Here is a 115,343-nt window from a genome sequence, read left to right as displayed (position 1 = left end):
CTGCCCCCGCGATTACAGCGGGGGCTTTTTTTATTGCACTATAAATATTGTGATGGCTTTATAAAATATTCCAATACTGCTTCGAAGTGCCTCACTGCGTTCGGCTTTCAAAAAAAACACTTTAAACACCGAAGACAACGGAATTTTGGAATGTCACGAAATGACACTTGAATGCTGAGCGCAGCGAAGCTATTGAACGTCGAAGGCGATGTAATTTTCCCTGTCGCACCCTCATTATTAATCTTCTTCTCATTTTATCTTATATTACACGGCGGCTACTACCAAACCGACACAGGAGGATATCATGACACCTTGGGATCTTACACTCAATTTGAAGGATGTAGTTCTTGATTTTACGTTTCTGAGTCTTTTTCTGATAGTAGGGACGATTCTGCGTCGTTATATCCCTTTTTTTCAACGCTTTCTTATCCCCAACAACATTATTGGGGGTTTTATCGGTTTAATTTTGGGAAACCAGGTTCTGAATATTATTCCCCTGGACGGAGACAGGCTGGGAATGTATGTCTACCATCTGCTGGCCCTGACCTTTATCGTCTTGGGTTTAAAGCAGTCAAAGTCTTCATTTGGTAAAGGACCTGTCAGCAAAGCCTTTATTGAACTTACCTGTTACATTACCCAGGCCCTGGCCGGGCTTATTGTAGCTTTTATTATAATCTATCTGTTCAATCCGGACTTTTTTGCAGGTATCGGTTTTCTGGTTCCCCTGGGCTTTGGTATGGGCCCCGGAATTGCTTACACCATGGGACACAGCTGGGAAAAAGCCGGTTTGGTAAATGGGGGCATGATCGGACTCACTTTTGCTGTGATCGGCTTTCTGATTGCCTACGTTGCCGGCATTATCCTGGTCAACAGGGGCATCCTGCGGGGCGAAACAGCCCTGATTAAAGGGAAAGACAGTCTGAATCGAGACATCCGGACCGGTATTGTAAAAGAAAATTCACCAGGTGTTGCCGGATTTCTTACCCTTTCCCCGGAAGCCATCGAACCTATGGCTTTTCAGGTCGGACTCATCGGGACCATTTACCTTCTGACATATCTGCTTATCCGGGGAGTTACACTCCTGATGGAGTCGGGGGGACTCGGGGAATTTTCCGATACCCTGTGGTCTTTTCACTTTGTGATTGCCCTTCTGATTGCCGTGGGCGCCAGACGCATCCTGGATGTGACAAAAAAAAGTTATGTCATCGATAAGGGGCTGATGAACCGGGCTTCCGGTGTGAGTGTGGATTATCTGATCACCGGTTCGGTGGCCGCCATCAGTATTACGGTGATCGGCCAGTATTGGCTGCCCATCCTTGTAATGTCAGGTATTGCCGCTTTTACAACCTTTCTGATTATCCGATGGACATCCAGGCGGGCTTTTGATGATTACTATTTTGAACGATTTATCGGGATTTTCGGTGAAATGACAGGTACAATTAATTCAGGTCTGGTGCTTATTCGCATCACCGATCCGGAATTTGAAACCCCGGCCGCAGAAGATCTTGCCTATGGCGGCGGTATTGCCCTCTTTTTGGGCTTTCCGCTGCTCATCATTCTCAATCTGCCTATTGTTTTCTTCAATAACTCTATCACCGGCTATTGGATTGCATTTGGTGCCATGATTGCCTATCTGGTGATCCTGCTGTTTGTCTGGCGGCTTATAGGGTATATAAAACCACTCTCCAAAAAATCATGATACTCTTTTTTAAAAATTAACATTTAATTAGAAAAAAATAATCGTGAATACAATTTACCAATTAAATAGATACTAATATCTAACGAGGAACTTTTCATTAAACCAGACAAACCCGGCTTCAAATATTCCGGACAAAATATCGGGATAAATGAATTCTAAGCAAAGAAGGGTGGACCGATGACGTCGTTTTTAGTGAAAATTCCGGTAAAATGTTCAGTAAGAAATGTATAACAACGATCTTGCATCAGGCAGAAAGCCATATTGACTTAATAGATATATTGTGTTATATAAATAACGGTATAATCTTGACATTTACCATTTACAGATATATTTTATCCCCGGGGTGGGGGCGTCGCGAATAGGAAATTAATAATATATGAATTTCCGTATTGGGTCATAAAACCATGCCAAAATGAACCGGAGCAGGGCTTTCATGGCAATTTCTATAAACATACACCTTTAAAAATTTCCCGTTTCCTTTTTATACTTCCGTCGCAGGTGTTTTTCTAAATCATTTTATTTCATTTCGAAATCTGGGGTTTTATATTCATATAACGCCGTAACTTTTACATCCCATATATGATACAGGAAGTGCCATGACTGAGCATACCTCTTCCGATCTGAACAAAGGGCTAAAACTTGTCCATGTCTTTACCATTGCCACAGGAGCCATGATCAGCTCAGGGCTGTTCATTCTTCCGGGGCTGGCTCATTCGGTTGCAGGGCCAGCCGTGATATGGTCTTATGTGATGGCCGGTTTGCTGGCAGGGATCGGTGCCCTTAGCATGGCGGAACTTTCCTCGGCCATGCCCAAGGCGGGAAGCGATTATTTTTTTGTAATGCGGGGATTTGGCCCGGGTGTGGGCTCTGTTGCCGGCCTGCTGAGCTGGTTTTCCCTTACCCTGAAAAGTTCCTTTGCCATTGTAGGTATGACTACCTTTTTCCGGCTCATCATCGATTTAAACGGTCTGTTGATTGGGGCAGGATTTGTTATATTATTCGTCATCTTGAATACCCTGGGGGTCAAACAGGCGGCCCGGGCGCAGACATGGCTCGTGGCCGGACTTCTTATTTTGCTGGTGATCTATATCATCGTCGGTTTTCCAAAAATTATTATATCCAATCTGATACCCATTGCCCGGAAAGGAATTGCACCGGTCTTCTCTGCAACGGGACTGGTTTTTGTCTCCTATGGGGGATTGCTCAAGGTCGCCAGTATGGCCGAGGAAGTCCGGGATCCGGGTAATACCATGCCCCGGGGAATTCTGCTCTCCCTGTCGACCGTCATTCTCATCTATGCCCTGACAATCACCGTCACCAGCGGGATATTAGACCCGGAAAAACTGGACAATTCGCTGATCCCCATTTCACTGGGGGGTAAACAACTTTTAGGCCAAACAGGTTTTATTGCCATGAGTATCGGGGCTATTCTTGCCTTTGTATCGACGGCCAATGCAGGACTCATGTCCGCATCGCGCTACCTGCTTGCCATGAGCCGCGACAATCTGCTGCCCGAACAACTCTCCAGAATTAACAAACGGTTTCAAACACCCCACGTCGCTGTTCTGGTAACCGGCCTTTTCATGGTCCTCAGCCTTTTTCTGGACCTGAAAATCCTGGTGGAGGCAGCATCCACGGTTTTAATGCTGACTTACATCCTTGCCTGCCTTGGCGTAATTATCTTGAGGGAAAGCGCTCTTCACAATTATCGGCCCCTGTACAAATCACCTCTCTATCCCTGGCTTCAGGTTGTGGGTATTACCGGCCTGATATTCGTCTTGTACGAAGTGGGATCCGATGCTTATCTGATTAGTGCCATCCTGATTTTTATCGCCTTTACTTATTACTGGTTTTTTGCCCGGAAAGTGGTTAATAAAGAATCCGCCCTCCTTCATCTTGTCTCACGTATCACAAACAAGCAACTGGTTACCGGCTCTCTGGAAGAAGAACTGAAACAAATTATCCGGGAAAGGGACGATATCAGTATGGACCGTTTTGATCAGCTGGTGGAAAAAGCTCCCATACTGGACCTGCAAGCAGCAGTTACACGGGATGAATTATTCCGGCTTAGTGCGAAAATACTCTCAGGGCGCCTGAATATTGATGAAAAGAAACTGACAGAACTCCTTAAAAAACGAGAGGAAGAAAGCAGCACTCTTTTAACGCCTTTTCTTGCTGTTCCTCATGTCATTGTAGAGGGAACGAACCGTTTTGAATTACTCATCGTCAGGGCAAAAGAGGGGATTAAATTCTCAGAGGATTACCCTGGAGTAAAAAATCTCTTTATCATTGCGGGAACCCGGGACCAGCGGAGTTTCCATTTAAGAGCCCTGGCTGCCATTGCCCAAATCGTGCAGAAAAAAGATTTTGAAAAACGCTGGCATAAAGCCACTAACGAACAGGGTTTACGCGATATAATCCTTCTTTCTTCACGAGACCGCTTCAATCAAAATGCCTGATCTGCATACTGAAGCGTTTCCTTTTTCCATTTTATCAATCGATTTAAATTCTCTCTATAGTTATATTTGGCGGTATCTAAATTTCCATTCCCCCGCTTAATCCCCGGGGATTGAAATCCAGGCAAGTGACACATTAACTTTTTCGGAGATTTCATGATTAAAAAAAATCTGACAATCCTCATTGTCGAAGACGAACATCTGATTGCTTTGGATACAGCCATGCTCCTTGAAGATCACGGGTATAAAACACGGATCGCTGATTGTGGCGAATCAGCCCTGGAAATCGTGAACAATCATGCGGATATTGATCTGATTTTAATGGATATTGACCTGGGACCGGGCATGGACGGACCGGAAACCGCAAAAATCATTCTTAAAAAGCACAGCATACCCATTGTGTTTCTGACATCACATTCTGAAGAAGAAATGGTTGAAAAGGTCCGCACTATCACCCGGTATGGTTATGTAATAAAAAACTCCGGTGATTTTGTCCTTCTCTCATCCATTGAGATGGCGTTTGAGCTTCATGATGCCCATATAAAACTCCAAAAACAGCTCTGTGCCCTGGAAGAGAGTGAACGCAAACACGAAATCTTTATCAATTCTATTGATGATTTTGCATATCTGAAAGATGAATCATTCCGTTACATACTGATCAATGATGCCAATGCCCGATTTTTTAACAGAAGAAAGCGGGAGATTCTGGGTAAAACCGATTTTGATCTGTTACCCCGCCAACATGCCGAAAAGTACCGCAGGTCAGACGAATTGGCCATCCGGGAAAATAAAATCATCATCTCAAAGGAGGAGATTGACGGGAAAATCTATGAAACCCGAAATTTCCCGGTTCCTCTTGCCCGGAATAAAATGGGGGTTGGCGCTTATATACGGGATATTACAGAGCAGACTCGTATTGAAAACCAATTAAAGGAAAGCGAAGAAAAATTTCGTTCACTCGCTGAAGCCTCACCTTTTGCCATCATGATCTACCAGGATAACTATTGGGTTTATACCAACCCTGCCGGCGAACAAATCTCCGGATTCAGTGCAGAAGAACTCTATCGGCAAAAATTCTGGGAGATTGTTCATCCTGATTATAAGTCTTTGGTAAAAGATCGGGGATTGAAAAGGCAATCCGGCCAGGAAACCACGAATTCCTATGAACTCATCATTAAGAAAAAAAACGGATCAGATTGCTGGGTGTATCTGAACGGACGGTCAATAACTTATCAGGGAAAACCGGCGGGGCTGATATCCATTGCAGACATCACAGACCGTAAAACTGCCGAAGAAAAACTGAAACTTTCGGAAAAAACGTACAAAGATATAATCAACAGCATTTCTGAAGCTGTTTTTATACAAGATCCGGAGGGAATCATTCTGTTTATGAATGACACGGTCGAAGAAATGTACGGGTACAGCAAGAAAGAAATCCTTGGTAAAACCCACCATTTTCTGGCAGCTCCAGGCAAAAATGATTTAAAGACTATTGATCAACAGATTAAAAATGCATACAACGGAAATCGGGAACGGCTGATATTCCGGGCCCGTAAAAAGGACGGCACGATTTTTCCCAAAGAAATCAGTCTTTCACCGGGCACCTATTTTGGTAAAAAAGTTGTGATTGCAGTGGCCTGGGATATTACTGAACGCTTGAAACAGGAAACCATCCTGAAAGAAAGCAAATCCAGATATAAAGCCCTTTTCAACGATAATAATTCTGTCATGATCCTTTTAGACCCTGAAACAGGCAACATCACAAACGCGAACCGGGCGGCAGTTGCTTATTATGGCTGGCCAATTGAAAAACTTCGTGGAATGAATATATCTGAAATCAACACCCTCCCATTTGAAAAAATCAAAGCAGCAATGACAGAAGCACAGACTGGAGGGAAAAAGCAATTCGTTTTTAAACACCGGCTTGCCAACGGAAAAATCCGGGATGTGGAGGTATACAGCGGTCCCATCGACATCGGCGGAAAACATCTTCTCTATTCCATTGTCCATGATATCACCGCGCGGAAAAAAGCCCAAGAAGCCCTTCGCGAAAGAGAAGAATATCTGTCCATCACCCTTCACTCCATCGGAGATGCCGTGATTGCTACAGATATTGAAGGCAACATCACACAGATGAACCCCGTGGCGGAAAATCTGACGGGCTGGCGCTTTGATGAAGCAAAAGGACACCCGTTGCACACGGTTTTTCACATCATCAATGTGCATACACGCCAGAAGGTTATGGATCCTGTTGCCATCGTCCTGAAAACAGGCAAACTTGCCGGACTGGCGAATCATACCGTGCTGATTGCCAAAGACGGAAAAGAATATCACATATCGGACAGTGCGGCCCCCATCGTGGATAAAAACGGTCAAATCCGCGGTGTGATTCTCGTCTTCTCCAATGTGACGGAAAAATATAAGATCCGGGAAAAAATCCGGGAAAGCGAGCGAATGCTCAACACACTTATCGGCAATCTGCCCGGTATGGTTTACCGGTGTAAAAACAAACCGGGCTGGCCGATGGAATTTGTCAGTCCCGGTTCCATCAAACTCACCGGTTACCCCCCTGAAGATTTTTATGTAAGGTCAACACTGTATAACGAAATCATCCATCCCGATGACCGACAAATGGTATGGGATGATATTCAAAAATGTGTCCGTGAGAAGAAACACTTCAGCATCCAATATCGGATTCATGATATAAATCAGAAGGAAAAATGGGTTCATGAACAGGGGCAGGGTGTTTTTTCAGAAAATGGGGAAATTATTGCTCTGGAAGGATTTATCCGCGATATCACATCGAGAAAAAAAGCGTACATAGAAATAGAAAACCTTTTGAAGGAGAAGGAAATCCTTCTTCGGGAAATCCATCACAGAACAAAGAACAACATGAACACCCTGGCAAACCTCTTATCCCTGCAGGAAAAACAACTGGATGACGAAATAGCCGCTTCCGCCCTCAGGAATGCCCAAAACCGGATTAAAACCATGGTTTCTATTTACGACAAACTCTTTAAATCTGACAACTTCCGGGAAATTTCCACGCGCTTTTACCTGGATGATTTAATTCAAAAAGTAAGTGTTTCATTCAACGAACCCGGGAAAGTTAAAATACAAAAACACATTCAGGACCTGACATTAGATCCCAATACGCTGTTTACTATCGGGCTGATCATCAATGAACTCCTGACCAATTCTTATAAATACGCATTCCCCGAAGGCCGTCAGGGCCAAATAACCCTTGAGTTCTTACAAAAGGATTCCAACACCCTGGCCCTGCATTATTCCGACAATGGCGTTGGTTTTACCCAAAAACCCCTTCAGGATCAAACTGGTGGCTTTGGTTTAAAATTGATTTATTTGCTCACAGACCAGTTAAAAGGTTCAATCACACTGCACGGGCAGGGAGGTACGCAGTGTATCATTACTTTTCCAATGAAATAAAATCATAAAGAGAAGGACAACCATGTACAATCCGGACTTCAGTGCAGATTCATTTCAAATCATCATCAATTTCCTGCCTATCTTTGGTGCCGGGTATCTGTTATTTGGGCTTATCAGTGACCGGAACAGGGATGTTCGGGGCGGGTTTTTCTTTTCATTACTCATGATTGCATCGGCTGTTTATACATTCGGTTACTATTTTGAAGTACACAGCTCCGATGTAGATACAGCTTTTATGTTCGTGTCCATTGAGTATATCGGCTTAGCCTTTCTGGGGACCTTGTGGGTGCTTTTTATCATGGAATACACGGGACGTTTTATGAAACACCGCCGGTATATTGCAACATTCATGATATTGTTCTCGCTAATAACTCTCTTCGTTGTCAATTCCAACCCGGCCCATGAGCTTTATTACAAAAATCTGGGGCTCATTAAACTGGAACATCTGTCCCTTTTGACCTTTGGCAGAGGGCCCTGGTATTGGATTTTCTTATCTTATACAAATATTTGCTTTCTCATCGGCACCATACTCCTTTTCTATGCCTGGTATTCATGCAATGAGAAAGTCCGGAAACGGTTTTCCCTTCTTTTTATTGGTTCATTGTTTCCGTGGATAGCTCTCATCATTAATCTGACATCCCATAATAATCTGAAAATTGATTTTGGTCCATTCGGAATCCTGGCAGCCGCGCTGATATTTATCTATAACGTCTATGCTTATAAACTTTTCGAGCTCCTTCCGGCGGCTACAAAAACTGTTTTTGAATCCATGCAGGACGGGGTTGTGATCCTAAACCGGGAAAATCTTATCACAGACTGTAATCAGGCGGCTGTTCGCCTTTTGGGAAAGGCGCACACACAGAAGGGGTCTGATGCAGCATCTCTCTTTAACCAGGAAATGTTTCAAAAAATCCTTAATTTTCATCATAATGATGAAAAGATTATAATTCCTTACAAACAAAACGGGAAAGAAATCATTTTGGAAATTCGCGCCTCTAAAATACTGGATTATATGGGGGAAAATAACGGGACACTTCTGATCCTCAGGGATATTACGACCCAAATGGCCGATGAAGAGGAAATCCGCAATCTGCTGGCTGAAAAAGAAATTCTCCTCCGGGAAGTCCATCACCGCATTAAAAACAACATGAATACCATCGCAGGCTTTTTAACCCTCCAGGCCCGGAGCATGGCAGACAAAGGAGCGGTTGCGGTTCTGCAGGAAGCTAAAAATAAAGTTTCAGGTATGATGATGATCTACGACAAACTCATGCATACCAACGATTTTACCAATATTTCTTCGGCTGATTATCTGAACCAACTGATTGACTATATTATCTCATCCTATGATAATGAATCGAAAATACAAATTATCAGACAGCTTGATGATGAAATCCTGGATTCAAAAATCATGTTTCAGCTTGGCATTATTCTGAATGAACTGTTAACGAACTCCTACAAGTATGCCTTTTCCGACAGAACAAGCGGCCAGATTGATATCATCTTCAGGGTTGCAAATGAGTCTCTTACACTCATCTACAGGGATAACGGAAATGTCCTTCCTGAAGAAGCCATGGAAAAAACAATACCCGGACTCGGGTTAAAACTGATATCCCTCCTGGTCCGCCAGTTGAAAGGAACGCTGGATATCGACCGTAAAGAAGGAACGGAATTTAAAATTGAAATCCCAAAAAACACATAAAAATTAAATTATTATATATAAATGTAGTTTTCCCCACCCCGTTTATTCGGGAAAAACTTCTCTCATTAATTTGAGCGTTTTCCGTTTCTCATTTTTATACAGAAAATAAGAGATGACGGAGGTCACCAGGGCGCCGGCACTTCCCAGAATCAGGTCGGACATCGTGTCCCTGAGTCCACTCCCCTGATAAGAACGACCGATCAGGCTGGTCCCTTCCGGTAAATCCCACTTCTGCATGGCCGTTCCAAAATAGACATCCATTAGAAATTCAAATATTTCCCATATTACAGCAATCGTCACGGAAAAAGTGAATGCAAAAACAGCAATCAGAAGTGGGTTAAAATCCATGCTGTATTTATGATTTATTTTATAGACAATTAAAAAACCAATAAAACCGATCATGGCACCGGAAAGGGTATGCAGAAGATCGTCCCACCAGAAAAACCGGTAATACATATCGAAACGGGCGCTGAGATACACGCCGGCATACATAAACAGAATCAATAGAAGCTCGAGCTGTTGGGGAAAATGAATATGTCGCCACTTCTCAATATAATCTGGCAAAAAGGACAGGATCAAAGCCAGGATAGCCAGAAAAACCAGTTCGGACTGATTGGCGGTTGCTTCAAGAACCTCTCCTTCATTGACCTCGGCATCCTTATAGATATCCAGAACCACTACAAGACCGTTCAGGAGAATGGAACTGATCAGCATAATCCGAATCAGCCAGATTATGGCGCCCGGGGTGATAATCTTCTTTTTATTCTTTTTCCGTCGTGTCTGCATATATTTACACCATAAAGGATACGCTGTTTTAATTTCTGTAATTAAACTTTCATTTCAAAGGAAAGAGTAGGAAGGGGGCGAGGGGGAGAAGTCCAGCGCCTTCGGCATTCAAGCGCTATTTCATGGCATTTCAAAATTCAATTGTCTTCGGTGTTTAAGGTTTTTTTGAAAGCCGAAGGTATTTGAACACTGCGAAGCAGTGCCGGAATGTTTAATATATCCATCCCGGATCAATGCGATAGTCCCGAAAACCACCATAGGCGGTAAATTAAAAGATTTATGAATTCATGAATGTTTCGTCGTTTAAAAATTTGTTTCTTTTGTTTCAAAAAATTATATTAACAATGAGTGAGCGCTCACTTGCAAAATATAAACAGGCAGGATAAAAGCATAATGACAAAACAGCAACAACGATACTTCCAAATTTTACAGGCCGCTTATGCGTTGCTTGAAAGCGGCAATTTTCAAAATATGACCACAGCACGGATAGCTGCACTGGCAGGCGTTGCCGAAGGGACTATTTACCGGTATTTTAAAAATAAACGTCATCTCCTGTTTGAAGTATTGGACTTTTATGGACAGTCCATCGCTAACCGTATCTTTTCCAAAGCGTTGCCGAACCAGGATTTAAAAACAAATCTCGAGGGATTTGTAGACAGTTTCTTTTTATCCCTCCGGCAGGATGCCCCCTTTTTCAGGGTGATGCACAAAGTCCTGAGTGAAATCGATGATCCGGAAATTTACCCTCTGCTTCGGGACACGTTTATCCGTCATTCAAAAAGCATCCGCGAGGTTTTTGAATGGGCCCGACAGAAGGGAGAAATAACACTGACCGATGAAGAAACCGATAACATGGTCCATGGCCTGTGGGGCATTGCAGACAGTTTTATGATCCGGGTTGTTCTGCAAATACACACTCCTATCCAGAAGCGCGAAGTGGCATATATGGTTTCCGCATTCACCCGTCAACTCTTCAGTAAGGAATAAAAGATGCATAAGATGTTAAAATATCCCAGAACAATTATCATCATAACGATTCTCATAACAATATTTTTTGGACTTGAACTGCCCAATATCCGTGTCAACAATGATCTTTCTTTGTTTCTGGGCGAAAACAACCCGGCAAAAACCGCTTATGATGCCATGCAGGATGTCTATGAAAATACCGATGCCATGGTCATTGCCCTGCACAACCCTTATGGCAGCATCCTGACACCCGAAACCCTGACGCTGATTGACGATCTTACCCGTCATCTGGATACTATCCCCCTGATTCGTTCCGTCATAAGCCTGACCAATGCCGATTACATCACCGGGTCACCGGAAGGACTGATTGTAGAGCCCCTCCTTCCCAAAGGGGAAGCAGATGGTAATATGGTTAATACACTGAAATCCCGTCTTCTTTCCTGGCCGGATATGTACCGGTTGATGCTCTATAGTGAAAACATGAAATCCACCCAGATTATCCTCTATATGGAATCCGGGCTGGAAGTGGAAAAACTCGAAAGTGTCTATGAAAAAACTCTGACTGTCTTAAACGACAGGGATATGGGCAATCTTGAAACCTACATAGCCGGTGCACCTGCCATTTCTGTCCTCCTCAAGGAAAAGATGTACAGCGACATAAAACAACTGATTCCTGTTGTCGTTCTGGTCATCATTGTTATCCTTTTTTTCTCCTTTCGAACCCCCGCCGGTGTTGTTTTACCCCTGCTCACCGTGGCCATGTCCAGTATCTGGACGCTGGGGTTCATGAGTTTTCTTGACGTACATCTAACCATGGTGGGAACAGCTATTCCGGTTATACTCATCAGTGTGGGAAGTGCCTACTGCATTCATTTGCTGAGTCACTACTATGACGAAATTCTAAATTTGGGGCACTCGGTAGATACACAGGAGCAGCATCGCAAGGTCATCCAAAATGTCTTACACCAGGTGGGAAAACCCATTGCCCTTGCGGCACTGACCACGATGGTTGGGTTCGGATCCCTGTTCAGCGGCTCTATTATTCCCCTTCGGGAAAGCGGAATTTTCCTGGCTTTCGGTGTCTTAACCGCTTTGGGAATTACCCTTTTATTTATACCGTCTCTGCTCATTCTCCGACGGCATCAATTAAAAAAAAAGAATTCATCAATTTCAAAACAACATCACTCACGAATGGATCGTTTTCTTCTCTTTTTTTACGATTCCTTTGCTCGTCACAGCGTTCGTAACTTACTGATAACTCTTGCAATTGTTGCCCTTTGTTTCGCAGGAATTCCCCGGATTCTCGTTGACACAAACATGATTGAAAACTTCCGTCCCGAAACACCTATAGCTCAGGCAGACCGTTTTCAGAATGAAACATTCGGCGGTACAACCCTGCTGAGCGTGATTATTGACGGCGGAGAAAAGGGATCCCTCCTGAATCCGGAAATTCTCCAGGCAGTAGACAATTGTGCCGACTATCTGGAGCAGGAAGTCCCCCAGGTAGGAAAGGTGATAACTCTCACCGATCTGATCAAACGCATGAATCAGATCATGCATATCCCTCCGGAAAAAGAGGAAGAAACACAGAAATCCACAGCACAAGACATTCAGGAAGATACCGGCTTTTCATTTGAGGCGTTTGAAGAATCAAACAAAAAAGTCCCGGAGGATACAGGGTTTACTTTTGAGGATATTGAGTCAGCTTTGGAACCTCAAACAACTTCAGAAGAAGAAATGCCGATAATTACCTCTGATACTGACTATCCAACTCTTTCGGAAGAAAACTTCATGACCATTCTTCATGACATTCGCAGGGATCACAGCTCCGGAATACTTACGGCAGACCAGCTGATCGATGAATTGGCACGGCGGACCAATTATAAAGGGGCGGCATATTATGAAATTCCAACCAATGCGTCCAAATACCCGGCAGCCCGTGGAGAACTTCAAAATCTGATTTCCCAGTATCTTTTACTTTACAGCGGTTCCCTGGGCGAATTTGCCGATGACCCGCTGGAACCATCCCAAACACGAATGATAGTACAGATTAAATCCCCAAGAAATGCCTCCGTACTGGACGTAGAAGAAAAAATCCTGGATTACGCCAGGAACACATTTCCGAAAGGATATACCGTACGGGTTACCGGTCTGGGAAAACTGACATGTTCCGTCAATAATCTGGTCATCCGTTCCCAAGCCAGTAGCATCATCACATCTTTTCTGATTGTTTTTTCTATCCTTGCCCTTTCTTATCACTCCTTTCTGGCAGGCCTGTACGGTCTCATCACTCTCTCCCTTTCGCTCCTGATAAATTTCGGTGTAATGGGCTTTTTTAATATCAAGCTGGACATGGGATCTTCCATGGTTGCATCCATAGCTATCGGCATCGGCATTGATTACACCATTCATTTTCTCAGTGCCTATTGCCGTGAACGGGAAAAGACGAGCAACCTGGAAATTGTGACCAAAAACACCCTCACAACCGCCGGCAAGGCAATTCTTTTCAATGCCATTGCCGTCGGTGCCGGATTTGCCGTCCTCATATATTCCAACTTTACACCTCTGAAAAACCTGGGAATACTCATCGCTCTGACGATGTTAACATCCTCTGTCGGCGCAATAACAGTCCTACCGGCTCTTTTGAACACATTTAAACCACAGTTCATTCTTAAATCAGGGAGGAAACAATGAAATTCACATGCTTTTTCCTTTCTCTGTTCCTGTTTTCTCAGACAGCATGGGCTTTGACAGGACAGGATATCATTGACAAAATGGATGCCCGGGATCAGGGAAAAACCATGCATTCCATCATGAAAATGACTCTGATCGATAAAAAGGGGGAAGAAACTGAACGAATCATCGAAACCTGGACCATGTTGTATGACAAGGAAAAAAATCTTCACCAAAGCGTAATGGAATTTAAATCGCCGGCAACCGTTAAAGGAACCCGGTTCTTGCAAATTGAGCAGGCAGGCCGGGATGACGATCAGTGGATTTATCTTCCGGCCCTTGGCCAGGTCCGCCGCATTGCCGCTTCAGAAGGAAGTTCTTCCTTTATGGGATCGGATTTTACCTATGACGATATGCAACTTCAGAATAACCGGGAAAATGAAAAACATACACTCCTCCGGGAAGATACACTGGGCACATATCCATGCTGGGTTGTGGAAAGCAAAAGTACCAAACCCGATAAAAGTTCTTATGACAAACTGGTCTCCTGGATCAGCAAGGAACATCTGATACCTCTCCGGGTGGAATTCTACAACAAAAAAAACGGAGAACTGCTGAAAATAATGCTCGTAAAGCAAAACATCGGGAAAATAGACGGCATCTGGACAGTATTTGAAACGGAAATGAAAAATGTCCGGGAAAACCATGTAACCCTTTTAACCATTCTTCGTAATGGGGACGGACTTCCGTTTATCGAATACAACAAAAAGATTGATCCGCGCCGGTTTACCCGAAATTTTCTGCAGACCGGCCGTGCAGAATAGGAGGTCATATCATGAAAAAACGCTTTTTTTTCTTTTGTCTTTTTTTAACTGCTACAGCATTAACAGGACAAAGTGCTTTTAATACCGGTGAATTATTTGAAACAGAAGAAGAACTCATATCTTCTCCTTTAACCTGGTCCGGATACTATGAATTTGAACCCCGTTTTTTTATGAAGGACCCGGCTCCGGCGGACTATGAAACAATCCATGTTCTGGATCTGGCTTTTAATATTGACAAAGAAAAACTGGCCATGAAGGGGGATTTCCGGATTCAACACAACGATGATGTAAACCTGAGCCTGAAAGAACTCTATGTGTCTGCCTACCTGGGACGTTTTCAGATACACGCAGGAAACCAGGTGATTGTATGGGGTAAGGGTGACGAACTCCACATTGTGGATTTAATCAATGCAGATGATTACCGGGATTTTTTCTTTCCTGATTACCTGCGAAGGCGACGTGGTGAAAACATGCTGAGAATCAACACTATCGTAGGCCCATATAAATGGAATGCCAATCTGGAACTTATTTACACTCCCGGTTTTTCTAAAATGACATTCCCCGCATCCGGCCCCTGGCAGCCCCAGGTATATCAAGCCTTAAACACCATTCTGGATGCCTGTCCCGGAATTTTAATGTCAGAAGAAAGCTATCATAAGCTCCATGACGGACAATTTGCCGCCCGGTGGACACAAACGGTGGGGCGTTTTGATTTGGGACTTTCCTGGTACCGGGGCAAACTGCGCATTCCATCAGTACAGTTTATCCCCGACCTATCAAATTCCCTTTATCCGGCAGGTACAATTAAACTTCAGAATAATCCGGTAACGGTTATCGGTCTGGAAGGTGGAACAGCTTTGGGAAAAGTGAATCTCCGGGGAGAAGCTGCCCGGTATATCACCTCCGATACGAAAGGAAACAAACCGGGTATCCAGAATTCGAAATGGTCCATATTGTTGGGCGGAGACATGAACCTTCCTCTTCACAATCTCAACCTGAATATTCAATATCAGAAGGACTTTGTCCCGGACGAGAAAATGAATCCCATGATGCCCTGCTTTGAAGACATTGCGCAAGGACTGGCGAATCAGCTTGGACTGGAACCGGCTCTCTTTGAAGGCGGTATTCTGAATAATTACTATGATTACCACCTGGTTACCGCCCGCCTGGCGGACAGTTTTTTCAGGGAACAGTTTAAGCCGGAAATTCAGTGTGTCTATAATGTGGATGCAAAAGATTATATGATCACCCTGAAATTGAATCAAAAATTAACCGAAGGATTATATGCCATCGGTATTTATCGCCTTTTTGAAGGAGAACCGGGGACATTGTTCGGACAATACAACAACAATGATTTTGTGTCTTTGCGGATGGAATATGTTTTTTGAGTGGCAAGTTATAAGTTCCGTGTCTCGGTACGCCGCCTGTGACAACCTGCCCGGTAACTATGCCTTGAGTTGTGAGTATGCCGGCAATATCGCTGTTTTTGACGGGCGAATCTATATAGAAGAAAACTGTAAACTTTCATCGTTTTCTGAGAGTTTTACAATGCATGAGATGGATCTTTTTTCTGTGAGACCTGCAGCCCAAAAGATAAAAGATGTTTATAATATATGAAAATCACTATTTTATTGCACCCCCGGGGAAAAAATAGCACCGGGTCCTCAGGAAAACAAGATCATATTGTTAATCATATATTAATTCAAAATGCTCGAATTCTATTCCCTCTCCTCTTTCCATTGTCTCTACAATCACATAACTTCCCAAAAAACATTCTTTCAAAAAGAAAAGATATGCCCGGTAAACCCAAAATCACATACCCTTGCTCCTGGACTTTCCGTATCATCGGAGAAAATTCACATGTGATTGAATCCGCTGTTGCCTCTTTGATTCCCAATGCCGATTCCTATTCATTGAAACCGGGGAATATAAGCAAAAAAGGAAAGTATGTAAGCTTACATCTCCATGTTGTTGTTTTGTCTGATGAACAAAAAAACTCTTACAAACAATTCCTGCTAAAACAATCAGGCATTCATTTTATTCTCTGAATAATGTGGAATATCACTATTTAATTGAAAATATATAGTAAATATATAATAACGTTGATGTTATTGATTTTGTTTTGTAAACTTTCCCATGATACCGAAACGCTTGATTCTTTGTCTTTTCCTCCTTCCCGGCGTCCTGTCCGGAGTGGAATTTTTTTCCCGAACGATAGGCCGGGACGGGCTTGCATGGCTTGACATCACACTTTTCACCGATTCTCTTCTTGTGAATTCACAAAACACCTGTCGGATCCGGGGATATCACACCCCTTTCATCAAAGAGGGCGGTTTCCAGGTTTTAAACTATAAAAAAACGTCATCTGTCGGATTGGATTGTTCTTTTCAGTTCCATGATTTGTTGGCTTCCCAGGAATTTGACACTCAGATTATCCGACATTTCACGTCACAGCTCACAGGCTACCTTGCTCTTAACTGGACGCGGGCTTCCACACCTGAGACAAAGGCAGTTCATGCGTTTTCCTTGTCCTGGCGGCTGCTGCTGCACCCTGTTCCCGAATTCTATACCAGCCTCGGATATTCTTTCATCCCAGTCTTAACTCTCCCGAAAGGAGGTCCTGCTTTAAATACGCCGGCATGGTTCGGTACATTCGGTCTGGATATCCTGCCTGAATTTTACCTGACAGCCGGTGTATACTGCCGGGATGGGTTTTCGCCGGATTGGGGGTGGGGAACAACATTCAGCGCCGGACAATTCACGGCATGGCATGCGGCCTGGTTTAGCCTGAGCCGCGCACTCCATGCTTCTTTTTCACTTTCTTACCGTTCCTGGAGCTTTCAATGGCAGTGTCGATGGCATCCCTCTATCGGTTTATGTTACGGATCCTCTGTGTCCCGGGAATTCTGAGTCTTCTATATGCCGAAACATCATTCATGGTCATGGAAGATCCGGAGTTGCTCAGCCTGGAACCGGATTCGGTAGCGACGGGGAATATCCGTTTTCAAATCCGCTCAGGAAACGACTTTATCTATTCTCACCGCTGCAATATATCACTGACTCCGGCATTCTCATTCCGAACATTTGGACGGGCCGGGATAGAGAAGAGCGTGACAGGTTTCTCGTTTCACACAAGAACCAACAATATATCTCTCAGTACCGGGCCGGTATTGGTTTCACATGCCCGGGGGTGGATTGTCGGCAAAGCCACGCCCCGCAGGTCCTTGTATCCAGGAAATATGCAACTTAAACCGTCTACTGCAATCCGAAAAGGGCCTTATACTTATTCACCTTTCTCGGGATATGCCTTCATAGGGCTGGGAAACACGTCCGCAACACTTTTCCTCAGCGAAAGGGGCGTGGGGTTTTCCCTGGAGATTCACCGCCCAGACAGGGCTATCGCTCTCTATCAAAGTCCAGACCAGTGGCAGGAAGCGATGATTCAAATTTGCAGAGAAGCTTTTTTGGTAGAAACAAACATATCATATCAGTGCAATTTCAAACAATGGGGACATGCAAGCGGAGCTTTGACAATCAAAAGAAAAAGCAGCGGTATCATTTTTCTGGCATACACAACTTCAGACCGTTTTAATCCCCTTTACGGCAAAAATCCCTGGTTCGGCGGTGACAAATCCGGGTGCTCCGGTGCCGGATGGGGCTTATCTGTCAGGGCAAAAAGCGGTTATACCCTTAAAACAACTACGATACAGCAAAACAGAAGAGACGGTTATGACAGAAAAACAGAACTATACCTTTCCGCAATCATTGGAAGCATGAAATCCGAGACACTCATTCGTCTGTGTTCCGAACATACCATTCGTGAGATATCAGCCCCGCCATCCCTTCTTACGTATATAAAAAGCCACATGTTCACATTAAAACAATCCTTCTTTCTGCCGGTCACTTCATGGATGGAAGTGCAAAACATCTTTCTGTTGGCAACAGACTTCCGCCACACTGTATCTGCCGGACTTTTTCATCTGACATTAAAAGACAATCGTGCAACATTGAAAATACAAGTCAGCCAAATCATGGGGGGAGAAGCGGAATTGTGGTACACCCGTCTCTATTGTGGAAAACAACTTATTATCCAAAAAGCCGGAAAAGAAAGCTTTACCGCCCTGGACATCACCACTTTCTTTCCCATGAAATCGGTGGAGACCGGCATAGGATTTTCAACAAGCCGTGGGGATAATCGGGGTGTGCTCCAATTGCAAATTGCTTTGGATTCTATGAACCGGTAAATTATAACAATATGGTAAAAAAATGGCGCTACACACTTCTGCTTGCTTTTATTTTTCCTGTCCTGTTACAGGGAACCGCAACAATCAATGTCAAGCAAACAACCCTGGATCCCGGTGTTGAAATTTCCGTGCACAAGCTATATGGCTATCCCTGGATTTCTGCATCGGAATTTCTGCTAAACCTTGGTGAAAATCCCACGTCAGATACAACAATCCGGGCAGTAAACGGGCGTCTGGGCGGGCGCCTGGTTACGATTCGCGGAGGAAGTGCCTTTATTCATTTTGATGTCAACACCTATCATCTTCCGGCTCCGGTGGAGCGTTTCGGAGATGAACTCCTGATACCCCTGTATGAGTGGATCCGTTTTCTCCACACCCGTATCTATCCGGACCTGACATTTTCCCCGGAAAGACGAACGCTGATTCTTGAGCCTGAATCCTATAGCATTCGGGATCTCGTCATCCAGAATTTCAAAAACGGATCAACTCTTCGTATTGAAACCACAAGATTATTCCGTGAACGGGACATCAACATCTGGGAGGGCCGCAACGGTTGGCTTTACTGTACCATTTACGGGGCAACCGGAGATACTATACAGCTCAACAGGACCTATAATTCCGGCATTCTTCGCAGCATCATTCCCATTCAGTCCGGTGAAACTTTCCAGCTTTCTATCCGCTTGCGGAATGCTATATCAGGATACGATTTTTATATTGATCCCGAAAGCCGGAGTATAAATATCAATTTGAGGAAACCATCCTCTTTATCTGCATCGGAACAAACCCGGGAAGCGTCGGAAAAATGGCTGATCGACACTATTGTTTTGGATGCAGGTCATGGCGGGCGGGATCCCGGCGCCATAGGGGCAGACGGAACCCGGGAAAAAGATATCGTTTTGGACATCACCCTCCGTTTGGGGCGCATGCTTGAAAGGGAACTGGGTATTCATGTGATTTACACCCGTAAAACCGACATATTCATTCCTTTACACCAACGGACCAAAATAGCCAATAACGCGAATGGAAAACTTTTTATAAGCATTCACTGTAACAGTCATAATAACAGACGGGTGAGAGGCAGTGAAACTCTTTTTCTGGCGCCCCGACTGACAGAAGAAGCGATAAAAATTGCCGAAACAGAAAACAAGGTGATACAGCTGGAAGAGAACCAGGAAATCTATGAAAAAATTACAAACGAACAGTATATCCTGGCAGCTATGGCTCAAAGTACCTTTATGAAAGAAAGTGAAGATCTGGCAGCCCTGGTGGAGAAAAACTATATTCGTAATCTGAAAACAACATCCCGCGGCGTGAAACAGGCCGGGTTTTATGTGCTATTGGGGGCTTCCATGCCAAATATCCTGACAGAAGTCAGTTTTATTTCCAACAAATCGGACCTGCAAAAACTGAAGCGGGCTTCTTACCGTCAGAAAGTTGCTGAATCTCTTTTCCAGGCCATTAAAGAGTTTAAAGATAAATATGAAAAAGATATTCCCAACCACTGACCTTGCCACATTGCCCGTGGGAATTTTCGACAGCGGCCTGGGCGGACTTACCGTTTATCGTCAAATTCGCTCTCTGTTACCATCGGAAAACATCATTTATCTTGGAGATACAGCGCGGGTCCCTTATGGATCCAAAAGTACCGATACAATCCGCGATTTTGCCACACAAATTACACGGTTTTTATTGGATCAACCTGTCAAAGCCATTGTTATCGCCTGTAATACGGCATCGAGTCTTGCCCTGGATGCCGTTCGTTCACTGACAGATCTTCCCGTTGTTAATGTCATCGACCCCGGTGTTCAGAAAGCCGTGCATGCAACTCAAAACGGGCATATCGCCGTCATTGGAACAACGGCAACCATCGAAAGTGGTGCCTATACAACGCAGGTTCAGAAAGTAAATCCGGATATTCAGGTCTACGCTACAGCCTGCCCCCTGTTTGTCCCTCTCGTGGAAGAAGGATGGGAAGATCATCCGGTGGCCCAACAGATTGCCCGGGAATATCTGGATCCTTTGATTCGGCAGAACATTGACACTCTTATCCTGGGATGTACCCATTATCCTATCCTGAAGCCGGCTTTGAAAGCCATCCTCCCGCCTCACATCAACATTGTGGATTCATCCCGGGTTGTGGCTCGTTCTGTAAAAGAAGCACTGACTCACCATTACTTGTTAAATCCTCAGGCCAAAGCGGGAACCGATCTTTTTTATGTCACCGATTATCCCCGGAAATTTACGGCCATCAGCAGCCGCTTTCTTGGATATGAACCGGATCATGTACAAAAAATATCCATAGAAACTCTGAACCGTTATTCTCTGCGAAAACAATGAGAGATTATTTAAACGACCTGTACGCCCGGTTGGGCGGGCAGATGAAACTGGGGCTCGGACGGACCCTGGAATTCATGGCATGGCTTCATCATCCTGAACTGACTTTTCCGGCGATTCATGTGGCCGGGACTAACGGTAAAGGGTCTGTTGTCGCTTTATGTGAAGCAATCCTGCGTCATGGCGGATACCTGACCGGACGTTTTACATCTCCACATCTTGTTCACTTTAATGAGCGTATCCGGATCAACGGGAACCCTGTGTCTGAAGACAGGATCGAAGCGTTGATCACACAGTGGCACCCATGGCTGGATAGTCATGACATTTCCTTTTTTGAAATCACCACGGGCCTTGCCTTTCACCTTTTCCGGGAAAACGCTGTTAATGCCGCAATCGTGGAAACCGGTCTGGGCGGACGCCTGGATTCAACCAATGTCCTCAAACCCCGGGTTACCGTTATCACATCCGTAAACCTGGATCACACCCGGATTCTGGGTGACACGCTGGATCTGATTGCGACAGAAAAAGCAGGAATTATCAAAAATGGAACACCTCTTGTCACCTGTTATCAGGATCCGCTTGTTATGAATGTGCTTGAAGAAAAAGCAAAAGATAAAAAAGCTCCCTTTTATATCACCAAGCCCGAAGAGTATGTCCGGGATGTGCGTATGAATCCCCGGGGCATGTCTCTCTGCCTTCAACAGACGGGAGAATGGGTGGACACACCCCTGGCAGGTTTTCACCAATTGGAAAACTTTGCCCTTGCAATAAAAGCCTGCGAACTTTTCACCGGGGACAATCTGCCGTTATCCGCTATCATTCAGGGACTTACAACAGTCCAGTGGAAAGGGCGATTTGAATTGTTATCGGAAAAACCTCTGGTCTATTACGACGTGGCCCACAATCCGGCCGGGGTGCAGCGGTTAAAAGAACTTGTCCTGAACCTTTATCCTAAAAAACCTTTAACATTAATCATTGGCATGCTGGGAGATAAAGAAACTTACGAAATTGTGGATATCCTCTTACCCCATGCCAGAGCCTGTTATCTGACGCCCGTCAAATCCCACCGGAGTATGACACCTGAAGCCCTTCGGGAGCTCTCCGCCGACCGACCGGGCACCTGCGTTGTTCCCTCCGTGCGCCACGCCATTCTGGAAGCCCTGCAAAGCACACCCGATGACGGATTGATCCTTATCTACGGAAGTCACTATATTGCACCCGATGTCTATCAGACAATCTCCAGTCCGTCAAAACCGGAAAGCCAATGATCCCATGGGATCCCAGGGTTTCAAAACCACCGGTTTTTGCTCTGCTGCCTGACGCAGTTCCGGACTTAAATATTTCTTGTGAATTACCACCTGATAATTGTATTCATCAAACCACTCATCCGTCATAATAAAGAAACCCTCTTTCCCGGATTTTTCGCTCCAGCTGTTTTCTACTTTCCATCGCACCGGCTTTTCGTTTACACAGTGAACGCCGGTAAAAACCATGGCATGGGTCAGCATACTCTCGCCATAATTCAGGCGGCCGGCTTTATCAAGATCAAAAGTGGTCTCCAGGGCATCCTCATACAAAAAAAGTTGCGTATCCATAACACCACTTTCCCGGTCTGACAATTGCCCCACATCACACCCAAACCAAACCGGTTCGCCGGCCTTTAGCTGGGCAAGGGCCAATGATTTCAGGGTTTTAATATCTACATTCAGGTATTTAACCGGACGACCTTCCAAAACACTTCCAAGAAATTGAACCGTATACGTTTTCATGAAAGGTTTGTCTTCCGTGGGTGCATGAATTACACTGATATAATCTGCCGGCTTCTTATCCAGATATTTTTCATAAAAGGTAAGGGGGGTCAAGTTCCGGTCATCATGATATTTTTTATCATCATCCCGGTATTCAAAATCAAAGGATACCGGTGGATTTCCCAGAAAGGAGACCAGCATATCATAGATTTTTTCCAGGATCTGTTCTTTTTCCGTCCGGAGATCATCCTCCCCGGCACCTTTGGCAGCCATCTCCCGAAGCCGGGACGCCGAGGCTCTGAGTTTAAGGGTCAATAGTTGATTCATCCGATGTGTATTGCTGCTGTGAAAGGTTTCGGGCATCGCCTGTTTAGGAACGATACCGTATTTTTCCACCAACCCTGCAAACATATCCCACTGGCCTCCATCCTGTACCGGATTCTTCATCAGCCACATGACAATCCGGCTGTCTGTAGTTTCATTGCGGGTTTCTATTATATTTTCCAGAAAATAATTGGATTTTTCAAATTTGTCCCAGAACAGCGGATAACTCTGGGAAAGTTCAAAATCCTTTACTTTAATCTTTTGGGCTATTGCAAAACGGAATGTGTTCAGGGCGGCAAATATCCAGCACCGGCCGCTTTTCTCCTGATTGGTGATTTTTCCGGTAGGAATTTCATGTGAGAATGTAAAGATATTTTGAACGGTTGAATCATGGTTCAACACCGTTTTATCAATCCCGTTTTGAATGATACTGTTCCTGAGAACGTGTTTAGGAGGATTGTCCTTTAAATTTCCCCTGCATTGGGACAGAAATTGGGTCGTTATGTGTCTTTTCGTCATGTGATATTACCTTTCTAAAAATGTGTGAATGACGGGTATCACCCTGTCTATTTCCGGCGTGATGCCCAGATGTCCGTATTTATTGTCCAAAATGAAAGTCTCTGCATTTAAACGATCTGCCAGATCCAAAGCCGGTTGTGGCATCACCAGATGATCCCGGCGGTTCACAATGACCAAAAGGTCGGCAATAGCTTCCGAGACCGCTTCATCATAACCATTTTCAAAGTGTTTCCCAATATTGTGGTTCATCATGGCCTTCAACTGACTTTCCCAGTTATAGCTGTTAAATACCCGTCCGGAGGATTGCTCAAATTTCTCCAGGTAATCCTCAAATTTCTCCACCGGTATCTCAGTGACCAGATATTCCGGTGTCCGGGCTACCAAATCCTGGGACATATCCAGCAACATCATCAGGCGTTTCTCGGGGACCCGGTACGTGCGTGCCATTTGAATCAGCCGAAGTTGAAACTCTTTGTGCAGCAAGTCCCCGGATGTCATGCGGGGTGTACTCACATAAGCAACCACTTTATCCATAAAGGAGGGATAGGTAACCAACCATTCAAATGCCTGCATACTGCCCATGGATCCTCCTACAACGGCATATACATGATTCAAGCGCAGGGTTTGTGTGAGAACCAGGTACTGTGCCCGGACCATATCCAGAATGGTAAACTCGGGAAAAAGGTCGTCTTTTTGCGTAATACTGTTAGACGGTGAAGAGGAAACGCCGTTGCCGAAGGCATCCATAATAATGATCGTAAAACGCGTCGTGTCAATAAAGTTATAGGCCCGAATCAGTCCTTCCACATGCTCCGACGTTCCTCCGAACCATGTGGGAAAAACAACAATCTCATCTTCGTCGCGGGGAAAAGTCCCGACAATGCGATATCCCACACGGCAATTCTCAATAACATCTCCGTCAAAAAGTGTGAAATCGCCGATCTCGGCAAATTGCTGGAGAGACGCTCCATGAAGAACGGAAACACTGATTATTATGAGAAACATCCATCTGTATTTCATGATTCTTTCCTCTGACGATTGTTTCACAATTGTTGAAGCATAAAGTTATATCTTTCCAGCTTTTTTTCCCACGTATTCCCGTTAACTTTCCGTTTCAGAGCCCCCTGATATAAAACCGTCAGTTTGTGGATCAGTTCTTGCAGTACGGCCACTTTTTTATCCCTGGAAAGTTCCGGATTGTCTTTCAACAATTTTTCCAGAGCCTTCACGCGGAAACGATCCATTCCCCACAAGGACCGGGAAAGCTGATCCTTGTGTCCTCCATATTTTATAATGCCCGCTTCGGGCAGAAGACCTACCGGTTCACGGAGGGAAATCCGAAGCCACAAATCGTAATCCTCACAGACCGGAAGAGACTCATCAAAGCCGCCGGTCTCCTCGAAAAGCCGCCGCTCAAAAAGTACGGCCGAAGGACTCACAAGACAACGTTTCAGGCTGGGCAGGAAAATATCTCCGTGAACTTTCGTGTGTTTTTTCATGGGATTTACCCGCCTCCCCCGGCGAATCCAGATTTCCTGTGTCTGACAGATCCGGAAAGAGGAGTTTGCCTTTAACCAGGATTCCTGCAGGGCCAGTTTGTCCCGGAGCCATTCATCATCACTATCCAAAAGGGCAATCCAGTTTCCGGATGAAGCCCGGATTCCCAGGTTTCGTGCGGCCGAAACTCCCTTGTTCTCCTGATGTACTACACAAATTTTATCTCCATAATCCGCTAATACAGAAGGTGTTCCGTCCGTTGAGCCGTCATCAACAACAAGAATTTCATCTGCCGGCCGGCTCTGCTTCAACACGCTGTCTACGGCCCGCCGGATGGTGTGTTCGCGATTATATACGGGAATAATGACAGAAATACGCATTGCAGGTTTCATGATAAAAGGGCTTCGGCTAATGTCTGCGAGCAGTCAGACAGGTGTTGTTTCAATTCAACAGATGATTGAGGACCAACCTGATCGCTGACACATTTGAGCACATAGGCAGGAATTCCATGTCTGCATGCCCAGTCCATCACGGCCCAGGCTTCCATATCCACAATATCCGCTTTGAATTGATTTTTCAACCTTTCTCTGAATTCAACTGTATTTTGGCTGCAACCAACTGTTATACAGGTTTTTACAGTCTGAATGTCTGAGGGTGTTTTTCCGGGTTTTTGAATCGTATGATCCCATTCGGCAATAACCTTTTCCGGCACAACAATATCCCCCGGCGACAGGTCATCCCTCAGAGAACCACAGGTCCCGGCATTTACAATCCGTGAAATCTCCATATCAGAGGGAAGAGCATCTAAAGCATCCCGGACCGCACCAGAGCCAACCCCTGTCTGTAACAAATAAAATGGAATATCTTGCCATTCAGCATGGTATAAGTGCTTTCTTTTGCTCAGGGAATAACGGGCTTTCAAATCAATCTTTTGAAACACAGAATGCAGTTCCCCTTTCAGGGCAAACACAATGAGCGTTCCATACGCAATACCGGTCATTCCGTAAATTAGAATAATCCATACTCCTTTTCCCTGTTTTTCTAAAAAATCAATCCTTTTGTATTAACCTGTTAAATGGAAACAGGAATAATGTGAATGTTCTAAATTTTAATGTGAATAATTTCACAATATTATGGGTTTTTGTTTTTTATTTTTGTATACTTTTGTGAGAAAAGGAGTGTCAATGAACGTACAAAATCACATCACCCGCCTGTCCCGTTACAAATCGGTCCTGGTTCGGATGCATGCAATCGGTATTGCCCGGGTCCATGCTGACACACTGGCAGAAGCCATCGGATCCACGCCGGCCCAGGTCCGGAAGGACTTTTCCATTTTCGGAATCCGGGGACAAAAACGGGGAGGATACCGTATTCATGATCTGATTGAAAAGATAAGAGAAATTCTCGGCCTTGATCAGACGGTTCCCGTGATACTGGCCGGATATGGAAACCTTGGCAAAGCCCTTTCATTGCATCCTGGTTTTCAAAAAGGGAAGATACGCATCGCCGCAGCCTTTGATCCCCTGGCCGAAACCCCGATCTCAAACACGGCTGTTCCGGTATATCCTCCGAAAAAAATGGATGAATATATTCCTAAGAACGGAATCCGCCATGCTATTTTGGCTGTTCCCGATACGGTGGCACAGGATGTTTTTGATCATCTGTACCAACTGGGGATCCGCGGCTTCATGTCCTTTTCCTCCATACCCTTGCGGGTACCTGAAGATGCATTTGTCAATCAGGTGGACCTGGAATCTGAACTGGAAACCGTTATTTTTTATACCAAAAACAGGGAGAACAATGGAAAGAAAGCGTCAGCCCCTGCATCTTGAAATCTGCATGGGCAGTTCCTGTTTTAGCCGGGGGAATCGATACAATCTGCAGATTCTCCGGGAATTCATCCGCGAGCAGGGCCTTGAGGACTGGATTACAATCGAAGGCCGCTTATGCAGTGGTTCCTGTTCAAAGGGACCGGTCATCAACATTAACGGACGGGAATATCCGGAAGTTCATCCGGATTCTGTTAAAGATTTAATCCTCCACGTATTGGAAGGAGGAAACAAATGAATGCTTCCTATCCGATTTATACCGGTGTTACCGATTGTCAGGACTGTTATAAATGTGTTCGCCACTGTCCGGTAAAGGCAATCCGAATTGAAGAAGGGAAAGCATCCGTGATTTCCGGGGATTGCATTCTCTGCGGGCATTGCGTGGAAGTGTGCCCGTCCGGAGCAAAAAAGATCCGAAACGACATTGAACGGGTAAAAAATTTGATCCGGTTGAAAGAAAAAGTATTTGTTTCTCTGGCGCCCTCTTATATCAGCGAGTTTCCGGGACTCCACAGATCTCAGCTGATTCGCGCCCTGAAGCGTCTGGGCTTTTCTGAAGTTTCAGAAACCGCCCTGGGGGCTCAGGAAGTATCTGCCCATATTGCCCGGACGCTGGACCATGCCACACCGGGATATTATCTGTCTTCCGCCTGCCCATCCGCCGTGGAGCTGATCCGAAAACATTACCCTGCTTTTCATGAGGCCGTCACATCCTTTCAATCACCCATGCAGGTCCATGCCGGCATTCTGAAAGAAATGTACGGGTCTGACATCGCTGTCGTGTTTATTGGTCCCTGCATTGCAAAAAAGGATGAATCAGACAGACATCCTGACCGGGTCAATGCTGCTATTACCTTTAAAAATCTCCTGGATTGGTTTAAGCAGGAAGGAATTGATCCGGCATCAGAACCTGTATTACCGGAAGAAAAATTTGTCCCCGAAACAGCGCGAGAAGGGGCTATGTACCCTGTTGAAGGGGGGATGATTTCCGGCGTGCGTTCTGAATGTTCACTTCATGATCCTGCATTCATGTCCTTTTCCGGTGTAGAAAATATACAGATGGCTCTGAACGGGTTAGAACAATTCCGGCCGGACCGCCCTGTCTTCATTGAATTGCTTACATGCAAAGGGGGATGTATTAACGGTCCTGCCCGTCTGAACAACGGCAGTACGGTCATTAAAAGGTATGCTGTTTTGAATCAGGCAGCATATCCTGCTGAAGAGCTTCCCCGGCCGCCCCGAAGAGAAATTGAAGAAACTTTTTCACAGACAGCGGTTCACATGCCCGAATATTCTGATTCGGACATCACCCGCGCCTTACACCTGGTAGGCAAATATACCCCCTCAGATGAATTAAATTGTGGCGGATGCGGATACAATAGCTGTCGAGACTTCGCCATTCAATTACTGAACGGGAGGGCCGAACGGGAAATGTGCGTGACTTATATGCGTAAACTTGCCCAGAAAAAGGCCAATGCTCTTTTACGTTCTATTCCTTCGGGTGTTGTGATTGTCAACGATGAATTAAAAATTGTTGAATGTAACAGGAATTTTGCACGGCTCATCGGGAAAGACAGTGTGAAAGTTTTCGAAGCACGGCCGGGAATGGAAGGCGCATTGCTTGAAAAAGTGATTCCTTTCGCCCATCTTTTCAGAACAGTTCTGGAAGATGGTGAAGATATTCTGAATAAGGATATCCGCTATGATAAACGTATTCTTCACGGATCTGTCTTCACCATCGAAAAACACCGTATCGTGGGTGGTGTTTTTCAGGATATCACCACACCGGCCATGCAAAAGGAACATATTATCCGGAAAACAAGGAACGTGATAGAAAAAAATCTGGAGACAGTGCAAAAAATCGCTTATCTCCTGGGTGAAAATGCGTCCGAAACACAGGTTGTACTGGATTCCATTGTCAAATCCTTTGCATCGGATATACCTGACAAGAATAAGCATGAAAAAACATAAAATTTTCGTTGAAACGGAGCATCATCAATATCACAAACGGGGGCAACTGGTTTGTGGAGATACTTTTCTTTCAAGAAAGCTGAAAGAAGAGAAACGGGTTATATCTGTCCTCTCCGACGGGTTGGGAAGCGGTGTGAAAGCCAATGTATTGTCCACCATGACGGCAACCATGGCCTTAAATTATATTTCATACCATTATGATTTGAAAGAGACTGCCCGGGCCATTATCCGCACCCTGCCGGTCTGCAGTCAGAGAAAAATAAGCTATGCCACGTTTACCATTGCCGAAATCGACCATAACAACAGGGTTTATCTGGTGGAATACGGTAACCCGCCGACAATTGTCATCCGGGACGGTCGGCCCCTGCCCTTAGAACGGCAGGAAATGTCCCTGACGCGTATGGATCGCATACACGACACCTTATACTACTCTGCGTTCAACGGTGAGCTTGGAGACAGAATTATCCTGCTTTCAGACGGGATAACACAAAGCGGTATCGGCACAAAACAGTTTCCCTTTGGGTGGGGCGAGAAGGCACTAAGCGATTTTGCCTGTCAGCTCTTAAAACAGCAGCCGGGAATCAATGCCCGTACTTTAGCCAGAATCATCACGGATAAAGCTCTGGCTTATGACCATAAAACTCCCTATGACGACATGACATGCGGAGTCATGACCTTACGTCATCCCAGAGAGCTGCTTTTAATCACAGGTCCGCCGATTGACAAAAAGAACGATTCCCGCATGGCAGATCTTTTCAATACATTTCCGGGAACGCGTATTATTTGCGGAGGAACAACGGCAAACATCATCGCCCGGGAAACAGGCCGGAAGCTGACGGTGAATCTGAAAGATTTTGATCCGGAAATTCCTGCCACATCCACAATGGAAGGGGCGGATCTGGTGACTGAAGGATCCATAACGCTGGGTAAAGTTTTACAAATCCTGGAAAACGGCTGTAATCCGGATAACCTGCCCTCCAACGGAGCCGGTCGGCTGATACATCATTTTCTGAATTCGGATAAAATCAGTTTTCTTGTGGGAACCAAAATCAATGAAGCTCACCAGGACCCCAATGTCCCGGTGGAATTGGAAATCAGGCGAAACCTTGTTAAACAGATTACCCGGCTTTTGGAGACAAAATATTTAAAGGAAGTGACCATAACATTTATATAGAGGTAAGGAATGAAAGAAAAAATTACCGTTGAAATCTGCACGGGAACCCATTGTTTTGTCATGGGGGGATCAGATCTGATGCTTCTGGAGGATTATCTTCCGGAAGATTTCCGGGAAAACGTCATAATCACAGGTTGCAACTGCCTGGAATACTGTGAAAACCGCTCCCGGGGCAAGGCTCCGTTTGTCCGCATCGATGGCGAAATTATGGAAAACGCAACCATCTCCCGGATAATCCGGAAAATAGAATCTCTTATACTTCAGAAATAAGGGGGCTCAGATGAATTATGTCAACAATGCAACGCTCATCCGCAGGGAACTGATTACCCGGTTATCCACCCTTTTTGTCTCAAAAAAACTGGATAACCTTGAAAGAATCCCGCTTGAGCTATTCCCCAGGGGAGGGACATCCGTCCGGTGCTGTATATACAAAGACCGTGCAATGATTCGTTACCGGTTAATGGCCTTAATGGGACACCGTGTTGAAGACGAAACGGATGAACTCAAATCCCTGAAAGATTACGCAAAAGATGCGCTGAACAGAGAGAAGCCCCAAAATCCGTTTCTTACGGTCATTGGCGAAGCTTGCAGCGCCTGTGTACGGGTTAACTATGTTGTAACAGATGCCTGTCAGGGATGCGTTGCCCGACCTTGTATGCTGAATTGTCCGAAAGAAGCCATTGAATTTGTGAATGGCAGGGCTCACATTATGCATGACAAGTGCATCAACTGCGGAATATGTCAGAAAGAGTGTCCCTATCACGCTATCATTTATATGCCTGTACCCTGCGAAGAAGCCTGTCCCGTAGATGCCATCCGTAAGGATGATTCGGGAAAAGAAGAGATAGACTACGATAAATGCACCTATTGCGGAAAATGTATGCGGGCTTGTCCTTTTGGTGCTATCATGGAAAGAAGCCAGTTGATGGATGTCCTGAAAGCACTGGAGAGTAATCGCCGGTGTGTTGCCATGATCGCACCGTCTCTCGTAGGTCAATTTTCAGCATCTTTAGGACGGGTGGTAACTGCGTTGAAAAAACTGGGATTTGATGATGTAACGGAAGTCGCCGGCGGGGCCATGGAAACAGCAAACCATGAAGCACATGAATGGGAGTCCAGAATGGCTCAGGAGGATACATTCATGACAACTTCCTGTTGTCCGGCCTGGGTGGAAACGGTGAACAAGCACCTTCCGGATTTGAAACCGTACGTTTCCAAAACCGCCACACCTCTGCATTATACAGGGGAAAGGGTTCGCAAGAATGATCCCGAAGCTGTTACTGTTTTCATCGGCCCCTGTGTTTCCAAACGGCATGAAGCATGGAAAGATGACACTGTTGACCTGGTTTTATCGATTGAAGAGTTGGGAGCTCTCTTCGTCGCCCTGAAAATTGATGTTCAAAAAATGGATGAGGCCGTTTTGGAAGATGTGTCACCGGCTGGCCGGGGGTTTGCCGTCACAGGCGGTGTAACTGAAGCTGTCCGGAAAAACGTGACAAATCATACCATGAAAACAGTCCAAATCGATGGCCTGGATAAGCAAAGCCTCCGGGAAATCCGGCGTTATCCTAAACAGTGTCCCGGTAATTTTGTAGAAGTCATGTCCTGCCAGGGTGGATGCATCGCCGGTCCCAACGTGATAAACAACCCCAGGCTGGCCTTGCGGCAACTAAAGAAAATTCTGAATCAAAGTAATCCTTAAAAGCTTATGATGTCGTATTAAGTCTTTTATTCAAATTCTTCCCAGCGGTCATCCACCGAGGTTTTTTCCAACCCCTTATAATCCGTAATATATTCCTGGAGCGCCTGACGAATCATGATACCCGTGTCAAGACGTTGATCATCCGGTATTTCTGTCACTCGTCCATAGCCTGAATTTCCTTCAGCCAGGTAGTCGGATATAGCCAGTTTATACATCGCGTCCGGATCAAAGGGTTTGCCCTGAATGGAATGAATGGTAACCCGGTCGCCATTGGGTTTGCGCCGGTCCACCGTCACTTTAAGGCCGCTCACCTGCATTCCCCGCGAATTGCCTGTAACTCTGTCTTCTATCAGCTTGTCAATAAAGGAGCCGGAGACCTGGAATACGGTAATATTATTCCCAAAGGGAAGCACATTAAAAAGATCAGCTGGTGTAAGAGGCCCGGCATTTAAATCAGCGCGTATCCCGCCGAAGTTTGAAAATGCCACATCCGCCCCGGCAACGGTGGTCATAGCATCACAGATCATATTTCCTAACAGGGATTGTCCTTCGGAGCTTCTTCGAAAAGGTTTCGGCAGTACTGCCAGGACATCATGAAAGCCTTCTTCGGCCTTGGCCTTTTCGGCAGACAGAATAGAATCCGCCTTTTTATCCAGCCAGAATTCATCTTCTACCATTGTTATCAATGCGCTGTTATCTACGGCAAAATCATATCCGGCCAGTTTTTTGGTTTCTTTGTGGATATAGATGTTCACATGTCCCACATTAGTCCCGTTGGCATAATTTTGAAAAATCAGGGTATGATTGACGGGATCCACATAAGGTTTGTAAAATCCCTTGTGCACATGACCGGAAAATATAATATCGATACCCGGTGTCATGGCTGCGATTTCCAGGGCATTGGGACCGTGTTTATCCGGTCGAATTGCCTTTTGCCTCATGTTTTCCAGAAGTTCCTGATAGGCGGCTTTCCGGTCGTAGGGTGTCCAGGCATGGGTTTCAACAATGATAATGTCGGCACCCATCTCTTTTAAACGGGGTACCCACTTTTGGGCTGTTTCAATTTCAGGCAGAAAGGTGAGTCCTGCCACATGTTCCGGAAAGCTTAAATCCGGAGTGACTGTCGTGGAAATCCCCAGGATGGCAATTTGAATTCCGGCAGCATCTATCATAACGTAGGGCTCCACATATTCAGGAATCTGTCCTGTGGAATCCTGAATAATATTGGCAGCGAGGAAGGGAAAATTTGCCTGGGCGGCCCGGGCCTTAAGCACATCCAGCCCCAGATCGAAATCATGATTGCCCAACGTCATGGCATCATATCTGGCCATATTCATATACTTAATGACCGCTTCTCCTTCTGTTCGGGATCCAATAGGCCGGCCCGAGAAAAAATCACCGGCATCCACCACCAGCACCGGGGCTTTTTCTTTTTCAGCTTTTTCGCGGACAGCATCAATGTAATGAACCACTGCCGCACCCCCGCCAATCAACGGTGGAAATTCGGGATTCATAAACCGGGCTTCCATCCGGTCCACACCCCCATGAATATCATTGGTAAAAATAATTATAATCTTCTGATATTCCTCTTCAGGATACTCCCGGCTTCCCAACAATCCGGAAACCGTGAACAGAACGAATAATAAGATGTATGTCAAATGTCGCATAAGTCTTTCCCGTTGTTTTTACAGGGAATATGTCAATGTTGCCATGACCCGCACGCCGGCTTCCCGAACCTTGTCCCGGGAAACCCTGACTTCCCCTTCAATGGGGAACATGTCGTTATAATGATAAATGGATTCATACCAGGAAACATTCAGATCCAGGATTAAATTTTCAATTTGATAACCGGTCCCGAAATAGATATCACTTCGGTTCAATTCGTTTCGGACGGGACTTTCTGTATAGGAAAATCCTGCCCGCATAGGAATTCCGGAAGAAAACACATGCTCGGCACCGATTCGAAATGCCCAGCAATTATCCCAATCCGGTGAAAAAGTTGTCGTATCGGCACCCCGGTATTCATTTTCAAGTCCGCCCCACAGGGTCAGGTCAGCCTGGGCAAAAAGTTCAGTTTTTAAAATATTTTCCGGGATATATCGCAGTCCCATTGACAGGGTATTGGGCCGTTGGACCGTTTGTTTTACAATAGACCGGTCCACGGTATAGGCAGGCATCACGAGAGAACTGTCCATATAAGCCACCACGCCCGGATTTTCAAATTCAATCTCTCCGGCCAGGGTATAGGCCAGGTGGATTGTGTGACGTTTTGTCAGATTAAGAACCAGTCCCATCCGGACATCCATGCCCCCTTGCAAATCGGTGTCAAACAGGGAGTACGTGGTAGTATCCGATGCCAGACGGTCGTCAGGGCGGTCAATGACCGTTACTCCGAGTCCTCGTTCAATGCGGCTTCCCATAAGTTTTGTCACACCGGCACCAAGGTTAAGCCAGTCCAGAGAGGAAGGAGACCAGGCGCCTCCCACACTCAGACCGTTGATTTGTCCGGAAAAAGTAACCTGATGATAGCCGACCAGGGGATCCCGGTTGTAGTCGTATGTGGCGGTGCGAATTTCTTCTTCATAGGTGTAGTTCAGATTGTTGACAGGTGTATATCCCAGCATAACGGACCAGGTATTCCGGCCGTATCCCGCTAAAAAGCCGGCATCGAAAATCCAGTAGCGGTTATGGACATAATCGTTATCTGTTAAAAAATCACCGAAAGTATCCTGGACAGGGAATGACCGCCGTTCCCGGAGATGTAGTCCTTTACCTGTCAAGACAAGGCGAAGGCCCTGCATATTAGCAGCAACGGCCGGGTTGGATGTTACGGCCGATGGATGCCCCCATTCCGCAAGGGCTGCTCCTCCCAAAGCATTGGCCCGGGCACTGTGATAAGGATTGCTGTTCAGGAGGATATTGGAATAAAATGTCTGGCCATGGGCCAGTGAAGCAATCAGCAGTATGCCTGCCAGAACTTTCATGTTTTTCATCCTGTGTATTTCTTTTCTTTTCATGTGTGGCTCCGATCATTCAAGGCGTCATTAAAAACGGTAATCCAGCTGGATTCTGAAATCATTATAAGTATTCCGTGCCGTAATATCAGTTATTTCATAGTCACCGGACACGGTGGTTACAGTCCCGCCAACATAGCTATCCATCATACCATGACGGTCAAAGGAGTATTTAAACCGGGCAGATAAATTTGGACTCAATCTGGAGAAAAAAGCAATCCATCCGTGAAATGCTTCCGAATCGGTGTTAAAAACACGGAAGTCCGTATCCTCAAAATTCCAGATAAATCCTTCATAGATCATCATTTGTCCCATTACTTTGAAACGGTCATTGAAATTGTGCCTTACCTGTGCGGCAATCGCTTTACTGGGACTTCCGGCATTTCCCACCATGGAAGTTCCGCCGGCAGTATTGGCAGTCAGGCGGGGACGGGGGTTAAAAGCCGTATATCCCGTCGCCAGCAGAAGGCGGAGTTCATTGTGGCGGGACATGCGCATGATTCCCTCCAGGCGGGTTTCCGTGGATTCATATCCTGTCGGTGAAAAAATATTCTGTCCTCCGCGGCTTTGCCACTTTTGCCGCAGGCGAAAACGGTAATTAAACACGGGACGATATTCCAGATTAAAAACCAGGCGGTTATATTTGGACTGATCCGCGACACGGGTCCAAATATCATGTTCAACCGTCGTAACAAACTGACGATGAAACTGATATCGCAGGTTGAAATAAAAACCCCGCTCTGCCTGGGGTTGTGGCGCTCCAGTGTAGAGAAATCCCAGAGAAGGATCTTTTAAATAAAAAACATCCTCAAAAATCGTGCTTTTATACCGCTGATAATTGGAAAAGGAGCGTTGGTAGGGATTGTCGTAAGCCAGATCATAATCGCGATAAAGAAGAAGAATGTTAAAATTATCAAACTGCCAGTACATATTCACGAGCCAGGCCATGGGGTCTTTCTTCAAATCAAAAACAGCCCCGTCCAGGTCCAGAATTCCGATTTCACCCTGGAGTACCAGGTTTTTATAAACTGTGGAAAAATCTCCGCCCAGAACCCGCCGGTATGATTTTGCCTTGCTCCAGAGGGCCGATTCGCCGCTGTTTTCGTAAATGGATGCAATTTCCGTGTCGGCGGAATTACCTATGTGATTCAGATAATATCTTAAATTTTCAGGCGACACAACTGACTGTATTTGAAATTCCTTTTCTCTGTCATAGAGACTTTCATACGCTGTAATACCTATATGTGTGCTTGTGTTGATCCTCCACCTGAAATTGGAGCCGTAAAGAAGTTCATCCACCGTCCGTGTCAACGGTTCTGTAAGCTGACCGTTCAGACCATACTCATACCGGGGTTCCATGCGGATAAGCATGGAAAACGATTCATCTGAATTCAACACGGCATCCCGGGATTCAAAACTCACAAATGGCGTGAAATAAAGGGATTTCCATTGAATTTCCCCTGTAAGCCCGCGAAGAGGAACATAGGTGTTTTTGGAAACATCACCGGAAATACCATAGAGTCTTTTCCGCCATCCGTACCCGCTTTTACGGGGGGTAAAGTAATCCACTGATTCCATGATTACCCCCTGGCCAAAAGCAGCCACATAATTCCCGGCAATCAGCTTATTCAAGCGGAAATCTCCGCTCCGGACCGGTTCATACGATAAAAATGCTTTCACTCTGGGAATCCGGCCCAAAGATCCCAGCTGATAATATTCATCATTCTGTCCCAGCGGACGGCTATAGGATACACCACCGGACCATGTGTTTCCTTTATTTACTAAAAGTTTGTGATAGATATCCAGGGGGGTTGTTTTTGACTGGAAAATCTGAAGGGATTCGGCATCTTCATCGGGGACAATGTTTTGTTGGGAGTTTTTCACTGTGGTATTGTAATATCCGTGCCATCCTTTGTCCTCATCATCTGTAAAGCGGACATAATCGCCGATATTTCTGTACCCGTAATAGGACAGGCTTTCAATGCTCCGGAGATCCCTGGCGGATGTAATGGTTTGGTCTGAGGCAATGAATCTTTCCACGGCTACAGCATCCACAGGAGATACGCCGGGCAGGTTCATAAAATCAAAATAATCCATACGGTTGATATTTTCCGGTGAACTGAGCAGCCGTATCCATTCTTCCACCAGTCCTTCTGATGATCCTTCAGAAAAGGTCATCCGCTCAAGCTGATAGTAATTATCCTCAATGCGCTGTTCTTCCGCTGTCAGGAGGATCGGGAACACGGCTACGTGTTCTTTCAACAGAACAAATTCTTTGTGGCTCACCCCTTCCAGGGTTGACAGCTCATAGATACTTTCAAACCCGCCATGGTAAAGCCTGTAATTCAGAATAGCTTCGACGGCCTCGTTCGAGAGTCCCAGTTCGCAAAGGGCATTGGCGTCAAGGGTGTTTAAATCCGGTTTTTCAGCAAAAAGCAGGGTCAGGCTCAGAAAGAGGATAGCTGCCGCACGCCATATTTTACCTGTGTCATTCATCAGCATTACCGGTCTTGTTGTTTCATCTGAAAATGGAGGGAAAACATGTGAGTCAGAGGTAATACGGGATGAGTAATCAGGGCATAATCCACATGTCCCCAATCCGTATGGATTCCTGCTCCAAGGGCCAGCTGGCTGGGTTCATGGGAAATTCCCGTGCGGAGGACCAGCCATTCCAGCACATAATATTCGAGTCCTGCATGGATCTGAAATTCATCCCGGCCCATAATTTTTTCAATCGACCATGTCGAGGTCATGCCATAATAGGGCTGGTATCCAATGCCGATTTCTAATTTGGAGGGAATCGTCTGGGATGTACCGGAGGATCCAAGGGCGGGATCGTTTACATTTTTCAGAAAAAATCCGGCCCATGCCCGGGAGCGCAGACTGGCCTTGAGTCCTACGTCCAATCCCCAGGTTGCCCCCGATCCAAGAGATACACCGTCTGAGCCATCCCCGGCTTGTCCGGCGGATTGAGATCCGTAATCCATCTGAAGGTAGTTGATATTATATCCCAGAGCCAGGGAGGATCGAAGATCCTTCTGGAGATAAAAGGCATGGGAAAGTGCCACCCGTATTTCCGAGGAGAGATTATTTCCCGAATAGCTCATCTGACCGGCATAGCCAGACAACGCCACTGACCCCAGAGATCCTGGCAGAGCGGCGGCAAGGACAGCCCGGGTATTTTTCGTAAAGGACTGTGAAAAGGGCTGGGAATAATCCACGGCAAATCCCGGTCGTTTCCAATCGGACAGGCCGGCGGGGTTTACATCCACACTCCAGATACCGGAGGAAACCGCCGTACCCGATCCGCCAATTCCGGCATCTGCTACAGATCCGTACCAATAATCCGTAAAAACCTGTCCATGGGCGATACCTGTCAACAGGGGAAATAAAAGTAACAGGCTTAAGTATTTCATTTTTTTCATAATTTTCTCTTAAAATCTTACCGCAATTACAAAAGGTGCAAGGTCGTAAGTGACTTTTCCGGTCTCCCTGTCCGTCCCTTCCAGGTGCATGATATATTGTCCGGGGGTCAGGAGCCTTCCGGCAGCATCCCTGCCATCCCAGGTTCTGGTAATTTGCCGGCTGAGTCCTTTAAATTCATCAAAGAGCGTGGCCACATGGCGGCCGGACATATCATAGACCCTTAGGACGAGTCTGACGCCGGATGGAAAACCGAAAGTGTACTGAAGAGTTTCGCCGGCCCGGGGCACAAAGGGGTAAGGGGCAATATCCAGGGACACCCCCGCATTCCATTCGGTGCCTTCCTGCCAGGGAGCAAAATCTTCAGCATAGGCAGCCAGCAGCTGGGCGCTTTCATTGTAGATTCCACCAACAGCTTTAACTGAAATCATATTTCCGGACTGAAGCAGACTGTCCAGCTCGTCGTTGATCACACTCCCGGATTCATTCACCAGAATATTGGTGGAATTCCAAATACGAATAGTCACCGAACCGGTCCCGTCATCAATATCAATGTTGGAACCGCCGCCGATATTATCACTCCTTGAAGAGATTCGTCCGGACAATTCCATAAGAGTCCCTTCATATTCGGCAGGATCCCGTTTCAACACTTCAATGGAAATTTTCAGCGGTTCGGGAACTTGTGCTTTACCCATCACAGTATGGGAAGAGATCACCAACTCTTTCACACCGAGGTATTCTTCCAGGGTCCCGGTGATTTCCACATCGGTTCCCCGGGGAAGGTCAATCATGGAGGGGCTGTAAACGTTAATACCGCGGCCCGATTCATCCTGAAAATAGGCAGACAACCGGTCTGTTCGGAGTTTACCTGACCCGATGGTCATAACACCCCGCAGGGTCACCGTTTCACCATCGTATGCATCAAAATTGTCCCGCACATCCCGGATAGTCAAAACTTCCGGCGGTTCACTGATTGTCACACTTTGGACAATGGATGAATCCATGAGTCCCCAGCCGTTTTCAGCTTTGGCATAGTACAAAAGCTGTCCGGCACTTTCCGGAGGGGGCATTTGAAAAGAATAAGTTCCGGTACTTACTTCACTCATCGTGTGTTCATTCCGAACATCATCAAAGCGGGTAACCAGATAAACAACAAGAGTTCCGGATTCATCCGTTACAGACACCTGAAATGTAAGAGTATCTTCTGTCGTGGGATTGGCCGGCAAGACCTGCACGGAGGTGATATCCGGCTTGGATTCGGTTTTATCCACCACATCCCAGGTAATATTCAGGGGTTCTCCCGTTTCGTCATGTCCTGTAATCCCGTTTCCCCCGAAAGGCGGTTCGCTGCCTTCATCGCTGTGAACCATTTTCTGATCCATACCGTGGACGGTTGCATAGGTTTGTTGTGATACGGGTGTATCAGAAGCATATCCGGAAACACCGCTTTTATCCACAGCCTTATCCAATCCGCCGTACAGGAGATAGTCCACATCCTGAACCGTAGGGGATGATCCATCCCAATAAAACAGAACCAGGGTGCCTTTGAAGTCGTCCATATAGCCGTAAGGCCGTGTGGGTATGGTGGAAACGGTGGATGATGCCGACAGGAGGTTATTTTTCAGAGCCAGATGGGGAGGATTTCCGTACTCGGCCTGATAGTCAGAACGCCTTGCCAGGCCTACAATGAGTACATCTCCCGGACTCAGGGTTGTGTCGGGAAAACGGGCTACAAAATCCGATGAGGATTCGGACCAGAAGTCTGCCCCGGACGGCAGGTTATAGTAGTATTTTCCATTGACCGTATCTGTGGCATCCGTCAGGTAATAATCACCCAACTGGATAGACTGGCTTGTGGGGTTTGTAATGGCCACATATTCCGCCTGGCTGGGAAACAGCACCAGTTCTGACATATACAGGTGATCCGGTGCTCCCAAGAGCATGACCGGCAACATGACCATTACTGTTAAAAGCCACAAACGGCCGCGACGGTAAGTCAACATAGTGTATCCAATCATTTATTTAAGTAATACAAGTTTCCGATGAAAAACCCTGTCAGCAGTCCGCATTCTGACCACATAGATCCCTGAGGCAAAGGCATCGGCATTCCAGGTATAGGAATACATACCGGCGCTCAGATGACCCTGGTGCAGGGTTTCTACAACCTGGCCGGTCAGATTGACAATGTCCACGGTCAGGTCAGCAGCTTCAGGCAGAGACCACTGAATGGTAGCCCTGGCATTGAAGGGGTTGGGATAGGGCTGGAATAATTCAAATGTCTGGGGAAGTCCTGTCTGATGATCGCTCACACTGTTAGCCACGCCAAAATCTTCCTGATATCCCACAATGAGCTGATATTTAGAGGCATACTGACTTCCGACTCCCATAAAGACGGCTTCCCGATCTACATTGAGTTCGGCAATATCAATTCCTGTGGAATTCCAGAAAACCACTTCCAGGCTGTCGGTTCCATCGGTGATCGTCACGGCTGTATTACTCGAATAGGAATTGATGCTGCTAACAACGCCTGGCACTTTAATGAGGGTGCCTTCCCACTCTGCGGAATTTGCTTCCGTAACCGAAATTTCAGCCGGATCTGGGAGGGGCTGGCTTGTGGCTGTAATCTGATAACTGAAATTTTTCAATTCAATGGTTGTATAATAGAGATCCACTTCACCCACAGCCGTCACTTCGGCGCCACGTTCCAGATCGGGATACAGCGTGGGGTCATATAAATTAAGTCCGTTCCCGGATGTATCCTGGATATAGGCGTTTGTCCGGTCCGTCTGAATCACATTGGATCCAATGGTCATCACGCCATGAATGGTTTTAATCTGTCCGTCCCAGGTTTCAATATTGTCATGAATATCCGAGATCGGTGTGGGCGTGGCGGAGGCAATGAGGACGTAATAAGCACCGGAGCGATGTTCATTGCCATCGCCATCAATGGCCACAAAGCGGTAATTAATCTTCTGATTCCCGGCCTGGGCGGGAATTTCGCCCATCCAGGTATTGTCATGATCATTCCATGTATTGCCCGTCCCCACGGTGTTCAGAAAACTTCCGTCGGTTCCATATTCAATATCCATGGCCGTGATGGCCGGAGCATTTTCACCGGGAATAATATCGACGGATACTTCAATGGCATTGGCAGAGGTAACAAATTCCGGTGTCCGGGCGGCATTTTCAAAGGAAGGCGCATCGGCACCTCCGTGCATGCCAAGTCCGCTGACATCATCCAGACCTAATTGTGTCCATTCTTCCATGGTAAAAACAGGGTTTCCGACAGATACGGAATTCTTGCGTCTTAATGTTAAATCTTTAATAATATCCGAAGAATTGTCTGGTTCTCCGACGATATCCACAATCACACCCTTATGAAAAAGAGCAACAGCGTCATTGCCGTTATAATGGACGACCGAAGGATAGGCAAAAACCGTATCCGGTGTTGAATACAGCGTGTGCTTTTCTGCAGCCAATACAATCACGTCACCAGGATTCAGTACGGTTAAATGTCCCCAATCTTCAAGAACAACTGAAAACTCGCCACTGCCGTTTGATGCCAAACCCATGGTATAACCTTCGGCGTTCAAATCGACAGTTTCTTCACCAATATTAGCAATTTCAAGATATTTGTTGCTTGATGATCCCTCAACATATTCGCTGATAATGATATATGATTCGGAGATATCCACCACCGAAACAGCAACAGTATCATCGGCGGTAATTCCGCCATCATCCGTGATTTCAAGCCGGAACGTGAGCTCAGATGCTGTGGCAGGCGCAGTGAATGTTGCAACGGCAGCATTGGCATTATTCAGGGAGACTGACGTTCCGGAAAGTTGCGTCCAGGAATAGGAACTGATCGTTCCGTCCGGATCATAGGATGCACTTCCGTCCAGAGTTACGACATCATTCACGCGAACGACCACATCCTCACCGGCTATGGCAACCGGGGCATAATTAACTTCCTCAAAGATCTGATCCACATTCGCAGCCCCGGGAGTAATAGCCGCAACCTGCCAGGGGCTTCCCTGAAGACCAAGCCGGCTCAGTGATTCTCCTTCGCTTCCTTCGTACACATCCTCCGAAGCGGAAGCCACTTCCATCGGATTTCCATCTTCATCATTCATGGAACCTTCATAGGATACGGCATTCACAATCGTTCCATTTATCTTTAAAACAATGGCATCCGGTGATCCATTTTGAATGATGTTTTCTGCAGGCCATCCCGACGGGGTCAGGTCTACATTGGAAACCGTAGCTGCCCCAATTACAAAAAAACCATAACCGTCTGTTTCATCTGCAAGGGTCAGCGACGGGATATCTACAGTTTGGTAAACGGACCCCGGGGTTGTATTTCCATTCACCAGTTCGACCGTGACATTTGTATATATTCCAGCCGGACCGGCAATTTCCAGAAATTCAGCATTATCTGTGCTGGGCTGGTCATAATCAATTTCATTAATAAAAAGCTGACCCATGGCCAGACTTGCCAAGACAAGCACGACAGCAACACTTTTGGAGATAATTTTCATGATATCACCTCATATTTGATTTTTTTGGGGCTTAAAAGATACAATCTTTTGTCGTTAAATGGGCAGAAAAAGATTGTTATTTCTTCATGCCCCTGTTTTTGTTTTGCTTTCAATGACCGGCCGTATTTCGCCGATCCGGTGTCCTGCATGATTCGTAAGGACCGGATGATGAAAAGACTCCAGTTTTTTCAATTCTTCAGAAGTTAGAACATTTAAACGGACAAGGGTTTCAATCAGGAGCGGAACCAGCGCCCGACGGTTTCCATCGAGGACTTTAATGTTGATGCCATAGCGTCTTCCGTCGGGGAGTCTCACGGCGCATCCCTGTACCCCTTCGGCGCCCACCTTGGCCACGATTTTTCCATGGGTTCTTTCCATCAAAGCCGTGTCAAATCGCCCTTTACCGGCAATCAGGTAGGGGTTGGATGTCATAATATTCCGGATTTTTTCAAGACTTTCATCGGATCCCATGGCAAGATGCCGGTACATCCGGGCCATTCCCCGTACGGACACATAAAAAACCGGTGCGGTACACCCGTCAAGTGCCAAAGGGACCGTGGTTTCGCCGGAGTATTTACTGATTTTTTCACGGATTGCTTTCTGCACAGGATGGTCAAAAGCCAAATAGGCAGCAGTGTCTTCGCCAAGATGCCGGCATACTGAAAGCATTCCTGTATGTTTTCCCGAACAATTGTGATACACAGGAGAATACTCGGTTTTGACCGCTCCTTTTTGACCTCCGACAGAATAAACCAGCGGCACATGAGACCCACATTGCAGGGCAGATTCATCCAGGCCGATACGCTTTAAATATTTCCGGACAATTCTCACGTGTACCGCTTCACCGTTGTGGGATGCACAGGCCAGGGCAATCCATTGATCCGGTAAATGAAATGCCTTATCCGTCCCGGTATCAAGAATCACTGTTGCCTGAAATGGTTTAGCGCTGGATCGCAAGTAAGTATATAAACCGGTTTCGGGTGTATGAAGTATTTCATTTTCCTCTTTATCCACAACGCTGATTTCGGCATGGTGAACACTTTCAATCCGCCCGCCGCGGAGAACCTCCGCCCTGGCTACAATATGTTCTGAACTTTTCATAACTCTCCCGGTGATATAAAATAAAAACCTTCTTTTTCAAGTTTTGGAATCATTTCCGCAAGTATTTTCAATGTGAGAGGCCTGTCATGCCCGATAGCCACCACAACCCCTTTTTTTTCTGCAATCCGGGCCATTTTACCGATCTGTCGGCGGATATTGCTTTCGGTATTTTCGTGATCAATGAAGATATCCCGCTGATAAACCCGGATGTTATGAGCCCTCATCACCCCCGGGACAACGGTCTTGTTCACGGTATAAGAATCCAAAAAAAAGAGAGCTGTTTCTTCCAGAACATCGGCAATTTTATGTATCATCCCTGAAGAACCTGTTACCCGGGAGCCCATGTGGTTGTTCATCCCAATGGCCATGGGAAGCTCGGCAATGGCTTTCAAAATCCGATATTCAACCTCATGCCGGTCCATACCGTCCATAATCATATAGGCTTCTTCCCCGCCATGGTATTCCAGAGGTTCCATAGGCATGTGAATCATAACCGGATGTCCCCGCCGTTGTGCCAGTCTGCCCAGGTTTTTTGAGTGAGTATGCCCCGGAATCACGGAAAAGGTCACCGGAGCCCTGAGATTGAGAAATCCTTTTTCCGTTGCGCCATAGGCATACCCGAAATCATCAATAATCAGACATATACGGCCTTTCACCGTATCTATGGCCGGCCGGAGGATAATGCGTCCCTCCGGGTTCCCTTTCTGATCCCGGATTGTGAGAGCAATGCGTGTTTTCTGAGAATCCAGCCGTGCAGAACAGGCTTTCAGGTGATCCCCGCAAAAGAGTCCAAAACGATACAAATCCTCCCGGAAGACTTTTCCTTTCGGATATTCATACTCAAGGGACCAGACGGAATCGTCGGGAGAGATATCCATCTTTACCGGACGTAAATACCGAACCGAATCCTGTAAAAATAAAACGGTCTGATCCATAAAATCATGGACACTTGTTTTTTCTTCTTCCTCCGGTTTTACATGCAGCATCAGCAGCGTTGTGAACACAAGTATAGCGAGGACTTTCAAGATGCGTCGTTCCAGGCGCTTATCCCGGTACCAGACAGTCTTATTTGATCTTTTACTAAAAACTGGATTCATCATGCCATTTCACAATACGCCACTGGTCATCCCAGGGACTCCGGGCGAAATTAAAAATTGCCGAACCGATAATGACCAGATTATCCCCCAGGTTCAACTGAAAGGATTTTGCAATTTCGGCATAGTTTGAACTGTCAAACCATGTTTTTTGCGTTTTGAACAGCGTATCACCCTTCATATAGCTGAAAGAGCTGTCCAGGGTGGAATTCCAGATCAGGTCTATCGGCCGGAATGCTCTGAAAAGTCCGCCCGTCGCACGGAGTTCCACATCCCGGGGCCAGGACTCATAATGTCCCCCGCCACCCTCATCGTCCGGTTCATAGTAAACAAAGACAAACTGACTGTCAATAAGAGTGGAATAAACCAGGCTGTCCCTGTAAATATAGGCATAGCGGAAATTATCAAGCACATGGGCAGGGCGGCTCATAACAGGATTATACAAGAGACCGGATTTGCCAATATCTCCTGTTTCCGGTGCAAAAATATTATGACATGAGACGGCTGTCATAAAAAAACATAAAAAAGTCGTTGTGATAATAGCCTTTTTCATCAGAATAGTGCTTTCAGATCGGTCCAGTCCGGTTCACCCGTACTGATATCCTCCCAAAAATAGATCAGCCAGTAATTCCGGCTGTCCCGAACCATTTTAAATACCCCTTTTCCTTCATACCGACGGGGAGGCCCCTGGCGGTTATGGTGCACATCAAGGGTATAGGTGAACTGATATTCCACCGAATCGAGAGATTCTACAAAGGGTTCATCCTCGGTGATAGTCACGCTTAACTGGGAATCCGGCGGACAGGCAGCCAGAAGGGATTGAAACCAGATTTGCTCATCGGCGGAGCTCCACGTATCAAATTTCCCCGGATATTTTACAGATGATACGGCGGAAGGCTGAAACCGAAACGCCGGCAGATTGTAGTTGTGGGTATCGCTCAGGCATTTCATATAGGTTTCGAACTCACGATGCTGAAAAGCCTGTTTCAAATTTTCAATCACAAGGGGAGGGGTTGTGGCCGGTGTCCAGTGAGATTCAGTGGGGCGGTCCGGCGGTTCCGGATCCCGCACGCCCAAAAGTTCCCCACAGGACATCAATCCCGCAATCAAAGAAAGAAGCAAAAAGGGGAATATGTATACATGTAATCGTTTCACTGTTAAAATTTACAGATTCTCCTGTCCGTATTACAGAGACATTTTAACGGATCAGTCTCCTTCCGGCATATAAGCAATACTCAAAACCACGGGACAGGCAATCTGATCCTGCATAAAAAACCGTCCCACCCCAAAGCGAAACTGTTGATAACGAAGATTTCCGCCGATATGCCAGCTATTGTTCAACCCTGAATAGGAAAATCCTGCGGAAAAGACCCCATTCGTGTCATAACGGATTAAACCTGTGCCATATACAGCGGCTTCGTCGTCGAGATGAATGGAAAGACCGGCCTGAAATCCTTTCATACCGGCGGAAAAACCGGTATACACATCCAGGGGCAGGTGGGTTGCCGATTTATATAAATCCTGCATTTTTCCAAGATTCCGGACGCCGGCCGTCAGCAGGCCGAATTCATTGACACGCCAGGCCGTGGCAAGATTCAGTGCACTTCCAAGGGCAGACGCGTGGTACAGGCGTTCGAACACCAGCTGGGCTGTGGTTCCCACCCGCAAATCCTGCGAAATTATCCATTCCCTGCCCACGAAAAGTGTCCCGTTATAATACCCTGTTTCTCCAATGGGTTCCTCCTGTGCCATATCCGTCCGGATTTCAATTCCCTCAGTTTTTAAAAAAGATGCGCCTCCAAAAAACTTGCGGTTTCCACCCATCACCCGGGAATAGGGCGTATCAAACATCCAGAATCCGTGCATGCCGTGCCAGGAGACGGGACTTTCGGGAAGAAAAACCGGCTGCGAGACGGCATTGGGAAGCCCCCCCGGAGATGCGACATACCATCCGTTCACCGGATCTTCCGGGAGAGAGAGCACTGTCAGGCCGGATCCGGCATGGAGGAGAGTTGCCAAACAAAAAGCAGAAAGGGCAATGATTCGTTTAAAATGTAAATATCCATGAAAATGCATGGCTGATTCCTTCATTATATCGTCCAAAGAGAAAGGCGTAATCTATCTGCGTTTCAATATGTCTCCATACCGGATAACGGGTGCTCAGGCCCAGGACAGGCATCCGGTTATCCACGCCGCCCCTGACAGCCAGGTGGTTTCCGGCACGGACTTCCATCCCTGCATGAAAGGTAGGAAAAATATCAAAACTTCCACGGTAAGCGGCTGTGATAAACACATGATTATTAAATTGAAACGCGCCTGATACCTGATACAGCGTTGGATAGGTATCGGTCCGTTGAGAACCGAATTCATAAATATCTTTTGTATTCCAGTTTATTTTACTGTTAATGTCCTTTACGGAAAATCCCAGGGAAAGAAAATCAAAAGGAGCATAAAAAGCTCCCACATCCAACCCGAAACCGGTTGCCGTTACATCCGGGAGTTGATCTATAAAGATTTTGGTATTAATTCCGATGCTCAGGCTTTTCCATATCCGGTTGGCAAACCCCACAAAAAGGGCATCCTGGGAAGTTTGCAGTTCACCTGTGATCTCATTGGCAAAATTCCGTTCCTGAATATTACCTACCCCGGCATGGACCCAGGCAATGGCCAGGCCGGCCGTCGGAGGGACGGGAATCGTTATATCAATCATGTGAAGTGAACGGTCCAGGCTTAAAAACTGAAATGAAGAACCGAAATTGCGTTCGGTCAGGTGGCCCAAAAGGGCCGGATTTTCCGTAAAGGCCTCCGGAGATTCCTTCAACGCACCCACGGCATTCCCCAAGGCTGCCGCACGGGCAGACAAGGGCATTCTGAGATAAGATCCCGCATATCCCCCTGCTTCCTGCAAGGGCGCGGCAGACAAAGATAACGTCAGAATGCAAACCCACATAAGCCCATGTAATATGACGGATTTCCTTATCATCATCACTCCAGAATAATCACTTTTGTCCATGCCACCCGTTCCGTTCCCCGGCCATGAAAAACCGCACGAACAAAATATGTCCCGTTTGCCACCATGTTGTTCAGGCCGTTTTTTCCGTTCCATGTAAAATCCTTCTCCCCGGGAAAGATGTCGGCTTCCCGAAGAATAGTTTTCACGCGGGTCATCCCAAAATCAAACACATCCAGTGACAGGGTTCCTTCTTCCGGAATTAACACATGAAACCGTACATGACCTTCCCCTTCAAAAACATTCATTCTGCCGGGTGAAAAGGGGTTCGGATAGGCAGAAACTTTAAAATCCCCGGGCGGACCAATGTGCGCAACCTTTCGTATTATTCGCCAGTTAAGGCCGTTGTCCTCGGTCATGGCAAGTCCATCACCTGTACCAACCCATAAGCGTTCCAGAGGATCAACCGCAGCAGCGTATATTTCATCTGAATAAAGCCGGTCACCTGTTGCATAATCTTTGGGATAGTGTATGGGGACCCAGTTCCAGCCATCGCCTGACACCCACAATCCTGTGGCCGTGGCGGCAAAAATCTGATTTTTCCAGGTAGAGACATTATAGAGCCGTTTATCACGGAGGGTATTTTCCCAGTGAAGGGCGCCGAATGTTCCTTTGACAGTATAGCTAAGGCTTTGGAATTCTCCGGCACCCACGGCCGGCAGGGCCGCAGCATAGAGGGTTCCGTCTTTTCCCAAATGAAGGGCTACAATAAAATTGCCGCTTAAATCGGAGTTTTGTGCGGTATACCGCCGCCATGTTTTACCGGAGTCGGTGGAAAGATTCACGCCGCCGGCGGTCCCTATCACGACGGTATCTTTTCTCGCCACAACGGAAAAGGCGCGGTGATTATAATTGCCGGTTATGCCCAGATCGGGTCGATCTACGGGACTCAATTGGAAATTCCGGGGGCTCTCTTCATTCAGGACATCCATGTTGTCCGGAGGCAAAACCACCCGCTTCCAGGTCTTGCCCAAGTCCCGGCTGACCCGTGTACCCCCGGCAAAACTTGTTGCCCACAGCAGTGTATCTCCGGCGGTATTCACGTGAACGGCCATGTCGTAAGTCAGGTTATCAATGGGAACCGTTGTGGGCAGGGCTTTCAGCGTATCACCGTACAAGAGAACAAACCCGGAATCGGGATGATCTGTCATTTGGGGATACTGTATCCAGCTGAGTCCGCCGTCGGGACTATAACTGATACCATTGCCTGTCGCAGCGCTTTCTTCCACACCGACACTGTCAAAAGCCGTTGCCACCCAAAGGTGCTGTCCGAGTGACGTCATGGATGTAACCCCGCCATAGCGGACAGCCATAGGATTGTTATAATAGCTGTAAAATGTTTCACCGGCATTGGTTGTAACAGACAGGCCATAGCCCGTTGCAAAGAAATAGGTGGAATCGTCCATAAAAAGGATTCCACTGATTCCGTTTGAACCCAATCCTTCATAAACCAGGGAATCATTCAGTGAAAAATGCCCGGCAACCGTCCAGGGAGCGGCCATGACCCCGGTAACCCATAGCAGCAAAAGAATCACTCCCTGCCATATTCTTGCTTTTCTCCTCATTCGCTCACCAATGTAACTTCAATAGAATCAGCACTTAACACCTGATTGCCGTAGCTATCTTCCACCAGGGCCCGATAGAAATATGTTCCCAACTCATCTTCCGTTGAAAAACCCGCATTGATAGTGTACCATCCGTCTCCGGCGGAAAAATCCTCATGAAGTCCGTCATCACAGGCCAGGGGGTGTGACTGTACAGTCGTGTTTCCACCGGGATCACGGCGTTGCAGGCTCACCCTTGTGATGTCCTCCAATCCGTTTCCATCATCCACCCGGATATAAAACAGCAGGCTGTCCCCCTCTGAGCCGACTGAAGGCCTTACTATTTCTGCCGGAGAAGAAAGAAAGTAATTCAGAATCTGGGGGACATAGTTTTTGTAGACCGTGATAGTATCTTTCACATAGGAACTGGTGTTGCCGGCATAATCCAGGGCGTAATAGCGGAAAATATTGTCCGTAAGCCGGTTATTCCACGAGATAACGAGAGCCGTAGCAAAAACCCCGTCTCCGGAAACCCGGTCCGCTCCGATGCCGGCATCGTTCAGCACGAAAAAGGGACTGGAAGTCCACCGGGTTGTATCGTCATCATCGCGGACATCAAAGAACACGGCCACAATATCCTTTAAGCCGTCCGGATCCATTACTTCTGCTTCAACAATCAGCGTATCTTCCTCTCCCGGATCCGGCCGCATTATCGTATCCGGAGCCCAAACGGACAGGATAACCGGCGGTTCATTTGCCCGTAACGAGGCCAGAGCGCTGACGGTATCGGAGGTATCATCCTCTGCCACCGCCCAGAAAAAGGCCAGCAAATCCCCGCTTAAAGTATCGGAGACCGTCGAATCCAGGGTGATGCCATAGTAACTGTCTCCGGCAATCTGATCACCCGTTTCACCCGTGTCATATAGACGTGTAGAAATCCAGACCGAATCCCTGTCCGGCCTGAACACTTCGGAATACACGTTGATATCTTCTGAAGAATTTCCATATTCAACCCGGACATGAAGATGCAATTGTCCCGGTGACGCCTGGTAATTCACAAGGGCGGCGCTCAGCACCGGGCCATCATTGTCTTCGTTCCCGCCGGGGGAAAGAGGAATTTCGGGACCGCACCGCATGACCAAAAACAGAAGAAGCGGCATCACATATTTCACATATCGGGAGATTATCATAGCACATTTCGGGTTGCACAGATGGCAAGCCATTCGCCGTCCGTTTGTTTATCGGTCACCCTGTATCCCGCTTCAGATAAAAGACGTTTCAGTTCCTTTTCGTCTTCAATCAACAGTCCGGCTAAAATCAGATGATCCGCTTTTCTGTTGGCAGACAGGGTGGAAAATTTTTCAAGAAGGGGGAATATAACGGGTTTTTGAATATTTATCATAGCCCAATCGCAGGCATAGGTATTCAACTTAAAAACATCGCATACATCCCAGCGGATGGGAGGATTGCCGTTCAGTTCAATATTTTCACGGATATTCGTTTCTATCTGGGGATCCACATCACAGGCAACCACGGGGGATGCTCCCAACAGAGATGCTGCAATAGACAGGATGCCCGATCCGCATCCCAGATCCAGAACCGACTGACCTTGCTTTATATATCTTTGAAGCATCATTAAACTTAATCGCGTGGATTCATGGGTTCCCGTACCGAAAGCAGAACCCGGATTAATGCAGACTACCGATTCTCCCGGGGGAATTTTATCCATGTGCCAGGGGGGCGTAACCCACAAATGTCCAATTTTCCGGGGTTTGAAACCATCAATCCAAGTCAGATTCCAATCCTGATCGGGGACAAATTCCCGTTCAACCTGAACGCCCGGAAAATGGTCTGTCAGGCTTTTCATAAGCTCATCACTGCTTTCCCACGAGTCCCAGATAACAATAGCCGTCGGATTGATTTCCACGGCCTGCAGACGGCCGGTTTCCAGAAAATCCCGCTCCAGGGCTTCATGGATCCAAGTATGGGGCGGCAGACTGATTTTTGCAAAACCTTTTTTCGTCATGTTTTACTCCTGTGCATAGAGCCACATTAAAAGAACGTCCCCAATACATTGCAGACTTTCCGGAGCGCATTTATCCGCAGTATCTTCGTGAGTATGCCAGTAATTCGTTCGTGCGTCAGGGTACTGAAAATCAATGATATCCACGGTTGGAATCCCTCCTTCTGAAAGAGGAACATGGTCGTCATAGACCCCCGGGCCGGGTTTTTGGATGAATACATCCGCATATCCTGCTTTTTTAGCGGCATCCCATATCACCTGTGCAAGTCCGGGTGCAAAACGGAGGGAATACAGCTCATAGAAAATCTGAAGATCTGTATCACCAATCATATCGATCAAAATTCCTTTTTGGGGGATTGGTTCCAGGGGATTCCGGCTATAAAAGCGGCTTCCCTGACAAAATTCTTCCGGGTAATCGGGCCGCCCCATATCCTCCCCGTCCCAAAAGGCAATATCCACACCAACAGGCGGGGGAGATTGTGCAAGGATTTCTGCAATATGGAGCAGAACGGCAACACCGCTGGCTCCGTCGTTGGCGCCTGGAATGGGTTCGTTCCGGCGTATACGGTCTAAATCGGCCACCGGCCGTGTATCAAAATGTGCTGAAAGCATGATTCTTTCAGGATTTCCCGGCTGGAAGCGGTATATCACATTTGTAAGGGAAACGTCATCCGGCCCGTGGGGGTTAAATCCGGTAAACTCTTGTACCACAACCGTATCCGCCCATTTCTCACCTTTTTCCACAAGCCACTGAATGCATGCGGCATGTCCCGGGCTACCCGGATTCCGCGGTCCCATATCTGTTTGGGTGGTGAGATATGAAAAGGCTTTATTTCCGTTAAAAGAGGGTGTAACGGCCGGAAGCAGCTGGCAAGTGAGCAAAAACACGATCAGGGATTGTACACATTGTCTCATCCTCGGATCCTTATATTGACTTTAATTCCAAAATCCCGGGAAATCCGCGTGGGCATTTTGCTCTTCGTTTCACTGTACATAAACCAGGCGGCTCCGTTAATATTCCGTGAAAACTGATAACTGAGTTCCGGTTGAAAAACCCAGCTTTGTCGCCGGTCCATCTCGGCAAATTTCTCCCCTCCACCTCTCCGCTGCAGGGTTTTCTGGTTACTGTATGTAATCGTGGCTGAAACATCCATGGAGTTCTGGAGATTCACACGCTCCATAAAGGGAAGAGGAATAGATAATCCACCCTTGTGGTTATAGGCAAAAGTTAAAGAAGCATTATCGGTAAAGGTTCTTTTGGTATCTGCTTCTGTATTCCGGATGTCCAAACTCCGGGTCCACCGGGTAGTGGAACGCAATCCGTTTTTCAATGCAACTGTCAGACCGATAAGTGGTTGATAATCATGAGTATAGGTTGAACTTTTTTCTTCGTTATTCTGATATTGAACCATCTCCTTGCCTGAATACCGGTGTTCAAGTGTTACATTGGTTGTGTACTTGCTCAGAAATTTCATGGTATTCAGGCCGGTCCACCGCACAGACCATCCCGGCAAAGGGATACCGGACCGCCCCTCGTCACCCAGGGGGAAATAGTTTCGTGTAAATGTTTCTGTCAGATTGACCCCGGCTTCATTAACCGTGGACGACAGGGCAAAATCAAAGGTTGTTGAGATTCGTTTCGTCAACTGATACCCGCTTTGGAGATTCAAATTCCTTGTAATATTCAACCCCCGGTAATTCTGTCCTACCTGATCCAGGGCAATGGAATCGCCAGGCGTATCAGAAAATCCGTAGCGATAAGCCCAGTTTGGGGACTTCTGCTCCGTGCTGTCACCAAGCACTAATCCGTTATGACTCAACCTTCGGGTCTCAGAGGCCCGGATGGATATGGGTGAAAGTTTTTTAACAAAACCGAAGAAAAGTTTTTTGGGCGAAAGGTTGAGGATTTTCTTCTCTTCTTCCGGCTCCTGACGCCCGGTATCCTGCGTTTCCTGTGATCTGGTTGTTCGTTGAGGGCGTCTCCGAGCGGTACTTTTGGCCGATGTGGGGGATTTTCCTTTTTCAGAAAAGATTGAACGGAGATTCAAATTCAGGCTCCCGCTGAGAGAACGGGTATTTCCCACATTGGCATAATTTCGGGACAGGGGCTCGTTTTGTGTAAATGTGGAACCATAGGTAAAACTTGGCTTCAACCAGGATGTGAATTCCGGGGAAAAGGTTGCATTCAGTCCCTCTGTAATGTTCGTTACTTCACCGGGGGCGAATTCTTTCAAAACATCCAGTTTCTGAGTCAGGTAATCGAGGTAGTTTGCATCAGCCGTTCGGTTGTATTTTAATGCGATTTTATCCGTAGGGTTATAATTCAATGTGAACTGCCGTTTCATGATCCAGGTATGATTGGGCACCGTTTCGCCGGACCACGGAGTATTTTTTGAAATATTCTCCGTCGTGCTTATGTCATATTTTATCAGAGAAGGTTTCCAGTATAGGCGACTCTCATTAAAATGCTTTCCGATCAGGGGAAGCCAGGCCAGGTATGGGATACCTTTGCCTTTCTGGAGCTGGGCACTGTATGTCACCCTTCCCTTGTATGTCTGGGCTCTCTTTTCCTGTGTGAAGCGGTCCTTACTGAAGTTATCCGTCATGGTAAAGCTGAGGGATGTCCGGTCAACGGTCCACCGCGTGAGAAAAAAGTCGGATTTGGAATTTTTATTGAAAGATGTCTGAAGGCTTTTTCGGACAGAAGATACAATTAAACTATCGGGGGCATCTGTCAGGAGAATATCACTTCCGGGAGAATATTTGGGAACCCGTTCCACCTCGGACAGCGAGAGTGTCAGGGGGATTCTCAGATTCCATTTTTTAGGCAGCAATTCATGGGTATTAAAAGTATACACTACATCAAAACGCCGTGAATCCTCCAAATTTTGCGTTCCCCTTTCAAAGGGATTTTTCTGGTCCACCTCGTGGAATTCGGCTTCCTGATAAGTGGAATTTACCCGAATAGTTGAAATATTCCCCAGACTCAGATTGGCACTTCCACGGAAAGCAAGTCCTTTTTCCCGTTTCGGATCGCTAACCCGGAGTTCATTAATCCAAATATCTCCTGTGTAATAATCAGGCGAGTCATTGATCACCCCGATAATGAATTGGTCAATACGCGCCAGTGAGGGATCACCCACGACACGGTAGATCCGGCCTGTAGGATTTTGATTTTCATCCAGTTCGTGAAATTCCCGGACTTGTCCATCGGCTGAAATATGATAAGAGAGCGTATCGGGAATCGTGGCCTGATTCAACAGTTTCAGTTGCGTTAAGGTTTTAAAATCCACATTTATCGTATTTCTCTCATCCCATCCGGCATATACCGGTGTCACAATTTCATAATAATCCGTCTCGGATGTCGTACGCCCAAGGCGAAGATAGAAATCCACCTGTTTTTCATCCACGGGATGGCGGTCATCCCCATGAATAAACATTTTAATCCGGTTATAGAGGATATAATTTTCACTTTGATACAATTGTTTACGGGCAGCCGTCATGTGTTTAGGGGGCAAATCTATGTGTTTGAGGGCAAGAGATTGTTCTTTGGAACGGATATTGTAAATTCTGTCCAGTTTCCCCTGAACACCATTCGGGGAATAATATTCAGGGTTATCGTCGGTATTCACAACCGTAATGGAGAAAACATCATCATCCTTTTTAAACTGCGTGGAATCCATGATAGCGGCAACGCCCTTTTCCTGCCATTCATTTCCTACAAGGCCGATAGAAGCAATTTGCACGGTATCCTGTGATGTAACACCGGCAAAGATCAGGCGGACAAACTCAATTTCCGTCATGCTCGGATTGTTCACGGTTTCCAGTGTGTCTGCGAGGGGAATCCGGTATAAACGCCAACCGGTTTTGGGACTTCCGGGAAGGTCAGTAAAGCGGGTTTCGGTCACATAATAGGGGGAACCGGGATCTTCAAGATCCAGCTCATAAATAAAATAATCATTTGAAACATCCAGGCGGCCGTTGTTGTTAATATCTTCCGTATCCGGAATATGCCCCGATTCATCTTCATTTCCTTCGGTCCCGTTTATCCAGCGGTATTCCTCCTTGCCCGGTTCAAACTTGTAATTATCCATCCTGGGGTCCCAGCCAAGAAGGGCTTCCTCTTCATCCGTCAATCCGTTCAAACCAACATTTTCACCGTCATCAATAATGCCGTTCCCTACAACAAATCCGGCTTCCGGTTTATCTTCCGTATCCAGCTTCCCGTTTTGTACCGGTTTCCCATCTGTCACATTCGGTGTAATCTTCAGGTCCTCAGAAATTTTTCCCAGGTCAATTCGTAACACACCTTTTCTGCCTTTTACCCAGATTTCAATATACTTGCTCTGGGATTGGTCAAAAGCACCGGAATAAAGGGATTTCATCATACCCCCCCAGGAATTTTCAGGAACCCAGGGTGACTCATCGGTGATCAGAGAATCGCCGGTAACATTTTCAATGTAAGGGTCAAGAACCATGGTGAGAACGCGTGTTACATCATTCTGCTTGTTGGCACTCACTTCCCGGTTGGGCCAAATACTGTTGGTGGGTACATCGTTATAGGGATTGTACCAGAAAAGGAAACCGGTGTTTGGATATCGGAGCCGGAAAAAGTCATCCACCGGCGGACTTGCCATCCGCCATCCCCGGCGTTCAACCCCCAGCGAGGTGACCCGTTTTGAGCCTTCAAAATCATCAATATTGGCGACTCCGTTCACATCACCGGTTTCTTTATTGGAGATGGTATTGGGGTTGGGGATGATCTGGGCAATTTCTCCCGACAGGTGGATATAACTGTTTCCGCTCGTGTTGATTAAGGGCAACCTGTTCAGTCCCCGGGTTAACCAGTCCAGATCTTTCCGGTATTCCCCGTTGATGTCCCATATCAGATTCCGGTACGGCTCTTCACCGACCCGGACCTGGTCATCAATTGAGGACTTGTTGAAATACATAAAGGTCCCGCCCAGGAAATTCTGCCTTTTATCCCCAAAGCGGTACTCGGCGCGTGTCCCGGCGATGATTTTCTTATCCAGTTGAAACACCTGGCGGGAATTATAGGATATATCCAGTTCTGCATTGGGATTTCGGGCGACATCACTTTTCAGAACAATCCGCCCGGTGAAATAATCAATTTCATAGTCAATACCCCGCACCAGTTTCACCTGGTTAGCCGTGATTTCCTCACTGCCTTCAATAATCATAAAATCTTTCAATTCAATGACTTCGCTGCGATTGCTGTATTTTACCTCAATAAAAAATTTGTGTTCAGTGGCATGGGCGTTGTTGTTTGTGGTGGTATCATACAGAGCCGTGGAGGAAAAATCAGCGGGAAGGTTGGGGTTATATTTTCCGTCAAAACATTCCGGATCCCCGGAGCAGGCAGCTTCTTCAGATGTGAAGGGCCGGATATAGGGGATCATCAGTTCTCCCTCTGTGAGATTGATAAAATTGGCGTTCAAATCCACCTGATCATCATACTGACCGAACACACCGTTTTCATCCTGCCGGTCCAATCCGAACATCCGGATATAGGGTGTGCCGTCTGCATGCCGTTCCTGTGGAGCATTTCCGCCGTCATAATAAATTTTCAGCTCAAAGCCTTCTTCTTCAATATTCCGGGTTCCCAGATAATAGACGTTTTTAAATTCCAGATCCCAGGTGGGATGTCCTGGTCGTGGATTGACGGGTTTTATCAATTTCAGGTTTTTGGGATATTCACCTGTGACAACCAGGTCTCCTTCTGTAATGACCGGATTTGGATCGCCGTCAATTTCCGTTGTATCCCGGTAGGCAACGGCCAAAACGTCTCCTGCATTGACGGATGTCAGCATTTTAAAATACCCCAGGTTTTCATCCAGGATATAATCTTTCCCCTCTTCCATCCGCTTGAAGTAAAAATTCCGTTCCGCCCACGACTGATACCGGGTTGTGTCCCGGGGATCTACCCAGGCCGTCGCCATAAAGGCTCCTTCTTCCTGGGGTTGAACCTGCTTGTAGAGTTCGAACTGTGTAATCCGGCGACGAATCATAAAGCGGGCCTGATCATCCAGGGGATACATATTTTGCCGGTAAAGATCACTAATAAAAAAGTATTTGCGACGAATGTATTCATAATCCTGGATTATTACCGGTTCGCTCTCACTGCCGCCGCCCCACTTTACTTTTTTATTTTGCCCTTCTTCCACCGACGCGATGGCTGTGACATCCAGGGGGCCAAATTTCATCAGTGCTTTTATACCATAAAGCCCTGTAGCGTTTGCCTGTCCTTTGACAAAATTGGTACCCGGGAGGGAGAGGGATATATTGCCGGCTTCAACCTTTTGTATAATTTCATCTTCCTTACCTGTATAGTGGATACGAAGGGTGTTTTCAAAATTAAAATCTCTCTGACTGTCCTGATCCACCTTGATACTTACACGATCGCCCACCCGTCCTTCGATGGTAAAGTTTTGCTCCTGATCCATAATAAAACTGGTGGTTTTAGTCTGCTGATAGCTGGTAACCTGGTTGGATTGGTCCCGTTGAGAGAGTTTTCCGGAAATGCTGATGTTTCCGCTGACACGCAGGGAAACCCGTTGGCCGGCTATATCCGCACCGATGATTTCGATGCTGGTTTCCTGTTTCCCCGCCTGTTTCTGATCAAATCTCGAAGCGATTTCCTTTTGCCAGATTTCCCGTATCTTTGCCGCCTTCATCTCTTCATAAAAACTGTCAAATGAAGCAACGACCGGTTTTCGAATTATGATATCATTTTTAGATTCATATTGTTTGAGAAGCCGGCCGCCGCTGCCGACCTCACGGATAACCCTCAAGCCGGAGATGGAAACGGGAAATGCATAGCGCAACGGCATATCGGGATTAGGTATTAAACGGTCAAAACCTTTGGGTTCAGAATAAATAAGGGGCATAATACCCAACGGTTTCCACTCATAGGTGAACTGTATGTTTGAATCGGGAGATGGTGCCTGGGCCCATAAGACAGATGCGGTGATCAGACTGAGGAGGACCCGGAAAAGCCGTTTTTGTGCCACGATCATTCAATGTCCGGTTTTGTTAACTTTCACAACCTGTAACAAATAGTCTGATCACACCTCCTTGAGTATATGGTTTTCTCTTAAGGCTTTTATCATTTTCAGAAGCGCCTGCCCCCGGTGACTGATGCGGTTTTTCTCGCTGAGAGTCATTTCTGAAAAGGTTTTATTGAAAGGCGGATAATAAAACACGGGGTCATAACCGAATCCCCCTCTCCCCCGGACATCCTCGAGAATTTGTCCCGATACGTCGCCTTCCGTTATGATTTTATTCCTGTCGTCCAGATACACCATAACTGTACGAAAGCGGGCTTCTCTTTGTTCCATGGGGATATGGGCCATTTCCTTCAATAATTTCGCCACGTTATCAGCATAGCTTGCCTGGTCGCCGGCATAGCGGGAGGACATCACGCCCGGAGCACCTTTTAACGCCGGTACTTCCAGCCCTGTATCATCAGCCAGGACGGGCAGTTTCGTATATTGATGGATTCCCCGGGCTTTCTTCAGGGCGTTTTCCTCCAGGGTATCCCCATCTTCGATTATTTCCGGCATCGCCGGAAAATCATCGCAGGTCAAAATAGAAATCTGTTCGCTTTTCAAAACCGCTTTAAGCTCAGAAACCTTATCTCTGTTGTGTGTGGCAAGTACGAGTTTCATTGTGTTCATTTTTTAATGGAGTAAAATATACTATGACTTTAAATAGAACTCAACACATCACATGATGAGCCGTGAACGGCTTTCTTCCAGCCTGTGCAGCCGGTACCGCAACCAGAAAAAAGCAAGAAAGCCTGCCGATACCGACGAAATCATGTTTGAATACCAGATATAATGCAGAGGCTTCTTCAAGTAGAGGACAAAAAAGACGGCAAATAAAATACTGATAAACACAACGCGGAGAGAAGTAATAATCAATCCGGGAAGTCCTTGCCCAAGTCCCTGAAAAACACGTCCGGAAATCATGGATATCACAATAAATGGATAAACGAATACCATCAGACGCGTATATTGGATGGCAATTTTCAGGATTTCCTTTTCGGTGCTGAATATTCTGTAGATATCGGGTGCGCTCAGGTAAAAAAGAAAACCAATGCTAATGGCAATAATAATTCCCCGGAAAATGGCATAATACCAGGTTTCCCGGATTTTTTCATACTCGCCGGCGCCGTAAAACATACCGGCTAAAGTGACCATTCCGCTAGCCATAGACATGATGGGTAAAAAGAAAATCTGATCCAGGTTTCTGGCGATGCCAAAGGCGGCGACAGCTTCACTGCCAAAACGGATAAGCAGGCGGTTAAACACCATTCCTCCCAGGGACATAATGATCATCGCCATCGATGCGGGAATACCGACCCGGAAGATCTCTTTCAACAGTGAAAAAGAAAAATGGAATTCGCTGAACCTGAAGTGGATATAGGATTGTTTACGCTTGAATAAATAGTTAAGGAAAAATAACATCACAATAAACTGGCTTAAAATGGTAGCCAGGGCTGCCCCGCGGATTCCCATATTCAGGGTGAAAATAAAAATAGGATCTAAAACCATATTCAGCAATGTGCCGGTAATCTGAAAACGGATAGGAGTCACCGTATCCCCTTCACCGGATAAAATTGAACGAAAAAAAACATTCATAATATGAAAAATAAAACCCAGCACGATAACAGAAAAATAGTCCACTGCCAGGGGAATGATCTCCGGCGTGGCCCCCAAAAATTCAAAGATTGAATATCTGAGCAAATAGCCTACAACCGAGAGAATAATCCCAAAGACAATTCCCATAAGAACGCCGTGTTCTGCAGAGTTATCGGCATCTTTTTTGGAATTGGCTCCTAAAAAACGGGAAATCACACTGGTAACTCCGGAACCCAGCCCGAAGGTTATTCCAATAGCAAAAAAAAGCAGGGGCATGGTAAAGCCGAGGGCTGCAATGGCTTCACCACCCAGGCGACCGATAAACACCATATCGACAAGGCTGTAGATAGTCTGAACCGACATGCCAAACATAATGGGAATCGAAAGTTTCCAGAGAGCCCTATGGGGATTTTTTATGAAGCCGTTTACTTTTCTTTTCTTTTTGTTACCCAGCACTGTCCTTCCGTTTTTTTTGCCAAAGTGCGTGAATTTAACATCATTATACCGTATTTCTCAGTGCTTTCACTGAAAGTTCCGTTATGACCTTGCGGACTTCTGTGTAAATTCCAATGAAAGGAGCGTTGAATGAAATTAACATACTTGCCTTTAAAACATTTCAAACAAAGTAACACTGATTTCCGATACAGAACCTATCTGAAGGATGAGACCCTGGCGCAAACCATGGTGAAAACCGGTATCTGCGATCCGTTGTATATCACGACAAAAAACAACCATCCTATGATCATTGATGGTTTTAAACGCATCCATGCGTTATCAAAACACTTTCCTTCTTCATTTTCCGTACCGGTTATTCACATTGCGGAGAAGGACTTCACGTGGAGGACTCACCTTGCTCTCATCCTGAAACAGGATGCCCGGGGAACCCTGCCCTTCATTGAAAAGGTGTCCGCATATCTAATGTTGAGAAACATGCATTCACACGCAGATGCTTCCGAAATCATGCAGGCATTGAACCTTCCCGACCGGCCGGATTATCACAAAATATACCTGTGTATGAAAAACCTTCCGCAGAAATGGGCATGTTTCTTTACAGATCACGCGGTTCCGGGGCGCCGGATCAAAGCCATATGCGAGGCTGTGGACCTCCAGGCATGTACATCCCTGCTGAATGTGAATTTTGGTCTGAATCGCCTTGAACAGACTGTGATTATGTTGTCGGAAATCGAGAAACGGGAGGGGGTTTCCACAGGGAAAATCCTCAGGACAATCCTGGATGAATTCAAGGAGGATCAGATCCGGCCGGAAAGCCTGTTCCTGCGCATCCGGGAAAGACGCTACCCCCTGCGAAGCAGATATGAAAAAAAGATTGAAAACTCATTAAAGGCACTGAATTCCCCACGTTTTGTTACAGTGCAAAGCGATAAAAATGGAGAAAGACCCGGAGCTGAAATTTCCGCAACTATCCGAAACGAACAAGAAGCTGATGAATTTTTGTTCTGGTACAAAAAAACAAAGGAATCTTTAAAAAAATTGCTGAAAGAGCGACTCGAATTATGACGGACAGAGACATAAAATCACTGATCATCCTGAACAAGTCCCGTGGTGAGATTCTGAAACATTTCAGGCGTGTTTATGAAGTTGAAAAATCTGTTTCGGCTGAAAAACCTGAAGACCTTCTGCCGGGGAACAAACCGGAAGGGGTGATAAAAAACAAGATTTTGCTGGCGGAAAGCCGCGGTCAGGTATTTAAACCCTGTCCCGGCACATCTGAAAAATACATTTGTTGTAATTACTGGGTTCTGAACCAATCCCTGAATTGTCCCTTCAACTGCAGCTACTGCATACTCCAGTACTATTTAAACAATCCCTATCTCACCGTATTCACCGATACGGAAAAGATGATCGGCCAGATCCGGGAAAGAATGTCACGGGAACCACGGCGCTTTTTCAGAATCGGAACCGGTGAACTGGCAGATAGTCTTGCTCTAAACGAAGAAGGGCACTTTGCCCAGCCATTAATTCGTTTTGCTGCTTATACTCCGAATATGATTCTGGAATTGAAAACAAAATCTGACCGGATTCATTCGCTGTTACATGAAAATCACAAAGGAAAAACCATTCTTGCCTGGTCCATAAATCCCCCGGCAGTCATCCGGGCCGAAGAACATGGAGCTGCGTCACTGCCACGGCGCCTGAAAGCTGTGGAACTGGCAGTAAAAGCCGGCTATAAACTGGCATTTCATTTCGATCCCATCCTCTATTATCCCTCTTGGAAAAAAGATTACGAAAAAACCATTCAGCACCTGTTTAACGTAGCACCTTCATCACGGATTGCCTGGATTTCCATGGGATCTCTTCGCTTTCCACCGGATATGAAAGAAAAAATTCTAAGCCGTTTTCCCGGAACCCACCTTCTGGATGCCGAGATGATAAGAGGCATGGATGGCAAATTGCGATATTTCAAACCTCTGCGCATCCGCCTGTATCAACATATTTTCAAATTACTCAGAAAATATGGCGGTCCGGATGTTTTTATCTATTTTTGTATGGAAGATTCCGAAACCTGGACGGCTGTCACGGGAAAAGCCCCGGGCAGTAATGGAGAACTGGATTACTGGTTTGCCCGCCACCTCTACCATCACTTTCCGGGACTACTTTCCGAACCGCCGCATTTAGAAGATTATCTCTCTTTTAGCACCCCCCGCCACAGGGATCAATTCTGATTCACTTTGCCCGACTCATTTCCATTGTTGTTTTCTCCCCTTTTCCGGGCACCAAGCATCGTAAGGGTTTCTGCAATGACTTCTGTAACAAAGTGTTTACTATTGTCTTTATCCGTCCACTCCCGTGACTGCAGATGTCCTTCTACATAGAGCAACTGTCCTTTTTTCAGGCTTTTGGCGTATTCAGCCAGACTCCGCCAGGCCACAATCCGATGCCAATCCGTCCGTTCCTGAAATTCTCCCTCTTCGTCCCGCCACACAAAATTGGTCGCCAAATTGAATGTAGTGGTCATAATGTCATTGGGAGTATATCGCATTTCAGGCTGATTTCCCAAATAACCAACAAGTATCACCTTGTTCGCAGAATTACGGTTCATAGATGCCTCCTTGCTTCTTTTGTTTTTCTGAAAGAAGTATACACAAGAAGCAGACAAATGTCAATATTATAGTATAATTATAATAAATGTATATAGGCGCTATAGTATTTTAATGTACTTCAAAACCGCCTTAGAATGGCTTTTAACACGGACTTTGGAATAGATTTTAACCAAATTGCCCTTTTTATTGAAGAGAAAGGTTTTTCGGGTCACCCTCTCATATTCACGGCCGTACATTTTTTGGGGTTCCAAGGCTCCATATTTTTCAGGACCTCTTTTTCCGGATCGGAAAGGAGGGAAAAGGGGATATAATACTTTTTGGCAAAGGAGGCATGTGTTGAACCGGGATCCGGGGTTTTATGCCTGTTTTTAAAGTTTCCATATTATCTCTTTCTTTTTATCATGAAAAAATACCCTGAGAAAACTAAAAAAACCAAACATTACACATTATTCCATAATGAATCCGGAGTTTATCCGGCCGTCAGATCGATTTGATGGCGGATAGCATCAATTTCCCGGGAAAAATCTTTGTTCTCGCGAATTTTCTTTCCAATCACATTGCAGGCATGCATGACCGTTGTATGATCCCTGCGGCCCAGGCGCAGACCAATGGTTTTTAATGACATTCCGCTTATCTCGCGACTCAGGAACATGATAACCTGCCGCGCCAGGGCGACTTCCCGTTTCCGGCCCTTGCCCATAAGCTCATTTTCAGTCACTTTGTAATAATCTGATACAGCGCGTTGAATAATATCAATAGAAATATGGCGTGTTTTCCTGACGCCCAGAATATCTTTGATCACTTTCTTTGCCAGGTTGATGGTCACATCCGTATGAGCAAGAGAACTATAGGCAAAAATCCGGGTCATGGCCCCTTCCAGTTCACGGACATTGGTTGTGATATTCTGAGCCACAAATTCTATCACTTCCGGGGGAATCGCCACCTGATCTATATCCGCCTTTTTCTGGAGGATAGCAATACGGGATTCAAAATCCGGAGGTTGAATATCCACAGTTAAACCGGACAAAAATCTGGAAATCAACCGTTCTTCCACGCCTTTCAACTCCTTCGGGGTCCTGTCCGATGTAATGACAATTTGCCTTCCTCTCTGATACAAGTCGTTGAACGTGTGAAAAAATTGTTCCTGTGTCCCTTCACGGGATTCCAGGAACTGTATGTCATCCACCAGCAAAAGGTCTGCTTTTCGGTAGATATTGCCAAATTCGTTCAGACGGTTATTCCGAATGGCTGTGATAAAATCCACCATAAACTTTTCACTAGACACATAAATAACCCGCCTGTTGGGATTCCGGGTCCGTGCATAATGGCCGATGGCCTGTAAAAGATGGGTTTTCCCCAGGCCCGTACCACCATAAATCAACAGGGGGTTGAAGGCAGTATTTCCCGGTGCTTCCGCAACAGCCCTGCTGGCAACCTTCGCAAACTGATTATGCGGTCCCTCCACAAAAGTTTCAAAAGTATATCTTCCATTCAGTTGACTATATCTATCCTCAATATAGTACTCCCGCGGCGGGAGACTGTCCTTGTCGTTCCGATCGCTTATTTTTTCCCGGGTTGACGGGTCCCGCCGGGACGGATTCTCGGAAACAAAATTTTTCGCTGTGTTTTCTGCAATAATAAACTGTACTAATAACTCCCGGCCAAAGACTGATTTGATACTTTTCTTTAAAACATCCCTATAATGCATTTCCACATATTCGGAATGAAAACGGCTCGGCGCTGAAATGCGGAGAGCCCGCTCGTTGAAGTACACGGGATTTAAGGGTAAAAACCAGGATGTAAAGCTGTGTGAAGGAATAAACTTTTGCAGATCTTCCAAGAGGGCATCCCACTTTTTAAGCATTTCAGAATCCATCTTATCCACAATTGCGAAGGTATAATATATATGCAGCTTCTAAGTTATCCACACCCATTATTTGAGAGAAGAAGGGGGGCAAAATTCCCTTAACATCCTTATAATCAGCCTGTTCCGTTTTTATCCTCCTCACACACCCAAAGAAAGGGACTCTGGCGCATTTTAGATATCCACATGTTGTCCACATTAATTCCAATCTGCGCCAAGTGAAGTTTGCAAATTGAGACGGCAATGTCAAGAGGCTTTTTGAGAAAATCATAAATTCATTATAAAACATGGCTGTTATTTTTATTCGTAAATATTTGATAATGACGGACAATTTTTGGAAATTAATAAGTTGTAAATCAAAAAAACGGAAAATGAAGGAGATTTCCCTTGAAAAGAACATTTCAACCCAGCAACAGACGGCGCAAAAATAAACACGGTTTTCGCTCACGCATGGAAACACGGGGAGGGCGGGCCGTACTCTCGCGGCGCCGCGCCAAGGGACGGAAGCGTCTGTCGGTCTCTTCGTGAGCCCTTTCCTGAAAAAAAAAGCCGTTTTAAGGGACAGGACTACCATTCAAGTGCTTTTTGAAAGGGGACGCTGGAAAAGCTGTCCCTTCTTTCATGTGGTATATTCTCCCAATGCCGGAGAAAAGCACTATCTTTTCGGCACCCTAAAAACAATCCGGGGAGCTGTCCGGCGGAACAGGGCGCGACGTGTACTGAAAGAAGCCGTCCGTCTGAATCAGGATATCATACCCGCCGGTTATGATTACGGTTTCATTGCAAAGATAGTTCCGGAAAAGGGAACAACGCACCAGGTTGAAAAATATCTAAAACAAATGGTGGTCCAGATCAAATGAAATATCTGATACTGAAAGGCATTCGCTTTTATCAGAATTTTGTTTCCCCATATTTTGCACCTTCCTGCCGCTTTTCTCCCACCTGTTCATGCTATACTTATACGGCAATAGAGCGGTACGGGGTTTTCAGGGGCGGCAAAATGGCTTTATTCAGAATTTTTAAATGTCATCCCTTTCATCCCGGAGGATATGATCCGGTACCGGAAAAGGAGAAAAACAGTGCTTGACAAAAATACGGTGGTCGCTTTTATTCTCATCGCTTTAATTATGATTTTTATGCCTTTTTATCAAAAGCAATTTGTCGGAGAACGGGAACCTGTTCCCGAGATATCCCGGACGGAAATCGCTCAGAATCCGGCAGAGGGCGAAGAGACTGAATTTACAGAAACCCAAATCCTGTCGGAGTCCGGTGACAATCCGGAAAACAAGATAGCGGCAGAAACAAGCGCCGAGGAAAAAGAGCTGGTAATTTCTACAGAAACTTATTTTTTAACCCTTTCAAACCGGGGAGGCGGAACCATCACCCAGTTCTGCTTTAAAGAATACCAGAACTTCCGTGGAAACCGGGTTCATCTTTTAAAGCCCGGGGCCGGTGGAAATCTGGGGATGGAATTTCCCCTATCCGACACGGAAACCCTTTCATTTAATGATATCCCTTTCTACTCGGCCGTCTTTGAACGGTATTCTAACCTGGACACCCTTTATGTTAACCGGCCCTTGAACCTCACATTTACATTAAAAACGAAAGAAAACCAGGAAATTGTTCGCACTTTTACCTTTCCCCCGGATGGTTATGCTTTTGACCTTGATGTCGTTTTAAAGAATTGGAGCGCCCTTGCCCCCAATATGATATATACCATAAACTGGTATGACGGCTTTGCCATTACCGAGAAAAATGTAGCCGACGATTTAAATTATTCTTACGTCTACAGCAAGGCTGGTGAAGAATTAACCAACCTTCAATTAAAGGAAAAAGAACAAAGTATCAGAACGGACGGGGATGCCCGATGGGTTGCCCTGCGGTCTAAATATTTTCTGGCATCTATTGTTGCCGAATCCGGGCCAGGCATTCGGACAGAAATTTGTGGGACGCGAAGCAAAACAGAGCGTTTTTTCAATGCCCGCCTTTTCATGCGCCTGCCCGCAAGGAATATGCATGAAGATCAATACAAGATTGTGATTGCACCACTGGACGAAAGTTATCTTACATCTCTCGGATACGGCCATGAGCTTGTGATGAACTGGGGATGGAAACTCATCAAACCCATCTCTGTGGGAATCCTAAAACTTCTTAAATTCATGCGAAAATTCATTCCGAATTATGGTATAGTACTTTTGTTTTTTTCTTTCCTGATAAAAATCATCCTCTACCCATTGACCCATAAAAGCTACGAATCCATGAAGCGAATGCAGGAGCTTCAGCCCTTGTTGGCCGAATTGAAGGAAAAACACGCCAACAACCCTCAGGCTCTGAACCAGGAAACGATGAAACTATACAAGGAATATGGCGTGAATCCTCTTGGCGGATGTCTTCCCATGCTTTTCCAGATGCCGTTGCTCTACGCCTTGTTCATCGTCTTCCGCACAACCATTGAGCTTCGGGGGGCTTCTTTTATCTGGTGGATCAAAGATTTAAGCACACCAGATGTTATCTTTACTTTGCCTTTTTCAATACCACTCTATGGAGACGGAGTTGCTGTTCTTCCGATCGTTATGGCTCTGACAATGATTCTCCAGCAAAAAATGACCGGGGCGAGCCAGGCCAACCAGCAGCAGAAAATCATGATGTGGTTTATGCCCATTTTCTTTCTGTTGATTTTTAACAATTTTCCCTCCGGTCTGAATTTGTACTACACTGTTTTTAATTTGCTGACTATTCTCCAGCAGAAACTCTTCATCAATCCCTCGGTTCATGCGAAACTGGCGGAACAGCGGGAGAAAATGAACGCCAGACAGAAAAAGACAAAAAAGAAAAAGAAATAGGGGTATGGCGGGGTATGAAGGAACAATTGCCGCACTTTCAACACCGGAAGGCGTCGGCGGCATTGCAGTTGTCCGTGTGTCCGGACCGGATGCCCTGAACATCCTAAAACCCTGTTTGTCCCGAACACCGGGGGAACCCTTACGTGCCACCCATACGACCTTTACCAATCCGAAAGACAAGAATTTCATAGATGATGTAATTGTCACATATTTCAAATCCCCCCGTTCCTATACGGGCGAAGATCTTGTTGAAATCTCGTGCCATGGCGGACGGATTATCCCGGGTCTTATTCTGGAAGTTCTTTATGCACAGGGTGCCCGTCCTGCACTGCCTGGCGAATTTACGCGTCGTGCATTTATTAACGGAAAAATGGATCTCGCCCAGGCGGAAGCTGTGGCCGATATGATTCACGCAGAAACGGAAAAGAGCCTGAAATCGGCGCGCGTCCTTCTTAAGGGCCGCTTATCCCGGGAGCTGGAAGAGATTAGTTTTCTTCTTTTAGATGCCGCCTCGCTACTGGAAATCGGCCTGGATTTCAGTGACCAGGACATTGAAACCATTGACCCGGAAGAAATTCGTGACCGGATTGGGCGGGGACTGAAACACATTGGGGCTCTGATTGCCAGTTATCAGACGGGCCGCATTTTACATGACGGGGCTCGTATCCCCATTATTGGGAAGCCTAATGCCGGTAAATCAAGTTTACTCAATGCCATTCTCAAAGAAGAACGGGTTATAACATCCGATATTCCGGGGACAACCCGGGATTACATAGAAGAGCGAATAAACCATTCGGGATATCTGCTTCGGCTCTTTGATACGGCCGGTTTGCGGGACACCCGGGATTTCATAGAGCTTGCGGGGCTTGAAAAAACCAAAAAATTGATGAAAGACGCCGACCTGATTCTTATGATCACCGAATTCCCGGAAGAGGTTCCGGATATAGCAGCCTATCTTAAAACTATGGACACTCCGGGGCTCATCGTCCTGAATAAAATCGACCGGGTGCCTGAAAAAAAGGTCCGGGAAGCCTTATCTCATTCAACGCCGAACCTGCCGGTCATTGCCGTCAGTGCCTTAAAAGACATCCACATTACGGTTCTCATGGACCGAATCCTGGATCTTCTGAAAACGCATTATGTCCTTAACACAGAATCCGTTATGATATCACATTTACGGCATCAGAATCATTTAAAAAGGGCCCGGAAAGCACTTTTAAATGCCCAAAAGGCCCTTGAAGACAATCTGCCCCCTGAATTTATCGCCATGGATATACGGGATGCCATGAGTGCCCTTGATGACATTACAGGTAAAACAACTTCGCCAGAGATATTGAATCACATTTTCAGCCGTTTTTGTATTGGAAAATAAATGATGTTTCACGTGAAACGCCCTTTAGATGAATTTGACGTAATCGTGGTCGGCGGCGGTCATGCCGGTGTGGAGGCCGCTCTTGCGGCTGCCAGGCTTCGGAAAAAGACAGCCTTGGTCACCCTGTCGCTGAACAGCATTGCCCGCATGAGTTGCAATCCCTCCATTGGCGGACTGGCCAAGGGGCACCTGGTTCGTGAACTGGATGTTCTTGGCGGTGAAATGGGCCGAGCGATAGACCAGACCGGAATTCAGTTCAAAATGCTGAACCGTTCCAAGGGGCGGGCTGTGTGGTCCCCCAGAGCCCAGGCAGACAAACGCCGGTATGCCGATTATATGCAGAAAACCCTTTTAAGCACTGAAAGTCTTTACATCATCGAGGGTGAAGGCTACCGCTTGTTGTTTTCTGGCTCCTCGGTCCGCGGCCTTCAGCTCAAAGACGGTCGCAATGTCCCCGGAAAAACCGTCATTCTCACTAACGGCACTTTTTTAAACGGGCTGATTCATATCGGACCGGTGCAAATTTCTGCCGGGCGCTATGGTGAGCTCCCCTCTACAGGACTCAGTGACCAACTGAAAGCGGAAGGGTTTGTGGTAAAACGCCTTAAAACGGGAACCCCGTCCCGTATAACCCGACGCTCCATCAATTTTTCACGCATGACACCTCAGTACGGCGACCAGGATCCGGAACCCTTTTCTTATGCCACAACCCATTTTCATCCCAAAGATATCCCCTGCTACCTGACCCACACAAGAGAGAAAACCCACGATATTCTGCGGTCCGCACTTCATCGTTCCCCTCTCTATGCCGGAGATATCCGGGGAACCGGTCCACGTTACTGTCCATCCATCGAGGATAAAATCGTCCGGTTTCACGAAAAGCCCTCTCACCAGCTCTTCATTGAACCGGAATGGGAGGGCTCGGAACAGTGGTATATTAACGGCTTCAGCTCGTCCCTCCCCATAGATATTCAGTTTAAGGCTCTGAGAACCGTCCCCGGACTGGAAAAGGCGGAATTTATCAAACCCGGCTATGCCATCGAATATGATTATTTCCCATCCTATCAGCTTCGGCATTCCTTGGAAACAAAAGATGTGTCGGGCCTATATTTTGCCGGACAAATCAATGGGACAAGCGGATACGAGGAAGCGGCGGTCCAGGGGTTTATGGCGGCTGTAAATGCCAGCCGTTCGCTGGATGGACTTGAACCGTTGATTTTTTCCCGTGCTGACGCCTACATTGGTGTTCTTATTGATGATTTGATTACCAAAGAAACCGACGAACCATACCGGATGTTTACCAGTCTCGCCGAATACCGCCTTATCCTCCGGGCAGACAATGCCGACCATCGCCTGTATCAGGCTGCCCAAAATATAGGAATACAATCTCAGGAAATGATCGAACGGTTTAAAACCTCGGTACGGGAGCGAAACCACATCAAAGATTTCTTTAAATTCAATGCGTATCCCAAAGACGCGTCGCGGCCTCTCTCGCCAACCCGAACCGAACGATATGACCGCCTGATCAAAAAACACCTTCTCCGCCAGGAACATCTTCGGGCTTTACACCGGGAACTCTTTTCTGAATATCAGTTTCACAGCCTGGATCAGGCCTTCATTGAAATCCTCTATGAAGGATATGTCCGGAGACAGGAACAAATGGTGAAAAAAATGAGGCTGCTGGAAGAGAAAAATATCCCCGAACATTTCGATTACGACAAAGTTAAATCCCTTTCAAATGAGGGCCGGGAAAAACTAAAACGTTTTCGACCCGAAACCCTGGGACAAGCCGGCAGGATCCGGGGAGTATCTCCGTCAGATATTCAGATTCTCCTTGTTTATTTGACCTGATGTTTCACGTGAAACCATGGATAAGACTCTGATAAATACATTCCGGAAAACACCGTCCTATACGGCGCTGTTGAACCGCTTGATTCATGATAAACAAATACGAGCAGAATCTCAGATTACCTCATTTATTGCCTTACTTTCTCGGGCTTTTCTGGAGGATGGCCTCTTTCCGGTTTTACTTGTCGATACCGAACGGAAATCTGAAAAAATGCTGGAAGCCTGCCTTTCCTTTTTCCCCGAAGAGACCGTTGCCTGGCTCCCTTTTTATGATTACGGCACGGAACTCTATAACACCGCCCGTTTTGAAAATCATTTTGCCCACTACGCTTCTCTTCTTACCCAAAACAAGCTCTCCTGCATTATCACCTCTCCAGATCTCCTGAAACACTCTGTACAAAATCCCGCCGCTCCCACGATTCCAAGTCTCTCGCTGTTTGAAGACCAATCTGTTTCTTTTAGCTGGCTTGTCCACCGCCTGTCAAAGATGGGATATGAACGGACCGAGCTGGTGGAACATCCTGGAGAATTCTGCGTCCGTGGCGGTATCGTCGATGTGTATCCCTACGGCTCACCCTTACCTTGCAGGCTGGAATTTTTTGGAGATACGCTTGAATCAATCCGTGCTTTCAATCCCGATTCCCAACTCTCTGTCAAAGAGGAAAAACACCTTCGGCTTTTTCCCTCTTCTGCTTCCTTTTCTCCCCGCTCCCCCTTTGTCACCCAATTGACCGAAAAGTGCGTTCTCATGAATTTTTCTGCCCTGCCTTTCCTCCAAAAATATTCCCTTTTATCCATTACCTTTTCATCCGTTTCAGATGAAGAATCCTTTAAGGTTCTTTCCCTGCCACCCTTTCTGGCCGATCTGTCACGCGATTCTAAAATCCTCCAATTTGTTCAGAACCTGAATACTGTTTACATCTTCTGGCAAAGCACACTTTTGAAAGATCAGTTGAAAGATCTTCTCGAGTCTGAAAACAACGTCCGCTTCATTCGCGGAAGTCTTCCTGATTCTTTTCTTTTAAAAGATATCAGAGCTGCTTTTATTAACGATAATTATTTTTTTCAGAAAGAACATCTTTTCAACCCCGACGCACCCTTTATTCCCGATGTGGAACGGGTGCCCCGGCGGGATGTTCTGAAGTACGGAGACGCCGTGATCCATGTGGATTATGGTATCGGTATTTACCTTGGTACCCGCTTTGCCGACGGGGATGAACAGTTAATTCTTGAGTACGACCATGAAGACCGGGTCTATCTGCCGGTAAGACACATTGACAAAATTTACCGCTTCTCGGAGGCTCACGCACATCCGCCACGTCCCGACTCCCTTAAACGGAAAACATGGGAACCTAAAAAACAGCGGGTCAAAAAAAGCGTGGTTCACATGGCGGATGAACTGCTGAAGTTGTACCGTAAAAGAGTCTCCAAACAGGGATTCGCCATGGAAGGTGAGCCGGCTTCAGAGAGTGAGTTGACCCTTTCCTTTCCCTGGTCTGAAACCCGCGATCAGGACTTTGCCATAAAAACAGTTAAAGAAGACATGGCAAAACCCGTCATTATGGATCGGTTGATCTGCGGCGATGTCGGCTTCGGAAAAACAGAAGTGGCAATCCGGGCGGCTTTCAGGGCTGTTATTTCAGGTTATCAGGTTGCCGTCCTGGTGCCCACAACCATTCTATCCATCCAGCATTACGAAACTTTTCGGGAGCGCCTTTCACCCATGGGCGTGTCTGTCGATATCCTGAATCGCTTTCGTACAGAACGGGAATTTAAAACCATTCGCGAATCCGTTGTTCAAGGCAAGACTGATATTCTTATCGGAACACACCGAATCCTTTCTAATAAATTGTTTTTTAATAATTTAGGGCTTCTTATCATAGACGAAGAACATCGCTTTGGGGTCCGGCATAAAGAGAAAATTCAATCGATAAGAGCCAACGTGGATGTTCTGGCCCTGAGCGCCACCCCAATTCCCCGAACGCTTCAGCTTTCCCTGTCCGGAATCAGGGACATTCTCCGCATTGACACACCGCCCAAGGAACGGATACCCATCTATACAAAAATCATTCACTGGGATTCGGCTCTCATCCGGCAGGTCCTCCGGGATGAACTTAAAAGGGGCGGACAAATCCTTGTGGTGGAAAACAATATTCGCGAACTGGCGGCACTTACCCGCAATCTGGAGTTGCTGGTTCCCGAGGCAAAAATCCGTTTTGCCCATGGACAATTAACCGGCAAAACCCTTGAAAACCAGCTGATTGACTTCCATCACCACAAGTATGATATCCTTGTAAGTACAACCATCATCGAATCGGGAATCGACATCCCCAATGCCAATACGCTGATTGTCATGAATGCACACCGCTTTGGCTTATCTCAGCTGTATCAACTTCGCGGGCGGGTCGGGCGTTCTTTTCGAAAAGCTTATGCGTATCTGGTCATTCCACGGCACCGACACATCAACACGGAAGCCATGCAGCGGTTAAAGGCCTTGGAATACTATACCGATCTGGGATCCGGCTATCATATTGCCTTGCGGGATCTCGAGCTGCGGGGGGCCGGAAATCTCTTTGGAACGGAACAAAGCGGACACATCGACCAAGTGGGGTACAGTTATTTCATGAAATTGCTCACAGATGAAATTGAATTGCGAACGCGGCGCAAATCTCCCCTTAAAACACAACCTGACATCTCTCTGCCCATTCGGGCTTTTCTGCCGGAGACATACATTCCTTCGGGCACAATCCGACTGGAGTTGTATCAATCCGTTGCCGCCGCTGAAAATTCAGAAGATCTTCGAATGCTTCACAAAGAGCTGACAGACCGCTTCGGCCCGCCTCCAAGGGAAGCCGTAAACCTCCTTCAACTCAGAAGTCTGTACCTTCTTGCCCGGCGCCTGGGTATAGTGGCAATTACACAACACCATAAATACACAAGTCTGGTTTTCAATCCCGACATTCCCCACGAAACACTTCAAAAGATTGCCCTCGCTATCATCCCCCATCTTAAAGATCTCAACATTTCCCACTCATTTCATACAAAGGGGAACTTTTCTGTCCGCATTTATTTGGATAATGGGAAAGAACCGGAGGTCCTGAAAATGCTGTTGGAATCGGTAACGAATAAAAATAAATTTGAGTTTTAAAATACGGGAGATTCAATGAAACATCGGTTATTTCTGTTTTTTCTCATACTGCTCTTGATGGTAACATCCTGTGAAAAAAAATTTGATGATCAAACCATTGCCTATGTGGATGGTGAAAAATATACCCTGGATGAATTGGCAGATTACTATTCCGCCGACTACCTCAGGAGCGTCTCGGCCAACGTGGTGAAAGAGCGGGTCAACGATTATATCAACATGATCCTGGCAACAAAGTACCTTAAGGAAACGGGGCGCTTTGACGATTACCGGTTGAAATACAAAATCCAGGTTAAAAAAGCCCGTGAATACGCCCAGGCCTTGTATGACCACGAGGTGTTTAAACAGCTGGTCGATGATGAAACCTATGATGAATTGTACAACCGTATAAAAGCCCAAAAATTAACCTGCCATATTCTCATAACTTACAAGAATCCCCAAAATCCGGAGACTAAAAGAACGGACAAAGAGGCCTTTGTGCTTATTAATCAGATCCGCCGGCGGGTCAATCCGGAAAATTTTGAATCCCTGGCGACAGAATATTCCGAAGACCCGGCCACTCGAAACAAGGGCGGTAACCTGGGATGGATCAAGGCCGGTCAGATGATTGCTGTCTTCGACAGTGCTCTGTTTGCAACAAAAACCGGCCAGATCAGTCCACCTTTCAAAACATCCTATGGATACCATATCATCTACCCGAAACAGGAGCGTTCCCTTGCCGTCAAATCCCGCGAAGAAGAAATGCCGCGCCTGAAAATTTTAGCCCGGAAATTATGGCCGGAACGATTTATCGAACGACAACGGGAATACATCGATTCACTGACACAAGAAAATCCCATCACGTTTTACCCTGAAGCAATAGAATCTTTTTACACTGTCTTTGATTCCATGATGTCTCAAAAAGGAAATGTCTTTAAAACACTGCTTGATATGCCCGACACTTTCCTCCTTGCCGAATACCCCGGCGTGAAGGTCGACAAAAACTGGGTTGTGGATTATATGGCCTTTTTTCTAGACCATGAAAAAATCCCACGCTTTAAATCGGCAGAAGATCTGACGGATTTCGTTCAGGATAACCATATTCTCGACCTGCTTGTCCGCACCGGGTCCAGATTGGATGTGGTGAAAAACGAAGACTTTCAAAGAAAAATCAATCGCTATATCCTCCGGACAGCACATGCATATTACTATAGTGTGGTTATTTACGAAGATCTGGAGCCAACGGATGAAGACCTTGCCCGGTATTATGTCCGGCACAAATCAAACTATATGATGCCGGAACGAGTGCACGTTCAGGAAATTCTTGTTTCAGACAGCACCCTTGCCCGTGAAATCCACAAAAAATTAAAAGCGGGGACCGATTTTGCCGGCCTTGCGGAAAAATACACCGAACGCCCTGTCGGGAAACGGAACCGGGGCTTACTGGATCCCTTTTACAAGGGACAATATGGTGAAATGGGCCGAAAGGCCTTTGAGATGAAGCCGGGAGAACTTTCGGAGCCCATACCCCTTAAAGATAAACGGTATTCCATCATTCAGGTAATTGAATTTTATCCTGAGGCCCCCATGGCCTACGACCAGATAAAAAAGAAAGTCGTTCAGGACTATATCCGGGACAAGCGGGCCGAGGCCAAAGAGAATGCCTTTAAAACCCTTTATGAAAAATATGATGTACAAATCAATCCTCTGTATGAAAAATAAATTGCTCTGGGTGCTGGTTTCGAGCCTGCTGATTACCTCCTGTACTGAAAAGGAGCCGTCTCACGCACTGGCCCGGGTAAACAAATCCTACCTGACCGAAGAAAACCTGAACCTGATTCCCACCATAACAGGGCCCGAATCTTCTTTGGAAACGGAAAGAACCCTGCTGATTGAAAACTGGGTTACCACTGAACTTTTATACCAGGAAGGTGTGAAACGGAAACTGGATAAAAACCCGGAAGTGAAAAACCAGCTCCTTCAATATCAGAAACAGTTGGTTGCCAACCAATACCTTCAAATGGAACTGGGAGACCAGTTGAGCGCTGACGACCAAGAGATTAATGAATACTATTTTCAAAACCGAGAACAGTTCAGAGTGGCAGTACTTACCCATAAAGTGAATGTCTATACATTTGAAACACCGGATGGCGCCCGTGATGCTTACCTTACCCTTCTTCGCAATAATCCCGACGCCGTCCAGGAAATAAAAAAAAACCATTTGATCAATACGCGATTTGTAAAAGAGAATACTGTTACTCCCAAAATCAGAAAGATTTTCTTTTCGGGCCGACCGCAGAAAATATCGGAACCTTTTTCTCACGAAAATGCGTACTTTGTTTTTGAAATCGTTGAAACCTTTCCACCGGAGTCCTACCTTCCTATCTCGGAAGTTCGCGAAGAGATCCGCCAGGAAATCGGCATCATGAAATACAACCGGGCATACACTGCCCTTATTCATAAACTCAGGAAAAAATCACATGTTGAAGTACTTAAGTAAAGGAATTCTTTTCATACTGTTCGGGCTCTTTCCTCTGAACGCCCAGCAACTGGTAGACGGTATCGCAGCGATTGTGGGACAGGAAATTATTTTATACTCTGATGTGCAGCAGCTTACCATAGAAATGCTGCGCTCTTCCGGCGCGAATCCATCCTCCATGACTGATAACGATTTTATGTCCATGCAAAATGATGCGCTGCATGAATTAATCAACATGGAAATAATCCTTCTTCAGGCCGAAGAAGATTCCATTGTTGTCCGGGAAAGGGATATTCAAACGTCTCTGGATCAGCAGCTTCAGCAGTATATGGATGTCTTTGGATCAGAAGAACAAATTGAAAAGGCTTTCAATCTGCCCATGAGAAAAATCCGCGAATTCCTATATGATCGTGTGAAAAGTTCTTTGATCGTACAACAAATTCAGAATGAGCGTTTCGGCAACATAAGCGTCAGTCGCCCGGAAGTGGTGTCTTTCTATAAAGAAAACCGGGATTCTATACCTGATATTCCGGAACGGGTCGATATCAGCCATATTTTGATGATTCCGAACCCCTCAGAAGATAAAGTGAACCAAAAACGTGAAGAGTTAAAGGCCTTAAGAGAACGAATCCTGTCCGGAGAAATTTCTTTCGACGAAGCGGCCCGTGAATTTTCTGCCGACCGTCCCTCAGCCGCTAATGGAGGAGAATTGGGTTTTTCACCTAAAGGTACTTTTGTTCCCAATTTCGAAAAAACCGCTTTTTCTCTGAAAGAAGGCGAGATTTCAGATATTGTGGAAACTCAGTTCGGCCTTCACCTGATAAAACTGGTAGAACGGCGGGGAGAATTGGTAAACCCGGCACATATCCTTTTTGAAATCAAGAAGGATGAAACAGATAACGCCAGAACTATCCACATGTTGTCCACAATCCGCGATTCAATCCTTTCTGGTGGGGGTTTTGAGGATTTTGCTCTTCGGTACAGCGAAGATCCTGATGTTGAAACCAATAAAGGGCATTTGGGAGAATTTCCTGTTAACACACTGCAGATTGAAGAATTTAAATCGGTTGTGGATACAATGAAAGAAGGGGAAATTTCCAAACCTTTTCAAACTTCTTTTGGTTATCATATACTGAAGCTTAATAAGCGGAAGCCTTCTGAAAGAATCACATTGGAAACCCATTATAATATTTTGGAAAACATGGCTGCATCACAAAAAAAACAGGAAGCCTGGAATCGTTGGCTGGATTCTCTTTATAAAAAGTTCTATGTTGAAATCAAAAGATAGTTATCCACATCTCCTGTTAATAACATGTTAATGTGTATGAACAACTTGACAAAATTACAAAATTCCTCTGAATTCATAAAACTTGTCCACATGAACAATAAAGTTATCCACAATTTTCAAGCGTCCAAAAAGCTTATTTTTTTTCACTTTACATGTGATATTCACACTTTCCACCCGTATATTATTATTAGTAATTTTTAAAAAAGAATAAGGAATTAATACAATGAAATTTACCGTTTCTAAAAATGATCTTTACCAATCACTGCAGAAGGTCTCAAAAGTAACCCCGATCCGTTCTACATTGCCTATCCTGAGTTGTATTCTTGTTACTGCTGAAGACGGAGAACTTCGTTTAAGAGCAACAGATCTTGAAATTACCATGGAAACATTCTGCAAGGCTGACGTGGAAGAAGGTGGTTCCATTGCTATACCGGGACGCATGATTCTCGACATTACATCTGAACTTCCCGAAACCGAGTTAACGTTTAGTGTTGATGGTGAAAGTATTGAAATTAAAACGCCTCAGGGTGGAGAATATCACATAACCGGACGGTCCTCTGCCGAATTTTCGGGTGTTCCCCTGATTGATGACAGTACGACCATTCTTTTTTCAACGGAAAAACTCCAGCGAATGGTTGAAAAAACCATCTTTTGTGTGAGTCACGATGAAATGAAAGCAGGCCTGAATGGTGTGCTTTTTCAGTTCCGGGAAAATTCCCTGCGGGGCGTCGCAACAGATGGGCACAAACTGGTCCAGCTGACCTATGAAAATTTTGAAAACGACACACTCGAGCGGGATGTGATTATTCCCGTTAAATTTCTTAATGTCAGCGTGGCCAATATCAAAAACGTTAATGAAGTGCGCTTCAAGGTGGGAAAAAATCATGTCATGCTGGAAACAGAAGAGAGTGTTATTTACACACGGATTATCGAGGAGCGCTTTCCGGACTATGAAAGCGTGATTCCTGTTAAAAATCCCAATAAGGTCCTTGTTGATATTGATACCTTTTTATCGGCTATTAAAAGAATTTCCATTTTTTCCAACAAAAACACTCACCAGATTGCCTTGACATTCACCGAAAACAAGGTTGTCATATCGACGGAAGATGTGGAAACGGCTTCTACGGCAAAAGAAGAATTGTCCCTCAGTTACGAAGGAGAACCTTTAACCATCGGGTATAATGCCGAGTATCTGAAGGAAGCCATCCGTCATATCGACGGGGAAAAAGCAAAAATATTTCTCAATACGCCCTTGTCAGCAGGACTTTTCTATCCTGAAGAACAGGCAGAAAATGAAAACCTGTTGATTTTGCTCATGCCTATCCGGCTTTAAGAATCAGAAGAAGGGCGGCAGAAACCGCCCTTTTTTGTATATTCTCCTTAATGATGTTGCAGACTTTAACACTCAGACATTTTCGCTGCTTTCAGAAGCAAACTTTTAACTTTTCTCCCGGCCTGAACATTCTGTTCGGTTCGAACGGGTCGGGAAAATCATCTGTTCTTGAAGCAATCTTTTTCAGTTGCCTTACCCGCTCTTTTCGAACGTCCCGGGACGCTGAAGCCATCATGCGGGATTCTGATCATGCTTTGATTAAAAGCAAATGGGAAAATTTGGGGACCGTTAAATTCACCCTGGTCCGGAATCTGGGAAAAAAATTGCTTCTGAATGATGCGCCCGTTGAACGGTATAGTGACTGGATCGGAAAATTGCCTGCCGTGGTCCTGTCTCCGGAAGATTCAGTGCTGACAAGCGGAACGCCTCAATTGAAACGTCAGTATTTTGACCGGCTTTTTTCCCAGGTTTCCCATGAATATTTAATCACCCTGATTCGCTATTCCAAGCTGCTGAAACAACGAAATGCGTATCTTAAACTTAAAAATGAAAAAAAGTCTTTCACTTACGATACCCAGCTTGAAATCTATGACGAGCAGCTGGCTCCTTTATCCCGGGAACTTTATATTTTCCGAAAGGATAATTTTGCTATTCTGAACGATTTTTTACAGGAATATTTTCGGGCTATCGACGAACGGGATATTCCTGTATTCATTGAGTACAAATCTTCCGTATCTGCTCCCGAAACAGACGACGCATATATCCATGATTTTTTAACTGAATCCAGTAGAAATATCCAAAATGAAATCTTGTTAAAAAGGTCCCTGCGCGGCGCCGGCTATGACCGGGTTGAATTTAAACGGTCCGAACAGGCCCTTAAGGCCGGGGCTTCCCAGGGAGAAAAAAAATTCTGGTTGGTCTGTATGAAGCTGGCTGAGGGTAAATATATTCAAAAGAAAGGTGGTATTGTACCGCTCTATTTATTTGATGACTTGTTTTCGGAACTGGATATTGACCATACCCGGAAATTGCTGAATCATATTCAGAATTTGAAAGAAATAATTGTTACGTCTACAGACCTTAGTGATTTAAGACGGCAGGGGATATCACTCTCCCCGGGATCGTTTAATATCATTGATGTATAGGCCCCTCAGACAGTTAATTTTGAACAATTACTCCTTCATATTTAAGGGTTAATTTTATAAATTTAAACGATGAAAAGTATTGAAGGTCCATTGAATGCTCTTTTGACGAGACTGACCGGCCCACGGGCGTTGATCGAATATAAAGCCTTTCGCAAATGGCGGGATGTTGTCGGAGAGAAAATTGCGGACGTCACGGAGCCCGAAAAGATTGTTTATGGAATTCTCTATGTCCGGGTCCGGGACCATGTGTGGCGCAATGAGCTTATGATGATGTCCGAAGAGCTTGTGGAAAAATATAGGACCCTCATGGGTGAAACGATTGTAAAAAAAATCAGGTTCATATAAACACCTGCAAGAAGCTTTGAATTAGAAGAAAGGAATCGGAAAGCAATGACGACAAGCGCTGCGAATGATTACAGATCAGATAAAATTACTGTACTTAAGGGACTTGAGGCCGTCCGCAAACGGCCGGCTATGTATATTGGGGATGTGGGAAAACGCGGGCTTCATCATCTGGTTTATGAAGTGGTGGATAATTCCATTGATGAGTCACTTGCGGGTTTTTGTGATAAAATCATTGTAACCATCCATCCCGATGAAAGCGTGAGTATCACGGACAACGGTCGGGGAATGCCGGTGGATTTGCATCCAACGGAGAAAATACCGGGTGTGGAAGTGATTATGACTATTCTTCATGCCGGCGGGAAATTCGACAAAGGCAGTTACAAAGTATCCGGTGGATTGCATGGTGTGGGCGTTTCCGTTGTCAATGCTTTGTCCGAAAAATGCCGGGTCCGGATTCACCGAAACGGGAAAATTTATGAACAGACTTATGAAAAAGGAGTGCCCACTAAAAAGCTTGAGATAATCGGCAAATCCCGCCAATCAGGAACTACGGTCACTTTTTACCCCGATAAATCCATCTTCACGAAGGTACTGTTTGATAAAGAGGTCCTGGAAGAGAGAATGCGGGAACTGGCATTCTTGAACCGGGATGTATCCATCACGCTGATTGATGAAAGATCCGGAGAAGAAAGTTCTTTTCATTACAAAGGTGGAATCCGGGAATTTGTTACCTATTTGAATGAGGCAAGGTCGCCCCTTCATCCGAAACCGGTGTATATCACCGGGGAACGGGAGGATGTGTATGTCGAATTTGCCTTCCAGTATAATGACAGCTATAATGAAAACTTTTTTGCCTATGTCAATTGCATTCACACGATTGAAGGGGGAACCCACCTGACGGGCGCCCGGACGGCCCTGACCCGGAGCCTCAATTCTTATGCCCTCAAGAACAACCTGTTCAAGGGAATTAAGAAAAACAATTTTTCCCTGAGCGGTGAAGATACCCGGGAAGGTATTACGGCCGTCATTTCGGTCCGGGTGCCAGAGCCTCAGTTTGAGGGGCAGACAAAGACCAAGCTTGGCAACAGCGAAGTTAAAGGAATTGTTGACAGCATCATCAGTGATGGTCTCTCCGAATATTTTGAACAAAATCCGTCCGTGGCCCGGAAGGTCATTGAAAAATCGGTTTTGGCAGCCAAAGCCCGGGATGCTGCCAGGGCGGCACGAGAGCTGACCCGCCGGAAGAATGCCCTGGACAGCAGCAATCTTCCCGGGAAACTCTCAGACTGCTCAATTAAGGATCCGGCATTGAGCGAACTGTTTTTGGTTGAGGGAGATTCTGCCGGAGGAAGCGCCAAACAGGGACGCGACCGTCGTTTTCAGGCGATTCTTCCCCTTCGTGGAAAAATCCTCAACGTGGAAAAGGCCCGGTTGGATAAAATATTGTCCAATAATGAAATCCGTACCATGATTACGGCCATCGGAGCAGGTATTGGTAAAGAAGAATTTAACATTGAAAAAATCCGATACCATAAAATTATCATTATGACGGATGCCGATGTGGACGGGGCCCATATACGGACACTCCTCATGACTTTCTTTTACAGGCAGATGTTTGATCTGATCAAGGACGGCTATGTGTATATTGCCCAGCCCCCCCTCTACCGCATCAAGAATGGAAAATCTCTGCAATATGCTTATGACGACGACGAGCTGGTCAAATTGCTGAAACGCTATGATGCCAAAACAAGATCCCGGGTGAATATTTCCCGGTATAAAGGGCTTGGGGAGATGAATCCGGACCAGTTGTGGTCAACCACCATGGACCCCGAAACCCGGACACTGAAGCAGGTCTCCATTGAGGATGCCGCCGCCGCCGACAGGATGTTTTCTGTCTTGATGGGAGAAAGCGTGGAATCCCGGCGCCACTTTATTGAAGCCAACGCAAAATATGTAAAGAACCTCGATATCTGACAGTGAAAAAAGGATAGGAGAAACATTGACCAATCAACGCATTATACCCGTAAATATTGAGGATGAACTTAAAGAGTCCTATATCGATTATTCCATGTCTGTAATCGTATCCAGGGCCCTGCCGGATGTCCGGGACGGCCTGAAGCCGGTTCACCGGAGGATTCTGTTTGGAATGAATGAATTGGGCGTTCAGCATAACCGCTCCTATAAAAAATCTGCTCGTATTGTGGGTGAAGTCATGGGTAAATATCACCCCCATGGCGATTCTTCCGTTTACGACGCCATGGTCCGGCTTTCCCAGAATTTTGCCATGCGCTATCCCCTGGTGGACGGACAAGGAAATTTCGGGTCGGTGGATGGTGATAACGCAGCCGCAATGCGGTACACCGAAGCGCGGATGACCCGCCTTGCCGGCGAACTGCTGGTGGATATAGAAAAAGAAACGGTGGATTTCCGCCCGAATTTTGATGAAACCCTTCAAGAGCCGGTTGTTCTGCCGACACAGGTCCCCAACCTTCTGGTAAACGGGGCGTCGGGTATTGCCGTAGGCATGGCGACCAATATACCGCCCCACAACATGGGAGAAATCTGTAATGCCCTCTCGGCGCTGGTAGACAATCCCGATCTGGAAATTCAGGATCTGATGAAATATATCAAGGGTCCGGATTTTCCAACCGGAGGTCTTGTGTTTGGTTCAGCCGGACTGAACTCCGCTTATCTGACCGGACGGGGCAAAGTGCAAATCCGGGCCCGGGCCTCTACAGAACAAATCCGGGGAGGAAAAGAACAAATTGTTATTACTGAAATTCCATACCAGGTTAACAAAAGCAATGTGATGGAAAAAATTGCAGACCTGGTTCGGAATAAGGTGATTGATGGCATCAGCGACCTGCGAGACGAATCGGACAAGGACGGTATCCGCATCGTGATTGAACTGAAGCGGGATGCCATCCCGGAAGTGGTTCTGAACAATTTGTACAAACACACACAGCTTCAGACCACCTTCGGCATAATTCTTCTGGCATTGGTGAACGGCGTACCCAAGGTTTTGAACCTGAAGCAGATACTTACTCATTTCATAGAATTCCGTCATGATATCGTTGTAAAACGAACCCGGTTTGATCTGAATAAAGCCGAAGAAGCGGCCCATATTCTGGAAGGTCTGAAAATCGCACTGGATAACATTGATGAGGTTATTAAAATTATCCGTGCCGCACAAGGTGTACAGGAAGCCCGGAAAAATCTCATCGCCCGTTTTAATTTCAGCGAAAAGCAGGCCCAGGCCATTTTGGATATGCGACTTCAGAAATTGACGGGACTGGAGCGGGATAAAATTGTTCAGGAATATCTGGAAAAACTGAAGTTGATTGAGAAACTGAAATTCATCCTTGAAAATAAATCCAAGCGGATGGAAATCATCAAGGAAGAATTTGAGTATATCAAATCCAGATACGGTGACCCCCGGCGGACGGAGATGATTGCCGACAGTGATGATTTTACTATTGAAGATATGATTGCCGATGAAGAGATGGTGATTACCATTACCCACAACGGGTTCATCAAGCGTTCTCCCGTCTCGGCCTACCGCTCTCAGAAACGCGGAGGTGTAGGCAAACGGGGTGCCGGAACCCGGGACGAAGATTTTGTGGAAAATCTCTTTATTGCATCCACTCATGAATACATGATGTTTTTTACCAACCTTGGGAAGGTGTACTGGCTGAAGGTCCACCAGATTCCTCAGGCCGGAAGGGCATCCCGCGGACGGGCTATTGTGAATCTTCTGGAGTGTGAAAAAGGGGAGAATGTCCGGGCATTTCTCAATGTCCGTGAATTTTCAGATGACCGTTTTGTCATTATGGCAACCCGGAAAGGGGTTATTAAGAAAACGGTACTGTCTGCATTCAGTCACCCCAGAAGAACGGGCATTTTGGCGGTTAAGTTCCGGGAAGATGATGACTTGGTCGGTGTGGATATTACCAACGGCGAGCAGGATATTATTCTGGGAACCCTGGAAGGGAAAGCCATTCGCTTCAATGAAAAACATATCCGCAATATGGGCAGAAATGCCTCCGGAGTACGGGGCATTACCCTTGCCAATAAGGAAGACCGGGTGGTGGATATGGTTGTGGTCAAACGGGAAGGAGCCAGCGTTTTGGCTGTCAGTGAACGGGGTTTTGGAAAACGCTCCGAAATTGTGGATTACCGGGTGACCAACCGGGGCGGAAAAGGCGTGATTACCCTGAAAACACTCCCCAAAATCGGGAAAATGGTGGCCCTCAAAGAAGTGGTTGACACAGACGACCTGATGCTGATTACGGTTCAGGGGCTCCTTATCCGGATGCACGTCCGGGATATCAGTGTATATTCCCGCAATACACAGGGTATAAGACTGATCAATCTGAAACCGGATGATAAAATCAGCTCGGTTGCCTACCTGAAAGAAGATGAAGAAGGCGAAAACGGCGAAGAATGACAAAAACCCTCGAAGAAAATCTTTTACGTATCAAGGCGGATATCAAACAACTGTCTCCCCACCCCGACAGGGTAACGCTGGTTGCCGTCACCAAACGTTTTCCCGTCTCCGTTATGAAGCAGGCCGTGGACCTGGGCATCCGTAATCTGGGAGAGAACCGGATGCAGGAGGCCCTGGAAAAATTCGAAAAGGAACCCTTTCCCGGCGTGATCCGCCATTTTATCGGTGTGCTTCAATCTAACAAAGTTCAGAAGTTTGTGGATCATTTTCACTGGCTGCATAGCCTGGATCAGCTGAAAACAGCCCGGAAAATTCACGAGAAGAAATCCCACGTGAATATTTGTATACAGGTGAATACAAGTAGTGAAAAATCAAAAAGCGGCCTTCCGCCGGACAAGGTGCAGGACTTTGTCAGAATCTTGTATAAAGAGACCCCGGCCCTGCATATTCGCGGACTCATGACCATGGGGCCGTTAACAGATGATGAAAACAGAATCCGAAAAGCCTTCCGCCTCCTCCGGGAGATTGGAGATTCTCTCCGGCCCTTCGAAACGGATACCTTTTCTTTCAGGGAATATTCCATGGGCATGTCCGGAGATTACCGCATTGCCCTGGAGGAGGGTGCTACGATGCTGAGGATCGGACAGGGCCTTTTCGGACCGAGACCGGAGAACCTATGACACAAATAAAAAAGATTCTCATTGCAGACATGACAGACCAAAACCTTTTTCCGAACGGAACGGTTGCCGATGTCATAACTCTTTCCCGGGAAGGAAATCCCGATATTTTTCGGCCCTATGATATGTTGATATTTACAGCGTTTGTGCCTGCATTACCGGAGGATATTGTCTGTGTGAAAGATTACATCAATGCCAGCGGGATCAACCCCCTGGTGGGAAAAAACAGGGACGACCTGGGTCCGCGTTTTCCGGACATGAGTTTCGTCTTTAGCCCCCCGGTTAGCCGAAAGATTCCATCAGCAATTGTAGCCGCCGGCGATATAGATAAACCTAATACCATTCGGTGTGATCCACTGGTATGGAATGCCATTCTGGGATCCCATCAGAAGAAAAAAATTCTGGGACTGCTTTACCGCGACCGCGCGCAGGTAGAAGCGTTGATTGAAAAGGAGTTAAAGACGCTGAAAAAATAGCGCCTAAAAACGGGAGGAAACAGATGCATAAGAATTCCATGAACAAAGTGATCATTATTGGTAATCTCGGACGGGATCCGGAGCGGAGAGCACTGCCAGACGGACGGGCTATTTCAAACTTTTCAGTGGCGACAACGGAATCTTACCGGGATGGATCCAGCGGTGAAATCAAGGAAATTACCGAATGGCATCGCTGTGTTGCATTCGGAAAAACGGCGGATTATATCAACCAGTATGTGACCAAAGGACGCAAAGTCTATATTGAGGGCAGGCTCAGGACCCGCAAATGGCAGGATAAGGAAGGGAACGACAAGTATACAACTGAAATTCTTGTTGATATCCTTATTCTTCTGGACAGGAAGGGATCCGGCTCGAATGACTATGACAGTGCAACTGCTTCGGACGTATCGATTCACTATGATGAAAACAAGAATACGGCTTCCGGTTCCGGGACTTCGGAAAATCTGCCCCAAGAAGACGACCTTCCCTTCTGATTCAGGATATCATGACACGTATTATCACACGGGTGATTGATTGCTGGATTTTCCGGCGGACTTCCGGCGGACTCCGTTTTTTGATCATGAAACGGGCGCCGGAACGTATTTATGCCGGCATCCACCACTGTGTCCATGGTAAAATCCTCCCCGGGGAAAGGGCCTGGGAAACAGCGCTGCGGGAAATGTACGAAGAGACGGGGCTGAAACCGGTTCGCTTTTGGGTTGCCGACGTTACCAGCTCCTTTTATGAAGCAACGGAAGACCGCATGAACCTGGTCCCCGTTTTTGCCGCCGAGGTAGAAACGGAAAGGGTCGAAATAGGCAATGAACATGAAAGCTATGAATGGCTTTCCCTGGAAGATGCCATGGAAAAAGTGGCCTGGGGAAATCACCAAATGGCTCTCAGGGCCATTGCCCGTATGATGCAGGAAGGATTTGAAGCAAGAAAATGGTTGGAGATCAAACTCAATGAATCATGACAATTATGTTCCCGAGGATATCGATAACGGGCAGCGAGCCGTTGCCTGTCCGGTTTGTGGAACCAATATCCCCAATAATCCCAAAGACATGCTCTTTGAAATAGAAGCCATTGATACAGATTTCAGAATACACACTCTCCAGGATGACCTGCTGGATGACTGGTTGATACAGTGTCCGGTGTGTTATTATGTGAGTCACGATTTTGCCTTGCCGCCCCAAAACCTTCAGGAGGTTTCTGTTTATGTTGAAAGCCCGGCTTACCTGGAACAATTTTCCGACAACAATCCGACAACACTGGAGCTGTTCCGGGCCTACCTCGGCATTTTGACTGTGGATGGCGCCCGCTCCCATCTTATCGGCGACTGTTATATGCGCATCGCCTGGCTCTATGATGATGAAGGAAACGATACCCGGGCAGCTGAAAACAGGGGGAAGGCCATTGAATACTTTGAACGGTCTTTGCTGGAAACGAATATGAATGCCAAAGACGTTTCCATGTCCCACTATCTTATGGCGGATATGCACCGGCGAAATAAAAATTTCGACAAAGCGAGAAAAAATTTGTACAATCTGGATACATCCATAAAAATGATGCGCAGGCTTTTTGATTTCCAGTGGCAGCTCATCAATGAAAAAAAATCGGGGATTGTTCAACTTCCCCGTGAGGAGAGCCCCGATGAAGTATTATCCTGAATTTGAAACCCTCCTGCTCGAACAGGAAGCTGGAGCTACAACACTTTTGCTGAAATTTTTAAATATTCTGACCCGGTTTTTTACGGAAAACAGCAACTTTTCCCGGGACGAACAAATCAAAAAAATCCAGTTCTTTTATAAAAAAGTCACCGAGGCCCATCCCCTGATGGCCATTTTCCCTAATCTGTATAAGTATATCATGGACACGTTTCAGAAGGGTGATCAAACCGTCCCCGAAATTATTGAGATATTCCGGGAAGCCCTGAATGATAAAATCGACAAAACCGTGGAAACCGCCTCATCCCTGATTGAAGACGGAGCCCGCGTGTTTTCTTTCAGCCACAGCTCTATTGTTCGTAAATCGCTGGTGCGAGCGATGCAGAATGGCATCATCTTTACGGTTCATACCACGGAATGCCGTCCTGTAAATGAGGCTGTGAATCTGGCGAAGTTTCTGGCCCGTTATGAAATCGAGGTGATGCTGTATACCGATTCCGCCATGGAAAAGGCGATTGAAAGGTGTGATCTGGCCATGGTGGGCACGGATTGGTACTGGAAAAACGGCTTTGTGAATAAAATCGGGACAGGACTTGTATCCCGCCTGTGCCGGGAAAAGAAGATTCCCCTGTATGTGCTTACCGATTCCAGCAAAGAGATGCCCGGGCCTCCCGGAGACTGGAGCAAGGATAATCACCCCGCCTCGCTGATTTTGGCAGAAAGCATCCCCAATATTACAGTATTTAATCCCTATTTTGAATCGGTTGCTTTTGCAAAACCCGGGGGAATCATCATTAATGGTTCCTTACATCACTTTTAATCGTGTAATATGACAAGGCAGGATTTTAACACACACGACAAGGGACTCCCTTTAAGAACATCACTGGCCCTTTTGCTGGCCGGCTGGGGGCTTTCTATGATTTTCTCTCCCCTGCTGACAGCCTCATTTTTTCCCGACACCTACTACAAGACGGTTTTCGGCATGATGATTCTGGAACTGATTTTTCTCGTGCCGGTGGCCTGGTATGTGCGGTTGAAAAAACCGGAGATATCCCTTGCCCGGCTTTTTAAACTCTCACCACCCGACAGACGCACCTGGCCGGGAGTGATTCTTTTTGTGGCGGGCCTGCTTATCCTGGCAGATTCAGTGGACCGGCTGCTTATGCGGTGGCTGGATATACCACCTGAATATTTTACCCTCCTGGAAGGGATGAAGTGGTCCGGAAAAGGCGAGGCCCTTTTAATGATTATTGCCGTATCCGGCGTGGCAGCTTTTGCGGAAGAAGCGATTTTTAGGGGGATGCTTCTCCAGTCCATGGAAAAAGCTTTCCGAAGTCCCAGGACAGCCATTGTCATGTCATCTGTCTTTTTTGCCCTGGTTCATGCTTTACCATGGTATCTTGTTCAAATTTTTATCCTGGGCATTATTCTTGGAACCCTTTCGTCCGGACTCCGGTCTGTTTGGCCGGCCGTTTTTTGTCATGGAGCCTATAATTTCTTTTCCATGATTCTTCTGAATCTTGAACACGAGCCACTCTGGTATGTCGCCGAAGGACGCGTCAGGAATATGTGGGTTCTGATTGCCGGATTGATGCTGTGGCTGGGGATAAGACTGCTGAGGCCCTATTTCCGCCCTCTCGCCCCCCCGCCGCCCCCGGAGATCGAAAAAGAATAAAAACGGTCCGACGATTTTCGTTTCTCTTGCGTATATTTGTTCTATGATGATAAAACAATATTTTCTGATTCCCGCCTTTTTCTTTGTATTGATTCCATGCAACCTGTGGGGACAGGATTACGAGGTGAGTTTTCTTGGAATCCCGGTGGTGCATGTTCATATTCAGCCGATTCCGGATGAAGATCCAACACGCATTACCTATGAGTACACTGCCCGGACCAACCGATTTTTTTCCACCATTTACAGGGTCAACAATCGCTATCGTGTGACAATGGATACTTCCATGAGCCGGATTGTCTTCTATGAAAAGGAGATTTCCCAGAAAAACCTTCAGCAATCTTTCAGCACCCTTTACAACCCCGAAAAAATTATTTATTCTACGGGCGAGGAAAGAATTCCGGAAAAAAATTGTCATACGATGTTATCACTGATTCTGGCTCTGACACGGATATCTATACCCCGGGAATTCCGCGTTCCCGTGGACATTGAGGGGGAGTACTATGAAGCGCTGATGGTCCCCCGGGAGAAAAGCCGGGATATTCTTGAATGGGAAATTCTTTTATTTCCGGAAGGGGGATCTCCCGTTTTGGCGGAGACAGATTTATTCACTTCCCGCCTGGCGGATCCGGAAGCCAAAAGTTTTATTAGTATTGATAAATCATCAGGCCGTATCGTTTTTGCCAGGTTCACTCTTTCACCCCATACGCTCACGGCCCGTTTGTTAGGGGATTCATGATGCGCAAAGCCTTGTATTTGACGTGTCTTTTCCTGGTTTTGGCAGGGACGGTTTTCTTTTTGTTTAGGTCCTGGTTGCGCCAGGGTGAAACGGCCGTCAATCCGGAAATACGTATGAAAGGCGATCATGCGTTTATCATCCGCAGGGAAGAAGCGGAGGGAAAAATTCATGTCAACCTCTCCAGAGAAGAGGATTTTTTTCAGGCCCTTGGTTTTGCTCAGGCATGGGCCGTCGGCGATCGGATGATGTATCTCCGGCTTTGTGCCGGGGGCCAACTCTCCCGTTATTTTGGAGGTGAATACAAAGAAGACGATGCCTACCTGAGTGCCTGGCAATTTGAAGATCTTGCCACGAAAACCCTGTCGAATCTCCCCGATGAAACACGGGAAAACCTTGAACACTTTGTCAGGGGAATCAATCAACGGTTTTCAAATCTTCCACCACCGTCGGGGTGCCGCTGGTATCACGTGGACACCACACCCTGGACCCCGGAAGATGTCCTGGCCGTATGGCACCTTCTGCGCTGGTCACAATTTGAAAACTGGTCACTGCCTTTCTTTATCCGCTATACCGAAATCTATTACGGCCGTCAGGTAAAAAAACAGTTTGAAGCAATTTTAGACGTGACCATACCAGACTTTGAACCCGGCCATATCCGGGATTTCATGGCGTTCTGCAAACTGGACAGGGATGTTCGACGAAAAGTGGGCCTGATGACGGTTTTTCCGGAGCAGGGCATGGAAGGAATTCCCCTTTTTGGTTATTCGGGAGGGGAAAATGAGGACTGGACCGAAATGACGGTCTGTGTGGATTCTTCCCGGTCGCAGATTATTCTGCATACCGGATTACCCCTGTTTTTTTATGGAAATAAGGGGTTTGCCAGCCCGGCACGATGTGATTTTATCCCCGTTGAGCCGGCTTCGGCACCCGGGGAGGAAACGGCCGGCCCGGAGATGACCATCCGAGTCGAAATGGCTGAATTCGCCATTCAATTTCCTGCCCGCCTCTTTGATATCAGCGGGAAGGTATTTGCACACTTGATGGAACGGGACAGCCTGAATGTCCGTCTTTTGAAGGATTTTTCTTATGCGGTGTCTGCCGGAGCTACGGGTCATGATTCTGTTCCGGCCATGATTATGGGTTCCTCCGAAAAAGAGCTGGCTGCCGAGATGCGCCGGCGGTACCCGGATCACGAAGCTTTAAAACGGTTGAGTCAAACAGAAGATCCCGCCTTGTGGGGGGCTTTTATCTCCACTTTGCTGGATAAGGTTTACCGGGACGACTTGCAGGTTATCTATCCCGACCTTGCCCTCTGGCCCGGCGAGCATCCAGAATTATTTCTGAAACACCTGATGATGATGATGATGAATCCCTACTCGGCGTGGTGGGATGACCGGCAAACACCGAATGTTGTTGAACGGATGGACGATGTCTTTGCCGGGATCGGGGAAACACTGTTTACACAATACGATCAGGGGGAGCTATCCGTGCACATTGATGAAATCCGGGGACACCCCCTGGGCCGTTTTCATGTATTAACCGGAGCCTACCATTGTTTTCCTAAAAGTATAAAAATTCCCATCGCCGTCACCCGAAAAGATGACGGAGCTTTTCATTACAGCCGTTTTGTGTTTATTCCGGATAACAAATCTTCAGAAAATTTGATGAAATAGCTTTAAACAACTTCGCTGCCGGCCCCAATGGCCGATTTGCCGGATTCCCGGCCCGCAGGACACACCCCGCCCGTCTCCCGGGTATAGGTCAAAAAAACAGGACTAACGGTTTTCCTTTATAATCCGATAAGCGAAATGACGGATTGATTGTATTGTCCGGCATGACGGACGACGCCGTGAAATCAGGGGCTTCAACAGATACAAGAAAGGTCATCTGGCCCCCCTCCCGATGGGGTTTTGGTTTCGTTTTCAATCATTTTCATAATGCGTTTCTGGTGTCCGATCTCCTGCCGCTGAAGGTCTTCAAAAACCGGAACAAGATGGTCGGGAATATCAGTTAAGGTGAGATATAAGCGATAGTGTAAAAGTGCCGGCGTTAATTTGGCCAGTGGGTCTTTCCTCCGGGCTTTTGCAAGGTTCTGTCCCCGTTGTAAGGATCAGCTATAAACAGAATACTACCAAAGTCAGGCTATCCTGCTTTAATGCAGTGCGGACAAATATAATTTGTTTTTTTCTGTAGTCATTTGTAAGATACCGGGCTGAAAGAAAAGACAAGAGGATTCTCATGAGAGATAAAATTCACCCGAAATATGAACCCTGCACGATTACTTGCTCCTGTGGGAACGTAATAGAAACCCGGAGTACAGTGGGAGATATGCGGATTGAAATCTGTTCTGCCTGCCATCCCTTTTATACGGGAAAGCAGAAATTGCTGGATACGGCGGGTCGTATTGAGAAATACAACAGAAAATACAATATCAATCCCAAAAAGTAGCCCACCTATGAAATACCGGCGGTTCACCCGGAGCCTGATTCTGATGCTTCAGAAATCCTCCATCCTTGTGGGGGGACAGGCAGTGATCGAGGGTGTCATGATGAGGGTCCCCGGCGCTTATGCAACAGCCGTGCGGATCCCGGATCAGACGATTGTTACGGAACGAAAACTCTTTATTTCCGCATCCAAACGGATCAAGTGGCTCGGTTTGCCCATTATCCGGGGCATTGTTTCCCTTTTTGAATCCATGAAAATAGGCATGGAAACTCTCCGGTTTTCCGCGGATCATGCCATGCCGGAACCGGACAAAAAGACAAGTGCCTTTTGGGAAAAAGTCTATAATTCGCTCACGATACTTTTTTCCTTTGCTCTGGCCCTGGGCCTTTTTGCCGTCCTCCCCCTGTGGTTGACAACGAAAGTCTTTGCAATCGAAAAAACAGCCTGGCTTTTCAATCTGGTGGCGGGACTATTTCGAATTTTCTTTTTTCTGGTCTATTTATTTTTAATCAGCCGGATGAAGGATATTAAGCGCTTGTTTGAATATCACGGAGCGGAACATAAAACGGTGTTTGCCTTTGAACACGGACGGGATATGACCCTTGAGAATATCCGCCCCTTTTCCACCTTTCATCCCCGCTGCGGTACCAGTTTCCTTTTTATCACGCTGATAAATGCCATTATCATGTATGCCGTGATTGATTCCGTCATTATGGCCTTTCACGGTCCCATGTCTTTGACAACCCGGCTTCTGGTCCACCTGCCCCTGATACCTCTGGTGATGGGAGTGGGATATGAGGTGCTGAAATGGACAAGCAGGCACATGAATAAGCCCTGGATCGGCTGGATGACAAAGCCGGGGTTGTGGCTCCAGCGCATTACGACATCCCAACCCGACGACAGTCAGATCGAATGTGCCCTGACAGCCCTCAGAACCGCTTTTGACAAAGATTGGGATGCCTATACCGGCAAAGAATACATCGCCGAAGCTGTTGACTAATGAGAGATAAACTTGAACACATCAAAATCCGGTATCAGGAGATACTGGAAACGCTGGCAGACCCGGATATTTTCAGGGACCAGGAGCGGTATAAACAACTCACCCGTGATCAGAAAAATCTGGAACCCATCGTCCGCGCAACGGAAAAATATGAACAGCTTTTAGATCATATCCACGAGGATGAACAAATCCTCAGGGGGAACGATGCCGAATTGAAGCAGATTGTCCGGGAAGAACTGGATGGACTGCTTGCAGAAAAAGAATCCATGGAGGAGCAGCTGAAATTTCTGCTGATCCCCAGGGACCCCAATGACGACCGGAATACGATTCTGGAGATCCGCAGCGGAACCGGAGGAGATGAAGCGGCCTTGTTTGCTGCCGATCTGTACCGGATGTATACCCGCTATGCCGAAAGGCAGGGATGGAAAATAGAAGTGCTGACCTCTTCCGAGCTGGGTATCGGCGGCTTGAAGGAAATATCCATGCTGATTTCCGGGGATAGTGTATACAGCAAGCTGAAATATGAATCAGGAGTTCACCGTGTTCAACGTGTACCGGTCACCGAAAGCTCCGGGCGGATTCATACATCCGCAGCCACTGTGGCCGTCCTTCCTGAAATGGATGATGTGGATGTGGAAATCGACGAAAAAGATATCCGCATTGATACGTACAGGGCCTCCGGGCATGGCGGACAACATGTAAACAAAACCGATTCGGCCATTCGTATTACCCATTTTCCCACCGGAATTGTGGTAACCTGCCAGGATGAGAGTTCGCAGCATAAGAATAAAGAAAAAGCCATGAAAATTTTATATAGCCGTGTCTACTCGGAAATGGCCGAGGCTCAGAAGAAGTCCATTGCCGAAGAACGGAAATCCCAGGTTTCCACCGGGGACAGAAGTGCTAAAATCCGCACGTATAACTTCCCTCAGGGACGGATAACGGATCACAGAATCAATTATACGGCCCACAACCTTACCGCCGTGATGGATGGTGATCTGGATGAGCTCATAGAAGAGTTGACCCTGGCGGATAACATGGAAAAACTGAAAAATCTCTGATTCCATGACGGAACAAACACGGGATAAAATCTGGGGTTTAATAGAACTGCTGAACTGGTCTGTTGACTACCTTCGGGAAAAAGGCGTTGAAGATGCACGTACCGCCGTGGAATGGATGCTGACCCACGTACTGAAAATGTCCCGTGTTGATTTGTATCTGAATTTTGACCGCCCCCTGAGTCGTGATGAACTGAACCAATATAAGCCATTGCTCCTTCGATGTGCTGCCCACCAGCCGGTCCAACAGGTGATCGGCCAGGCGGATTTTTACGGCATTTCCCTTACTGTTAGCCCCGATGTGCTGATACCCCGTCCTGAAACGGAACGCCTGGTGGAATTTGTGATCACGCAGGCCGGGAATCGAACGGCCCCCTTTTCCATTCTGGATATCGGCAGCGGATCCGGTGCCATAGCCATTGCTTTGGCAAAACATCTGCCCATGGCCCGTGTTCATGCCCTGGAGGTTTCTCCGCAGGCCGTTGATATCCTGAAAAAGAATTGCAGATTTCATAATTTGATGAACCGGATCAGTATTTTCCAGGAGGATGTTTTTCACTGGGAGGCACCTGAACCTTACGATATCATTGTCAGCAATCCTCCCTATATTGCCGAAGGGGAGATGGAATATCTTCCGAAAAATGTAGGTTATTATGAACCGCCTCTGGCCCTGACTGACCGCCAGGATGGCCTGGCCTTTTACAGGCATTTTGCCGAAAGGTTTCATGACTGGCTGCTTCCCGGAGGATTGGCGGTCCTGGAATTTGGCGGACCTCCCCAGAAGGAGGCCGTGAAAGAGATTTTTCATTCCTATAAAGACCTGAATATTCATCCCGATTATCAAAAAGATGATCGATTTATTAGCTTTTTTCGCCCCTGAGTCCTGAGAATATTTGCGATTCAGATTCACTTTTGTAAATTTGCCCTCATAAAACGGAGGTTTGGGTGAGTAAAAATCTGATCATTGTTGAATCACCGTCAAAAGCAAAAACCATCAGCCGGTTTCTTGGAAAGGATTACGATGTCGTCGCATCCATGGGACATGTGCGGGATCTGCCGCCTAAAAGCATGGGTGTGAATGTGGAGGGGAATTTTGAACCCTCGTATATCATTCCTCCGGATAAGAAGAAAGTGATCAAGGCTTTGAAAGAGAAAGTTTCCGAAGCGGGAAAGATCTTTTTAGCCTCTGATGAAGACCGGGAGGGTGAAGCCATTGCCTGGCATTTGTGTCGGGTACTGGACCTGGATCCGGAAAAGACATACCGGATTGTTTTTCATGAAATCACCAAACAGGCCATTGAGGAGGCCTTAAAGAATCCCCGCCATATTGATCGGCATCTGGTGGATGCCCAGCAGGCACGCCGTGTGTTGGATCGACTGGTGGGATTTGAGGTTTCGCCCGTCCTCTGGAAAAAAGTAAAACCGGCCCTTTCCGCCGGCAGGGTTCAAAGTGTGGCCGTGCGCCTGATCGTGGAGCGGGAAGTTGAAATCCGGAATTTCAAACCTGAAAATTATTTTAAAATCACGGGGGAATTCCATCCCGAAAAGCGTGAAAATGAGACTTTTTCGACAGAATTACCGGAAAAAATATCCGAGGCAGAAAAAGCAAGGGAATTTCTTGAGGATTGCCGGAATGCAGAGTTTACTGTCAGCGACATCTCACGGAAACCGGCTGTTAAAAATCCCGCACCTCCTTTTACCACATCCACCTTACAACAGGAAGCCGGGCGCAAACTGGGATTTTCCGTCTCACGGACCATGTCTGTAGCGCAGAAATTATATGAAGCCGGTTATATCACGTACATGAGAACAGATTCGGTGAATCTTTCCTCCATGGCCATTGGTGCGGCCAAAGAACTGATTACGGCCCGGTATGGAAAAGAATATTCAAAACCCCGAAATTTTACTACAAAAAGCAAATCCGCCCAGGAAGCCCACGAAGCCATCCGTCCCTCTTATCTGAGTCGGGAAACCATTCAGGGGGACAGGAATCAGCAGCGATTATACGATTTAATCCGCAAACGGATGATTGCCAGCCAGATGGCACCGGCAAAACTGGAAAACACACAGGTAAGCATCAACATATCCACCCGTCCGGAAAAGCTGGTTGCGAAGGGACAGGTGATTGTTTTTGACGGTTTCCTCCGGGTCTATCAGGAATCCCGGGACGAAGAATCAAATGAGGAAACGGCCGGGCTCCCCCGTCTGGCAGTGAATGATGCACTTATCCTCCAGGCAATGGAAGGCCGGGAGCGCTTTACAAAGGCTCCGCCCCGGTATTCTGAAGCAGCCCTGGTTCGAAAACTGGAGGAATTGGGTATTGGCCGTCCCTCAACCTATGCTCCTACAATATCCACCATTCAAAAGCGGAAATACGTAGTGAATGAAAGCCGTCCCGGAGAGAAACGGGAATTTAAAATATTCATTCTGAATAACGGGAAAGTTTCGGAAAAAACCGGCATTGAAATCCAGGGGGCGGAAAAGAAAAAACTCTTTCCCACGGATATCGGCCAGGTGGTGAATCAGTTCCTGATGAAACATTTTCAGAATATCATGGATTATGGATTTACGGCTGATGTAGAAGTGGAATTCGACCGCATTGCTGACGGACGGGTAGACTGGGTGGACATGATCCGGGATTTTTATGGCCCCTTTCATGAAAATGTTGAAAAAACGATGAAGGAATCGGAAAAATTCAAGGGAGAACGCTACCTGGGAAAAGATCCCGAAAGTGGTCGGGATGTCTTTGTAAAAATCGGCCGCTACGGTCCCATGGCGCAAATCGGGAAAGCGGATGAAGCCCTGAAACCCCGTTTTGCCGGTTTGCGGGATAACCAGAGCCTGGAGACCATCACGCTTGAAGAAGCCCTGGAACTTTTCAAACTGCCCCGGACTGTCGGCGAGTATGAAGGAGAGCCGGTAACCGCCAACATTGGCCGGTTCGGTCCCTACGTAAAACACAAGAACAGTTTTTATTCCCTTGGAAAAGAGGATGACCCCCTCTCGGTGACCCCGGACCGGGCGATAGAAATCATTGAAGCCAAACGGGAAAAAGAGAAGAAAAAACTCATTAAAGAATTCCCGGAAGAACCGGGATTAAAAATTTTGAATGGCCGGTTCGGTCCCTATATTTCCTATAAGAAAAAAAATACAACAATACCCAAAACGACGGATCCGGCATCCCTGACCCTGGAGCAATGTCACGAACTTATTAAAGCCGGTGCCGCAAAGAAATCCGGAAAACGGAAAGGAAAAAAACATTCATGACGTCTGTAAAACCCTTGTCCTATCCTCTGATGGAAAAATTGGTAGCCCTCAGCCGCCGGAGAGGATTTTTATTTCAAAGCAGTGAAATTTACGGTGGGATCAATGCCGTTTACGATTATGGTCCCCTGGGTGTTGAACTGAAACGGAATGTGAAAAATCTCTGGTGGCGGGATATGGTCACAGCCCGGGAGGATGTTCTGGGTATGGATGCAGCCATACTCATGCATCCCAAAGTATGGGAAGCATCAGGACACGTGGAGAATTTTCACGACCCCATGGTGGAATGCCGGAAATGCCGCCGCAGATTCCGCCAGGACGATCTGCCGGAGGGAACCGCTCAGTGTCCTGAATGCCAGGGAGATCTGGGACAACCCCGGCAGTTCAATCTCATGTTTAAAACTTTTCTTGGATCGACGGAAGAAGGGGCACAGGAAATTTATCTGAGGCCGGAAACCGCCCAGGGGATTTTTGTGAATTTTGACAATGTGGTTTCATCCAACCGGGTGAAACTCCCCTTTGGCATTGCCCAATTGGGAAAAGCCTTCCGGAATGAGATCACGACAGGAAATTTTATATTCAGAACCCGGGAATTTGAACAGATGGAGATGGAATTTTTTATCCGTCCCGGCGAAAACAGCCAATGGCTTGAATATTGGGCACAGGAACGGTTGAACTGGTTCAAATCCCTGGGAATTACCCCGGAGAAACTCCGTCTCAGGGCTCATGGCAAAGATGAACTGGCACACTATTCCACGGCCTGTTATGATGTGGAATATGAATTCCCATACGGATTTTCCGAGCTGGAAGGCATTGCAGATCGCGGGACTTATGACCTGACCCGGCATATCAAGCTCAGCGGGAAGAAGCTCCATTATGTGGATCAGGATAACCGGGGACAGAAAATCATTCCAGCTGTGGTGGAAACCTCTGCCGGAGTTGATCGCACGGTTTTAACTCTTTTGGCAGACGGCTATTGGGAAGACTCCGATAACGACCGGATCGTCCTGCGGCTCCATCCCTCGGTGGCCCCCTTTAAAGTTGCCATTTTCCCACTATTCAATAAGGAGGGGATGCCCGACGTTGCACGAAAATTATATGAGGACCTTCGTTTTAAATTTGCCGCATTCTATGATACCGGTGGATCCATCGGAAAACGGTACCGCCGCCAGGATGAGGCCGGTACGCCCTTTTGCATTACAATTGATCACCAGACCCTGGAAGACAGAACCGTAACCCTTCGAGACCGCGATTCATTGGAACAGATTCGTGTTTCTTTGGATAAGGTCGAAAAGGCACTGGATGAGAGAATATGAGGGCATAAGGATACGAGAGGCTGCCCGAAAAATAAAGTGAATGGATAAAAAATCTTCCGAAAATGATTTTCAAATCTTGTCTGATATTCAGCACTTAACACAGCCGCTGAACAGACGACCTCAGGCAGATGTATCAAAGCGCAACTCTCAGAATCCCCATTCTGAACTTTCAGTTTTTAATGTTCCCTTTAAAAAATACCATGGATTAGGTAACGATTATATCGTCATGGGACCGGAGATTTCTGAAGAAAGGTTCACCCCGGATTTTGTCCGTCGCGTGTGTGATTCGCATTACGGGGTGGGTTCGGACGGACTGCTTCACGGCCCCCTTGCATCTGTTATAGCGGATTTCCGCGTGCGTATGTACAATCCCGATGGCAGTGAGTTTGAAAAAAGCGGCAACGGACTCCGCATTTTTACCCGTTATCTGTTTGACCGGGGGGATATACGGTACGATCCTGTGACCATTGAAACAAAAGGGGGTGTTGTCACGGCGCAGGTTTTGGAAAAGGATGGACTGATTCGGGTGGATATGGGAAAAGCCAGCTTGTGGAGCGAGATGATTCCGGTTCGGGGGGAACCCCGCGATGTTTTGGATGAACCCTTGAAGATTAAAAAGCGCTGCTTCAGAATTTCCGCCGTTACGGTAGGAAATCCACACTGTGTGGTGTTGATTGAAAATCCAAACGAGTTGACTCCGGAACTGGCGAAAACCTGGGGTCCCTTGATTGAAACGCACACACTTTTTCCAAATAAAACAAATGTTCAGTTCATGTCCCCCCTGGACGAGAAGACGATTCGCATTGAAATCTGGGAGCGGGGTGTTGGGTATACGCTGGCATCCGGGAGCAGCAGTTGTGCCGCAGCCACTGTGGCCCACCGGCTTGGTTTGTGTGGCAACGACATGAATGTACACGTCCCCGGAGGCATCATTCATATCCACATCCATCCGGATGCCTCCCTGACGATGACGGCCCCTGTTGTGGAAATTTGCCAGGGGGAACTCAGCATGGAATGCCTGCCCTGATCAGTCCGGGCATACCGGCATCAGTTCTATCAGTTTTCACTCTGTGTAATTATTGGATCCCTTTTTATTTTCAGAGGACACTACAGTATCGACATTCTCTCGGGAATTTCCTTTCCGTGTGCCGTGAAAAGCTTTGCGGATAAACAGATAAAGCCACATTTTGTCTGATATTTCCGTCGAACGTGTGAAAATAAACGGACCGGCATTTTGTTATTACCGTCTTTATGAATAAGTTTTCTGTATGAGCGGAGATAGGGTTACTGATCCTGAAGTGATTGCCGGGGACAGAACTCCTTTGTTTGTTACGGGGGTTTCTTTACATTTTACAACTAAAGCATGAGGTCTTTGTGAAGTCACTGAAGGAAGAAAAAATATCCGGCACACTGGTTTATGACGGCTGTCTGCTGAAGGTTCACCTGGATGAGGTGAAACTCCCGAACGGCAGGATCAGCATCCGGGAGTATATCCGTCATCCCGGAGCAGTTGTCGTTCTCCCCTTTTTGGAGAACGGGGATGTCATTCTGGAAAAACAGTTCAGATATCCTGTCAACCAGGTTTTTATCGAGTGTCCTGCCGGGAAAATTGATCCGGGAGAAACCCCGGAAGAAACGGCCCATCGTGAGCTGCTGGAAGAAACGGGATATACTTGTAAACATTTGAATTACCTGGGAAAAACGCATCCCAGTATCGGATATACCGATGAAGTCATCTATCTTTATGAGGGGCATGGTTTATCTTTTCAGAAAGAGAACCGTGATGATGATGAATTTCTTGAAATATTTCATATACCATTCGATGAAGCACGTCAAATGGTGTTAAAGGGAGAGATAACCGACGCAAAATCCGTGGCAGCAATTCTGCTGAGTTATGAATTCCAACAATCTGCCGCCATGGATGAAGGGGAATCTTGATATATGAAACTGACACTAAACCAGAAACTGGTTAATATTTCCAGGGGAGATTTTCACGATCCCCACAATATTCTTGGAATCCACGATATTTCACCGGCTAAAAAAGTGATCCGGGTATTTGTGCCGGATGCAACAGAAGTTTCCGTTCAGCGTTTGGGTGGAAAAAAAACCACCTATACCCTCTCCCCCATGGATGTTGAGGGATTCTGGCAGACGGAAATCCGTGTGAAGCATTTTTTCCACTATCAGATACACGCTCGCTATCCGGATGGAAATCACTATGACTATGTGGACCCGTACCAGTTTACGCCCACTATCAGTCAGGATGATCTTTATTTGTTTAACAAGGGAGATCACCGTTTTGTCTATGAAAAGCTGGGAGCACATCCCTGTATTCATGACGGGATTTCCGGTGTACGTTTTGCCGTATGGGCGCCGACAGCCCGGCGTGTGAGTGTTGTTGGGGATTTTAACCGCTGGGACGGCCGCTTTCATCAGATGAGGGCCATGGGAAATTCCGGAGTTTGGGAAATTTTTATTCCAGAAGCCCGGGCAGGAGTCCTTTATAAATTTGAAATCTTTACGGCAAGCCGGACACTCCGGGTGAAAGCCGATCCCTATGCCCAGTATTTTCAGAAAAGACCCGAAAACGCCTGCATTATTTTTCAGTCCTCTCACGCCTGGAAGGATGAAGCGTGGATGAAAGCTCGTGCCGGTAAAGAAACCCTCACATCTCCGTTGAATGTGTATGAAGTCCATCCGGGATCCTGGCGCTGCCGGGAGGATGGCAGCTGGTACACATACCGGGATCTGGCCCGGGAACTTGTGCCCTATGTGAAAGAGATGGGTTTTACGCATATTGAATTTTTGCCGATCATGGAACACCCCTTTGACGGCTCATGGGGATATCAAGTCACCGGCTATTATGCTCCCACCAGCCGGTTCGGCGCTCCCGATGATTTGAAATATCTCATCGATATCTGCCACCGGAATGGAATCGGGGTTATTCTGGATTGGGTGCCGGCCCACTTTCCAAAGGATGATTTTGCCCTGGCCCGTTTTGACGGGACGGCCCTTTATGAGCACGAAGATGCCCGGCGGGGAGAACATCCGGACTGGGGGACCTATATTTTCAATTACGGCCGGAATGAAGTGAAAAACTTCCTTCTTGCCAATGCCGTGTACTGGCTGAGGGAATACCATGCCGACGGGCTGCGTATCGATGCCGTTGCCAGCATGCTGTATCTGGACTACAGCCGGAAAGAAGGAGAATGGATTCCCAATAAATATGGCGGGAATGAGAACCTGGAAGCCATTGAATTTTTAAAGCACATGAATTCCGTGCTGCATGAATATTTTCCGGATGCCCTGATTATCGCTGAGGAATCCACAGCCTGGGGCGGCGTGACAAAACCGGTGCAGGAAAACGGCCTCGGATTTACGTATAAGTGGAATATGGGCTGGATGAACGACTTCCTCAGTTATATGTCCAAAGATCCCATCTACCGGAAATACCACCACAACGAACTGACGTTTTCCATGCTCTATGCCTATTCGGAAAACTATGTCCTGGTTCTCAGCCACGATGAAGTGGTTCATGGCAAGCGTTCGCTCCTGAGCAAAATGCCCGGAGACGACTGGCAGAAGTTTGCAAATTTTAAATTGCTCCTGGGGTTCATGACGGGACATCCGGGAAAGAAACTGCTCTTCATGGGATCGGAGCTGGCTCCCTGGCATGAATGGAACGACAAGGAAGGGCTGGATTGGAGATTATTGCAGTGGGAACCTCATAAAAATGCCCGCCTGTATCTGGAACACCTGAATAAGCTTTATGTGAGCGAACCGGCACTCTGGGAACTGGATACCCGGCCCGAAGGTTTTGAATGGATTGATGCCGGTAACGCCGATCAGTCGGTTGTTTCATTTATTCGCCATGGGAAAGATCCTGATCAAGATTTGCTCTTTGTTTGTAATTTCACACCGGAAACGTATTTTGAATTCCGTACAGGTGTTAACATGCCGGGAAAATACAGGGAAATTTTTAATTCCGATGCGAAAATCTACTATGGCAGCGGAGTCATCCGGAATAGTGAACATGTGAGTGAGAATGTCCCCTGGAACGGCCGTTCCCATTCTATTTCTTTCGGACTTCCCCCCTTGGGAATGGTTATTTTTAAACGGATAAAATAGACAATGGCAGAAGAGAAAAGTAAACGCATTCTCTATGCCGTTTTGAACTGGGGATACGGACACACCATTCATGCCTTTCCCCTGATTGAATTCCTTAACCGGCACCATGAAGTGATTCTGGCCGCAGATGGCCGGGCTATGATTCTATTGAGGCGGCGTTTCCCCAAAAACTTGTGCATCCCTCTGAAAGATGCACGTATCCGTTATGCGAAATATAAGTTTCTTATGCCTTTTTCCCTGGCGATTCAGGCCGTGAAAATGCTGGCGGGAATACGAAGAGAACACCAGCTGACCAAAAATCTGGTGAAACACTTGAAAATTGAACGAATCATTTCCGACAACCGATACGGTGTCTGGGATAGAAAGATTCCGTCTTATTTGATCACCCATCAGTTGCGATTTCACATGCCGGTCCGCCATATTGAACCCCTGAGCATTATCTTTAACCGGATAGTGTTCAAAGGTTTTACAGGAATCTGGGCATTGGATTCCCCTCATCCTGAAAAAAATTTATCCGGATTTCTTACCCATGGAAATGCCCTGAGCGAACATCCCAAAGTCCGCTTTATGGGATTATGGTCAGATTTGACACCCCGAAAATGTGAAGAAGATATTGATCTGCTGGCCATTTTGTCTGGCCCTGAACCCATGCGGACTCTGTTTGAGAATATACTCCTGAAACAAATGTCCTGCCTGCCGGGGAAAAAGATTCTTATCCGTGGTATTGAAGGTGCTTTTCCGCCGAAACATGGAGATATAAGCATTTTGGGGTTAGTGGACAGAAAAGAGATAAATGAACTGATTAACCGGAGCCGGATGGTAATTTGCCGCTCCGGTTATACCTCTGCCATGGATTTAGTCTGTCTTGGGAAAAAGGCGATTATGGTTCCCACTCCCGGACAAAGCGAACAGGAATATCAGGCGCAACTCTATCACAGCCGCGGCTGGTTTTATACCGTCAGTCAGGAAAGGCTGAACCTTTCAAAAGATTTGGGAGCAGCCCGGGCGTATCATCCGCCGGATCTGAGTGAGTGGTTCAACCGGACAGATTTATTGGATGAAGCGATTCGTGAATGGCCCAAAGAGAGGATGAAAAGATGACAACGTTTTGCCGGTTCGGATTATTGCTTTCTCTTATCATTTTCAGCCTGGGGATGCAAACGCTGTGGGGTACACAGATGCATGTACCGGAAGAGAGCCCGGAATATCCCTTTCTGCAGGCCATGGAAACGCGGGGACTTCTGGAATCCCCCCTTCCGGCAACCCGGCCCTGGATAAAAAGTGATGTCGCCGAACATCTGAAGACTCTTTTGAAAAAAACCGACAAACTCCGCGGAACAGAACGGGAGATCCTGCAAATGCTGGTCAACAGGTACCGCCCTGAAATATCGGATGTGAAACACCCCCGCCTGACTCAAACAGATAGTGTCCATGCCTTTCCCCTTCATCTCCGGGAAGATCTTCAGCGGCAATGGACTCGCTCCATAATCAGTGAGCCGGATTACCTGTTTCTGTTTGAAACCGATGATGAATATCTCTTTCTTCAGGGCGATGGATTGGTTCGCCTTGAGAATAAAAACGAGTTGTTTCGATTCTCCGGACATGTGGGCTTCCGGGGTTTTGCGCAAATGGGGAATGTCAGTGTTTTTGGTGAGGCCATGGCATACCGACTCTTTGTCCGTGATGGGTATAGAGATGATCCTGTCGACAGCCGTGGTTTCTATCTTCATGCAGATTCTGCATCTTCACTGGTGAGCTTTGATAATACAATGGGGTATATTCAATTACAGTCCCATGGTGGATTATTTACTTTGGGAAATGATCCGATTCGGTGGGGATATGGTGAAGAGCCTCTTTATATATCCGGTAAAACGGCGACATTTCCTTATGTAATGTGGCAAAGAGCTTTTTATAAATTCCGCTATGTGTTTTTTCATGGCAGTCTGATGAACGCGACATATACCCTGAGTGAAGATGGGCATTCAAAATTGTATCCAGAAAAATATCTTGCGGGGCATCGGTTAGAAGTATATCCATTACAAAATCTTTCCTTTTCGTTTACTGAACTTCTTGTCTATGGAGAAAGAAATCCTGAGTTGACCTATTTCATTCCGGTGAACTTTCTCTGGTCAGCGGAACATAATCTTGAAGACAGAGATAATTCAATTCTCGGATTTGAAATGGCCTGGCAACCATTCAAAGGATTTCGGTTACATGGAAGTGTACTCCTTGATGAATTTAAATTCAGTGAAATCAATTCAGAATGGTGGGGAAATAAAAGAGGATATCAAATTGGCGGAAGTATGGCCCTGCCGGGAATATTATCATGGGAACTATTTTTTGAGGGAACGTTAGTCCGCCCGTGGACATATTCTCATTACAAAGAAATAAATACGTTTACACACAAAGGGGATTGCCTGGGATTTTATGCCGGACCAAATGCTCGACAATATACCGGTGGCATAAGGGGATGGTTCAGTGCAGCACATTATTTCAACCTCTCTATCAAAGCGTTAGAGAAAGGTATTGAGCCCCTTCCGAAAGATCACCCGGATTATTTCCCTATCGGAAGTAATGCAAACCAGAATTACAATGATAGAAATAAAGAATATGACTTTTCCACGAAAAACCTGATGGGTGAGATTCAAAAAACCCTTTCCCTTGATTTTCGATGGCAATGGCAATTTATGAATAATGGATGGCTTGACTTTACCTGGGGACCCCGGTGGAGAGATTCTGAAATGACCCATTATGCTCAAATTCAAGTGCAGGTGAAACACTAATGATATCCTTTACCGTCTTATCTTTGATTTATTTTATTTTGATTTTCATGGTTATTGTTGCCCTAATGCGGGAAAAAATTTGCCGGAAAGATCCGGAACTGAGCGCTACGGTTATTATATGTGCCAGGAACGAAGAGCATAATATTCCTGATCTTGTGAGATCGCTAAAAGCGCTGGATTATCCTGAAGGGATGCTTGAAATTCTTCTTGTTGATGATGCCTCTACAGACAAAACACGCGAGTTGATTGAAAAAGCAGCCCGTGAAGATCCTCGAATCAGGGCGGTTCATATTCATGAAAAGGAAGAAGGATTATCAGGTAAGAAAAATGCCATTACACAGGCGGTAGGACTTGCCGACGGAGAAATTATTTTATTGACAGATGCAGATTGCAGACCCGGCCCCAAGTGGGTGAAAAGAATGGTTGCCTGCTTTAATGAGGAGACGGGAATGGTGCTTGGTTTTTCTCCTATTGAAAAAGCCGGTGGATTATTTCAACGTTTTTTGGAATTTGATCATCTTGCCCGGGTGGCTGTACAAACTGCCGGAGCATATTGGAATATTCCCCCTTATTCATCAGCCCGAAATCTGGCATTCCGTCGCCGTCTATTTTTTGAGGTGAATGGCTATGAGAGTTCAGGTACAATTGCGACAGGGGATGATTTTTTTCTCACCCGGGATATCTGGCTGAAAACACAGTGCACATTCAGACAGGCAATGCACCCTGAAAGTTTTGTGGTGACGAAACGGGATGATTTTTCAAAGAAATATGTCAGCCAGCAACTGCGAAGAAATGGCAAGATTTTACATCTGGCTCCCCTCTATCGCGGAATTGGCTTTTTTGTGTTGCTTTACTATCTTGCGATTCCTGTAAGTATTTTTACCTTACCACCCACTCTCTGGGGAGGGTCGTTGATAATTAAGACTTTTCTTGAATGGACAGGCATTATAATTGCCGGAAAACGTTTTGGATATCTTAAACTGGCGCTTTGGTTCCCTTTGATAGCCGTATATTACCCCTTACATGTTCTGATATCCTCTGTTGCCGGAAGTGTAAAAGAAAGCCGTTGGAAGTAACATGGCATCACGGATCAATCAGGCAACCCTTCCAAGAGCATACAGGGTTGTAAAAAAGTCCTTTTCTGCTTATAAATTATGGAACATATTAAAAACTCAAATTTCAAGAATACTTTCGAACCTTAGCGATAAAACGCTCGTTTGGGGGTTGCCTCCGGTGATTATGGTCGAAGCTGCAGCCATCTGCAATCTCCATTGTCCCTGCTGTGCCTGCGGTGCCGGACAGGTACATAGAAAACAACCCTATCTTGACGAATCTCTTTTTCAGAACCTTGTCGATGAATTGAAGGATTCGCTCTGGATGATCCTTTTTTGGAACCAGGGAGAACCCTTCCTGAATCCGCGTTTGATGGACATGATACGGTACGCTTCAGATCGCAGGATATATACCATGACCAGCACCAACGGACACTTTCTGAACAAACCTGATGAAATTATCAACAGCAGGCTGGATGAACTTATCATTTCTTTGGATGGTGCATCTGAAGAGACATATCTGAAGTATCGTATTGGTGGTGATTTTTTTAAAGTTATCAAAGGTGTGGAATCGCTAATCGAAAAACGACAGAAAAAAAACCTTTCCAATCCTCGCGTAACCATTCAGTGTGTTATATCCAGGCAGAATGAGCATGAAATAGAATCATTGGAAAATCTTGCCCGGAAAATTGGTGCAGATGAGCTTGTCTTTAAAACCATGGAAATTACTCCGGGTGTTGACAGCGCGGACTATTTACCACAAAACCAAAAATTCAGGCGATACAGTGTACATCCGGATCAATGGACCCGGAAAAATGATCAAAAACATTGTCCCGAGCTATGGAATCAACCGGTCATAAATTCAGACGGTTCATTTTCTGTCTGTTGTTTTGACAAAACAGCGGTATTTAACCCCGGGATGTATCAACAAGGACATTTTACGGATTTGTGGAAAGGAACAGAATGGATGAAAATTCGTGAAAGAGTAAAAAATAATAAAGCAAGTATGTTGCCGTGTAAATATTGTACGGCTTCCCTGAATCTTAATTACAGGAGTGTGGTTTTCCGGTGAGACAGAGCGTGAAGAAAATCTTCTTTTATCTACTGAAAGTAGGTATCTCTGCTACATTGGTCTGGATGGCTGTTCGCCGGATTGAGCCGGAAAACTTTTGGACCTATGTTCAATCATTACCGGTTTCTCTTTTAATTTTAACGATTCTCGGAAGTGTTGTGAACCTTCTCCTTCAATTTATCCGCTTTCGATTAATCATTGATGAATGCCGTCATGAAATAAATAATCCGGAATTGATTAAAGTATTTTTTATGGGATTTGCTTTCCGGTTGACGGTTCCCGGCGGTCATGGAGAAGCTGCAAAAATGCTTTTTATTCCCGGAAAAACCCGAAACCGGGTTACAGCCTATGGTATTGAAAAAATCACGATTTCTGCAGTTATTTTATTTCTGTTTGGTCCTGCCGTTGTTTTGCTTTTTCCTCAACATAAGGTTTTTTTACTCTTTTCTCTGATCCCGGCAACAGGAGCTTTTATCTTATATAAGCTGCGAGAAAAACCCTGGATAAAAAAATGGCAACTTTCAGGTATCCGCTATAAACTGATTGCAGCGAAAACAGCAGTTTTAACCCTGGGAATCTATTTTGTTTTTATTTTTCAGTACTGGATTTTATTACGCATGCTTTCGGTCGACTGGTTTACGGTGTCGGCTGTTTGCATCATTGCCATGGGCGCCGCCGCCCTGCCTGTATCTGTCAGTGGTTTGGGAATCAGAGAAAATGCAACAGCCTGGCTTTTGGCGGATTTTGGTGTCCCCACTGCTGTTGGAATCGCTGTTCCTCTCATGGTTTTTGTGCTGAATGTGGTGTTTCCGGCACTTATTGGCGGAGTTATTTTTATAACACATCAAAGGAGCAAATCAGAAAGCAAATGAAAAGAAAAATATCTGTTGTAATTAAAATTTTTCTGATGGTATTTATCCTGAATCAAGGTGCTTTCCCGTCACAGCCCGACCCTACCCGCTACCCCGTGATACTGGTTCATGGCATTTTGGGCTTTCCGGAAGTATTTGCCCTTCTGGAATGGCGGTTGAATCAGGCCGGGTATAAAACGTTTAATTTTTTCTACCCCTCGACGGAAAAAACAATTCGTGAACACGGGGAAGATCTGGCCACATGGATTAAGGCCCAGACAAAACAGGATACCATTTTGTTGATTACACACAGCATGGGGAATCTGGTGGCCCGGGAAATGCACTATGCCCATCCGGAAATTCCCATCTACCGCTGGCTTATGGTGGCTCCGCCCAATCAGGGAGCGTTATCCGCCGATCTGTGGAACAGGATTCCCCTGTACCGGTGGTGGACCGATACGCCGGGACAGGAATTGCGGTTTTCCAATAAACATGCCCATTATAAACAGTTGCCTCCCCCATCCTGTGAATTTGCCATCCTTGCCGGGGGAATGAAAAATGAAATCGGTTTCAGCCTTCTGCTGGATGGAGATGACGACGGAAAAGTCCGGGTTGTTGAAACGAAATTACCCGGTTATGCCGATTTCATGATTATCCAACAGGTTCATACCGGTCTTCTTTTCAGCAAAGAGACCTTTGAGCAGGCAGATGCTTTCTTTCGCACCGGACATTTTGACGCTACTCTCATTGATAAAGAATTCAACCTGGGAAAAAGCCTGGAAGAAATCCCCAATCTGTTAAAACAGGGAGAATCCAAATAAATGAAACATTTTCGTGACCATCTTTGGGCAGGTGCTGCAACAACAAGCAAAGCACTGTTAAAAGCCGTTGAAAATGCCCTGATTCCCGCCATGGAGTAAATCATGATGAAAATCGTTGTACTGGAAGGATATACTCTCAATCCCGGAGATTTGGATTGGAAGAAATTAAATGCATTGGGTGATGTGACGATTTACGACCGCACGCAGGATGTTCAAATCATTGAAAGGGCTTCAGGCGCCCATGTCATCCTCTCAAATAAAACCCGGTTGTCCCGGGCCGTGCTGGAACAACTGCCGGATTTAAAATATGTGGGTGTTTTAGCGACCGGATACGACAGCGTCGATGTAAAGGCGGCTCAGGAAAGGGGGATTACCGTCACAAATGTGCCCTCCTACGGCACACGGTCTGTAGCCCAGATGACCTTTGCCCACATTCTCAATCTGGTGCACCGTCTTGCCGATCATAACAAAAGCGTGCAATCGGGAAACTGGTCAAAAGCCCCGGATTATTGTTATTGGGAACATCCCCTGATTGAACTTGACGGACTGATACTGGGCGTTCTTGGGTTGGGGCGCATCGGCAAAGCCGTGGCGGACATCGGATACGGTTTTGGCATGAACATCATCTATTATGATACACAGGTTCCTTCATCCGTACCGTCTTCCTGGCGTGCGGTTTCCGTAAAAACCCTTTTCAAAACAAGTGACATTCTCACGTTGCATTGTCCCCTGACATCGGAAACACACGAGATTGTGGATAAGCATCACCTGAAAATGATGAAGAAAAAAGCCTTTTTGATTAATACAAGCCGGGGCGGGCTCATCAACAACCGGGATTTGGCAGAAGCTTTAAAAAACGGGACGATCCGTGGTGCGGGCCTGGATGTGCTGGATAAGGAACCTCCGCCGGCCGACCATCCCCTGATAGGCATACCTAACTGTTTTATTACTCCCCACATTGCCTGGGCAACCCATGCCGCCCGGGAACGCCTGTTGAATACGGCAGTGGAGAATTTGGAAGCATTTATTCGTGGAGAAAAGATGAATGTTGTCACGGAGGCGTGATGGCACGACAGTACAAGGTATGAAGAAGAGCGGGAGACGGATAGACGGGGATTGATTGAATGCTGCGCAGCGGTATTTGAACATTGAACGCTGTGAGAAGCTGAAATTCATAAGCTCACGGGCTCAACCCGGAACTCATCAATAAAGGAGTATAGCATGAATTATCTACCTTATGATGAACGATATGAAAAGATGGATTACCGTTTTTGCGGAAAAAGCGGTTTGAAGCTGCCGCAGATATCTTTAGGACTCTGGCACAATTTCGGCAGTGTGGATATCCATGAAAACGCGCGAAAGCTGATCCTTCATGCTTTTGATAACGGCATTACCCATTTTGACCTGGCCAATAATTACGGTCCCGCTTTCGGCACGGCGGAGAAGACATTCGGCCGGATTCTCAAAGAAGACCTGACCGGCCGGAGGGACGAACTGGTGATTTCAACCAAGGCAGGATATCTTATGTGGCCGGGACCTTATGGCAACGGAGGAAGCCGGAAATATCTGATTGCCAGCCTGGATCAAAGCCTTCAAAGAATGGGTCTTGACTATGTGGATATTTTCTACCACCACCGACCCGACCCGGAAACACTCCTTGAAGAAACCATGATGGCTTTGGACCATATCGTCCGGAGCGGGAAAGCACTTTATATAGGTGTTTCATCCTATTCGCCGGAACAGACACTGAAAGCCGCTGAAATTCTTTCCTCCCTGGGAACACCCTGCCGGATTCACCAGCCCAAGTACAATATGCTGTACCGGGATATCGAAAAAGGACTCTTTGATGTACTCCGGTCCGAAGGGATAGGTTGTGCAGTCTTTTCACCTCTTCAGCAGGGTGTATTGACGGGAAAATATCTGAACGGCATCCCGAAAGATTCCCGGGCCGGCAGACCGGAAGGATTTTTAAAACCTGAACACATCACTGAGCAAATGCTGAATAAGGTCCGCGCCCTGAGTCATATTGCCGAAAACCGGGGACAAACCATGTCGCAAATGGCCGTATCCTGGGTCCTCCGCAGGCCGGAAGTAAGCACTGCCATTATCGGGGCCCGGAAAATTTCCCATATTGATGATGCTTTAAAAGCTTCCCGAAACACACAATTTTCAAAAGAAGAGCTGGAAAAAATCGACCATATTCTGGAAGGCAAATCATGAAAATAAATCCTCTTGTTTCTGTTAAAATCCCACCGCGCCGGTTTCTGATTATCAGTGGAGCGTTTATCCTGCTAATCGTTCTTGTGATTTTCATGTTCATTCCCCGTGAACCGTTTGCGGAAAGGACGCTGGCGGAAAATCGCGAAACATTCAGGAAAAACCTTATTGATTCAACCATCCTGGCGGCTATCCAAAATCCTCCAAATGCATCCAACAGGGAAGCCTGGGCAAATGCCTGCCGGGCTATGGGACTGGCCCAATACCGCTCGGAAATCGCGGGAAATGCCATTAAAAAGGCACTTGGACGCTATGCAACATTGGATAATGATCTGAAACAGGCTTTATTGGAAGTGATTTACGGCCTTTATCCGGAGCAGTTTGTACCGGAAGTCCGGTCAATTCTCCGGAAGGAAAATGATCCCGAGCTGTTTGTCATGGCGGCTCTCTATTTGCACCGCGCACAATTTAATTTGCAGACAGGAATGGAAATCAGGAATCTTCTGGTTGAAAAATTCAGACATCTGCCGAACCATCCTGTTCTGGGCATGTTCAGGGCAGAACTCCATTTCCGACCTGAACTGCCTCCCATTGATCAAGTGCTGTCTCCCGATTTTTTGCCGGGCTATCCTGTTTTCTATACCTTTTTCAGGCTGGAAAGAGATTATCCGGGTGTTACTATTTGCCGCCTTGCCGACGGAAGCCTGAAGATGGAAGATGACCGGACCCTCTGGTCGGTATGGCACCTGGGTCGCTCAAATTCCGGATTGCCCGGGTATATTATAAACGGAAACACGCCGGAAGGACTCTATTCTTTGCGAGGTATCAGCCGGTCTGATAATGTTTTTATCGGTCCAACACCCGTGGTTGATCTGAAGATGCCCTGGGAAATAAACCCGAAAGAATTTTTTCATGGAAATACGTCGGATACCCTGTGGGACCGGACCGATTATATGGCCGTATTGCCTCCCCGGTGGCGGGATTATCTTCCGGTGTATGCCAGTTATTATGCAGGAAAAGCCGGCCGGAGCGAAATTATTGCCCATGGAACCACCATCAACCCCGATTTTTATGCCGGACAAGCCTGGTATCCTTTTACACCCTCTCCGGGCTGTCTGACAGCTTTGGAATTGTGGGATGATGAAAGCGGCACCAGAGCATTCAGCCATCAGCAAAAATTGATTGATTGCCTGAAAGAAGAGAATATCAAAAAAGGATTCTGGATGGTGATCAATCTGGATAAACGGAACAATCCGGTAACGCTTGATGATCTGTCGCGTTTTTCACGCTTGATTCGGAAGCGTGTGGAAGAATAAAGCTTTCAGGGTAAATCTTTTTCGGGAATTGCGAAAAGAAGCACAGTGTGGGAATCGGGAACTGAAAGAAAAAGAATGACAGGTATCTGCCTGTGATCAGGCCCTTTCAACGTGCTTTTCCGTCCCGGGATGGAACGCCCTGAATGATCCGGAATTTGGGAATACAGGGAAAGATAATCCTCAGAATCCAGACAAACATCCAGGGGTTGATATTTTAATGCGTGATCGGGCTTGTCCAGTAACGTTGAAAAGGATGCATTGATTTTGAGAATCAAGCCTTTGTGATCTGTCACAAGGCAGGGAAGAGGGCTCTTTTCCATCAACTGCATATAATTATCCCGCTCTCGTCGGATATCATCAAATTTCTTATAGTAACTTGTCACTTCGATTCCGATGGCAAAATAGAGGTCGTATCTCTTTTCTTTCCGGATATGTGAAAAATCCCACAGGATGATTTTTTCCGAACCGTCTTTGGCGCTGAAAGGATATATCTTTTGACCTTGTTTGTTCTCAAGGTGTGCAAGGGATTCGAGAAAAACCAGAGCATCTTTTTGCTGGTCGGGAGAGATGAAGGTATTGTAAAAATAACGTTCCTGTAACCGGGACATGTCATACCCGGAAAATTCAAGAGCCCGGGTGTTGGCATAACGAATGTTACCCACTTCATTAAAGCCCAGTATAAGCATACCGCCTGCATCCCCTATGGCTTTTGCCGTTTCATAAAACTGCATCAGGGTTTCTTCCCGTTCTTTCCGTTCGCTTATATTGCGAATTACCACATGAATCAATTCATGATTCCGCTCTGAGAACCGGCGGGCATGAACCTCTGTAGCAACCCGGTGACCGTTCTTGGTGACATGAGTGCTTTCAAAACGGGAAACCTGATTTTTAAGGATATTCTGTATATGAATGTCAATTTTTGGGATTTCGTCCTCAGTGACAATATCCGCGATTTTCAAACCGATCATTTCATTCCGTTGATATTTAAACAGCGAACAGGCCGCCTGGTTGACATCGAGGATCTGGGTTGTCCGGTCAATGACAAAGGAGGCATCGCTCATATTGTTGAAATAGGATCTGTATCTGAATTCTCTGTTTTCATAAGCCTTCAGTTTCAGGTAACCGGATAAATTATCCGCCAGATGTATAAGCCAGTCGGGGTTCGTTTTGGAGCTGAGAGGAATATATGTTATAAGGACCGGCGCTTGAGAGCCGTTTTGCCGGACCAGAAAACCGGGAACCGGTGTATCCGCCCCTCCGGAAGATTCGTTTTTTTCCGGGATGTTTAATATGCGCCGGAGGTCATGCCCTGAAATATCTGCCCGGTTGTATCC

General features: G+C 46.4%; 92 protein-coding genes and 1 pseudogene (1 of these 93 only partly in view). 64 read left to right on the top strand and 29 right to left on the bottom strand.

What is annotated here, in order from left to right; translation table 11 throughout:
• The first annotated feature begins 304 nt into the window (after positions 1–304).
• The 4 genes from J7K63_05955 (at position 305) to J7K63_05940 (ending at position 9,304) form a co-directional block, all read left to right on the top strand.
• Positions 305–1,699, top strand: a complete 1,395-nt coding sequence (locus tag J7K63_05955) for a hypothetical protein (GenBank protein ID MCD6234562.1) — start codon at positions 305–307, stop codon at positions 1,697–1,699.
• Between the two features lie 596 nt (positions 1,700–2,295).
• On the top strand, positions 2,296–4,158 hold the full coding sequence (locus J7K63_05950) for an amino acid permease (protein ID MCD6234561.1): 1,863 nt from the start codon (positions 2,296–2,298) through the stop codon (positions 4,156–4,158).
• A 153-nt stretch (positions 4,159–4,311) separates the two neighbouring features.
• Positions 4,312–7,602, top strand: coding sequence for a PAS domain S-box protein (locus J7K63_05945; protein MCD6234560.1), 3,291 nt, complete (start codon positions 4,312–4,314; stop codon positions 7,600–7,602).
• 22 nt (positions 7,603–7,624) lie between these two features.
• On the top strand, positions 7,625–9,304 hold the full coding sequence (locus J7K63_05940; protein ID MCD6234559.1) for a PAS domain-containing protein: 1,680 nt from the start codon (positions 7,625–7,627) through the stop codon (positions 9,302–9,304).
• A gap of 42 nt (positions 9,305–9,346) precedes the next feature.
• On the opposite strand, the gene J7K63_05935 is transcribed toward J7K63_05940, so the two are convergent.
• Positions 9,347–10,090, bottom strand: a complete 744-nt coding sequence (locus J7K63_05935; GenBank protein ID MCD6234558.1) for a hypothetical protein — start codon at positions 10,088–10,090, stop codon at positions 9,347–9,349.
• Positions 10,091–10,483: 393 nt separating this feature from the next.
• On the opposite strand from J7K63_05935, the gene J7K63_05930 reads away from it, so the two are divergent.
• The 10 genes from J7K63_05930 to J7K63_05885 all read left to right on the top strand — a co-directional run bounded on the left by J7K63_05930 (position 10,484) and on the right by J7K63_05885 (position 22,399).
• Positions 10,484–11,077 carry a TetR/AcrR family transcriptional regulator gene (locus J7K63_05930; protein ID MCD6234557.1) on the top strand — a complete coding sequence of 198 codons (594 nt, stop codon included), beginning with the start codon at positions 10,484–10,486 and terminating at the stop codon, positions 11,075–11,077.
• Positions 11,078–11,080: 3 nt separating this feature from the next.
• Positions 11,081–13,750 carry an RND family transporter gene (locus J7K63_05925; GenBank protein MCD6234556.1) on the top strand — a complete coding sequence of 890 codons (2,670 nt, stop codon included), beginning with the start codon at positions 11,081–11,083 and terminating at the stop codon, positions 13,748–13,750.
• Positions 13,747–14,553, top strand: a complete 807-nt coding sequence (locus J7K63_05920) for an outer membrane lipoprotein-sorting protein (GenBank protein ID MCD6234555.1) — start codon at positions 13,747–13,749, stop codon at positions 14,551–14,553. Before J7K63_05925 ends, J7K63_05920 begins: the two co-directional genes overlap by 4 nt.
• Before the next feature lie 11 nt (positions 14,554–14,564).
• Positions 14,565–15,941: a hypothetical protein gene (locus J7K63_05915; protein MCD6234554.1), complete on the top strand. Its 1,377-nt coding sequence runs from the start codon at positions 14,565–14,567 to the stop codon at positions 15,939–15,941.
• Between the two features lie 405 nt (positions 15,942–16,346).
• Positions 16,347–16,601 carry a DUF493 domain-containing protein gene (locus tag J7K63_05910; protein ID MCD6234553.1) on the top strand — a complete coding sequence of 85 codons (255 nt, stop codon included), beginning with the start codon at positions 16,347–16,349 and terminating at the stop codon, positions 16,599–16,601.
• Between the two features lie 88 nt (positions 16,602–16,689).
• Positions 16,690–17,463 (top strand): hypothetical protein, encoded by a 774-nt coding sequence (locus J7K63_05905; protein ID MCD6234552.1) that lies wholly within the window; start codon positions 16,690–16,692, stop codon positions 17,461–17,463.
• The gene (locus J7K63_05900; protein ID MCD6234551.1) at positions 17,397–18,797 is read left to right on the top strand and encodes a hypothetical protein; all 1,401 of its coding nucleotides are present in this window, start codon (positions 17,397–17,399) and stop codon (positions 18,795–18,797) included. The genes J7K63_05905 and J7K63_05900 overlap by 67 nt, the downstream gene beginning before the upstream one ends.
• Positions 18,798–18,808: 11 nt before the next feature.
• Complete coding sequence (locus tag J7K63_05895; GenBank protein MCD6234550.1) at positions 18,809–20,302, top strand: N-acetylmuramoyl-L-alanine amidase; 1,494 nt, start codon at positions 18,809–18,811, stop codon at positions 20,300–20,302.
• On the top strand, positions 20,277–21,134 hold the full coding sequence (locus tag J7K63_05890; protein ID MCD6234549.1) for a glutamate racemase: 858 nt from the start codon (positions 20,277–20,279) through the stop codon (positions 21,132–21,134). Before J7K63_05895 ends, J7K63_05890 begins: the two co-directional genes overlap by 26 nt.
• A complete protein-coding gene (locus J7K63_05885) occupies positions 21,131–22,399 on the top strand; it encodes a bifunctional folylpolyglutamate synthase/dihydrofolate synthase (protein MCD6234548.1) in 1,269 nt (422 codons plus the stop codon). The genes J7K63_05890 and J7K63_05885 overlap by 4 nt, the downstream gene beginning before the upstream one ends.
• Here J7K63_05885 and J7K63_05880 read toward each other — a convergent pair.
• The 4 genes from J7K63_05880 to J7K63_05865 are packed head-to-tail and all read right to left on the bottom strand — an operon-like array spanning position 22,379 to position 26,219.
• On the bottom strand, positions 22,379–23,722 hold the full coding sequence (locus J7K63_05880; GenBank protein MCD6234547.1) for a C1 family peptidase: 1,344 nt from the start codon (positions 23,720–23,722) through the stop codon (positions 22,379–22,381). The genes J7K63_05885 and J7K63_05880 overlap by 21 nt on opposite strands.
• Positions 23,723–23,728: 6 nt before the next feature.
• Positions 23,729–24,742: an alpha/beta fold hydrolase gene (locus tag J7K63_05875; protein MCD6234546.1), complete on the bottom strand. Its 1,014-nt coding sequence runs from the start codon at positions 24,740–24,742 to the stop codon at positions 23,729–23,731.
• Between the two features lie 23 nt (positions 24,743–24,765).
• On the bottom strand, positions 24,766–25,611 hold the full coding sequence (locus J7K63_05870) for a glycosyltransferase (protein ID MCD6234545.1): 846 nt from the start codon (positions 25,609–25,611) through the stop codon (positions 24,766–24,768).
• Complete coding sequence (locus J7K63_05865) at positions 25,608–26,219, bottom strand: hypothetical protein (protein MCD6234544.1); 612 nt, start codon at positions 26,217–26,219, stop codon at positions 25,608–25,610. Before J7K63_05865 ends, J7K63_05870 begins: the two co-directional genes overlap by 4 nt.
• A gap of 184 nt (positions 26,220–26,403) precedes the next feature.
• On the opposite strand from J7K63_05865, the gene J7K63_05860 reads away from it, so the two are divergent.
• The 6 genes from J7K63_05860 to J7K63_05835 are packed head-to-tail and all read left to right on the top strand — an operon-like array spanning position 26,404 to position 31,895.
• Positions 26,404–27,051, top strand: coding sequence for a redox-sensing transcriptional repressor Rex (locus J7K63_05860; GenBank protein MCD6234543.1), 648 nt, complete (start codon positions 26,404–26,406; stop codon positions 27,049–27,051).
• Entirely contained in the window at positions 27,020–27,286 is a 267-nt protein-coding gene (locus J7K63_05855) for a (2Fe-2S) ferredoxin domain-containing protein (protein ID MCD6234542.1), read from the top strand. The genes J7K63_05860 and J7K63_05855 overlap by 32 nt, the downstream gene beginning before the upstream one ends.
• Positions 27,283–29,019, top strand: coding sequence for a 4Fe-4S binding protein (locus tag J7K63_05850; protein ID MCD6234541.1), 1,737 nt, complete (start codon positions 27,283–27,285; stop codon positions 29,017–29,019). The genes J7K63_05855 and J7K63_05850 overlap by 4 nt, the downstream gene beginning before the upstream one ends.
• Complete coding sequence (locus J7K63_05845; protein ID MCD6234540.1) at positions 29,006–30,193, top strand: SpoIIE family protein phosphatase; 1,188 nt, start codon at positions 29,006–29,008, stop codon at positions 30,191–30,193. Before J7K63_05850 ends, J7K63_05845 begins: the two co-directional genes overlap by 14 nt.
• A gap of 9 nt (positions 30,194–30,202) precedes the next feature.
• Positions 30,203–30,463, top strand: a complete 261-nt coding sequence (locus J7K63_05840; protein ID MCD6234539.1) for a hypothetical protein — start codon at positions 30,203–30,205, stop codon at positions 30,461–30,463.
• A gap of 10 nt (positions 30,464–30,473) precedes the next feature.
• Positions 30,474–31,895 (top strand): 4Fe-4S dicluster domain-containing protein, encoded by a 1,422-nt coding sequence (locus J7K63_05835; protein ID MCD6234538.1) that lies wholly within the window; start codon positions 30,474–30,476, stop codon positions 31,893–31,895.
• 26 nt (positions 31,896–31,921) lie between these two features.
• Here J7K63_05835 and J7K63_05830 read toward each other — a convergent pair whose 3' ends face one another.
• The 19 genes from J7K63_05830 to J7K63_05740 all read right to left on the bottom strand — a co-directional run bounded on the left by J7K63_05830 (position 31,922) and on the right by J7K63_05740 (position 60,761).
• Entirely contained in the window at positions 31,922–33,562 is a 1,641-nt protein-coding gene (locus J7K63_05830; GenBank protein MCD6234537.1) for a bifunctional metallophosphatase/5'-nucleotidase, read from the bottom strand.
• A gap of 18 nt (positions 33,563–33,580) precedes the next feature.
• Positions 33,581–34,912 carry an outer membrane protein transport protein gene (locus J7K63_05825; GenBank protein ID MCD6234536.1) on the bottom strand — a complete coding sequence of 444 codons (1,332 nt, stop codon included), beginning with the start codon at positions 34,910–34,912 and terminating at the stop codon, positions 33,581–33,583.
• 27 nt (positions 34,913–34,939) lie between these two features.
• On the bottom strand, positions 34,940–37,405 hold the full coding sequence (locus tag J7K63_05820) for a helix-hairpin-helix domain-containing protein (GenBank protein ID MCD6234535.1): 2,466 nt from the start codon (positions 37,403–37,405) through the stop codon (positions 34,940–34,942).
• A 5-nt stretch (positions 37,406–37,410) separates the two neighbouring features.
• Positions 37,411–38,334, bottom strand: a complete 924-nt coding sequence (locus J7K63_05815) for a hypothetical protein (protein ID MCD6234534.1) — start codon at positions 38,332–38,334, stop codon at positions 37,411–37,413.
• Positions 38,335–38,343: 9 nt separating this feature from the next.
• Positions 38,344–40,335 carry a hypothetical protein gene (locus J7K63_05810; protein MCD6234533.1) on the bottom strand — a complete coding sequence of 664 codons (1,992 nt, stop codon included), beginning with the start codon at positions 40,333–40,335 and terminating at the stop codon, positions 38,344–38,346.
• A gap of 15 nt (positions 40,336–40,350) precedes the next feature.
• Positions 40,351–42,870 (bottom strand): lamin tail domain-containing protein, encoded by a 2,520-nt coding sequence (locus J7K63_05805; protein MCD6234532.1) that lies wholly within the window; start codon positions 42,868–42,870, stop codon positions 40,351–40,353.
• Positions 42,871–42,954: 84 nt separating this feature from the next.
• Positions 42,955–43,971 carry an asparaginase gene (locus J7K63_05800; protein ID MCD6234531.1) on the bottom strand — a complete coding sequence of 339 codons (1,017 nt, stop codon included), beginning with the start codon at positions 43,969–43,971 and terminating at the stop codon, positions 42,955–42,957.
• On the bottom strand, positions 43,968–45,071 hold the full coding sequence (locus J7K63_05795) for a divergent polysaccharide deacetylase family protein (protein ID MCD6234530.1): 1,104 nt from the start codon (positions 45,069–45,071) through the stop codon (positions 43,968–43,970). The genes J7K63_05800 and J7K63_05795 overlap by 4 nt, the downstream gene beginning before the upstream one ends.
• On the bottom strand, positions 45,052–45,618 hold the full coding sequence (locus J7K63_05790; protein MCD6234529.1) for a hypothetical protein: 567 nt from the start codon (positions 45,616–45,618) through the stop codon (positions 45,052–45,054). The genes J7K63_05795 and J7K63_05790 overlap by 20 nt, the downstream gene beginning before the upstream one ends.
• Entirely contained in the window at positions 45,618–46,160 is a 543-nt protein-coding gene (locus tag J7K63_05785) for a hypothetical protein (protein ID MCD6234528.1), read from the bottom strand. The genes J7K63_05790 and J7K63_05785 overlap by 1 nt, the downstream gene beginning before the upstream one ends.
• A gap of 111 nt (positions 46,161–46,271) precedes the next feature.
• The gene (locus J7K63_05780; protein MCD6234527.1) at positions 46,272–47,141 is read right to left on the bottom strand and encodes a hypothetical protein; all 870 of its coding nucleotides are present in this window, start codon (positions 47,139–47,141) and stop codon (positions 46,272–46,274) included.
• Positions 47,113–48,048: a hypothetical protein gene (locus J7K63_05775; protein MCD6234526.1), complete on the bottom strand. Its 936-nt coding sequence runs from the start codon at positions 48,046–48,048 to the stop codon at positions 47,113–47,115. The genes J7K63_05780 and J7K63_05775 overlap by 29 nt, the downstream gene beginning before the upstream one ends.
• Before the next feature lie 2 nt (positions 48,049–48,050).
• Complete coding sequence (locus J7K63_05770; protein MCD6234525.1) at positions 48,051–49,640, bottom strand: hypothetical protein; 1,590 nt, start codon at positions 49,638–49,640, stop codon at positions 48,051–48,053.
• Positions 49,637–50,779 carry a hypothetical protein gene (locus J7K63_05765; protein MCD6234524.1) on the bottom strand — a complete coding sequence of 381 codons (1,143 nt, stop codon included), beginning with the start codon at positions 50,777–50,779 and terminating at the stop codon, positions 49,637–49,639. The genes J7K63_05770 and J7K63_05765 overlap by 4 nt, the downstream gene beginning before the upstream one ends.
• 26 nt (positions 50,780–50,805) lie before the next feature.
• Positions 50,806–51,645, bottom strand: a complete 840-nt coding sequence (locus tag J7K63_05760; protein ID MCD6234523.1) for a 50S ribosomal protein L11 methyltransferase — start codon at positions 51,643–51,645, stop codon at positions 50,806–50,808.
• 3 nt (positions 51,646–51,648) lie between these two features.
• Complete coding sequence (locus J7K63_05755; protein ID MCD6234522.1) at positions 51,649–52,557, bottom strand: M28 family peptidase; 909 nt, start codon at positions 52,555–52,557, stop codon at positions 51,649–51,651.
• On the bottom strand, positions 52,554–58,679 hold the full coding sequence (sprA, locus tag J7K63_05750) for a cell surface protein SprA (GenBank protein ID MCD6234521.1): 6,126 nt from the start codon (positions 58,677–58,679) through the stop codon (positions 52,554–52,556). Before sprA ends, J7K63_05755 begins: the two co-directional genes overlap by 4 nt.
• Before the next feature lie 48 nt (positions 58,680–58,727).
• Positions 58,728–59,330 carry an RdgB/HAM1 family non-canonical purine NTP pyrophosphatase gene (rdgB, locus tag J7K63_05745; protein ID MCD6234520.1) on the bottom strand — a complete coding sequence of 201 codons (603 nt, stop codon included), beginning with the start codon at positions 59,328–59,330 and terminating at the stop codon, positions 58,728–58,730.
• Positions 59,331–59,387: 57 nt separating this feature from the next.
• Entirely contained in the window at positions 59,388–60,761 is a 1,374-nt protein-coding gene (locus J7K63_05740; protein ID MCD6234519.1) for an MATE family efflux transporter, read from the bottom strand.
• 129 nt (positions 60,762–60,890) lie between these two features.
• Between J7K63_05740 and J7K63_05735 the strand changes: the two genes are divergently transcribed.
• Entirely contained in the window at positions 60,891–61,823 is a 933-nt protein-coding gene (locus tag J7K63_05735; protein MCD6234518.1) for a hypothetical protein, read from the top strand.
• Positions 61,820–62,989, top strand: coding sequence for a DNA photolyase (locus J7K63_05730; GenBank protein ID MCD6234517.1), 1,170 nt, complete (start codon positions 61,820–61,822; stop codon positions 62,987–62,989). Before J7K63_05735 ends, J7K63_05730 begins: the two co-directional genes overlap by 4 nt.
• Here J7K63_05730 and J7K63_05725 read toward each other — a convergent pair.
• The 3 genes and pseudogenes from J7K63_05725 to dnaA all read right to left on the bottom strand — a co-directional run bounded on the left by J7K63_05725 (position 62,980) and on the right by dnaA (position 65,243).
• Complete coding sequence (locus J7K63_05725; protein MCD6234516.1) at positions 62,980–63,366, bottom strand: single-stranded DNA-binding protein; 387 nt, start codon at positions 63,364–63,366, stop codon at positions 62,980–62,982. The two genes, J7K63_05730 and J7K63_05725, sit on opposite strands and share 10 nt — an antisense overlap.
• 209 nt (positions 63,367–63,575) lie before the next feature.
• Positions 63,576–63,719 (bottom strand): annotated as a pseudogene (locus J7K63_05720) (redoxin domain-containing protein).
• Positions 63,720–63,836: 117 nt separating this feature from the next.
• Entirely contained in the window at positions 63,837–65,243 is a 1,407-nt protein-coding gene (dnaA, locus tag J7K63_05715; GenBank protein ID MCD6234515.1) for a chromosomal replication initiator protein DnaA, read from the bottom strand.
• Between the two features lie 375 nt (positions 65,244–65,618).
• On the opposite strand from dnaA, the gene rpmH reads away from it, so the two are divergent.
• The 24 genes from rpmH (at position 65,619) to J7K63_05595 (ending at position 92,359) form a co-directional block, all read left to right on the top strand.
• Positions 65,619–65,759, top strand: coding sequence for a 50S ribosomal protein L34 (gene rpmH, locus J7K63_05710; GenBank protein MCD6234514.1), 141 nt, complete (start codon positions 65,619–65,621; stop codon positions 65,757–65,759).
• Entirely contained in the window at positions 65,756–66,091 is a 336-nt protein-coding gene (gene rnpA / locus J7K63_05705; protein MCD6234513.1) for a ribonuclease P protein component, read from the top strand. The genes rpmH and rnpA overlap by 4 nt, the downstream gene beginning before the upstream one ends.
• Positions 66,088–66,318 (top strand): membrane protein insertion efficiency factor YidD, encoded by a 231-nt coding sequence (gene yidD / locus J7K63_05700; protein MCD6234512.1) that lies wholly within the window; start codon positions 66,088–66,090, stop codon positions 66,316–66,318. Before rnpA ends, yidD begins: the two co-directional genes overlap by 4 nt.
• A complete protein-coding gene (gene yidC, locus J7K63_05695; GenBank protein ID MCD6234511.1) occupies positions 66,311–68,074 on the top strand; it encodes a membrane protein insertase YidC in 1,764 nt (587 codons plus the stop codon). The genes yidD and yidC overlap by 8 nt, the downstream gene beginning before the upstream one ends.
• A gap of 4 nt (positions 68,075–68,078) precedes the next feature.
• Positions 68,079–69,446 carry a tRNA uridine-5-carboxymethylaminomethyl(34) synthesis GTPase MnmE gene (gene mnmE, locus J7K63_05690; protein MCD6234510.1) on the top strand — a complete coding sequence of 456 codons (1,368 nt, stop codon included), beginning with the start codon at positions 68,079–68,081 and terminating at the stop codon, positions 69,444–69,446.
• A gap of 3 nt (positions 69,447–69,449) precedes the next feature.
• The gene (gene mnmG / locus J7K63_05685) at positions 69,450–71,297 is read left to right on the top strand and encodes a tRNA uridine-5-carboxymethylaminomethyl(34) synthesis enzyme MnmG (protein MCD6234509.1); all 1,848 of its coding nucleotides are present in this window, start codon (positions 69,450–69,452) and stop codon (positions 71,295–71,297) included.
• A 16-nt stretch (positions 71,298–71,313) separates the two neighbouring features.
• On the top strand, positions 71,314–74,442 hold the full coding sequence (locus J7K63_05680; GenBank protein ID MCD6234508.1) for a DEAD/DEAH box helicase: 3,129 nt from the start codon (positions 71,314–71,316) through the stop codon (positions 74,440–74,442).
• Positions 74,443–74,457: 15 nt separating this feature from the next.
• Complete coding sequence (locus J7K63_05675) at positions 74,458–76,140, top strand: peptidylprolyl isomerase (GenBank protein MCD6234507.1); 1,683 nt, start codon at positions 74,458–74,460, stop codon at positions 76,138–76,140.
• Positions 76,130–76,918, top strand: coding sequence for a peptidyl-prolyl cis-trans isomerase (locus tag J7K63_05670; protein MCD6234506.1), 789 nt, complete (start codon positions 76,130–76,132; stop codon positions 76,916–76,918). The genes J7K63_05675 and J7K63_05670 overlap by 11 nt, the downstream gene beginning before the upstream one ends.
• On the top strand, positions 76,899–78,185 hold the full coding sequence (locus tag J7K63_05665; GenBank protein MCD6234505.1) for a peptidylprolyl isomerase: 1,287 nt from the start codon (positions 76,899–76,901) through the stop codon (positions 78,183–78,185). The genes J7K63_05670 and J7K63_05665 overlap by 20 nt, the downstream gene beginning before the upstream one ends.
• 223 nt (positions 78,186–78,408) lie before the next feature.
• On the top strand, positions 78,409–79,518 hold the full coding sequence (gene dnaN, locus J7K63_05660) for a DNA polymerase III subunit beta (protein ID MCD6234504.1): 1,110 nt from the start codon (positions 78,409–78,411) through the stop codon (positions 79,516–79,518).
• A 50-nt stretch (positions 79,519–79,568) separates the two neighbouring features.
• Complete coding sequence (gene recF, locus J7K63_05655; GenBank protein ID MCD6234503.1) at positions 79,569–80,663, top strand: DNA replication and repair protein RecF; 1,095 nt, start codon at positions 79,569–79,571, stop codon at positions 80,661–80,663.
• Between the two features lie 69 nt (positions 80,664–80,732).
• Positions 80,733–81,008, top strand: a complete 276-nt coding sequence (locus J7K63_05650; GenBank protein ID MCD6234502.1) for a DUF721 domain-containing protein — start codon at positions 80,733–80,735, stop codon at positions 81,006–81,008.
• A gap of 45 nt (positions 81,009–81,053) precedes the next feature.
• Complete coding sequence (gene gyrB / locus J7K63_05645; GenBank protein ID MCD6234501.1) at positions 81,054–82,982, top strand: DNA topoisomerase (ATP-hydrolyzing) subunit B; 1,929 nt, start codon at positions 81,054–81,056, stop codon at positions 82,980–82,982.
• A 25-nt stretch (positions 82,983–83,007) separates the two neighbouring features.
• Positions 83,008–85,455, top strand: coding sequence for a DNA gyrase subunit A (gene gyrA, locus J7K63_05640; protein MCD6234500.1), 2,448 nt, complete (start codon positions 83,008–83,010; stop codon positions 85,453–85,455).
• Positions 85,452–86,135, top strand: a complete 684-nt coding sequence (locus J7K63_05635; protein MCD6234499.1) for a YggS family pyridoxal phosphate-dependent enzyme — start codon at positions 85,452–85,454, stop codon at positions 86,133–86,135. Before gyrA ends, J7K63_05635 begins: the two co-directional genes overlap by 4 nt.
• Positions 86,132–86,608 (top strand): hypothetical protein, encoded by a 477-nt coding sequence (locus J7K63_05630; GenBank protein MCD6234498.1) that lies wholly within the window; start codon positions 86,132–86,134, stop codon positions 86,606–86,608. The genes J7K63_05635 and J7K63_05630 overlap by 4 nt, the downstream gene beginning before the upstream one ends.
• 23 nt (positions 86,609–86,631) lie before the next feature.
• Entirely contained in the window at positions 86,632–87,102 is a 471-nt protein-coding gene (gene ssb / locus J7K63_05625) for a single-stranded DNA-binding protein (GenBank protein ID MCD6234497.1), read from the top strand.
• An 11-nt stretch (positions 87,103–87,113) separates the two neighbouring features.
• Positions 87,114–87,584, top strand: coding sequence for an NUDIX domain-containing protein (locus J7K63_05620; GenBank protein MCD6234496.1), 471 nt, complete (start codon positions 87,114–87,116; stop codon positions 87,582–87,584).
• Complete coding sequence (locus tag J7K63_05615; GenBank protein ID MCD6234495.1) at positions 87,574–88,278, top strand: DUF2225 domain-containing protein; 705 nt, start codon at positions 87,574–87,576, stop codon at positions 88,276–88,278. The genes J7K63_05620 and J7K63_05615 overlap by 11 nt, the downstream gene beginning before the upstream one ends.
• Positions 88,262–89,095: a hypothetical protein gene (locus J7K63_05610; protein ID MCD6234494.1), complete on the top strand. Its 834-nt coding sequence runs from the start codon at positions 88,262–88,264 to the stop codon at positions 89,093–89,095. The genes J7K63_05615 and J7K63_05610 overlap by 17 nt, the downstream gene beginning before the upstream one ends.
• Positions 89,096–89,104: 9 nt before the next feature.
• Positions 89,105–89,950: a CPBP family intramembrane metalloprotease gene (locus J7K63_05605; protein ID MCD6234493.1), complete on the top strand. Its 846-nt coding sequence runs from the start codon at positions 89,105–89,107 to the stop codon at positions 89,948–89,950.
• A gap of 43 nt (positions 89,951–89,993) precedes the next feature.
• The gene (locus J7K63_05600; GenBank protein MCD6234492.1) at positions 89,994–90,686 is read left to right on the top strand and encodes a hypothetical protein; all 693 of its coding nucleotides are present in this window, start codon (positions 89,994–89,996) and stop codon (positions 90,684–90,686) included.
• Positions 90,683–92,359 (top strand): penicillin acylase family protein, encoded by a 1,677-nt coding sequence (locus J7K63_05595; protein MCD6234491.1) that lies wholly within the window; start codon positions 90,683–90,685, stop codon positions 92,357–92,359. The genes J7K63_05600 and J7K63_05595 overlap by 4 nt, the downstream gene beginning before the upstream one ends.
• Positions 92,360–92,447: 88 nt before the next feature.
• On the opposite strand, the gene J7K63_05590 is transcribed toward J7K63_05595, so the two are convergent.
• Complete coding sequence (locus tag J7K63_05590; protein MCD6234490.1) at positions 92,448–92,573, bottom strand: redoxin domain-containing protein; 126 nt, start codon at positions 92,571–92,573, stop codon at positions 92,448–92,450.
• Between the two features lie 351 nt (positions 92,574–92,924).
• Between J7K63_05590 and rpmE the strand changes: the two genes are divergently transcribed.
• From rpmE to J7K63_05500, 18 genes are all read left to right on the top strand, one after another.
• Positions 92,925–93,134: a 50S ribosomal protein L31 gene (gene rpmE / locus J7K63_05585; protein MCD6234489.1), complete on the top strand. Its 210-nt coding sequence runs from the start codon at positions 92,925–92,927 to the stop codon at positions 93,132–93,134.
• A 7-nt stretch (positions 93,135–93,141) separates the two neighbouring features.
• Positions 93,142–94,131 (top strand): DUF1385 domain-containing protein, encoded by a 990-nt coding sequence (locus J7K63_05580; protein ID MCD6234488.1) that lies wholly within the window; start codon positions 93,142–93,144, stop codon positions 94,129–94,131.
• Entirely contained in the window at positions 94,131–95,192 is a 1,062-nt protein-coding gene (prfA, locus tag J7K63_05575) for a peptide chain release factor 1 (protein ID MCD6234487.1), read from the top strand. Before J7K63_05580 ends, prfA begins: the two co-directional genes overlap by 1 nt.
• Before the next feature lie 4 nt (positions 95,193–95,196).
• Entirely contained in the window at positions 95,197–96,069 is an 873-nt protein-coding gene (gene prmC, locus J7K63_05570; GenBank protein ID MCD6234486.1) for a peptide chain release factor N(5)-glutamine methyltransferase, read from the top strand.
• 65 nt (positions 96,070–96,134) lie between these two features.
• Positions 96,135–98,456: a type I DNA topoisomerase gene (gene topA / locus J7K63_05565; protein MCD6234485.1), complete on the top strand. Its 2,322-nt coding sequence runs from the start codon at positions 96,135–96,137 to the stop codon at positions 98,454–98,456.
• 29 nt (positions 98,457–98,485) lie between these two features.
• Positions 98,486–99,769 carry a glycine--tRNA ligase gene (locus tag J7K63_05560; protein MCD6234484.1) on the top strand — a complete coding sequence of 428 codons (1,284 nt, stop codon included), beginning with the start codon at positions 98,486–98,488 and terminating at the stop codon, positions 99,767–99,769.
• A 40-nt stretch (positions 99,770–99,809) separates the two neighbouring features.
• The gene (locus J7K63_05555) at positions 99,810–100,796 is read left to right on the top strand and encodes a diaminopimelate epimerase (protein ID MCD6234483.1); all 987 of its coding nucleotides are present in this window, start codon (positions 99,810–99,812) and stop codon (positions 100,794–100,796) included.
• A gap of 347 nt (positions 100,797–101,143) precedes the next feature.
• A complete protein-coding gene (locus J7K63_05550; GenBank protein MCD6234482.1) occupies positions 101,144–101,707 on the top strand; it encodes an NUDIX hydrolase in 564 nt (187 codons plus the stop codon).
• A 3-nt stretch (positions 101,708–101,710) separates the two neighbouring features.
• Positions 101,711–103,897: a 1,4-alpha-glucan branching protein GlgB gene (glgB, locus tag J7K63_05545; GenBank protein ID MCD6234481.1), complete on the top strand. Its 2,187-nt coding sequence runs from the start codon at positions 101,711–101,713 to the stop codon at positions 103,895–103,897.
• Between the two features lie 3 nt (positions 103,898–103,900).
• Positions 103,901–104,998, top strand: coding sequence for a hypothetical protein (locus tag J7K63_05540; GenBank protein MCD6234480.1), 1,098 nt, complete (start codon positions 103,901–103,903; stop codon positions 104,996–104,998).
• Entirely contained in the window at positions 104,995–106,680 is a 1,686-nt protein-coding gene (locus tag J7K63_05535; GenBank protein ID MCD6234479.1) for a hypothetical protein, read from the top strand. The genes J7K63_05540 and J7K63_05535 overlap by 4 nt, the downstream gene beginning before the upstream one ends.
• Positions 106,680–107,756 (top strand): glycosyltransferase, encoded by a 1,077-nt coding sequence (locus J7K63_05530; protein MCD6234478.1) that lies wholly within the window; start codon positions 106,680–106,682, stop codon positions 107,754–107,756. Before J7K63_05535 ends, J7K63_05530 begins: the two co-directional genes overlap by 1 nt.
• Before the next feature lies 1 nt (position 107,757).
• The gene (locus J7K63_05525; protein ID MCD6234477.1) at positions 107,758–108,804 is read left to right on the top strand and encodes a radical SAM protein; all 1,047 of its coding nucleotides are present in this window, start codon (positions 107,758–107,760) and stop codon (positions 108,802–108,804) included.
• Between the two features lie 8 nt (positions 108,805–108,812).
• Positions 108,813–109,676 (top strand): flippase-like domain-containing protein, encoded by an 864-nt coding sequence (locus J7K63_05520; GenBank protein MCD6234476.1) that lies wholly within the window; start codon positions 108,813–108,815, stop codon positions 109,674–109,676.
• Positions 109,673–110,476: a hypothetical protein gene (locus J7K63_05515; protein MCD6234475.1), complete on the top strand. Its 804-nt coding sequence runs from the start codon at positions 109,673–109,675 to the stop codon at positions 110,474–110,476. Before J7K63_05520 ends, J7K63_05515 begins: the two co-directional genes overlap by 4 nt.
• 105 nt (positions 110,477–110,581) lie before the next feature.
• On the top strand, positions 110,582–111,541 hold the full coding sequence (locus J7K63_05510) for a D-2-hydroxyacid dehydrogenase (protein MCD6234474.1): 960 nt from the start codon (positions 110,582–110,584) through the stop codon (positions 111,539–111,541).
• A gap of 156 nt (positions 111,542–111,697) precedes the next feature.
• Positions 111,698–112,696, top strand: a complete 999-nt coding sequence (locus J7K63_05505) for an aldo/keto reductase (protein MCD6234473.1) — start codon at positions 111,698–111,700, stop codon at positions 112,694–112,696.
• The gene (locus J7K63_05500; protein MCD6234472.1) at positions 112,693–114,009 is read left to right on the top strand and encodes a hypothetical protein; all 1,317 of its coding nucleotides are present in this window, start codon (positions 112,693–112,695) and stop codon (positions 114,007–114,009) included. The genes J7K63_05505 and J7K63_05500 overlap by 4 nt, the downstream gene beginning before the upstream one ends.
• 5 nt (positions 114,010–114,014) lie before the next feature.
• Here J7K63_05500 and J7K63_05495 read toward each other — a convergent pair whose 3' ends face one another.
• Positions 114,015–115,343, bottom strand: the end of a protein-coding gene (locus J7K63_05495; protein MCD6234471.1) for a PAS domain S-box protein. The gene runs 1,497 nt beyond the window's last position; 1,329 of the gene's 2,826 nt are visible here — the last part of the coding sequence; its start codon lies beyond the right edge, outside the window — the gene reads right to left on this strand; the stop codon is at positions 114,015–114,017.

The sequence above is a fragment of the Candidatus Neomarinimicrobiota bacterium genome, assembly GCA_021157965.1.
Classification (GTDB): domain Bacteria; phylum Fidelibacterota; class Fidelibacteria; order Fidelibacterales; family Fidelibacteraceae; genus Fidelibacter.
The sequence above is the reverse complement of the archived record's forward strand: the minus strand, read 5'-3'. Positions and strand labels throughout refer to the sequence as shown.

Bases quoted from the DNA above. Each gene is read 5' to 3' on its own strand.
- glgB (MCD6234481.1), top strand. From the start codon at position 101,711: ATGAAACTGACACTAAACCAGAAACTGGTTAATATTTCCAGGGGAGAT.
- J7K63_05825 (MCD6234536.1), bottom strand. From the start codon at position 34,912: ATGAAAAGAAAAGAAATACACAGGATGAAAAACATGAAAGTTCTGGCA.
- J7K63_05730 (MCD6234517.1), top strand. From the start codon at position 61,820: ATGACGGACAGAGACATAAAATCACTGATCATCCTGAACAAGTCCCGT.
- dnaA (MCD6234515.1), bottom strand. From the start codon at position 65,243: ATGGATTCTGAAATGCTTAAAAAGTGGGATGCCCTCTTGGAAGATCTG.
- J7K63_05560 (MCD6234484.1), top strand. From the start codon at position 98,486: ATGGAAAAATTGGTAGCCCTCAGCCGCCGGAGAGGATTTTTATTTCAA.
- J7K63_05900 (MCD6234551.1), top strand. From the start codon at position 17,397: ATGGCAGTGTCGATGGCATCCCTCTATCGGTTTATGTTACGGATCCTC.
- J7K63_05905 (MCD6234552.1), top strand. From the start codon at position 16,690: ATGATACCGAAACGCTTGATTCTTTGTCTTTTCCTCCTTCCCGGCGTC.
- J7K63_05515 (MCD6234475.1), top strand. From the start codon at position 109,673: ATGAAAAGAAAAATATCTGTTGTAATTAAAATTTTTCTGATGGTATTT.
- J7K63_05835 (MCD6234538.1), top strand. From the start codon at position 30,474: ATGAATTATGTCAACAATGCAACGCTCATCCGCAGGGAACTGATTACC.
- J7K63_05815 (MCD6234534.1), bottom strand. From the start codon at position 38,334: ATGAAAAAAATGAAATACTTAAGCCTGTTACTTTTATTTCCCCTGTTG.
- sprA (MCD6234521.1), bottom strand. From the start codon at position 58,679: ATGATCGTGGCACAAAAACGGCTTTTCCGGGTCCTCCTCAGTCTGATC.
- J7K63_05790 (MCD6234529.1), bottom strand. From the start codon at position 45,618: ATGAAAAAGGCTATTATCACAACGACTTTTTTATGTTTTTTTATGACA.
- J7K63_05770 (MCD6234525.1), bottom strand. From the start codon at position 49,640: ATGAGGAGAAAAGCAAGAATATGGCAGGGAGTGATTCTTTTGCTGCTA.
- prfA (MCD6234487.1), top strand. From the start codon at position 94,131: ATGAGAGATAAACTTGAACACATCAAAATCCGGTATCAGGAGATACTG.
- J7K63_05635 (MCD6234499.1), top strand. From the start codon at position 85,452: ATGACAAAAACCCTCGAAGAAAATCTTTTACGTATCAAGGCGGATATC.
- J7K63_05795 (MCD6234530.1), bottom strand. From the start codon at position 45,071: ATGATGAATCCAGTTTTTAGTAAAAGATCAAATAAGACTGTCTGGTAC.
- J7K63_05885 (MCD6234548.1), top strand. From the start codon at position 21,131: ATGAGAGATTATTTAAACGACCTGTACGCCCGGTTGGGCGGGCAGATG.
- mnmE (MCD6234510.1), top strand. From the start codon at position 68,079: ATGGCGGGGTATGAAGGAACAATTGCCGCACTTTCAACACCGGAAGGC.
- J7K63_05785 (MCD6234528.1), bottom strand. From the start codon at position 46,160: ATGTCCTGTGGGGAACTTTTGGGCGTGCGGGATCCGGAACCGCCGGAC.
- J7K63_05780 (MCD6234527.1), bottom strand. From the start codon at position 47,141: ATGCATTTTCATGGATATTTACATTTTAAACGAATCATTGCCCTTTCT.
- J7K63_05810 (MCD6234533.1), bottom strand. From the start codon at position 40,335: ATGTTGACTTACCGTCGCGGCCGTTTGTGGCTTTTAACAGTAATGGTC.
- J7K63_05920 (MCD6234555.1), top strand. From the start codon at position 13,747: ATGAAATTCACATGCTTTTTCCTTTCTCTGTTCCTGTTTTCTCAGACA.
- J7K63_05630 (MCD6234498.1), top strand. From the start codon at position 86,132: ATGACACAAATAAAAAAGATTCTCATTGCAGACATGACAGACCAAAAC.
- J7K63_05805 (MCD6234532.1), bottom strand. From the start codon at position 42,870: ATGAAAATTATCTCCAAAAGTGTTGCTGTCGTGCTTGTCTTGGCAAGT.
- J7K63_05850 (MCD6234541.1), top strand. From the start codon at position 27,283: ATGAATGCTTCCTATCCGATTTATACCGGTGTTACCGATTGTCAGGAC.
- recF (MCD6234503.1), top strand. From the start codon at position 79,569: ATGATGTTGCAGACTTTAACACTCAGACATTTTCGCTGCTTTCAGAAG.
- J7K63_05895 (MCD6234550.1), top strand. From the start codon at position 18,809: ATGGTAAAAAAATGGCGCTACACACTTCTGCTTGCTTTTATTTTTCCT.
- J7K63_05725 (MCD6234516.1), bottom strand. From the start codon at position 63,366: ATGAACCGTAATTCTGCGAACAAGGTGATACTTGTTGGTTATTTGGGA.
- J7K63_05675 (MCD6234507.1), top strand. From the start codon at position 74,458: ATGAAACATCGGTTATTTCTGTTTTTTCTCATACTGCTCTTGATGGTA.
- J7K63_05855 (MCD6234542.1), top strand. From the start codon at position 27,020: ATGGAAAGAAAGCGTCAGCCCCTGCATCTTGAAATCTGCATGGGCAGT.
- J7K63_05950 (MCD6234561.1), top strand. From the start codon at position 2,296: ATGACTGAGCATACCTCTTCCGATCTGAACAAAGGGCTAAAACTTGTC.
- J7K63_05765 (MCD6234524.1), bottom strand. From the start codon at position 50,779: ATGCCGCTTCTTCTGTTTTTGGTCATGCGGTGCGGTCCCGAAATTCCT.
- J7K63_05910 (MCD6234553.1), top strand. From the start codon at position 16,347: ATGCCCGGTAAACCCAAAATCACATACCCTTGCTCCTGGACTTTCCGT.
- J7K63_05505 (MCD6234473.1), top strand. From the start codon at position 111,698: ATGAATTATCTACCTTATGATGAACGATATGAAAAGATGGATTACCGT.
- J7K63_05940 (MCD6234559.1), top strand. From the start codon at position 7,625: ATGTACAATCCGGACTTCAGTGCAGATTCATTTCAAATCATCATCAAT.
- J7K63_05555 (MCD6234483.1), top strand. From the start codon at position 99,810: ATGGATAAAAAATCTTCCGAAAATGATTTTCAAATCTTGTCTGATATT.
- J7K63_05930 (MCD6234557.1), top strand. From the start codon at position 10,484: ATGACAAAACAGCAACAACGATACTTCCAAATTTTACAGGCCGCTTAT.
- J7K63_05870 (MCD6234545.1), bottom strand. From the start codon at position 25,611: ATGAAACCTGCAATGCGTATTTCTGTCATTATTCCCGTATATAATCGC.
- mnmG (MCD6234509.1), top strand. From the start codon at position 69,450: ATGTTTCACGTGAAACGCCCTTTAGATGAATTTGACGTAATCGTGGTC.
- J7K63_05600 (MCD6234492.1), top strand. From the start codon at position 89,994: ATGATGATAAAACAATATTTTCTGATTCCCGCCTTTTTCTTTGTATTG.
- J7K63_05535 (MCD6234479.1), top strand. From the start codon at position 104,995: ATGACAACGTTTTGCCGGTTCGGATTATTGCTTTCTCTTATCATTTTC.
- J7K63_05530 (MCD6234478.1), top strand. From the start codon at position 106,680: ATGATATCCTTTACCGTCTTATCTTTGATTTATTTTATTTTGATTTTC.
- J7K63_05840 (MCD6234539.1), top strand. From the start codon at position 30,203: ATGAAAGAAAAAATTACCGTTGAAATCTGCACGGGAACCCATTGTTTT.
- J7K63_05680 (MCD6234508.1), top strand. From the start codon at position 71,314: ATGGATAAGACTCTGATAAATACATTCCGGAAAACACCGTCCTATACG.
- J7K63_05760 (MCD6234523.1), bottom strand. From the start codon at position 51,645: ATGACGAAAAAAGGTTTTGCAAAAATCAGTCTGCCGCCCCATACTTGG.
- J7K63_05800 (MCD6234531.1), bottom strand. From the start codon at position 43,971: ATGAAAAGTTCAGAACATATTGTAGCCAGGGCGGAGGTTCTCCGCGGC.
- rpmE (MCD6234489.1), top strand. From the start codon at position 92,925: ATGAGAGATAAAATTCACCCGAAATATGAACCCTGCACGATTACTTGC.
- J7K63_05820 (MCD6234535.1), bottom strand. From the start codon at position 37,405: ATGAATGACACAGGTAAAATATGGCGTGCGGCAGCTATCCTCTTTCTG.
- yidD (MCD6234512.1), top strand. From the start codon at position 66,088: ATGAAATATCTGATACTGAAAGGCATTCGCTTTTATCAGAATTTTGTT.
- J7K63_05610 (MCD6234494.1), top strand. From the start codon at position 88,262: ATGAAGTATTATCCTGAATTTGAAACCCTCCTGCTCGAACAGGAAGCT.
- J7K63_05915 (MCD6234554.1), top strand. From the start codon at position 14,565: ATGAAAAAACGCTTTTTTTTCTTTTGTCTTTTTTTAACTGCTACAGCA.
- J7K63_05540 (MCD6234480.1), top strand. From the start codon at position 103,901: ATGGCAGAAGAGAAAAGTAAACGCATTCTCTATGCCGTTTTGAACTGG.
- J7K63_05735 (MCD6234518.1), top strand. From the start codon at position 60,891: ATGAAATTAACATACTTGCCTTTAAAACATTTCAAACAAAGTAACACT.
- J7K63_05845 (MCD6234540.1), top strand. From the start codon at position 29,006: ATGAAAAAACATAAAATTTTCGTTGAAACGGAGCATCATCAATATCAC.
- J7K63_05500 (MCD6234472.1), top strand. From the start codon at position 112,693: ATGAAAATAAATCCTCTTGTTTCTGTTAAAATCCCACCGCGCCGGTTT.
- J7K63_05875 (MCD6234546.1), bottom strand. From the start codon at position 24,742: ATGAAATACAGATGGATGTTTCTCATAATAATCAGTGTTTCCGTTCTT.
- J7K63_05925 (MCD6234556.1), top strand. From the start codon at position 11,081: ATGCATAAGATGTTAAAATATCCCAGAACAATTATCATCATAACGATT.
- J7K63_05865 (MCD6234544.1), bottom strand. From the start codon at position 26,219: ATGACCGGTATTGCGTATGGAACGCTCATTGTGTTTGCCCTGAAAGGG.
- gyrB (MCD6234501.1), top strand. From the start codon at position 81,054: ATGACGACAAGCGCTGCGAATGATTACAGATCAGATAAAATTACTGTA.
- J7K63_05945 (MCD6234560.1), top strand. From the start codon at position 4,312: ATGATTAAAAAAAATCTGACAATCCTCATTGTCGAAGACGAACATCTG.
- J7K63_05650 (MCD6234502.1), top strand. From the start codon at position 80,733: ATGAAAAGTATTGAAGGTCCATTGAATGCTCTTTTGACGAGACTGACC.
- J7K63_05665 (MCD6234505.1), top strand. From the start codon at position 76,899: ATGTTGAAGTACTTAAGTAAAGGAATTCTTTTCATACTGTTCGGGCTC.
- J7K63_05620 (MCD6234496.1), top strand. From the start codon at position 87,114: ATGACACGTATTATCACACGGGTGATTGATTGCTGGATTTTCCGGCGG.
- J7K63_05890 (MCD6234549.1), top strand. From the start codon at position 20,277: ATGAAAAAGATATTCCCAACCACTGACCTTGCCACATTGCCCGTGGGA.
- J7K63_05860 (MCD6234543.1), top strand. From the start codon at position 26,404: ATGAACGTACAAAATCACATCACCCGCCTGTCCCGTTACAAATCGGTC.
- J7K63_05830 (MCD6234537.1), bottom strand. From the start codon at position 33,562: ATGCGACATTTGACATACATCTTATTATTCGTTCTGTTCACGGTTTCC.
- J7K63_05755 (MCD6234522.1), bottom strand. From the start codon at position 52,557: ATGAGACAATGTGTACAATCCCTGATCGTGTTTTTGCTCACTTGCCAG.
- J7K63_05880 (MCD6234547.1), bottom strand. From the start codon at position 23,722: ATGACGAAAAGACACATAACGACCCAATTTCTGTCCCAATGCAGGGGA.
- J7K63_05615 (MCD6234495.1), top strand. From the start codon at position 87,574: ATGAATCATGACAATTATGTTCCCGAGGATATCGATAACGGGCAGCGA.
- J7K63_05605 (MCD6234493.1), top strand. From the start codon at position 89,105: ATGACAAGGCAGGATTTTAACACACACGACAAGGGACTCCCTTTAAGA.
- J7K63_05590 (MCD6234490.1), bottom strand. From the start codon at position 92,573: ATGACCTTTCTTGTATCTGTTGAAGCCCCTGATTTCACGGCGTCGTCC.
- J7K63_05775 (MCD6234526.1), bottom strand. From the start codon at position 48,048: ATGATAAGGAAATCCGTCATATTACATGGGCTTATGTGGGTTTGCATT.
- J7K63_05525 (MCD6234477.1), top strand. From the start codon at position 107,758: ATGGCATCACGGATCAATCAGGCAACCCTTCCAAGAGCATACAGGGTT.
- rdgB (MCD6234520.1), bottom strand. From the start codon at position 59,330: ATGAAACTCGTACTTGCCACACACAACAGAGATAAGGTTTCTGAGCTT.
- J7K63_05595 (MCD6234491.1), top strand. From the start codon at position 90,683: ATGATGCGCAAAGCCTTGTATTTGACGTGTCTTTTCCTGGTTTTGGCA.
- J7K63_05510 (MCD6234474.1), top strand. From the start codon at position 110,582: ATGAAAATCGTTGTACTGGAAGGATATACTCTCAATCCCGGAGATTTG.
- J7K63_05935 (MCD6234558.1), bottom strand. From the start codon at position 10,090: ATGCAGACACGACGGAAAAAGAATAAAAAGAAGATTATCACCCCGGGC.
- prmC (MCD6234486.1), top strand. From the start codon at position 95,197: ATGACGGAACAAACACGGGATAAAATCTGGGGTTTAATAGAACTGCTG.
- J7K63_05670 (MCD6234506.1), top strand. From the start codon at position 76,130: ATGAAAAATAAATTGCTCTGGGTGCTGGTTTCGAGCCTGCTGATTACC.
- dnaN (MCD6234504.1), top strand. From the start codon at position 78,409: ATGAAATTTACCGTTTCTAAAAATGATCTTTACCAATCACTGCAGAAG.
- J7K63_05955 (MCD6234562.1), top strand. From the start codon at position 305: ATGACACCTTGGGATCTTACACTCAATTTGAAGGATGTAGTTCTTGAT.
- ssb (MCD6234497.1), top strand. From the start codon at position 86,632: ATGCATAAGAATTCCATGAACAAAGTGATCATTATTGGTAATCTCGGA.
- J7K63_05580 (MCD6234488.1), top strand. From the start codon at position 93,142: ATGAAATACCGGCGGTTCACCCGGAGCCTGATTCTGATGCTTCAGAAA.